Annotated in this window: 117 protein-coding genes, 1 pseudogene and 1 riboswitch (1 of these 119 running past the window's edge); of the genes and pseudogenes, 9 read left to right on the top strand and 109 right to left on the bottom strand. The window is 53.1% G+C overall.

Going from position 1 to position 115,343, the window contains the following annotated elements; translation table 11 throughout:
* The 79 genes from HGBM_RS00635 to HGBM_RS00240 form a co-directional block, all read right to left on the bottom strand.
* On the bottom strand, positions 1 to 904 hold the 5' portion of the coding sequence (locus HGBM_RS00635) for a M16 family metallopeptidase (RefSeq protein WP_019119172.1). It extends 353 nt beyond the left edge of the window; only the first 904 of its 1,257 coding nucleotides appear in the window; it begins with the start codon at positions 902 to 904; its stop codon lies beyond the left edge, outside the window.
* Positions 905 to 1,031: 127 nt separating this feature from the next.
* On the bottom strand, positions 1,032 to 2,018 hold the full coding sequence (locus HGBM_RS00630) for a polysaccharide deacetylase family protein (protein ID WP_019119171.1): 987 nt from the start codon (positions 2,016 to 2,018) through the stop codon (positions 1,032 to 1,034).
* Positions 2,019 to 2,201: 183 nt separating this feature from the next.
* The gene (locus HGBM_RS00625) at positions 2,202 to 4,325 is read right to left on the bottom strand and encodes a polyribonucleotide nucleotidyltransferase (protein WP_019119170.1); all 2,124 of its coding nucleotides are present in this window, start codon (positions 4,323 to 4,325) and stop codon (positions 2,202 to 2,204) included.
* Between the two features lie 127 nt (positions 4,326 to 4,452).
* Positions 4,453 to 4,722, bottom strand: coding sequence for a 30S ribosomal protein S15 (gene rpsO, locus HGBM_RS00620; RefSeq protein ID WP_019119169.1), 270 nt, complete (start codon positions 4,720 to 4,722; stop codon positions 4,453 to 4,455).
* A gap of 136 nt (positions 4,723 to 4,858) precedes the next feature.
* Positions 4,859 to 5,800: a bifunctional riboflavin kinase/FAD synthetase gene (locus tag HGBM_RS00615; protein ID WP_019119168.1), complete on the bottom strand. Its 942-nt coding sequence runs from the start codon at positions 5,798 to 5,800 to the stop codon at positions 4,859 to 4,861.
* Between the two features lie 9 nt (positions 5,801 to 5,809).
* A complete protein-coding gene (gene truB, locus HGBM_RS00610) occupies positions 5,810 to 6,727 on the bottom strand; it encodes a tRNA pseudouridine(55) synthase TruB (RefSeq protein ID WP_019119167.1) in 918 nt (305 codons plus the stop codon).
* Complete coding sequence (locus HGBM_RS00605) at positions 6,720 to 7,718, bottom strand: DHH family phosphoesterase (RefSeq protein ID WP_019119166.1); 999 nt, start codon at positions 7,716 to 7,718, stop codon at positions 6,720 to 6,722. Before HGBM_RS00605 ends, truB begins: the two co-directional genes overlap by 8 nt.
* Positions 7,715 to 8,074 (bottom strand): 30S ribosome-binding factor RbfA, encoded by a 360-nt coding sequence (rbfA, locus tag HGBM_RS00600; RefSeq protein ID WP_026074104.1) that lies wholly within the window; start codon positions 8,072 to 8,074, stop codon positions 7,715 to 7,717. Before rbfA ends, HGBM_RS00605 begins: the two co-directional genes overlap by 4 nt.
* Positions 8,075 to 8,102: 28 nt before the next feature.
* Positions 8,103 to 8,384, bottom strand: a complete 282-nt coding sequence (locus tag HGBM_RS00595; RefSeq protein ID WP_019119164.1) for a DUF503 domain-containing protein — start codon at positions 8,382 to 8,384, stop codon at positions 8,103 to 8,105.
* Entirely contained in the window at positions 8,384 to 10,837 is a 2,454-nt protein-coding gene (gene infB / locus HGBM_RS00590) for a translation initiation factor IF-2 (RefSeq protein WP_019119163.1), read from the bottom strand. The genes HGBM_RS00595 and infB overlap by 1 nt, the downstream gene beginning before the upstream one ends.
* A gap of 11 nt (positions 10,838 to 10,848) precedes the next feature.
* Complete coding sequence (locus HGBM_RS31410) at positions 10,849 to 11,160, bottom strand: YlxQ family RNA-binding protein (RefSeq protein ID WP_019119162.1); 312 nt, start codon at positions 11,158 to 11,160, stop codon at positions 10,849 to 10,851.
* Positions 11,157 to 11,447, bottom strand: coding sequence for an RNase P modulator RnpM (gene rnpM, locus HGBM_RS31405; protein ID WP_019119161.1), 291 nt, complete (start codon positions 11,445 to 11,447; stop codon positions 11,157 to 11,159). The genes HGBM_RS31410 and rnpM overlap by 4 nt, the downstream gene beginning before the upstream one ends.
* On the bottom strand, positions 11,444 to 12,541 hold the full coding sequence (nusA, locus tag HGBM_RS00575; RefSeq protein WP_019119160.1) for a transcription termination factor NusA: 1,098 nt from the start codon (positions 12,539 to 12,541) through the stop codon (positions 11,444 to 11,446). Before nusA ends, rnpM begins: the two co-directional genes overlap by 4 nt.
* A 27-nt stretch (positions 12,542 to 12,568) precedes the next feature.
* Positions 12,569 to 13,027, bottom strand: a complete 459-nt coding sequence (rimP, locus tag HGBM_RS00570; RefSeq protein ID WP_019119159.1) for a ribosome maturation factor RimP — start codon at positions 13,025 to 13,027, stop codon at positions 12,569 to 12,571.
* A 177-nt stretch (positions 13,028 to 13,204) separates the two neighbouring features.
* Positions 13,205 to 17,500: a PolC-type DNA polymerase III gene (locus HGBM_RS00565; protein ID WP_390620947.1), complete on the bottom strand. Its 4,296-nt coding sequence runs from the start codon at positions 17,498 to 17,500 to the stop codon at positions 13,205 to 13,207.
* Positions 17,501 to 17,611: 111 nt separating this feature from the next.
* Positions 17,612 to 19,345 carry a proline--tRNA ligase gene (locus tag HGBM_RS00560; RefSeq protein ID WP_026074103.1) on the bottom strand — a complete coding sequence of 578 codons (1,734 nt, stop codon included), beginning with the start codon at positions 19,343 to 19,345 and terminating at the stop codon, positions 17,612 to 17,614.
* A 106-nt stretch (positions 19,346 to 19,451) separates the two neighbouring features.
* The gene (gene ispG / locus HGBM_RS00555) at positions 19,452 to 20,507 is read right to left on the bottom strand and encodes a flavodoxin-dependent (E)-4-hydroxy-3-methylbut-2-enyl-diphosphate synthase (RefSeq protein ID WP_019119156.1); all 1,056 of its coding nucleotides are present in this window, start codon (positions 20,505 to 20,507) and stop codon (positions 19,452 to 19,454) included.
* A 55-nt stretch (positions 20,508 to 20,562) separates the two neighbouring features.
* Positions 20,563 to 21,828 (bottom strand): RIP metalloprotease RseP, encoded by a 1,266-nt coding sequence (gene rseP, locus HGBM_RS00550; protein ID WP_035286180.1) that lies wholly within the window; start codon positions 21,826 to 21,828, stop codon positions 20,563 to 20,565.
* A gap of 53 nt (positions 21,829 to 21,881) precedes the next feature.
* Positions 21,882 to 23,024, bottom strand: coding sequence for a 1-deoxy-D-xylulose-5-phosphate reductoisomerase (locus HGBM_RS00545; RefSeq protein WP_019119154.1), 1,143 nt, complete (start codon positions 23,022 to 23,024; stop codon positions 21,882 to 21,884).
* 52 nt (positions 23,025 to 23,076) lie between these two features.
* On the bottom strand, positions 23,077 to 23,871 hold the full coding sequence (locus HGBM_RS00540; protein ID WP_019119153.1) for a phosphatidate cytidylyltransferase: 795 nt from the start codon (positions 23,869 to 23,871) through the stop codon (positions 23,077 to 23,079).
* A gap of 20 nt (positions 23,872 to 23,891) precedes the next feature.
* Positions 23,892 to 24,665 (bottom strand): undecaprenyl pyrophosphate synthase, encoded by a 774-nt coding sequence (locus HGBM_RS00535; RefSeq protein WP_019119152.1) that lies wholly within the window; start codon positions 24,663 to 24,665, stop codon positions 23,892 to 23,894.
* An 88-nt stretch (positions 24,666 to 24,753) separates the two neighbouring features.
* The gene (gene frr / locus HGBM_RS00530) at positions 24,754 to 25,311 is read right to left on the bottom strand and encodes a ribosome recycling factor (RefSeq protein ID WP_019119151.1); all 558 of its coding nucleotides are present in this window, start codon (positions 25,309 to 25,311) and stop codon (positions 24,754 to 24,756) included.
* On the bottom strand, positions 25,311 to 26,036 hold the full coding sequence (gene pyrH, locus HGBM_RS00525) for a UMP kinase (protein WP_019119150.1): 726 nt from the start codon (positions 26,034 to 26,036) through the stop codon (positions 25,311 to 25,313). The genes frr and pyrH overlap by 1 nt, the downstream gene beginning before the upstream one ends.
* 99 nt (positions 26,037 to 26,135) lie before the next feature.
* Positions 26,136 to 27,023: a translation elongation factor Ts gene (tsf, locus tag HGBM_RS00520; RefSeq protein WP_019119149.1), complete on the bottom strand. Its 888-nt coding sequence runs from the start codon at positions 27,021 to 27,023 to the stop codon at positions 26,136 to 26,138.
* 107 nt (positions 27,024 to 27,130) lie between these two features.
* On the bottom strand, positions 27,131 to 27,835 hold the full coding sequence (rpsB, locus tag HGBM_RS00515; protein ID WP_019119148.1) for a 30S ribosomal protein S2: 705 nt from the start codon (positions 27,833 to 27,835) through the stop codon (positions 27,131 to 27,133).
* 183 nt (positions 27,836 to 28,018) lie between these two features.
* Entirely contained in the window at positions 28,019 to 28,543 is a 525-nt protein-coding gene (locus HGBM_RS28690) for a hypothetical protein (RefSeq protein WP_019119147.1), read from the bottom strand.
* Positions 28,536 to 29,051: a DUF6115 domain-containing protein gene (locus HGBM_RS00505; protein ID WP_019119146.1), complete on the bottom strand. Its 516-nt coding sequence runs from the start codon at positions 29,049 to 29,051 to the stop codon at positions 28,536 to 28,538. Before HGBM_RS00505 ends, HGBM_RS28690 begins: the two co-directional genes overlap by 8 nt.
* 24 nt (positions 29,052 to 29,075) lie before the next feature.
* Positions 29,076 to 29,405, bottom strand: coding sequence for a hypothetical protein (locus HGBM_RS00500; RefSeq protein ID WP_019119145.1), 330 nt, complete (start codon positions 29,403 to 29,405; stop codon positions 29,076 to 29,078).
* Positions 29,406 to 29,433: 28 nt separating this feature from the next.
* Positions 29,434 to 30,834, bottom strand: a complete 1,401-nt coding sequence (locus HGBM_RS00495) for a flagellar assembly protein A (protein ID WP_019119144.1) — start codon at positions 30,832 to 30,834, stop codon at positions 29,434 to 29,436.
* 27 nt (positions 30,835 to 30,861) lie between these two features.
* Positions 30,862 to 31,650 (bottom strand): FliA/WhiG family RNA polymerase sigma factor, encoded by a 789-nt coding sequence (locus HGBM_RS00490; protein ID WP_019119143.1) that lies wholly within the window; start codon positions 31,648 to 31,650, stop codon positions 30,862 to 30,864.
* Between the two features lie 14 nt (positions 31,651 to 31,664).
* Positions 31,665 to 32,093 (bottom strand): hypothetical protein, encoded by a 429-nt coding sequence (locus HGBM_RS26135; RefSeq protein WP_019119142.1) that lies wholly within the window; start codon positions 32,091 to 32,093, stop codon positions 31,665 to 31,667.
* 3 nt (positions 32,094 to 32,096) lie between these two features.
* On the bottom strand, positions 32,097 to 32,582 hold the full coding sequence (locus tag HGBM_RS00480; RefSeq protein ID WP_019119141.1) for a chemotaxis protein CheD: 486 nt from the start codon (positions 32,580 to 32,582) through the stop codon (positions 32,097 to 32,099).
* Entirely contained in the window at positions 32,569 to 33,201 is a 633-nt protein-coding gene (locus tag HGBM_RS00475) for a chemotaxis protein CheC (protein ID WP_019119140.1), read from the bottom strand. The genes HGBM_RS00480 and HGBM_RS00475 overlap by 14 nt, the downstream gene beginning before the upstream one ends.
* Positions 33,202 to 33,203: 2 nt before the next feature.
* Positions 33,204 to 33,680, bottom strand: coding sequence for a chemotaxis protein CheW (locus tag HGBM_RS00470; RefSeq protein WP_019119139.1), 477 nt, complete (start codon positions 33,678 to 33,680; stop codon positions 33,204 to 33,206).
* A 16-nt stretch (positions 33,681 to 33,696) separates the two neighbouring features.
* Positions 33,697 to 35,736: a chemotaxis protein CheA gene (locus tag HGBM_RS00465; protein ID WP_019119138.1), complete on the bottom strand. Its 2,040-nt coding sequence runs from the start codon at positions 35,734 to 35,736 to the stop codon at positions 33,697 to 33,699.
* 18 nt (positions 35,737 to 35,754) lie between these two features.
* Positions 35,755 to 36,801, bottom strand: a complete 1,047-nt coding sequence (locus HGBM_RS00460; RefSeq protein ID WP_019119137.1) for a protein-glutamate methylesterase/protein-glutamine glutaminase — start codon at positions 36,799 to 36,801, stop codon at positions 35,755 to 35,757.
* 31 nt (positions 36,802 to 36,832) lie between these two features.
* On the bottom strand, positions 36,833 to 37,702 hold the full coding sequence (locus HGBM_RS00455; RefSeq protein WP_019119136.1) for a MinD/ParA family protein: 870 nt from the start codon (positions 37,700 to 37,702) through the stop codon (positions 36,833 to 36,835).
* A complete protein-coding gene (gene flhF, locus HGBM_RS00450) occupies positions 37,695 to 38,927 on the bottom strand; it encodes a flagellar biosynthesis GTPase FlhF (protein WP_019119135.1) in 1,233 nt (410 codons plus the stop codon). Before flhF ends, HGBM_RS00455 begins: the two co-directional genes overlap by 8 nt.
* Complete coding sequence (gene flhA, locus HGBM_RS00445; protein ID WP_019119134.1) at positions 38,924 to 40,966, bottom strand: flagellar biosynthesis protein FlhA; 2,043 nt, start codon at positions 40,964 to 40,966, stop codon at positions 38,924 to 38,926. The genes flhF and flhA overlap by 4 nt, the downstream gene beginning before the upstream one ends.
* A 21-nt stretch (positions 40,967 to 40,987) precedes the next feature.
* Entirely contained in the window at positions 40,988 to 42,094 is a 1,107-nt protein-coding gene (gene flhB, locus HGBM_RS00440) for a flagellar biosynthesis protein FlhB (RefSeq protein WP_019119133.1), read from the bottom strand.
* On the bottom strand, positions 42,094 to 42,873 hold the full coding sequence (fliR, locus tag HGBM_RS00435) for a flagellar biosynthetic protein FliR (RefSeq protein WP_019119132.1): 780 nt from the start codon (positions 42,871 to 42,873) through the stop codon (positions 42,094 to 42,096). Before fliR ends, flhB begins: the two co-directional genes overlap by 1 nt.
* Before the next feature lie 3 nt (positions 42,874 to 42,876).
* Positions 42,877 to 43,146, bottom strand: coding sequence for a flagellar biosynthesis protein FliQ (fliQ, locus tag HGBM_RS00430; RefSeq protein WP_019119131.1), 270 nt, complete (start codon positions 43,144 to 43,146; stop codon positions 42,877 to 42,879).
* A gap of 28 nt (positions 43,147 to 43,174) precedes the next feature.
* The gene (fliP, locus tag HGBM_RS00425; protein ID WP_019119130.1) at positions 43,175 to 43,936 is read right to left on the bottom strand and encodes a flagellar type III secretion system pore protein FliP; all 762 of its coding nucleotides are present in this window, start codon (positions 43,934 to 43,936) and stop codon (positions 43,175 to 43,177) included.
* A complete protein-coding gene (locus tag HGBM_RS00420) occupies positions 43,929 to 44,621 on the bottom strand; it encodes a flagellar biosynthetic protein FliO (RefSeq protein ID WP_026074102.1) in 693 nt (230 codons plus the stop codon). The genes fliP and HGBM_RS00420 overlap by 8 nt, the downstream gene beginning before the upstream one ends.
* A 7-nt stretch (positions 44,622 to 44,628) precedes the next feature.
* Positions 44,629 to 44,991 carry a response regulator gene (locus tag HGBM_RS00415; protein WP_019119128.1) on the bottom strand — a complete coding sequence of 121 codons (363 nt, stop codon included), beginning with the start codon at positions 44,989 to 44,991 and terminating at the stop codon, positions 44,629 to 44,631.
* Between the two features lie 28 nt (positions 44,992 to 45,019).
* Positions 45,020 to 46,270, bottom strand: coding sequence for a flagellar motor switch phosphatase FliY (gene fliY, locus HGBM_RS00410; protein ID WP_019119127.1), 1,251 nt, complete (start codon positions 46,268 to 46,270; stop codon positions 45,020 to 45,022).
* Positions 46,263 to 47,255, bottom strand: a complete 993-nt coding sequence (gene fliM, locus HGBM_RS00405) for a flagellar motor switch protein FliM (RefSeq protein ID WP_019119126.1) — start codon at positions 47,253 to 47,255, stop codon at positions 46,263 to 46,265. The genes fliY and fliM overlap by 8 nt, the downstream gene beginning before the upstream one ends.
* Positions 47,256 to 47,292: 37 nt before the next feature.
* The gene (locus tag HGBM_RS00400) at positions 47,293 to 47,733 is read right to left on the bottom strand and encodes a flagellar basal body-associated FliL family protein (RefSeq protein WP_019119125.1); all 441 of its coding nucleotides are present in this window, start codon (positions 47,731 to 47,733) and stop codon (positions 47,293 to 47,295) included.
* A 13-nt stretch (positions 47,734 to 47,746) separates the two neighbouring features.
* Positions 47,747 to 47,968, bottom strand: coding sequence for a flagellar FlbD family protein (locus tag HGBM_RS00395; protein ID WP_019119124.1), 222 nt, complete (start codon positions 47,966 to 47,968; stop codon positions 47,747 to 47,749).
* Positions 47,969 to 48,045: 77 nt separating this feature from the next.
* Positions 48,046 to 48,861 carry a flagellar basal body rod protein FlgG gene (gene flgG / locus HGBM_RS00390; RefSeq protein WP_026074101.1) on the bottom strand — a complete coding sequence of 272 codons (816 nt, stop codon included), beginning with the start codon at positions 48,859 to 48,861 and terminating at the stop codon, positions 48,046 to 48,048.
* Positions 48,862 to 48,943: 82 nt separating this feature from the next.
* The gene (locus HGBM_RS00385) at positions 48,944 to 49,351 is read right to left on the bottom strand and encodes a TIGR02530 family flagellar biosynthesis protein (RefSeq protein WP_019119122.1); all 408 of its coding nucleotides are present in this window, start codon (positions 49,349 to 49,351) and stop codon (positions 48,944 to 48,946) included.
* 102 nt (positions 49,352 to 49,453) lie between these two features.
* Complete coding sequence (locus tag HGBM_RS28685) at positions 49,454 to 50,779, bottom strand: flagellar hook-length control protein FliK (protein WP_019119121.1); 1,326 nt, start codon at positions 50,777 to 50,779, stop codon at positions 49,454 to 49,456.
* A gap of 65 nt (positions 50,780 to 50,844) precedes the next feature.
* Positions 50,845 to 51,729 (bottom strand): magnesium transporter MgtE N-terminal domain-containing protein, encoded by an 885-nt coding sequence (locus HGBM_RS00375; protein WP_019119120.1) that lies wholly within the window; start codon positions 51,727 to 51,729, stop codon positions 50,845 to 50,847.
* A 13-nt stretch (positions 51,730 to 51,742) separates the two neighbouring features.
* The gene (fliJ, locus tag HGBM_RS00370; RefSeq protein WP_019119119.1) at positions 51,743 to 52,195 is read right to left on the bottom strand and encodes a flagellar export protein FliJ; all 453 of its coding nucleotides are present in this window, start codon (positions 52,193 to 52,195) and stop codon (positions 51,743 to 51,745) included.
* A gap of 6 nt (positions 52,196 to 52,201) precedes the next feature.
* Positions 52,202 to 53,518 (bottom strand): flagellar protein export ATPase FliI, encoded by a 1,317-nt coding sequence (gene fliI / locus HGBM_RS00365; RefSeq protein WP_019119118.1) that lies wholly within the window; start codon positions 53,516 to 53,518, stop codon positions 52,202 to 52,204.
* Complete coding sequence (fliH, locus tag HGBM_RS00360; protein ID WP_026074100.1) at positions 53,505 to 54,332, bottom strand: flagellar assembly protein FliH; 828 nt, start codon at positions 54,330 to 54,332, stop codon at positions 53,505 to 53,507. The genes fliI and fliH overlap by 14 nt, the downstream gene beginning before the upstream one ends.
* Positions 54,316 to 55,329, bottom strand: a complete 1,014-nt coding sequence (gene fliG / locus HGBM_RS00355; RefSeq protein ID WP_019119116.1) for a flagellar motor switch protein FliG — start codon at positions 55,327 to 55,329, stop codon at positions 54,316 to 54,318. Before fliG ends, fliH begins: the two co-directional genes overlap by 17 nt.
* Positions 55,330 to 55,342: 13 nt before the next feature.
* Positions 55,343 to 56,929, bottom strand: coding sequence for a flagellar basal-body MS-ring/collar protein FliF (fliF, locus tag HGBM_RS00350; RefSeq protein ID WP_019119115.1), 1,587 nt, complete (start codon positions 56,927 to 56,929; stop codon positions 55,343 to 55,345).
* Positions 56,930 to 56,960: 31 nt separating this feature from the next.
* Positions 56,961 to 57,260, bottom strand: a complete 300-nt coding sequence (fliE, locus tag HGBM_RS00345) for a flagellar hook-basal body complex protein FliE (protein ID WP_019119114.1) — start codon at positions 57,258 to 57,260, stop codon at positions 56,961 to 56,963.
* Positions 57,261 to 57,275: 15 nt separating this feature from the next.
* Complete coding sequence (gene flgC / locus HGBM_RS00340; RefSeq protein ID WP_019119113.1) at positions 57,276 to 57,737, bottom strand: flagellar basal body rod protein FlgC; 462 nt, start codon at positions 57,735 to 57,737, stop codon at positions 57,276 to 57,278.
* Between the two features lie 6 nt (positions 57,738 to 57,743).
* Entirely contained in the window at positions 57,744 to 58,151 is a 408-nt protein-coding gene (gene flgB, locus HGBM_RS00335) for a flagellar basal body rod protein FlgB (protein ID WP_019119112.1), read from the bottom strand.
* A gap of 501 nt (positions 58,152 to 58,652) precedes the next feature.
* Complete coding sequence (gene codY, locus HGBM_RS00325; RefSeq protein ID WP_019119110.1) at positions 58,653 to 59,432, bottom strand: GTP-sensing pleiotropic transcriptional regulator CodY; 780 nt, start codon at positions 59,430 to 59,432, stop codon at positions 58,653 to 58,655.
* 37 nt (positions 59,433 to 59,469) lie between these two features.
* On the bottom strand, positions 59,470 to 60,864 hold the full coding sequence (gene hslU / locus HGBM_RS00320) for an ATP-dependent protease ATPase subunit HslU (protein ID WP_019119109.1): 1,395 nt from the start codon (positions 60,862 to 60,864) through the stop codon (positions 59,470 to 59,472).
* Positions 60,865 to 60,871: 7 nt separating this feature from the next.
* Entirely contained in the window at positions 60,872 to 61,426 is a 555-nt protein-coding gene (hslV, locus tag HGBM_RS00315) for an ATP-dependent protease subunit HslV (protein WP_019119108.1), read from the bottom strand.
* Positions 61,377 to 62,357 carry a tyrosine recombinase XerC gene (gene xerC, locus HGBM_RS26125; protein ID WP_019119107.1) on the bottom strand — a complete coding sequence of 327 codons (981 nt, stop codon included), beginning with the start codon at positions 62,355 to 62,357 and terminating at the stop codon, positions 61,377 to 61,379. Before xerC ends, hslV begins: the two co-directional genes overlap by 50 nt.
* A gap of 60 nt (positions 62,358 to 62,417) precedes the next feature.
* On the bottom strand, positions 62,418 to 63,731 hold the full coding sequence (gene trmFO / locus HGBM_RS00305) for an FADH(2)-oxidizing methylenetetrahydrofolate--tRNA-(uracil(54)-C(5))-methyltransferase TrmFO (RefSeq protein ID WP_019119106.1): 1,314 nt from the start codon (positions 63,729 to 63,731) through the stop codon (positions 62,418 to 62,420).
* Positions 63,732 to 63,750: 19 nt separating this feature from the next.
* Positions 63,751 to 65,829: a type I DNA topoisomerase gene (gene topA, locus HGBM_RS00300; RefSeq protein ID WP_019119105.1), complete on the bottom strand. Its 2,079-nt coding sequence runs from the start codon at positions 65,827 to 65,829 to the stop codon at positions 63,751 to 63,753.
* Positions 65,830 to 65,882: 53 nt separating this feature from the next.
* Entirely contained in the window at positions 65,883 to 67,022 is a 1,140-nt protein-coding gene (gene dprA, locus HGBM_RS00295; RefSeq protein ID WP_019119104.1) for a DNA-processing protein DprA, read from the bottom strand.
* 98 nt (positions 67,023 to 67,120) lie between these two features.
* Positions 67,121 to 68,026 (bottom strand): succinate--CoA ligase subunit alpha, encoded by a 906-nt coding sequence (gene sucD, locus HGBM_RS00290; protein WP_019119103.1) that lies wholly within the window; start codon positions 68,024 to 68,026, stop codon positions 67,121 to 67,123.
* 76 nt (positions 68,027 to 68,102) lie between these two features.
* Positions 68,103 to 69,263 (bottom strand): ADP-forming succinate--CoA ligase subunit beta, encoded by a 1,161-nt coding sequence (sucC, locus tag HGBM_RS00285; RefSeq protein ID WP_019119102.1) that lies wholly within the window; start codon positions 69,261 to 69,263, stop codon positions 68,103 to 68,105.
* A gap of 165 nt (positions 69,264 to 69,428) precedes the next feature.
* Positions 69,429 to 70,505, bottom strand: coding sequence for a hypothetical protein (locus HGBM_RS00280; RefSeq protein ID WP_019119101.1), 1,077 nt, complete (start codon positions 70,503 to 70,505; stop codon positions 69,429 to 69,431).
* A gap of 16 nt (positions 70,506 to 70,521) precedes the next feature.
* Positions 70,522 to 71,421, bottom strand: coding sequence for an AlbA family DNA-binding domain-containing protein (locus tag HGBM_RS00275; RefSeq protein WP_019119100.1), 900 nt, complete (start codon positions 71,419 to 71,421; stop codon positions 70,522 to 70,524).
* 176 nt (positions 71,422 to 71,597) lie between these two features.
* On the bottom strand, positions 71,598 to 71,870 hold the full coding sequence (locus HGBM_RS00270) for a hypothetical protein (RefSeq protein WP_019119099.1): 273 nt from the start codon (positions 71,868 to 71,870) through the stop codon (positions 71,598 to 71,600).
* 65 nt (positions 71,871 to 71,935) lie between these two features.
* Positions 71,936 to 72,460 (bottom strand): molybdopterin-guanine dinucleotide biosynthesis protein B, encoded by a 525-nt coding sequence (gene mobB / locus HGBM_RS00265; protein ID WP_019119098.1) that lies wholly within the window; start codon positions 72,458 to 72,460, stop codon positions 71,936 to 71,938.
* A gap of 30 nt (positions 72,461 to 72,490) precedes the next feature.
* On the bottom strand, positions 72,491 to 73,735 hold the full coding sequence (locus HGBM_RS00260; RefSeq protein WP_019119097.1) for a molybdopterin molybdotransferase MoeA: 1,245 nt from the start codon (positions 73,733 to 73,735) through the stop codon (positions 72,491 to 72,493).
* The gene (locus HGBM_RS00255; RefSeq protein WP_019119096.1) at positions 73,704 to 74,342 is read right to left on the bottom strand and encodes a molybdenum cofactor guanylyltransferase; all 639 of its coding nucleotides are present in this window, start codon (positions 74,340 to 74,342) and stop codon (positions 73,704 to 73,706) included. Before HGBM_RS00255 ends, HGBM_RS00260 begins: the two co-directional genes overlap by 32 nt.
* Before the next feature lie 34 nt (positions 74,343 to 74,376).
* On the bottom strand, positions 74,377 to 76,728 hold the full coding sequence (locus HGBM_RS00250) for an FdhF/YdeP family oxidoreductase (RefSeq protein WP_019119095.1): 2,352 nt from the start codon (positions 76,726 to 76,728) through the stop codon (positions 74,377 to 74,379).
* Between the two features lie 168 nt (positions 76,729 to 76,896).
* Entirely contained in the window at positions 76,897 to 77,259 is a 363-nt protein-coding gene (locus tag HGBM_RS00245) for a Na-translocating system protein MpsC family protein (protein ID WP_019119094.1), read from the bottom strand.
* Between the two features lie 94 nt (positions 77,260 to 77,353).
* Positions 77,354 to 78,613, bottom strand: a complete 1,260-nt coding sequence (locus HGBM_RS00240) for an L-lactate MFS transporter (protein ID WP_019119093.1) — start codon at positions 78,611 to 78,613, stop codon at positions 77,354 to 77,356.
* A gap of 453 nt (positions 78,614 to 79,066) precedes the next feature.
* Here HGBM_RS00240 and fdhD point away from each other — a divergent pair, with 453 nt between their 5' ends.
* Positions 79,067 to 79,885 (top strand): formate dehydrogenase accessory sulfurtransferase FdhD, encoded by an 819-nt coding sequence (fdhD, locus tag HGBM_RS00230; RefSeq protein WP_019119091.1) that lies wholly within the window; start codon positions 79,067 to 79,069, stop codon positions 79,883 to 79,885.
* A 12-nt stretch (positions 79,886 to 79,897) separates the two neighbouring features.
* On the opposite strand, the gene HGBM_RS00225 is transcribed toward fdhD, so the two are convergent.
* The 4 genes from HGBM_RS00225 to HGBM_RS31000 all read right to left on the bottom strand — a co-directional run bounded on the left by HGBM_RS00225 (position 79,898) and on the right by HGBM_RS31000 (position 81,778).
* Complete coding sequence (locus tag HGBM_RS00225) at positions 79,898 to 80,557, bottom strand: YczE/YyaS/YitT family protein (RefSeq protein WP_245552843.1); 660 nt, start codon at positions 80,555 to 80,557, stop codon at positions 79,898 to 79,900.
* Between the two features lie 4 nt (positions 80,558 to 80,561).
* A complete protein-coding gene (locus HGBM_RS00220) occupies positions 80,562 to 80,990 on the bottom strand; it encodes a MarR family winged helix-turn-helix transcriptional regulator (RefSeq protein WP_019119089.1) in 429 nt (142 codons plus the stop codon).
* A 163-nt stretch (positions 80,991 to 81,153) separates the two neighbouring features.
* A complete protein-coding gene (locus HGBM_RS00215; protein ID WP_019119088.1) occupies positions 81,154 to 81,516 on the bottom strand; it encodes a hypothetical protein in 363 nt (120 codons plus the stop codon).
* A gap of 124 nt (positions 81,517 to 81,640) precedes the next feature.
* Entirely contained in the window at positions 81,641 to 81,778 is a 138-nt protein-coding gene (locus HGBM_RS31000) for a hypothetical protein (RefSeq protein ID WP_019119087.1), read from the bottom strand.
* Between the two features lie 144 nt (positions 81,779 to 81,922).
* Here HGBM_RS31000 and HGBM_RS00205 point away from each other — a divergent pair, with 144 nt between their 5' ends.
* Positions 81,923 to 82,540 (top strand): LysE family translocator, encoded by a 618-nt coding sequence (locus HGBM_RS00205; RefSeq protein WP_019119086.1) that lies wholly within the window; start codon positions 81,923 to 81,925, stop codon positions 82,538 to 82,540.
* A 36-nt stretch (positions 82,541 to 82,576) separates the two neighbouring features.
* Here HGBM_RS00205 and HGBM_RS00200 read toward each other — a convergent pair whose 3' ends face one another.
* Positions 82,577 to 82,813, bottom strand: a complete 237-nt coding sequence (locus HGBM_RS00200) for an aminotransferase class IV (RefSeq protein WP_147512756.1) — start codon at positions 82,811 to 82,813, stop codon at positions 82,577 to 82,579.
* A 351-nt stretch (positions 82,814 to 83,164) separates the two neighbouring features.
* Between HGBM_RS00200 and HGBM_RS00195 the strand changes: the two genes are divergently transcribed.
* Positions 83,165 to 84,049 (top strand): fumarylacetoacetate hydrolase family protein, encoded by an 885-nt coding sequence (locus HGBM_RS00195; protein WP_019119084.1) that lies wholly within the window; start codon positions 83,165 to 83,167, stop codon positions 84,047 to 84,049.
* A gap of 198 nt (positions 84,050 to 84,247) precedes the next feature.
* On the opposite strand, the gene HGBM_RS00190 is transcribed toward HGBM_RS00195, so the two are convergent.
* The 10 genes from HGBM_RS00190 to ehuB form a co-directional block, all read right to left on the bottom strand.
* Complete coding sequence (locus HGBM_RS00190; RefSeq protein WP_019119083.1) at positions 84,248 to 85,129, bottom strand: NAD(P)-dependent oxidoreductase; 882 nt, start codon at positions 85,127 to 85,129, stop codon at positions 84,248 to 84,250.
* Positions 85,130 to 85,319: 190 nt separating this feature from the next.
* Positions 85,320 to 85,457, bottom strand: coding sequence for a hypothetical protein (locus HGBM_RS31245; RefSeq protein ID WP_154653317.1), 138 nt, complete (start codon positions 85,455 to 85,457; stop codon positions 85,320 to 85,322).
* 141 nt (positions 85,458 to 85,598) lie between these two features.
* A complete protein-coding gene (locus HGBM_RS32015) occupies positions 85,599 to 85,721 on the bottom strand; it encodes a hypothetical protein (RefSeq protein ID WP_019119082.1) in 123 nt (40 codons plus the stop codon).
* Positions 85,722 to 85,818: 97 nt separating this feature from the next.
* Positions 85,819 to 86,244, bottom strand: a complete 426-nt coding sequence (locus HGBM_RS00180; RefSeq protein WP_019119081.1) for a MarR family winged helix-turn-helix transcriptional regulator — start codon at positions 86,242 to 86,244, stop codon at positions 85,819 to 85,821.
* Between the two features lie 202 nt (positions 86,245 to 86,446).
* The gene (locus HGBM_RS00175) at positions 86,447 to 87,424 is read right to left on the bottom strand and encodes an aromatic acid exporter family protein (protein ID WP_081590068.1); all 978 of its coding nucleotides are present in this window, start codon (positions 87,422 to 87,424) and stop codon (positions 86,447 to 86,449) included.
* Positions 87,425 to 87,725: 301 nt separating this feature from the next.
* Positions 87,726 to 88,757, bottom strand: coding sequence for a TolC family protein (locus HGBM_RS00170; protein WP_019119079.1), 1,032 nt, complete (start codon positions 88,755 to 88,757; stop codon positions 87,726 to 87,728).
* Positions 88,758 to 88,889: 132 nt separating this feature from the next.
* Positions 88,890 to 89,714 (bottom strand): ectoine/hydroxyectoine ABC transporter ATP-binding protein EhuA, encoded by an 825-nt coding sequence (ehuA, locus tag HGBM_RS00165; protein ID WP_019119078.1) that lies wholly within the window; start codon positions 89,712 to 89,714, stop codon positions 88,890 to 88,892.
* 17 nt (positions 89,715 to 89,731) lie between these two features.
* Entirely contained in the window at positions 89,732 to 90,382 is a 651-nt protein-coding gene (gene ehuD, locus HGBM_RS00160) for an ectoine/hydroxyectoine ABC transporter permease subunit EhuD (protein WP_019119077.1), read from the bottom strand.
* A gap of 2 nt (positions 90,383 to 90,384) precedes the next feature.
* Complete coding sequence (gene ehuC, locus HGBM_RS00155) at positions 90,385 to 91,041, bottom strand: ectoine/hydroxyectoine ABC transporter permease subunit EhuC (RefSeq protein WP_019119076.1); 657 nt, start codon at positions 91,039 to 91,041, stop codon at positions 90,385 to 90,387.
* A 26-nt stretch (positions 91,042 to 91,067) separates the two neighbouring features.
* Positions 91,068 to 91,898: an ectoine/hydroxyectoine ABC transporter substrate-binding protein EhuB gene (ehuB, locus tag HGBM_RS00150; protein ID WP_081590067.1), complete on the bottom strand. Its 831-nt coding sequence runs from the start codon at positions 91,896 to 91,898 to the stop codon at positions 91,068 to 91,070.
* Positions 91,899 to 92,148: 250 nt separating this feature from the next.
* Positions 92,149 to 92,304, bottom strand: a riboswitch (cyclic di-AMP (ydaO/yuaA leader).
* Between the two features lie 443 nt (positions 92,305 to 92,747).
* Between ehuB and HGBM_RS26120 the strand changes: the two genes are divergently transcribed.
* Positions 92,748 to 94,241 carry an Ig-like domain-containing protein gene (locus tag HGBM_RS26120; RefSeq protein ID WP_019119074.1) on the top strand — a complete coding sequence of 498 codons (1,494 nt, stop codon included), beginning with the start codon at positions 92,748 to 92,750 and terminating at the stop codon, positions 94,239 to 94,241.
* Between the two features lie 661 nt (positions 94,242 to 94,902).
* Here the strand turns inward: HGBM_RS26120 and HGBM_RS00140 are convergent.
* From HGBM_RS00140 to HGBM_RS00125, 4 genes are all read right to left on the bottom strand, one after another.
* Positions 94,903 to 95,964, bottom strand: coding sequence for a dipeptidase (locus HGBM_RS00140; RefSeq protein ID WP_019119073.1), 1,062 nt, complete (start codon positions 95,962 to 95,964; stop codon positions 94,903 to 94,905).
* A gap of 3 nt (positions 95,965 to 95,967) precedes the next feature.
* Complete coding sequence (locus tag HGBM_RS00135) at positions 95,968 to 97,743, bottom strand: hydantoinase B/oxoprolinase family protein (RefSeq protein ID WP_019119072.1); 1,776 nt, start codon at positions 97,741 to 97,743, stop codon at positions 95,968 to 95,970.
* Positions 97,740 to 99,791 carry a hydantoinase/oxoprolinase family protein gene (locus HGBM_RS00130; protein ID WP_019119071.1) on the bottom strand — a complete coding sequence of 684 codons (2,052 nt, stop codon included), beginning with the start codon at positions 99,789 to 99,791 and terminating at the stop codon, positions 97,740 to 97,742. Before HGBM_RS00130 ends, HGBM_RS00135 begins: the two co-directional genes overlap by 4 nt.
* A 182-nt stretch (positions 99,792 to 99,973) precedes the next feature.
* Positions 99,974 to 101,158, bottom strand: coding sequence for an NAD(P)/FAD-dependent oxidoreductase (locus HGBM_RS00125; protein WP_019119070.1), 1,185 nt, complete (start codon positions 101,156 to 101,158; stop codon positions 99,974 to 99,976).
* A gap of 344 nt (positions 101,159 to 101,502) precedes the next feature.
* Between HGBM_RS00125 and HGBM_RS31395 the strand changes: the two genes are divergently transcribed.
* The 5 genes from HGBM_RS31395 (at position 101,503) to HGBM_RS00105 (ending at position 104,895) form a co-directional block, all read left to right on the top strand.
* Entirely contained in the window at positions 101,503 to 102,273 is a 771-nt protein-coding gene (locus HGBM_RS31395) for a sigma 54-interacting transcriptional regulator (protein ID WP_245552842.1), read from the top strand.
* Positions 102,270 to 102,992 carry a sigma 54-interacting transcriptional regulator gene (locus HGBM_RS31390; RefSeq protein WP_051029553.1) on the top strand — a complete coding sequence of 241 codons (723 nt, stop codon included), beginning with the start codon at positions 102,270 to 102,272 and terminating at the stop codon, positions 102,990 to 102,992. Before HGBM_RS31395 ends, HGBM_RS31390 begins: the two co-directional genes overlap by 4 nt.
* Positions 102,993 to 103,085: 93 nt before the next feature.
* Positions 103,086 to 103,355: a (2Fe-2S)-binding protein gene (locus tag HGBM_RS00115; protein ID WP_019119069.1), complete on the top strand. Its 270-nt coding sequence runs from the start codon at positions 103,086 to 103,088 to the stop codon at positions 103,353 to 103,355.
* The gene (locus HGBM_RS00110) at positions 103,352 to 103,690 is read left to right on the top strand and encodes a (2Fe-2S)-binding protein (protein WP_019119068.1); all 339 of its coding nucleotides are present in this window, start codon (positions 103,352 to 103,354) and stop codon (positions 103,688 to 103,690) included. The genes HGBM_RS00115 and HGBM_RS00110 overlap by 4 nt, the downstream gene beginning before the upstream one ends.
* Complete coding sequence (locus HGBM_RS00105) at positions 103,687 to 104,895, top strand: NAD(P)/FAD-dependent oxidoreductase (protein ID WP_019119067.1); 1,209 nt, start codon at positions 103,687 to 103,689, stop codon at positions 104,893 to 104,895. Before HGBM_RS00110 ends, HGBM_RS00105 begins: the two co-directional genes overlap by 4 nt.
* Before the next feature lie 71 nt (positions 104,896 to 104,966).
* On the opposite strand, the pseudogene HGBM_RS26110 reads toward HGBM_RS00105, so the two are convergent.
* The 11 genes and pseudogenes from HGBM_RS26110 to HGBM_RS00045 all read right to left on the bottom strand — a co-directional run.
* Positions 104,967 to 105,448: pseudogene (locus HGBM_RS26110) on the bottom strand (ornithine cyclodeaminase family protein); the annotation flags it as partial.
* Entirely contained in the window at positions 105,345 to 105,635 is a 291-nt protein-coding gene (locus HGBM_RS32345) for a hypothetical protein (protein ID WP_425358554.1), read from the bottom strand. The gene HGBM_RS32345 and the pseudogene HGBM_RS26110, both read right to left, overlap by 104 nt.
* Before the next feature lie 855 nt (positions 105,636 to 106,490).
* Positions 106,491 to 107,540 carry a 2,5-dihydroxypyridine 5,6-dioxygenase NicX family protein gene (locus HGBM_RS00085; RefSeq protein ID WP_390620946.1) on the bottom strand — a complete coding sequence of 350 codons (1,050 nt, stop codon included), beginning with the start codon at positions 107,538 to 107,540 and terminating at the stop codon, positions 106,491 to 106,493.
* Complete coding sequence (locus HGBM_RS26105; protein WP_019119064.1) at positions 107,515 to 108,360, bottom strand: FAD synthetase family protein; 846 nt, start codon at positions 108,358 to 108,360, stop codon at positions 107,515 to 107,517. Before HGBM_RS26105 ends, HGBM_RS00085 begins: the two co-directional genes overlap by 26 nt.
* 104 nt (positions 108,361 to 108,464) lie before the next feature.
* Complete coding sequence (locus HGBM_RS00075) at positions 108,465 to 109,112, bottom strand: isochorismatase family protein (RefSeq protein ID WP_019119063.1); 648 nt, start codon at positions 109,110 to 109,112, stop codon at positions 108,465 to 108,467.
* Positions 109,113 to 109,175: 63 nt separating this feature from the next.
* Entirely contained in the window at positions 109,176 to 109,664 is a 489-nt protein-coding gene (locus tag HGBM_RS00070; RefSeq protein WP_019119062.1) for a flavin reductase family protein, read from the bottom strand.
* A gap of 34 nt (positions 109,665 to 109,698) precedes the next feature.
* Complete coding sequence (locus HGBM_RS31240) at positions 109,699 to 109,878, bottom strand: hypothetical protein (protein ID WP_147512755.1); 180 nt, start codon at positions 109,876 to 109,878, stop codon at positions 109,699 to 109,701.
* A gap of 139 nt (positions 109,879 to 110,017) precedes the next feature.
* Positions 110,018 to 110,782: a maleate cis-trans isomerase family protein gene (locus HGBM_RS00060; RefSeq protein WP_019119060.1), complete on the bottom strand. Its 765-nt coding sequence runs from the start codon at positions 110,780 to 110,782 to the stop codon at positions 110,018 to 110,020.
* A 34-nt stretch (positions 110,783 to 110,816) separates the two neighbouring features.
* A complete protein-coding gene (locus HGBM_RS00055) occupies positions 110,817 to 111,647 on the bottom strand; it encodes an alpha/beta fold hydrolase (protein ID WP_019119059.1) in 831 nt (276 codons plus the stop codon).
* A 23-nt stretch (positions 111,648 to 111,670) separates the two neighbouring features.
* Positions 111,671 to 113,176 (bottom strand): 4-hydroxyphenylacetate 3-hydroxylase N-terminal domain-containing protein, encoded by a 1,506-nt coding sequence (locus HGBM_RS00050; RefSeq protein WP_019119058.1) that lies wholly within the window; start codon positions 113,174 to 113,176, stop codon positions 111,671 to 111,673.
* Positions 113,177 to 113,394: 218 nt separating this feature from the next.
* Positions 113,395 to 115,343: XylR N-terminal domain-containing protein (locus HGBM_RS00045; protein WP_019119057.1), on the bottom strand; the 1,949-nt coding region annotated here is incomplete at its 5' end.

The raw sequence follows: 115,343 nt of genomic DNA, 5'->3' as shown, positions 1-115,343 counted from the left end.
TTCCCGCATAGACGGTAAACATCCCCGTTTCCTTGTACGCCGTGTGGTAAGAGTAGACGGAGTAGGCAAGGCCCCGCTCTTCGCGGATCTCCTGAAAAAGCCGTGAGCTCATGCTGCCTCCGAGCACATTGTTCAGCAAAATCAGCGAGTAGATATCGTCATGCCCGGCCTGAAAGCCTGGTAGCGACAAGCAGAGATGCGCTTGTTCCGTCGCCTTGTGACGGGCGATGGTTCTGGCGACAAACGCCGGCTGTTCCACCCGGGCCGGCTCGCCTGGACGCCTGTATCGTCCAAAGCGCCGCTTGATCTCCTCGATCAGGCGATCGTCGAAATTGCCGGCTACCGCTACCACCGTATTGTCCGGCGTGTAGCGCTGATCGATGTAGCGGACCAGGTCATCCCGTGTCAAGCTGCGCAGCACACCTTCCGTGCCGAGGATGGAATACCCGAGCGGATGGTCAGCGAAGCTGGCGCGCGCAATCAAATCGTGGACCAGATCGTCGGGAGTATCCTCATACATGCTGATCTCCTCAATGACGACATTCTTCTCCTTCTCCAGCTCGCCGTTGTCAAACACGGAGTGAAAGTACATATCGGCCAACACGTCTAGGGCGAGCATCGCGTGCTGATCGAGCACCCGGGCGTAGTAGCAGGTGTACTCTTTGGAGGTAAAGGCATTCACATTGCCGCCGATCTCATCAAAAGCCTCCGCAATCTCCTTTGCGGAACGGGTTTCGGTTCCTTTAAAAAACATATGTTCAAGAAAATGGGAAATCCCGTTATTGCTCTCCTGCTCGAATTTTGATCCGGTTCCCACCCATATGCCAAGCGCAACCGAACGCACGGAAGGAATTTGCTCCGTCACGATGCGCAGGCCGTTTCCACAGTCATGTCTTTGAATCACGCAGATCCTCCTCTATGTACCAAGCTGGGGCCGCACAGCACCGATGCCCCAAAAGATGCCAACGATCGAGATAAACACGTTTAACTATAACAAACTTCGCGGGTCACTACAACCTTCCCCGGAGTATCTACGGCACATCAAGCCGATTGCTGGATATGACTTCGGATACCGTCATCGGCGCGATCCCCTCGGCTTTTGCCATTTTAATCAGCTGCTCGAGAGCGGACGAGGAGGAGGCTGTCGGATGCATCAGGACGAGGACGCCGTTGTCCATTTTTTTGCGGACCCGCTCGATTACCGTGCTGACAGGCGGATTTTGCCAATCAATCGTATCGGCCGTCCACATGATCGTCTTCATCTGGAATTCGTTTGCCGCAATGTCCACCACTTGCTGATTGAAGGCGCCGGACGGAGGAGCAAACAGCGTCGGCCGTATGCCGATCGCATCTTCTATCACCTTCTGTGTTCTACCGATCTCTTCGCGGATCCGCTGGCTGCCAATCGCGCTCATGTCCGGATGGGAGTAGGCGTGATTGCCGATTTCATGTCCGTGTTTGGCAATTTCCTTTGCCAACTCCGGATTCCGTTTGACCCAGGAACCGTCGAGAAAAAACGTCGTTTTGATCTTGTAGCGATCCAGCGTCTTGAGCATCGGTTCCAGGTACTCGTTGCCCCAAGCCACATTAATCATAAAACAGATCGCCGGTTTTTTCGGATTGCCGCGGTAGACGGGATTGGGTCCAAGCTGCTCGAGCGTGACGCTGGGCGGCACTTCCTTGTACACCAACTGGTCCGGGGTGGTCATGCCCGTCGATCGCATCTGCCGGATCGACGCCTCAACGTCGACCAACCGTCCATTGTAGCCGGGGACAGCCGCCTTCCACGCCGGATCGAGCTTGGCGTCAATCGGCTGCTCGTCCTTCTGCTGCTTCCACTCCAGCACCTGCCTGCGCAGCGGATCGTCCTGGCCGGCCGGCTGTGCAGATTGGTCGACGCTTGTCTCCCGTTTGATCACACTGACGTATCCATCAATCGGATCTGAATTGACCGCCGCATAGAGAAAAAAAGCCCAGATGACACCTGCAGCTACCAATTTTCCCGTCTGTCTGTTCATCGTACCACCCTTCCGCTCTCCCAAACATTCGTACAAAGCTGCATACACCCTTTGTCCAAATGTATGAACCGGGAGGCGGAGGTAGAAGCAAAAAACGCCAAAAGCTGCGCAAAGAAAAAAGCTTTGCCTACTCGAAGCGTTAAACTCGTGTAGCGAAGCTTTTCGTTTTGTCCCTATTCTGTTTTACTCAGCCTTTGCCGGAGTGCCTGCAGCCGCCTGCTCCTCCTTCAGTACCGCTTTGCGCGACAGATTCACCCGGCCCTGATCGTCAATCTCCGTCACCTTGACGAGAATTTGATCGCCGACTTGAACGACGTCTTCCGTTTTGCCTACCCGCTCGATGGCCAGCTGGGAAATGTGGCACAGCCCTTCTTTCCCGGCGAACAGTTCGACAAACGCACCGTATTTTTCCACGCGCTTCACTGTTCCCAGGTAGGTTTGGCCAACCTGCACTTCGCGTACGAGATCTTCGATGATACTCTTCGCCCGCTGGTTAGCTTCCGCATTGACGGAGGCAATAAAGACGCGGCCATCCTGTTCGATATCGATCTTCACGCCGGTCTCTTCGATGATTTTGTTGATCACGCGCCCCTGCGGCCCAATTACGTCGCGAATCTTGTCCGGATTGATCGTCATCGTGAGAATCTTCGGCGCGTACGGCGACAGCTCCTTGCGCGGTTCCGGGATCGTCTCGAGCATCTTTTGAAGGATGAACATGCGGCCTTCTCTCGCCTGCGTCAGCGCCTGCTCCAGAATCTCGCGGTTGATCCCCTCGATCTTGATATCCATCTGCAGGGCGGTTACGCCTTTTGCCGTACCGGCTACCTTGAAGTCCATGTCACCGAGGTGGTCCTCCATCCCCTGGATGTCAGTCAAAATGGAGAACTGCTTGCCCTCCGCATCCATGATCAGCCCCATCGCGATCCCCGCTACCGGCGCCTTAATCGGCACACCGGCATGCATCAAGGCGAGCACGCTGGCGCAAATGGACGCCTGTGAAGTGGAACCGTTCGATTCGATCACTTCTGACACGAGGCGAATCGTGTACGGAAACTCGTTCTCGGAAGGGATGATCGGCTCGATCGCCCGCTCGCCAAGTGCACCGTGACCGATTTCGCGGCGGCCAGGAGGACGCAGCGGACGCGCTTCCCCTACGCTGTACGGCGGAAAGTTGTAGTGATGCATAAAGCGCTTTGACTCTTCCAAGCCGAGGCCGTCGAGAATCTGCACATCACCGAGGGCGCCCAAGGTACAGACGCTCAGCGCTTGTGTTTGCCCGCGGGTAAACAGGCCGGAACCGTGCGTTCTGGGCAGGATGCCCACTTCACAGGAAATCGGGCGAATCTCATTGAGAGCTCGGCCGTCCGGGCGAATTTTTTCATGGGTGATCAAGCGGCGAACTTCTTCTTTGACGATGTCGTGCAGGACTTCGGCAATGTCGGCGGCTTGATCGGGAAATTCCTCGGCGAAATGGGCCTGGGTCTCGGCATTGACGGCCTCGATGGCGTCGGCCCGGGCCTGCTTTTCTTCAATGCGGATGGCTTCGCGCAGTTTGGCGTCAGCATATGCGCGGACAGCTTCATTGATCGCGGGATCGATCTGGTGCAGGACAACCTGCATTTTCGGTTTGCCGATTTCCTCGACGATTTTCTGCTGGAAGTCGATCACTTGCTGGATGACGCTGTGGCCGAACATGATCGCCTCGAGCATCACCTCTTCCGGCACCTCGTTTGCACCCGCTTCTACCATGTTGATCGCGTCGCGGGTTCCTGCCACCGTCAGGTGAATGTCGCTTTTTTCCGCTTCGGCAATCGTCGGGTTAATAACGAATTTCCCGTCGATTCGGCCGACGATGACACCGGCGATCGGTCCTTTGAAGGGAATCTCAGACACGCAGAGAGCGGCCGAGGTGCCGATCATGGCAGCGATTTCCGGTGAACAGTCCTGGTCGACGGAGAGGACGGTATTGACCACCTGTACGTCGTTGCGGAAGCCTTCCGGGAACAGCGGACGAATGGGCCGGTCGATCAACCGGCTGGCCAGGATCGCCTTCTCGCTTGGCCGCCCCTCCCGCTTGATGAAGCCGCCAGGAATTTTTCCGACTGCGTACAACCGCTCCTCGTAATTGACGGTGAGCGGAAAGAAATCGAGATCTTTTGGTTCTTTTGAAACGGTGACAGCCGAGAGAATCGCAGTCTCACCGTAGCGAACCAGGACCGAACCTTGCGCCTGCTTGGCCATTTTGCCAAACTCAAGCGTTAGTTTTCGGCCTGCCAGTTCAAAATCGTATGTACGGTATTGCTCCATTTTGCTAGCAGTCCTCCTTTGAGACAGTTCTGATATTTGTTTTTCTGCTTTGACGTATTATTTCCTGCTGCCATAGAAATAAAAAGCCGAAAAGAAAAAGCGGGTCTCCCCGCTTTTTCCGTTGCTATTAGCGACGCAGACCCAGTTTGTCTACCAGCGTACGGTAACGGGCAACGTCTTGGTTTTTCAAGTAATTTAACAAGTTACGGCGTTGACCAACCATTTTCAACAAACCACGACGGCTGTGGTGGTCTTTCTTGTGCGTGCGCAAATGCTCGTTCAAGTTGTTGATGTTCTCGGTCAGAATCGCAATCTGCACTTCCGGCGAACCGGTGTCGCTTTCGTGCGTGCGGAATTCATTGATCAACTGTGTCTTGCGTTCTTGTGAAATCGCCATCTCAACTCACCTCCCTACAAAAATCCCCAACAGCCGAGTCTCCGCCGGTGAGAGTCGGTAAACCAAGCTGTGGTTGGCACAACAACAAAGAGATTATAGCACAAGGGTTTGGCAGAAGTAAAGAATTTCTGCTGGCTTAAAACGCTTCCGTCGCCAGGCGCCGCCGGGCCTGCGCCACATCCTGTTCAATCTGGGCAATCAGCGACTCCACCCCGGCAAATTTCTGCTCGTCCCGCATGAAAAAGAGAAATTCCACTTCGACTTCTTTTCCGTAGATGTCCTCGTCAAAGTCGAACAAGTGAACTTCCAGCGACTTTTGCTTCTTTTCCAGCTCGAATGTGGGCTTGATGCCGACGTTCATCACACCGTGATAAGTCCTTCCTTCGAGTGTAAAGCGGACGCCGTAGACGCCGTTTTTCCCGATCAGATACGGCCTGTCTACCCGGATGTTGGCTGTCGGAAAACCGATCTGACGACCGCGCTTGTCCCCGTGAACGACCGTGCCTTTCACCTTGTACGGCCTGCCCAGCAGGAGGCGTGCCTGTTCGACGTCCCCGTCGTGCAGGTATTCGCGAATGACCGTGCTGCTCACCTTTTCACCAAGGCGGTTGACCGGTCCGATGATGTCCAGCCCGTACCGTCCAGCGCTCTTTTCCTGCAGCGTAAGGGCCGTTCCCATCCCCCGGTAGCCAAAGGTATAGTCAAACCCGACGACGACGTGCTTGACCTGGAGCGGAAGCAGGAACTCGTTAATGAAATCTTCCGGATAAATCGACGAAAAGGGAATGTCAAACGTGACGATATAGACGATATCTACGCCCATTTTTTCGATCTGTTCCAACTTTTCTTCAAGCGGTGTCAAATAGCGAGTATACCCCGTTTGACCCAGCACTTCCCGCGGATGCGGATCGAATGTCATCACGGCGCTCCGCCAGCCGCTCAATGCCGCCACGTCAATCGCCTTCTGAATCACGCGGCGATGCCCGATGTGCACACCGTCGAAATAGCCCAGCGCCAGGGAACAAGGGCCAGCGTCAAGCACGGCTGGCAAAGGGTATGAGAGTCGAATCGTTTTCACTTTCCCACCTCAAGACTGAAAGACTTTTTCTGCTTTGGCAAAAGGCCCACGTGGCCCCATGCAAACCCGGTGGATCCCGAGCAGCGCATCGCCCGCGTACAGCCGAATCAGGGTTCCTTCCGGATACTCCGCGTTGAGCAAAGCCGTTTCCAATCCATTCAAGACTGCTTTTCGGCGATGCTCCGGGACCTCCCAGCGGGGCAGAAACGAAAGCGCCTCATCGATGCTGACCAGTACCCCGGACAGGTCTTCTCCGCCTTGCCGCAGGGTTTCGAGGGACTCCAGCGTGACTGCTTGCTCCAACCGAAACGAGCCGCTCTCGACCCGGACCAGCCGGGCCATATGGGCAGGATAGCCCAGGGCGGCGCCCAGGTCAACACAGAGGGTGCGGATGTACGTGCCCTTGGAGCAGCGGCAGTAAAATGAAATGTCGATTGAATCGGCATAGTCAATATGGTGCAGCAGCAGTTGGTAAATCGTCACCTTGCGGGGCGCTCTTTCCACCACCTGTCCCTGCCTTGCGAACTGGTGCAGCCGTTTGCCGTTTACTTTTACCGCCGAGTACATCGGCGGAACCTGCTCGATCTCTCCGGTAAACTGCTCGAACAGGGAACGAACGCGTTCGGGGGTAATCGCCGATGGATCCACGGGACTGACATCGATCGCTTCTCCCGCCGCGTCTTCAGTCGTCGTCGACATGCCGAGCCGCAGGACCGCCTCATACGCTTTCGGCAAATCCTGCAGGTATTCGACGATCCGCGTCGCCTTGCCGATGCAGATCGGCAGGACGCCCGTCACGTCCGGGTCAAGCGTCCCGATGTGGCCCACCTTCTTGGTTTGAAACAAGCGGCGTACGCGGGACACGCAGTCGTGTGAGGTCATCCCCGCCGGTTTATGTAAGATGAGAACACCGCTTGGATCAGTCACAAAGCCCCACTCCTGCCAGCGCCTCGCCGAGCTTGGCGAGCACGAGCCCTTCCGCCTGCTCCAGGCCGCCCTTGAGCGTACAGCCCGCGGCGCGAGCGTGACCGCCGCCTCCAAGGCTTTTGGCGATCTCGGCGACGTCGACAAGACTGCGGGAGCGAAGGCTTACCTTGACGACCCCAGGCGCGTTTTCCGTCAGCAGGACGCCGACCTCTACTCCCTCGATATTGCGCCCGTAGTTGACCAGGCCGCTCAGGTCGTCTGGCGCAGCGTTCGTTTCTGCCAGATCGGCATGACTCACTTTCAGTGCGGCAACCCGGTTGTTGTAGTGAAGAGACAGCGCCCCGAGAGCCCTCTTAAGCAGGTGCACGTGCTCCAGCGTGATTGATTCAAGACAGCGTTCTGCGATCTCGCCCGGCTTGATGCCGTAGGCAAGCAGGCGGGCAGCAATCTCCATCACGCGGGATGTGGTGTTGGAATAGCGAAATCCTCCCGTATCGGTAAGCAAACCCGTGTAGAGGCAGGTGGCGATCGATTCGTCTATGGGAAACTGGCCGGCGGCCGCCAGTTCGTATATAATCTCCGCAGTAGCAGCGGCATCCGTGCGGATGACGTTCACCTGACCGAAGCGGTCGTTGGTGGGATGATGATCGATGTTGACGATCCGGGCGTCCGGCGAAAGCAAGGAAGCCGCCTCGCCAATCCGTTTGGAATCTGCGGCGTCAACGGCAATGACGTGGGAAAACATCCTGCCCAGCGGCTGCTCCCGGAGGTTGACAATCCGTTCACACCCCGGCAAAAAACCGAATTTCGCTGGTGTCTCCCCTTCGTTAACCAACGTACAGCGCTTGCCCAACTGCTCCAGCATCAATCCGACTGCCAGAGCCGATCCTGTCGTATCGCCGTCCGGACTGACGTGGGAGATAATCAGGAAGTCGTCGTGTTCCCGCATAAACCGGGCAGCATCCTGAAGCTCAGCGGTGTACTCGCTCATCCCTTGTCCTCCTCTTGAACGGATATCTTGCGCAGGATGGACTCGATCTTATTGCCGTAGTCGATGGATTCATCCAATTTAAAAATGAGATCGGGCACGTGGCGCAGCTGGATCCGCCGGCCGATCTCCGTGCGCAGGTAACCCTTGGCCTTCTGCAGTCCGGCAAGGCTCGCTTCCCGCTGCTCAGGGCTGCCAAATACGCTGACGAAGACTTTTGCCTGCTGCAGATCGTTCGTCACTTCCACTCCGGTTACCGTGACAAAGCCGATGCGAGGATCCTTCATCCCTCGCTGCAGGATAAGGCTAAGCTCTTTTTTGATTTCCTCCCCCACGCGGTTCATTCTCGTTTTATTCATGCTCATGTTCGTTCACCTCCAGCAGGGCCTAGTCGTAGTATTCCGTTTCGCTGCGGATCAACTCGACATCCGGCGTGTTCTCGACAAAGCGGACGCAGGCGGCCAGCTCTCTTTGTAAAAAAGCCATGTCATTGGCAACGGCAGCGATTACCAATTCGGTACGCTGCCATTGCTCCAGATAGGTCATTTCCGCTACGGAAACATTAAATTTGCCGCGCAGGCGATGAATGGCGCTCTTCACGATCGCGCGTTTATCCTTCAGGTTCTGGCAAGCGGGCAGATGCAATTCCACTCGTGCCACCCCAACCATCAGGCCTTCACTTCCTCCATCACAAACGCCTCAATAATGTCGCCCTCTTTAATATCGCCGAAGCGCTCCAGGGTAAGACCGCACTCATACCCGGCCGCAACTTCTTTCGCATCGTCTTTAAAGCGTTTCAACGTATCCAGTTTCCCTTCGTAAATGACGACGCCGTCGCGGATCAGGCGGGCTCCTGCGTCGCGGGTAAGCTTGCCTTCCGTTACGTAGCAGCCGGCGATGTTGCCCACTTTGGACACTCTGAACACTTGACGAATTTCGGCCTGACCGATAACCGCTTCCTTGTACACCGGATCAAGCATGCCTTTCAACGCTGCTTCAATCTCTTCAATTACACTATAGATAACCCGGTGCAGCCGTATGTCGATTTTTTCCTGTTCCGCCATATTGCGCGCATTTGGCTCTGGTCTTACGTTAAACCCGATGATGATCGCATTGGACGCATTTGCCAATGTAACATCGGATTCGGTAATGGCTCCGACGCCGGTGTGAATGATTTTGACCCGCGTTCCGTTTACATCGATTTTTTCCAACGAACTTCGCATCGCTTCCACAGACCCTTGTACGTCTGCTTTGACGATCAGGTTGAGCTCTTTGATATCGCCCTCCTGAATGTGTTGGAACAGATCGTCAAGCGATACCCGCGTATTGGCTCTGCGTTCGGACTCCCGCTGCTTGGCCGCCCGTGCTTCCCCAATCGAGCGGGCCTTTTTCTCGTCCTCAAACACCATAAATTGGTCACCCGCCTGCGGCACGTCGTTTAAGCCGGTAATTTCCACCGGTGTGGACGGGGCCGCTTCCTTGATCCGCCGGCCTTTGTCGTTCACCATAGCGCGTACGCGTCCAAAGGTGGAACCGACGACAATCGGGTCGCCGACTTTCAGCGTTCCGTGCTGCACCAGGACAGTCGCGACCGGTCCACGCCCTTTGTCCAGTTCGGCTTCGACCACCGTACCGCGAGCCCGCTTGTTGGGGTTGGCTTTCAGTTCCTGTACCTCTGCCACCAGCAGAATGTACTCCAAAAGCTCCTCAATGCCGGTGCGCTGTTTGGCGGAAAGCGGACAGAAGATCGTATCGCCGCCCCATTCTTCCGCAACCAGACCGTACTCGGTCAGCTCCTGTTTGATCCGATCCGGGTTGGCTTCGGGTTTGTCAATCTTGTTGACAGCCACGATGATCGGCACGTTGGCTGCTTTCGCGTGGCTGATCGCCTCGACGGTTTGCGGCATGACGCCGTCATCTGCTGCCACGACGAGAACGGTGATATCCGTAATCTGCGCTCCTCGGGCACGCATCGTCGTGAAGGCGGCGTGGCCAGGTGTATCCAGGAAGGTGATCTTTTTGCCTTTGATCTCTACCTGATACGCACCGATGTGCTGGGTAATCCCGCCTGCTTCTCCGGCGACGACGTTGGTCGAGCGGATCGCGTCAAGCAGCGTCGTCTTCCCGTGGTCAACGTGTCCCATAATCGTCACGACCGGCGGACGCTCCAGCAAATCTTCGGGATTGTCCGTCTCCTCAATCGTCTCGAAGTTGGTTTCGTCGATGATGATCTTCTCTTCCACTTCTACATTGTACTCGGCGCAGATCAACTCGATGGCCTCTTTTTCAAGATCCTGGTTAATCGTCGCCATAATGCCGAGGAGGAACAGCTTTTTGATGATCTCAGCCGGTTCCTTGCGAAGTTTTTTCGCCAGCTCGCCGACCGTAAGCGACTCGGTAAAGACGATTTTGCTTGGCGGTTCGGCGGCAGGCCGCTGTTGTTCGCGAGATTGATTCTGATTGCGGCGGTCCTGACGGCGAGGATTTTGCTTGTTAAACGGCTGGTTTTTCTTCGTCTCCTCAAAGGTTTTCTTGCCGCTGGGGCTCTTCTTGATTTTTTCCCGCTTTTCGGTGGAGACTTTTGCGGGAATGTTCACCTTGTCCTCATAATCGTCGATCTCTTTCTTTGCCGACGTATCTTGGCTGCCCTGAATCCCTTGGGTTTCTTCTCTGTTTCGATCGGTTGGTTTTGTCTGTTTATGATTTTTCATATGGTTTGGTTTGCGCTCCTGATTTTTCCCCTGATTTTGCTGCTGGCCGCGCTTTTCCCCATGCTGAGGCTTTCCCTTGCCGTTATGGCGATTAGCGTCAGCCTTGCCTTGTGTTTGACCTCGTTTATCCGTTCTCTCCGGGCTTGATTTCGCCTTATCTGCTGCATTGCCGGAAGGGTTTTTCGCCCTGTCCGAAGCAGCGACTGCCACTTGCGGAGCGGACGTTGCTGTTTTATCCGCGCGGGCGGAGTTGCGCAGCTTCTCCAAATGCTGCTCTACCTTTGCAATCGTCGCCTCATCCATGATGCTCATGTGATTGGCGACATCTATATTTAACCGCTTGAGCAGGGTGAGAATCTCCTTACTACTCATGTTGTGCTTTTTTGCGTATTCGTACACGCGTGTCTTCATACAATCACCTCTCAAGAATTAGGTGTGTGAAGAAAGTGTTGGATGCGATCAGCGATCTGGGCATCCACGACTGCGACGGCAACTCGTGCGTCTTTGCCGATGGCGCGCCCGATCTCGTATCGATCAAACAACATACAGAACGGTACACCGTAGTACGAGCATTTATCTGACACTTTCTTGGCTGTATTGCTGGATGCATCGGAAGCCAACAGTACCAGATGCGCCCGCTTCGTCCGGATTGCGCGGATCACCAGCTCCTCACCAGTGACGATTTTGCGAGCGCGCATGGCAATTCCGAGCAGTTGTCCCAGCTTTTTATTCACTTGTCGATCAACTCCATCCAATCGCTGCGGAATTGATCGTACTGTTCTTGTGAAATGGTCATATTTAACGCACGTTCCAACACTTTCTTCCACTTTCCGGATGCAAATGTATCCGGAGTCATGCATGTTTCCCGACGGCACACATACGTCCCTCTGCCGGCTGCTCTTCCCGTCAAATCGATGACAATCCGTTCATCGGGAGTTCTGACGACGCGGAGCAGTTCCTTTTTGGGGTGCATCTCCTGGCAAACGATGCACTTGCGCAATGGAATCTTCTTCTTTTTCATTGCAGATCAACATCCACCGTTTCTTCGTTTAAGGCGGTTTTGGGATAGGCGATCCCCTCTTGTTCCGCCTGGCTTTCACTCTTTATGTCTATTTTCCAACCGGTCAATTTGGCCGCCAATCTGGCGTTTTGCCCCCGTTTGCCAATCGCCAGCGACAACTGGTAGTCGGGAACGATCACCCTGGTCACTTTCTCCGCTGCGTTGACGTCCACATAGACGACTTTTGACGGGCTGAGAGCATTTGCAACGTATTCTGCAGGGTCTTCAGACCAGCGGACGATATCGATTTTTTCGCCTTTCAACTCATTGACGATCGCCTGTACCCGCATCCCTTTGGGTCCGACGCAGGCACCCACCGGATCGACTTCCGGATTGATCGAGTGAACGGCAATTTTAGAGCGGTCGCCGGCTTCACGGGCCACCGATTTAATCTCGACCACACCGTCGAAAATCTCTGGAACCTCCAGTTCGAACAGCCGTTTCAACAGCCCCGGATGAGTCCGCGAGACGACGATTTGCGGTCCTTTCGTCGTCTTTTCCACCTTGATAATGTATGCTTTAATCCGATCCTGCGGTTTAAAATTGTCGGTCGGCATTTTTTCCGTCAGCGGCATGACTGCCTCCACTTTGCCCAGGTCAATGTAGTAGGCCCTGGCGTCCTGACGTTGCACCACTCCGGTAACAATGTCGTCTTCGCGTTCAATGAACTCACTGTAAATAAGTCCTCGTTCGGCCTCGCGAATGCGCTGCGTGACCACCTGTTTTGCCGTTTGGGCAGCGATCCGGCCAAAATCCCGCGGAGTCACCTCGATTTCCACGATGTCTTCCAGCCGGTAGTTGGGATCGATCTCTTGAGCGGCTTCGAGCGAAATTTCCAACCGCGGATCGAGCACTTCCTCCACTACTTCCTTGCGGGCAAAGACGCGAACCTGACCGGTAAAGCGGTTGACGTCAACCCGCACGTTTTGCGCTGAGTTGAAGTTGCGCTTGTAGCCGGAGATCAGTGCGGCTTCAATCGCTTCGATCAGTACTTCTTTGGCGATTCCCTTTTCTCTTTCAATTTCATTAAGTGCATCAATAAACTCGGCATTCATTTTGATGCAGCCTCCTCCTTTCGACAACTAAAAGACGACAGCCATACGGGCCGTGTCGATTAACTCCAGCGGAATGGAGTGCGTTTGTTTGGCTTCTTTCACCGTCAACTGCACACCGTCAAACTCGGTGAGTTCCCCTTCGAAAATCGTATGCCCATTAATCTCTGCTTTGGTGACGACATGCACGTGTTTGCCGACGGCTTTGTAAAAGTCTTTTTCTTTTCGCAGCGGACGCTCCGCACCTGGAGACGATACTTCGAGAAAATAGGCGTTGGGAATCGGATCCACTTCGTCCAAGCGTTGGCTCAGCCGCTCGCTTACCGTCCCGCAGTCGTCGATGTCAATCGTACCTGTTTCATTGTCAATATAGACCCGGAGGAACCAGTTGCTTCCCTCTTTTTTGTATTCAACCTCCACCAATTCCAGGTTCATTTCTTCCAGAATTGGCGTCAGCAGATCAGCTACGATTTCCGTTACTTTACTCACAAGTACCTCCCTCACATTTCCATACGCGAATTCACCCAGAAAGAAAGAGTGGGTTTCCCCACTCTCCATCGTCGTGTATCACCAGTATTTCCAAAAAAATTATAGCATAACATCTACCTCAAGGCAACCGGACAACCGCGATACATCTGGAAACGCAAAGCTCCCCCCGTTTTCCAATCAAAACAGACTGAGCTGGTTGGAGTCGGGCAGCCCTTTCAGCGCTCCCTGTTCTTCCAGGTATTCCAGAATCGTTTTGGAGATGCGCGAGCGGTTCAAGAGATCCTCCTTGGAGAGGAACTCCCCTTCCTCCCGCGCTTTCACGATGCTGAGCGCGGCATTGGTGCCGAGTCCCGGGAGGGCGTTGAAGGGGGCCAGCAGGCTGTCCCCGTCGATGAGAAAGCGGGTCGCATCCGAGCGGTACAGGTCGACATTTTGAAAGCGAAATCCCCGTTCGACCATCTCCAGCGCCATTTCCAATACGGTCAACAGCGCTTTTTCCTTCGGCGGCGCTTCATGCCCCTTCCCTTCGATCTCCTCGATCTTCTGCCTGATCGCCGGCCCGCCTTTGACCATCAGCGGGATGTCGAAGTCGTCCGCCCGAACCGAGAAATACGTCGCGTAGAACGGCAGCGGATGGTGGACCTTGAAGTAGGCGATCCGAACGGCCATCATGACGTAAGCGGTGGCGTGGGCTTTCGGGAACATGTACTTGATCTTCTGGCAGGAGTCGATGTACCAATCGGGTACGTTGTTCTTGCGCATCTCTTCCTGATCCTCTTCGCTTACCCCTTTCCCCTTGCGCACCGACTCCATGATCTTAAACGCCCGGGACGGCTCCAGACCCTTATAGATCAAGTAGACCATGATGTCGTCGCGGCAGCCGATCACATCGGACAGTTTGCAGGTCCCGTTTCTGATCAGTTCCTGAGCGTTGTTCAGCCAGACGTCCGTACCGTGTGACAAACCGGAAATCTGCACCAATTCAGCAAAGGTGGTCGGTTTGGTATCTTCGAGCATCTGGCGAACGAATTTGGTCCCGAATTCCGGTATGCCGAGCGTGCCCATATTCGTGCGGATCTGCTCCGGTGTCACGCCTAGCGCTTCCGTCGTGCTGAAGATGGACATCGTCTTTGGATCGTCGAGCGGGATGGTCTTCGGATCGATGCCTGTCAAGTCCTGCAGCATCCGAATGACCGTCGGATCGTCGTGCCCGAGAATGTCCAGTTTCAACAGGTTGTCGTGAATCGAATGGAAGTCGAAGTGGGTCGTCCGCCATTCTGACTGGTTGTCGTCGGCAGGGTATTGGATGGGACAAAAATCTTCAATTTCCATGTAGTCGGGCAGGACGATTATGCCGCCGGGATGCTGACCTGTCGTCCGTTTTACCCCTGTACAGCCTTGGACGAGCCGGGTAATTTCGGCTCCGCGCAGCACTTTGCCCCGCTCCTCGGCAAACTTGCGGACGTATCCGTAGGCCGTTTTCTCCGCTACGGTGCCGATCGTTCCAGCGCGGAAGACGTTGTCCACCCCGAACAGCTCCTGGGTGTACTTGTGGGCCCGCGGCTGGTAATCCCCGGAAAAATTCAAGTCGATATCGGGTACTTTGTCCCCTTTAAAGCCGAGGAAGGTCTCGAACGGGATGTCCTGGCCGTCCTTGGCATAGCGCTGGCCGCACCGCGGACAGTCTTTGTCCGGAAGGTCAAAGCCGGAGCCGATCGAACCGTCGGTGATAAATTCGCTGTGCTGGCAGTTTGGACACAGGTAGTGCGGCGGGAGGGGGTTTACCTCGGTGATGTCCGACATCGTCGCGACAAACGAGGAGCCGACTGACCCCCGCGAGCCGACCAGATAGCCATCAGACAGCGATTTGGTCACCAGACGCTGGGAAATCAGGTAGATGACGCCAAAACCGTGCGTGATGATGCTGTTCAGTTCTTTTTCCAGCCGCTGCTCGACGATTTCCGGAAGCGGATCTCCGTACAGGCGCTTGGCCTTGTTGTAGCAAATGGTCCGCAGTTCCTCGTCCGCCCCCTCAATGATCGGGGTATACAGCTTGTCCGGGATCGGGCTGATCTCTTCAATCATTTCCGCAATCCGATTCGGGGCCTCCACGACTACCTCTCTGGCCAGCTCTTCGCCCAGGTGGCTGAAGGCTTCCAGCATCTCATCGGTCGTCATCAAATACAGCGGCGGTTGGTCGTCCGCATCCGGATCGCCCTTCGACAGCAAAAAGACTTCGCGAAAGACGTGGTCCTGCGGATTGAGAAAGTGGACATCTCCGGTCGCCACTACCGGTTTCTGCAAGGATTTGCCGATCTCCACCAGCAGCGTATGGTAATTTTTTATCACGTCCAGTGACGGGATATTTTCATTGCGCAAAAGCGGCGCGTAGTGCTCGATCGGCTGCAGTTCGATGTAGTCGTAGAAACGGGCCACCTGCTCCAGCTCATCCCGCGATTTTCCCCGCAAAATAGCCTGAAACAACTCGCCTTCCTTACAAGCGGTTCCGACGAGCAGGCCTTCCCTGTACTTGTTGATCTGGCTGCGCATGATCCGCGGCACGCGGTAGAAGGTCTCAACGTGCGAGCGGCTTACCAGCCGGTACAGGTTTTTCAGGCCAGCCTTATTCCGGGCCAGCAGGGTGACGTGAAACGGCCGGGTGCTCTTGAAGTCGGCCTCGGCGTTGCTGCGCTCGTTGCACTCGCTGAGGCTGGTGATGCCCGCCTCCTTCATCTCCTTTAGCATGTATCCGAAGACATGGGCCAAGGCTACCGTATCGTCGAGCGCCCGGTGAGCGTTGATCAATTCCACATTGAGCCGCTTGGCCAGCGTTCCCAGCCGGTAGTTGCGCATCCCCGGATAGATCATGCGCGCCAGCGGCAAGGTGTCAAGCACCGGGTTGGTCCAAGGCTCCATGCCGATTCGCTTGCCGCAGGCATTTAGGAAGCCCAGGTCAAATTCGGCGTTGTGGGCGACGAGTATGCCGTCCCCGGCAAATTCCCGAAACCTCGGCAGTACCACGTCAATCGTCTCTTTTCCGCGCAGCATTTCGTTGGTGATGCCTGTAATCTCCGTCGTCTTCGGACCGATCTCCAGCCCGGGATCGATCAATTCGGTCCATTTGTCGACGATTTCCGTGCCGCGCATTTTAACCGCAGCAATCTCGATGATCGTATGCTCGGCCGCATTTAACCCGGTGGTCTCCGTATCAAAGACGATATACGTCGTGTTCTCGTCCAGTTTGACATCGTTTGAACCCGCCGGGTCCAGGTTGTACACGATATCGATCCCGTCTTCCACCACATAGGCTTCCATGCCGAGGATGCACTTGATGTTGTTCTTTTTGGCAATATCGTAAGCCTCAGGGAACGACTGAACGACACCGTGGTCGGTTATGGCAATCGCCTTGTGTCCCCACTTGGCTGCAGTCGTAATCAACGACTTGACGGAAGCGACCCCGTCGAGTGCACTCATCGGCGTATGGCAGTGCAGTTCTACCCGTTTTTCTTCCGCCGTGTCCTTCCGCCCGCCTTGCTCGATCTGGTTGATGTCGCTTGCCATCATCGCCAATTCCCGCATGAAGGTGTCGTACTGTACGCTGCCGCGCACTTTCAGCCACATTCCGGGCGTAATGGCTTCGAGCAGCGTCACATCCTCTTTGTCGCGGGAGAAGATCTTCACCGACAGCGAATCCGTGTAATCGGTCATTTGGAAGGTAAGCAAGTAACGCCCGCTGCGCAGCTCCTTCAATTCTGTCTGAAAGACTGTTCCCTGGATCACGATTCGCCGTTCTTCTTCCTGGATCTGCTGGATCGGCACCGGATCTTCCTTAATCTCATAGCCGATGACGAGCTTGGTAATCGCCTCCGGCGCCGCCTGGGCCTGCTCTTTTTCCTCTTGAGCGCTCATCACCTCTTGAAGCAGCGCCCGCTCTTCTTCTTGACGCTGTTCAAAAAACGCTTGATACGTCTCGGCTTTTTCCTCGATGACAAAGGTAAAATGGGGCATGGTATCTGTCGCTTTGGCGAAAGCGGCTGCCAATTCCTTATCCGCTTGTTTTTTCTTTGCCAGTTCGGCGCTCATCTCGGTGGGCAGGCATATCCTTACCTCTTCCCCCAGCACCTGCCAATCAGCCTGTCGAATGGTGGCCGCAAGCCCGTTCAGCTTTTGCTCCAGCTGCTTGATCACTACCTGGCGATACGAGTTCACCACTTGTTCGACCAAGGGCTTCTCTTCGTATTGGATCTTGCTGTCCACTTTGGCCAGATGGGCGAACGCCCGCTCGAGCCGGGACGTAAACGCCAGGTAAATCTCAGCGGGAAGCAGCTGTTTGAGCACAAATGTAAAAATCCATTCACGATTATTTCTATGTACTTCCAGTTTGGCGATCCGTCCTTCGGAAAAATGGGACGGAATCCATTCCGGCGAAATCTCCAACTGCTGCAGAAGGAGAGAAAACCGCTGTCTCTGCATGTCCACGATGTTCACGAAAAAACCACCTCATTTCCGAAACAAAAGAGGTACCCCGTTTTCAGGGAGTACCTCTTCGTTTTTCGACAAAATTATCCACGATTCCTGCTTGACTCAGGCGATTGGCTGTGCATCCAGTTTTGCCAACAAATCCCGGGCAAAGCTGGTCAGCTCATTCACCGGAACCTCGTGGGTTTCGCCTGTGCGGCGGACACGGACCTCGACATGGCCCTCCTGTGCTTTGTCGGAAACCGTGATGCGCAGCGGCAGTCCGATCAAGTCAGCATCCTTGAACTTCACACCGGCGCGTTCCGGACGGTCGTCATACAGGACCTCCAGCCCCGCTGCCGTCAAGGTTTCGGTAATCTGCTCGCTTACTTTGCGCTGTTCTTCCACCTTGGCGTTGATGGGAATCACGTGCACGTGGAACGGCGCGATTGAAACAGGCCAGATAATGCCGTTCTCGTCATGATTCTGTTCGATGACAGCGGCCAGTGTACGGGATACCCCGATGCCGTAACAACCCATGATCATCAGCTGTTCGCGGCCGTTTTCGTCGAGGAAAGTCGCCCCCAGCGCCTTGGAGTACTTGGTGCCGAGTTTAAAGACATGTCCAACTTCGACGCCGCGGGCAAAAGCGATCTTGCCGCCGCCGCGCGGACAGTCATCGCCTTCGACGATATTGCGCAAATCGGCATAGCGGGCAACCTGAAAATCACGGCCCGGCACGACGTGTTTCAGATGGTAGTCGGCTTCATTGGCGCCGGCTACGCCGTCATACACGTCCTGAACGTAGTTGTCCGCGATGATCTCTACTTCTTTCGACACAATGCCGACCGGTCCGACAAAACCTGCGGGAGCTCCCACCAGGCGGCGAACTTCTTCCTCAGTCGCCAAGCGCACATCGACAGCATCGTATAGATTTTTTAGTTTTACTTCGTTTACTTCGTGGTCGCCGCGAACGAGCACCAGGACAAATCGGTCGTCCACCCGGTACAGCAAGCTCTTGATGATCGCAGAGGCGGCTGCCCCGAGGCTTGCGGTGAGCTGCTCGATTGTCCGAACGCCTGGAGTATGAATCTTCTCCGCAGGCGGTACTGTCCCCTCCGGCTGTTTGCCGGACGGTTTGTAAACGACCTCCGCTTTTTCCAGGTTGGCGGCATAAGTGCCGTCTGTTGAGTAGGCGATCGTGTCTTCACCGATCTCGCAGAGGGCCATGAATTCATAGGTTCCCGTCCCGCCAATCGACCCGGCGTCCGCTTCGACCGCCCGGAAGTTCAGCCCGACCCTGGTGAAAATCCGCGTGTAGGCATCAAACATCGCGTTGAAGCTCTTGTCCAGCCCTTCCTGCGAAGTGTCAAAGGAGTACGCGTCCTTCATGATGAACTCCCGGCAGCGGATCAGCCCGAAACGAGGCCGCACTTCATCGCGAAACTTCGTTTGAATCTGATATAAATTGAGCGGAAGCTTTTTGTACGAGTTCACCTCGTCGCGAATCAGGCTGGTAATCACCTCTTCATGGGTCGGTCCCAGAGCAAACGGGCGGTCGTGGCGGTCCCGAAGCCGCATCAATTCCGGTCCGTATGCTTCCCAGCGGCCGCTTTGCTCCCACAGTTCTGCCGGTTGAACCGTCGGCATCAACAGCTCCTGGGCGCCCGAGCGGTTCATCTCCTCGCGAACGATCGCCTGAATCTTGTGGATGACACGCAGGGCGAGCGGCAGATAGGTGTACACGCCGGAAGCCAGCTGGCGGGCTAGTCCGCTCCGCAGCAGCCATTTGTGGCTGGCGATTTCAGCGTCTGCAGGCACTTCGCGAAGCGTGGGGATGAGTAATTGACTTTGCTTCAACACACAGGGTTCCTCCTTAACTGGTGACACTACGTCGATCATACATCTATGCGAGCCAGTAACGTGGTCCCCGACGAGGGGGCTCCTTAACTGGCGGCACTTCTCGTTAGACCATGGAATGAATCTCTTTCATCAATTCTTCGAACAGTTCATTCTCTTTTACCTTACGGACAATTTCTCCGTTGCGGAAGATAAGTCCTTCTCCGTTGCCGCCGGCTACCCCGACGTCCGCTTCCCGAGCTTCGCCCGGGCCGTTGACTGCACAGCCCATGACGGCAATTTTCAGAGGCTTTTTAATCGTCGCGACGGCCTCTTCCACTTTGGTTGCCAGACCGATCAGGTCGATCGCGCAGCGACCGCAGGAAGGGCAGGCGATGACGATCGGATCGTTGTTGACGATGTCAAGACTGCGCAGGATCTGCTTGGCCGTTTTGATCTCTTCCACCGGATCAGCGGTCAGCGACACGCGGATCGTGTCGCCGATCCCCGCCGCCAGAACGGTGCCAATCCCCACAGCCGATTTGATGCTGCCGGCAAACTGCGTCCCCGCTTCCGTCACGCCGACGTGAAGCGGGTAGTTCCGCTTTTCGGCCATCAGCGTGTACGTTTGAATCATCGTCGGGACATCAGACGATTTTAACGAGATCACAATGTTGTCGTAGTTCAGTTCCTCGAGGATGTGAACATGATCCATCGCGCTCTCGACGATCGCTTCCGGGCTTGGATATCCATATTTTTCCAGAAGGCGTTTTTCTACCGAACCGGAGTTGACGCCGATCCGGATCGGCACGTTGCGTTCGCGGCATGCTTCCACCACGGCCTTGGTTTTTTCCTTTGAGCCGATATTGCCGGGATTGATCCGAATCTTGTCAATTCCGCTTTCCAGGGCAATTAGGGCCAATTTATAGTCAAAGTGAATGTCAGCGACGAGCGGCAGCGGGGAACGCTCTTTGATTTTCTTAATCGCTCGCGCTGCATCCTCATTGATCACAGCCAAACGAACAATTTGACAACCCACGTCGTTCAATCGGTTGATTTGCTCCAACGTGGCTTCGACGTCGCGCGTATCTGTAGTCGTCATCGATTGAATGACGACGCTCTTCTGCCCGCCGATCTGAACGTCCCCTACGAATACCGGTTTTGTCTCCTCACGTGTAAACATGTCAGGCACCCCTTTGGGCTTTCTAGAATTTTTCCTTCTCAGTACCTATCTACCGCTAAAAGAAAAAGCGATGCAAATCATTCCACGTCACAACCAGGATCAACAGCATCAAAAAGGCGAATCCCAGGAAGTGGACCATCCCTTCCTTGTTCGGATCCACCGGCCGCCCGCGCAGCGCTTCGATGAGCAAAAAGACGATCCGGCCGCCGTCCAGCGCCGGCAGCGGCAGCAGGTTGAACAGTCCGAGGTTGACACTAAGCAGGGCCGCCCAGCGCATCAGCATTTCGATCCCTTCCTGGGCAAATTTGCCCGTCATGACAAAAATCCCCGCAGGACCGCTCAAGTCTTTCATCCCGACCGCGCCGGTAAACAACTGCCCGAGCCCCTTCAAAATGAGCATCGTGTAGCCGTATGTCTCCTTGGCTCCGCCGATCACCGCATCAACCGGCGAGTAGGTAACCGGCTGGTACACCATCATCTTGCCCATCTGGTCTTCTTCCCCGATGTGGACAGGTACGGACTTCTCCACCCCATCCCTGCTGATCACAAAGACAAGCGTCTTGCCGGGAGAACTGCTGACCGTCTGGACGATCTCACTCCAGGTAGAGACCGGCTTGCCCTGGATGGAAATGACGCGGTCTCCCTCCTGCAGCCCCGCCATCGCGGCCGGGCCGCCCGCCTTGACCTCGCCGATGATCGGCTTGTCGGAAGGCACTCCATATAATAAACCGGCCGCTGCGAACAAGACAAAGGCCAGCAGGAAGTTCGCCGCCGGACCGGCAAAAATCGTCCAAAAACGCTGCAGTATCGTCTTCCCCTTAAACTGCCGGTTTAGCGGGGCAATCTGCACTTCATGACCGTCAACGATCAGATTGGCCGCCGGGTCGACAGCAAATGTCTGCTGCTCTCCCGCGATGTCCAACGTTATGGTTAAACGGCGTTCCAAATCGCTGCGGACGACTGTCCCGCGGAGGAGATTTGACTGATCGGCTTTTTGCGGCTCCGGGTACAGGCGGCACACGCGACCTGCCTTGTCAAGCTGCACACCGATCTCCATGTTCGGCTTGACCAACTCCATCTCCGGATCTTCGCCAGCCATCCGCACCATCCCGCCAATCGGGAGCAGGCGAATCGTATACTCTGTCTCCCCCCGTTTGAAACGAAACAACTTCGGCCCCATCCCCAGCGCAAACTCCCGGCAAAGAATACCGGCCCTTTTCGCGAGCAGGAAGTGTCCCAGCTCATGAATCAGCACCAGTAAGCTAAACACCACGACAATTGCGAGTATGGTCCCCAATGAGTTTAAGCTAGGTATAGGCAAAGGGATTATCCACCTTTCACTCCAAATGGTATCGCCGGATCAGTCTGCCGCAGTTACCGTGCAGCCGCCTGCCTCGCCCATGCGTCTGCCGCAAGAATCGCTTCCAGCGTCGGATGATGGACGACTTCGTGGTTCTCGCAGACTGATTCGACGATCTGTTCGATTTGCAAAAACGTGACCTCACCCTGCAAAAAACGCGCGACCGCCACCTCGTTGGCCGCGTTTAATACAGTGGGCATCGTACCGCCCAACCGGCCGCATTCATACGCCAGTTTCAACATCGGAAAACGGCCGAAATCCAGCTGGGCGAAGTGCAGGGTCCCCGCCTTGATCAGATCCAGCGGCTCTGTCTGCAGGCTGAGCCGCCGCGGGTAGCCAAGAGCGTATTGAATCGGCACCTTCATGTCCGGAGTCCCCAGCTGCGCGATAACGGCTCTATCTTTGTATTCTACCATAGAGTGTATGATACTTTCACGATGGAGCACACACTCTATTTGGTCAAAGGAAAGGTCGAACAGCCAATGGGCCTCCAGCACCTCAAACCCTTTATTCATCATTGTTGCCGAATCGATCGTAATTTTTGCACCCATACTCCAATTTGGGTGATTGAGGGCGTCGGCAACCGTAACGTCAGCCAACTGTTCGCGGGTGAGGTCGCGAAAGGAACCTCCCGATGCGGTAAGAATGATCTTCGCCACGTCTTCACGCCGTCCCCCGTGCAGGCACTGGTAAATGGCCGAATGCTCGCTGTCGACCGGTATGATGTCTACACCACGCTTTTTGGCTGCTTCCATGACAATGTGGCCGGCGCTGACGAGGGTCTCCTTGTTGGCAAGTCCAATGGTCTTGCCCGCTTCAATCGCCGCCAGTGTCGGCGACACCCCTACGCTGCCTACCACTGCTGTCATGACAAAGTTGGCTGATGGATGGCTGGCCACCTGCAGCAGCCCTTCTTCACCGTAGACGATCTCCGGGTTGTACGACGCTCCGAGGCTGTGGCGAAGCTCGTCGGCCAGCTCTTTGGAACCCACCGATACCACTTCCGGCCGATACTGTCTGATTTGTTCCTGCAGCAGGCGGATGTTGCTCCCGGCGGCCAGCGCCACGATTTGAAATTCATCAGGCTGCTGTGCCACTACCTCAAGTGTATTCTGACCGACTGAACCTGTCGAGCCGAGCAAGGCGATCTTTTTCACCCGGTTCACTCCTTCCCGTTATTCGTGTTTCTCCTCTGATCACTTTTGGCTGTTATAACAGATGGAGCAAATGCAAGATGGGAAATACAAACAAAAAGCTGTCGAATCTGTCCAAAACGCCTCCATGTCCGGGAAAAATTCGTCCCGAGTCCTTGACGCCGAAGTGCCGCTTCATCGCAGATTCAACCAAATCTCCCATCTGGGCGGCAATCGCCGTAATGAAAGCGATCGCCGCAGCGTGCCCGAAGGAAAGCAGCCCAATGATGGCATTGACGCCTACCACCACGATCAAGGCGATCACCAATCCCCCGATCGAACCTTCCACTGTCTTGTTCGGGCTGATGGCTGGCCACAGCTTCCGCTTCCCCATGGCCCGGCCGACGAAGTAAGCCCCCGAATCGGTCGACCAAATTCCGAGCAAGACAAGAATGGTCAGCCACAATCCGACATCGCCGGAAGCGATATCACGTGTAGCTGCCATATATCTGAAACCGTATCCTATGTATAACGCCCCTAGAACCAGCAGGGCGATGTGTTCGATGTGAAGTTGATTTTTGCTCAGCACGGAGTAAAACAGCAGCAACAGCAGTATCGACATCAACACGCTGGAAAAATCAACGCCGGCAAACGTACCTGAGAAAAGAAAAGGCCAGATCGTGCCAAGCAATAACAGGTAACTGAGGAGACCAGGCAGTCCCATCGGCCGGAACCCTGCCATCCGCAAGAACTCATAGAGGCCAATCAGGGCTAATAAAAGAATAAAGATGGAGTACCATAGCCCTCCCATAAACACCATGGCCAGGAAAATGATCCCCCCCAGGACTCCTGTGATCATACGTTGCTTCAAGTTTGTTCCACCTCTTCGACTCAAACCCCGCCATAGCGACGAGCTCGACCTTGATATTCAGCGATAGCTTGATGGAAATGCTGTATGGTAAAATCCGGCCAGAGCACATCAGTAAACCACAGTTCCGTATACGCTATTTGCCACAGCATGAAGTTGCTTAACCGAATCTCGCCGCTCGTGCGAATCAAAAGATCCGGGTCTGGGATATCAGATGTGTACAGATGCTGGGAGATCACTGCTTCATCAACCTGTTCCGGCTTCAACTTCCCCGCCTGAACCAGTTGGACGAGCTCTGTCACAGCCTTCACGATGTCTGTACGACCGCCGTAATTCAGGGCAAAGTTAAGCTTAAGACCGGTGTTCTGTTTGGTCCTCGACTCTGCCAATTCCATTGCAGACAGCGTGTAGTCAGGCAACCTGTCACGACTGCCCACCATGCGAATGCGAACGTTTCGTTCAACTAATTCTTCCAATTCTGTAGAGAGAAACTCTTGCGGAAGCTTCATTAAAAAGTCGACTTCATCCCGCGGACGCTTCCAGTTTTCCGTTGAAAAAGCGTACATGGTCAAGACTTTGACGCCAATTCCATCCGCCGCCTTGACAATTTCCTTCACCGTTTTCATACCGGCGCGATGTCCAGCGATGCGCGGCAGGTTGCGCTGCTTCGCCCATCTTCCGTTGCCGTCCATGATGATGGCAACATGCTGCGGAATCTCTCCGTTCTGATCCGGAATGGATGGCCTTTCTGCTGCGTTGGGCTTGTTCGTCAAGAATTGACCGAGTCGTTCTAGCATAAAGTGTTCCCCCAGAAAGAGAGATGTAGACGTGATTACTCCCCCTCCTGCAGAGGGGAAGGAAATCCGTCATCTGGTAAAAGACCGATTAGACTTCCATAATATCTTTTTCTTTTTCTTTTACCAGTTTATCTACATCTGCAATGTACTTGTCTGTCGTCTTTTGAACGGTTTCTTGGTGACGGCGCGATTCGTCCTCGGAGATGGTTCCCGCTTTTTCCAGCTTCTTCAGCTCCTCATTGGCGTCGCGGCGGATGTTGCGGATCGCCACTTTGGCCTCTTCGCCGTCTTTGCTCGCGATTTTTACCAATTCCTTGCGGCGCTCTTCCGTGAGCGGCGGGATTGCAATTCGAATGACATTGCCGTCATTGGACGGGGTCAACCCCAGGTCCGATTGCATGATCGCCTTTTCGATGTCCTTCATCGCCGATTTGTCCCACGGTTGAATTTGCAGCAGGCGCGGCTCAGGTGCGTTGACGTTCGCAAGCTGGCTGATCGGAGTTGGCGTTCCATAATAGTCGACGACAACCTTGTCGAGCAGGGCTGGAGTGGCACGACCCGCACGCAGCGAAGCCAATTCTTTCTTTAATGTAGCGATCGCCTTCGACATGCGTTCTTCTGCATTTTTCAAAATGGATTGTGGCATTAGGCATCCCCCTTAATGATCGTTCCAATTTTTTCGCCCATCACAGCGCGGCGAATATTGCCGGGTTGTTCGATGGAAAAGACAATCAGCGGAATGTGGTTATCCATGCACAGGCTGGATGCTGTCGAGTCCATGACACCCAACCCCTGATTGAGAACCTCCAGGAAGGTAAGCTCATCGTATTTTTTCGCGGAAGAGTCGACAGTCGGATCGGCGGTATAGACCCCGTCCACTTTGTTTTTCGCCATCAAGATCACTTCTGCCTCGATCTCGGCAGCTCGCAGCGCCGCAGTCGTATCCGTTGAGAAGTAAGGATTGCCGGTACCGGCTGCGAAAATCACCACTCTGTTTTTCTCCAGGTGGCGAATGGCGCGACGGCGTATGTATGGCTCGGCGACCTGACGCATTTCGATTGACGTCTGCACTCTCGTCGGGACGTTAACGCTCTCCAGCCCGTCCTGCAGGGCCAGCGAATTCATGACAGTTGCCAGCATGCCCATGTAATCGGCAGTTGCCCTGTCCATTCCTTTGGAGCTTCCGGACAATCCCCGCCAGATATTCCCGCCGCCGACGACAACTGCTACTTGCACGCCGGATTCCACAATTTCCTTGATTTGGTTTGCAATGGAAAAGATTACATTTGGGTCAATTCCGTACCCAACTTCCCCGGCCAGCGCTTCTCCACTTAACTTTAACACAACACGTTTATATACAGGAAGTGGCATCAGTAAAAGCCTCCCATCATCTATCAGTTCTCGAACGCTTTTTTAAAAAGAGGGAACACACAGGTGTTCCCTACTTCTTCTCGGACAAGATGTATGACGTTACTGCTTGTTGACTTGCGCCATTACCTCTGCAGCAAAATCTTCTTGCTTCTTCTCGATGCCCTCGCCCACTTGGAAACGGGTGAACGCTTTCAGGCTGGCTCCGGCTTCCTTCAACAGAGCAGATACTTTTTTGTCAGGATCTTTCACGAATGGCTGCTCAACCAGCACGTATTCTTCGAAGAACTTGGACAGGCGGCCTTCTACCATTTTCTCCACGATGTTGGCCGGTTTCCCTTCGGACAATGCCTGGTTTTTCAACACTTCGCGCTCGCGGTCGATCTCGTCTTGGGAAACTTCTTCACGGTTGGCATAGCGCGGGTTGGCTGCTGCCGCGTGCATGGCGATATCCCTTGCCAACTCCTTGTTGTCAGTACCCTCGAGTGCGACCAGAACGCCGATTTTTCCGCCCATGTGCAGGTATTCGCCAAACACGCCGTTATCCGACTTCTCCAATACGGCAAAGCGGCGCAGCGTAAGGTTTTCCCCGATGGTGGCGATTTTCTCGCTGATCACTTGGGCCAGTTTTTCGCCTTGTCCTTTAAACGGTTGCTCGAGGGCAGCTTCTACCGTTGCGGGGCGCTGGGAGACGACATGCTCAGCGATGTCCTTCACCAGTGTTTGGAATTCCGGGTTTTTCGCCACGAAGTCAGTTTCGCAGTTGACTTCGACAATCGCCCCTACATTTCCCGAAACAGCGGTTGCCGTCAGTCCTTCAGCGGCAATCCGTCCCGCTTTTTTCGCCGCTTTGGCAATGCCGCGTTCACGGAGCAAGTCAATCGCTTTTTCCATATCTCCGTTGGTTTCTTCCAACGCTTTTTTGCAGTCCATCATCCCTGCGCCCGTTCTTTCGCGCAGTTCTTTTACGGATTGAGCACTAATTGCCATGGATAAAATCCTCCTCATCTGATTATTCCAAGCTAATGCGCAAGAAATGCGATACGGTGCAAAAAAAGGTGGACGGGGTTCTGAAACCCTCAGTCCACCCTCGTTACTTATGCCGTCGTGGTTTGTTCCCCGCCCTGGCTTCCTTCCAGGAGGGCGTCAGCCATTTTGCCGGCCAACAGCTTAACGGCACGGATCGCATCGTCGTTCCCTGGAATCACGTAATCAATCTCATCCGGGTCACAGTTTGTATCGACAATCGCTACAATCGGAATGCCAAGCTTGCGAGCTTCGGCAACCGCGATGCGCTCTTTGCGCGGGTCGATGATGAAAAGCGCGTCCGGCAGTTCGCGCATCTCGGCAATACCGCCCAGGAATTTTTCCAGGCGCTCTTTTTCTTTGCGCAAAATGATGACTTCTTTTTTCGGCAGGACTTCAAAAGTCCCGTCCTCTTCCATCCGCTTCAACTCAGCCAGGCGAGCTGTCCGCTTTTGGATCGTAGCGAAGTTAGTCAAGGTTCCCCCCAACCAACGTTGGTTGATGTAGTAGTGGCCTGTGCGCTCAGCTTCTTCCTTCACGGACTCCTGAGCTTGCTTCTTGGTTCCGACAAACAGCATTTTGCCGCCGTTTGCAGCCAAATCGCGCACGAAGTTGTACGCTTCTTCCACTTTTTTGACCGTTTTTTGCAGGTCGATGATGTAGATACCGTTACGTTCGGTGAAAATATAGCGATCCATTTTCGGGTTCCAACGGCGAGTTTGGTGACCGAAGTGCACACCAGCCTCGAGCAGTTGTTTCATGGAAATTACCGCCATATTGTCACACCTCCTCTGATTTGGTTTTGTTGTGTCTCCCCTCCGCCTCCCGCATCTTCCAAAGCGAGACTACCGGAAAAGTAGCACCGTCGCTGGAATTGGCAGACGTGTGAATTTAACACCTAGAAAACTATAACACATGGTTTTTGCAAATGCAAGAAAGCATCCAGTAAAAAATCCCCCTCACTTTGGCGGGGGAGTCGTCATTACGCGGATGATTTCCTCGACACTGGTACCTTTGGCGAACTGGTAGGTCCCGGTTCGAACGCGGTTGAGTTTCTGTTCGGCCCGCAGCTTGTCGACAAAGCGGTTCTCCGCGTCAAGCAGCCCCGCACTGACGAGCATTCGGGCGACTGCGGTACTGGACATCTTGGGTGTAACCTTCACCGTGACCAGCTCGGGCTTGGGCTCGTCCGGCTTGGCGGCCGTCTCCTTCGGCAAAGCGTCCCCCTGTGGCTGCGATTGAGGTGGGCCCGCTTGATCCGCCGGGGGAACTGGCGGTTTTTCCAAAGTCTGCTGCGGTTTTTTGCTCATCTCGAGCAGCTTGTCATACTCCTGCTGAGACAGCAGGACGAGCTGCTGCTGCATCGCCGCTTGGCGCAGCTCTTCTTCCGTTGCCCCTGCCGGTTCTTCGTCCAGCCAACCCGTGTACAAAACGCCTGCCGCCGCAATCAAGCCGGTCCCAAAGCCAAACAGCCATCTACCCATGGGACCCTCCTCTACCATTCGGTGCGGCAAGCGAGAATATCAACTCAATTTCACCCTGTCCTGCTCTCAGCTGTTTGGCTATTTCCTCAATTGGCAGACCCTTTGCTTTCAAATCGAAGGCCTGGCGATAACGCTCCCGCAAAAGCAGCGCATCTGCCGCTGTCGGTTCATCTGTCTGCTCCTCTGGCGCAGGCGCAGCCCCGGCGGAGCCGCTGCGGGTGAGCTCAGCTATCTCTGCTTCGAGGACTTGAAGCCGTTCACGCAGTTCCCGCACCTCCGAGAACAGTTCCGATTTGGTTTGCCGCATGTTTTCAATCGCCCGCTGATTGTCTGCCTTTACTTGCTCAACAAAGTGCTGCAGGGTCATTTCCAGTTCTTTGCGCTCCGGCTGCTTCTGCAGTTCTAACAGTTTTTGTCGGGAATCCCGGCGTGTCCGACGTGGTAAAAAGAGCGATACGATAACGATAAGAACTCCTGCCGCAAGCAGCAGATAAAATGGCTGCTCCATCTATTACTCTTCACCTTTCGTGCGCTACAGCGTGATGTCAATATGGCGGCCGCGAACGGGATCGACCGGCTGTCCTGTTTCCGAGCCTGCGGCTGCCTTGTTTGCCGCCTGGTCGCGGCTGCCAGCCTCACCCTGCCGACGCTTCTTCGGTTTCTCCTGTTTGTCCCGGACCTCTAAAGGGTGGGATTCGGTCACCTCTGTCGGCCGCTGACGCATCGCCTCATCGAACGACTTGCGATCGGCAATCATAGCCTGCTGTTCATGCATCGAACGCTGCAGGTGCTGATCCTGAATCCGGCTGACCTCCTGCGTCCTGGGTATGGCAATTTGCAGCTCTACGGCCTTGAGACTCACAAACGGTCATCTCCTTTGGAAAAAAACTTCAAACAAGCGGCGTAAACGTGATTTCTCCATCTTGCACGCGGAATCGGCAGCGGGAAAACTCTTGTTTGATAAACCGCACCAGCCTGCCGAACACCAGCTTAACTCCAGGATACATCACGACCTGTGCTTCGACAACGGCAGGTATCTCGTCACGAAGCTCCTCTTCCAGCTCCCTGTAGCGGTTTTCCAGCTCTTTGATCTGTTTTTCCAGCGTCATCCGCGTGTTGGTTAACTTGATCTGCAGCAATTTTTTGTCGGGAGGAAGCTGACCAGCCGTTTTCATCACTTTGTCGATCACACCCAGGCCCTGATCGGTCTTTTTCAGCGTTTCGTACATGCTGTGAAGTTCGTTTGAAATCGATTGCATTTCATTGCGTACTTCCGGTTTGGCTCCCACTTCCACGCTGGTCGGGGTTGAACTCGAATTGCCGATCACGCGTGCCACAACCATTTTCCCCGCCTGCGTCAGCCCGCCGATAATGCTTCCCTTTGTCGACGTGCAGACGACATTTCTGCCTGCTCGCACCTGGGAAAACATGATACTCTGCGCAACGGTAATGTCATTGCCGGCAGTGACGTTGCCATTTTGTATATAGGACGTGACGATGTCATGTCCGGCGATGACATGCCCTTTGTCCTGCGCAGCAATTCCGTTCTTGATGTGCACGGAGCCGCCTGCCTCCAGTTCTGCCCCTTCGACGCTGCCATAAATGCGAATATCCCCTGAGGCTTTGATGCGAAATCCGCTGGGGACATTGCCGCGTACGACAACGGTTCCGACAAAGTCGATATTGCCCACGCTAAAATCGACGTCGCCGTTTACTTCATACACGGGAAAAATATTTAATTTGCCGCCTTCCGTAAAGGAGGCTTGTCCATCGATTGCCGCATACATTAAGGTCTTGGTTTGGTCAAGCACCACGTTTTTTCCGGCTTTCAGCGGGAGATCCCGTCCCGCCTTCGCCGCAATCGGCGCCCCGTCAACACCAACCCCGTCGATCCCCGGGGTGGGCGGATGCTTACGTGCCAGCAACTGCCCGCGGACAATGTTGGCGATTTGGGTGACGTTGTAGAAATCGACGCGCCCGCCATCCAGCTCCTTGGGTTTCGTGACATCCGTTTTTTGTTCAAAGGTGTACTCTACTTGTGCATCCACTCCATTCTCCGGCGGCTTGCCGACCGCTATGGTGACGGGGACATCAATGTACGACTGAGGAGAGAGGCAAATTCGTTCGACGACATCCTGCATGATTCCGTACGTGACCTCATGTTTTTGCAGCTCTGTCATCAATTGATTGGCAGTCAGAGAAAGTTGGCTCCCATCTCCTCGCAAAATGAGGTCTGCAGCAAGCTTGTCGGCCGATACATGCACTTCAATTTGAAAGGGTTGCTGCGGCATACATTACCTCCCGGGTTAAGTAATGTCTTACATCAATTGACTTTTCCACCGTGTCAGCGCTGAACGCAGACGAGAGACTGCTTTTGAATGCAGTTGGGAGATTCGTGATGGGGATAAATTCATTACCTCAGCAATTTCAGTAAGTGTCAACTCCTCAAAATAAAACAGGGATACGACCAGACGCTCTTTTTCCGGCAGCTTGTCTATCGAGCGGGACAACACCTCCTTTAAATTTCCCAGTTCGGCCACCCGCTCGGGCCCCGGCGTCATTTCGTCGACAATGTAAGTATGGCGGGCGGTTTTTTGCTCGTCTTCATCCCCTACAGCTTCGTCGATGGAGATCATCGTCGAAATCGACGTGTCGTAGTACACCTGCCTGAGCTCTTTTTCGGTGATGCCAAGATACTCGCTCACTTCCTGATCGGTCGGTGTCCTCAGGCAGCTTTGTTCCAATACCGTATGAGCTTCCTCGATTTTCTTCGCCTTGTCGCGAATCGTCCGGGGGATCCAATCTGCCTCCCGCAAGCCGTCAATCATCGCGCCGCGGATCCGCCACATCGCATACGTTTCAAACTGAAGGCCGCGGGTGTGGTCAAATTTCGCCAGGGCATCCAGCAATCCGAAGCGGCCGTAACTGATGAGATCTTCTTTTTCCACGCTTGCCGGCAACCCGACGGACAATCGGTTTGCCACCTTGTTGACCAGCGGCAAAAACTGCTCGACAAGTTCTTCTTCAGCCGACCTGCTGCCTTCCTCTTTCCACAGAACCCACTTGTCAAATTCTTTGGCTTTGTCACGAACACTTGCGCGGGCCATGCGAAACACCACCTTTACTCATCAGAAAATCGTCGAATGGCATGTACAAGATCAGACGTCCGGTAGGCGTCATCCTGCTTTTCCAGCCGCGGAATCAGCAGCGGCGAAAACTGATCATCCCCTTCTTTTGGTTCCGGTGCAGGTGCAGGTTCACCTCTCTCAGCATTCGCCGGCATTGGCTGATCCACTCCATCCTTGTCAGAGGTGACCTCGTCTGGTGTGACCAGATCAATGCGATTGCCGGTGTTCTCCACTTCTTGCGGTTTCCCGAGTATCAGCTGAAATGCCCAGCGCACCGCAAAGGCAGCCAGAAAGAAGATGACGAACGCATAACAGCCCCGCACCAGTGAAACCGAGAACAAATTGCCGGGGAGCGCAAATATGAACGTCAAGAAAAAGGCAGTGAGGCCAAGTGACAGATTGATAGAAAGAGATCTGATCATCGCTCAAACTTCCTTCGTTCCCTGATTTACTGTGCGAATCATCAGCATTCCGGTTTCCGCATCCAATTCGATGGTTCGGCCGAAGCTGCCGCCTGTATCCTCTGCCACAATCGGAATGTTTTTCTGTGCGAGAATCTCTTTGCAGGCGTCGACATTCCGCGGCCCAATCCGCATCGTATCACTGCCGGAGAGGAAGGAGAACATCTGGGCCCCTCCGGCCAGTTTTGCGACGGTATGGTGAAGATGGGCTCCGGCTGTTTCCATCTGCTCAAGCAGCGCCGGAATCGCGGTGTCGGCATATTTCCCGACGCTGGTCGCAGTCGTTTTGCCAAGTGTTGAGTGGGGAAGCATGACGTGGGCCATGCCGGCGACCTTATGCCTGTCGTCGTAGAGCACGACACCGACGCATGAACCAAGGCCCGTCGTCCTTAGTCGGCTCGGCGGTTTTGCCACCCCCAAGTCAGCCATGCCAATTTTAATAATTTCCATCGAACGGGACTCCTAATGAAGTAAATAGTTTTTCAAAAGATCCTGGGTCGGGAATCAGCGAGAAATGGCCTTGAACCGCCTTGCTGCCCTCAAAAAACAAGGTATCGATCGTCAACGCGTAATCCCCTACCTGTCCCAGCTGGGTAAGCCCGTGGCTGAGCAGCGCACCGGCCATGTCGATGGCCAGCGCGGGTACAGAGGGCTGCATGGCCAGTTTGGTAAAATCGGCAAGGGAGGAAAGGTAGGAACCGGCCAGAATGTTCCCGATCTCCCGCAGCGCGGAAACCTCTATTTCCGACAGCGGCTCCCCCTCGTCCTTTGGCTCCAGACCGAGCAGTTCAGACAGCATATTGCGGGCAGATTGGAGATCGATGATAAAAAACATGTTTCCCGGACAGTCCCCTTCCACCCGCAAAAACACCGAGACGACGACTTCTTCGGGACCGCCGACGAACTCGGCAATCTCATCAAAAGGAATAATGTTTACCTGGGGCACTCTCATGTCAATGTTTTTTTGAATTAACTGCGATAATGCCGTAGCCGCGTGCCCGGCACCGATGTTGCCTACCTCGCGGAGTACGTCAAGCTGAAAAGCGTCAAGCTTCGTAAGATTCGCCATACTTAAACCTCGAGGACATCAAGCTGTTTCATTTCTTCCGTGTTCAGCACCTTGTCCAGATTCAGCAGGATCAACAGGCGCTTGTCCAGTTTGGCTACCCCGCGCAGATAGGTTGCTTTCACTCCGCCTACGACTTCGGGCGGCGGCTCGATCGCGCTCTGCGGAATGTCAATGACGTCGTTCGCGGCGTCGACAATCAAACCTACTTCCAGTTCGCCGAGCGCCACGATAATAATCCGCGTCGACTCCGTATAGTCCCCCTCCTCAAGGCCAAAGCGGCTGCGCAAATCGATGATCGGCGTGACGACGCCGCGCAGGTTGATCACGCCCTTGACGAATTTTGGCGTCCGCGGAACACGGGTAATGTGTTCCAGCTTCTCAATCGAATTCACCTGGCTGACTTCTACCCCGTACTCTTCGTCCCGCAGTCGGAACACGATGACCTTCACTTCTGCCTCAAGCTCTTTATGCTCTATCATGAAAAATCCCTCCTCTTTATCTAATCAACATATTGCAATCGAGTATCAGCGCCACCTGTCCGTCACCCAGAATGGTCGCGCCTGAGATGGCAAATACGTTTGTCAGGTATTTGCCCAGCGTCTTCAAGACGATTTCCTGCTGCCCGATGAAGGAGTCCACGACAATCCCGGCCATCTTATCCCCTTTGCGGACGATGACGACGGACACGTCATCCGTTTCGGCAGGGTTCGGAATGGAGAAGATCTCCTTCAACATGACGAGCGGTACGACCCGTCCGCGGAAATCGATCACCTTTTGGCCATGAACCATCATGATCTCCTCTTTGCGGTACACGGCGGTCTCAATGATCGAACTGAGCGGAACCGCGTACTTTTCACTGCCGATTTGGACCAACATGGCCGATATGATCGAAAGGGTCAGCGGCAGTTGAATGAGGAACGTGGTTCCCAGCCCCAGCTTCGAGTCTACGCTGACCGACCCGCCGAGGGATTCGATCTTCGTCTTGACGACATCAAGGCCGACGCCGCGTCCGGAGATGTCGGAGACGACTGCCGCCGTACTGAACCCGGAGTGGAAGAGGAAGTCGTACACCTGTTTGTCGTTCAGGCCCTCCGCCTGTGCCGATGTGATGATGCCCCGTTCGATTGCCTTGTTCAGGATCTTGTCCCTGGAGATCCCGGCCCCGTCGTCGCTTACCTCAATCAGCACGTAATTGCCGCTGTGATAAGCCTTCAAAGAGACCGTCCCTTCCTCCGGCTTGCCGGAAGCGAGGCGCACCTGCGGCGATTCGATGCCGTGGTCAATCGAGTTGCGCAGCAGGTGGACAAGCGGGTCGGCAATTTCATCGATAAAGGTCCGGTCCAACTCGGTTTCCGCGCCCTCGATTTCCAAATTCACTTTTTTGTTCAATTCCTTCGCCAAGTCGCGAACCATCCGCGGGAAGCGGTTAAACACTTGTTCTACCGGCACCATCCGCATCGTCAAGATGATGTTTTGCAGATCTCCGCTGATGCGGCTCATGTGTTCCACCGTTTCCTGCAGCTCGCTCTTGCCTAGATCGCGCGCCAACTGCTCCAATCTTCCGCGGTCGATGACCAGCTCGCTAAACAAATTCATCAAGATATCCAGCCGTTCGATATCCACCCGGATCGTCTTGCCGCCCTGCCGTTTCACCACCGGAGCAGCACCGGTTTCGGCAGGTTTTTTGCCGGGCGCTGCCGGTGCGGAGGCTGCGGCCTCCTTGGCGGCGCTTACGACTTCAATGGTTTGGCTTGGCAGCTTGATTGATTCAATCGCTACATCGCTGATTTCGGAGATGCTCTCGATCAGGGAGCGCACCTCTGCTTCCGTCTTCATCGATACGTACACGACCTCAAAAGAGGTGTCAAAGCGTTCGTTTTCAATCTCCTCGACGGATGGGATCGATTTGATCACTTCCCCGTTCGCCTCCAATTGGTCAAAGACCATATAGGCGCGGGCCGCCTTTAACACGCAATCTTCGCGCAAACTGACCCGGATGCCAAGCAGGTTGTATCCGTTTGTCTGCGATTCCTTCATCACGGAGACCGCGTAGTCGTCCAGCTGGTAATGGCGCAGGCCATCTGCCGAATCCGCTGCGTCTCCTTTGCCCGATTGTTTTGGCTTCTCAGCTGGGCTGCTTGCGATCGCCTGCAGATCGCCTGCTACGATCGCCCGCAGTTTTGCCACCGGTTCAGATACATCCGCCGAACCGTCACCGCCGTCAATGATGTTGTACACCATCGTCTCTATCAAATCGACACTTTGAAAGATGACATCCATGATGCTGCTGTTGATCGTCAACTTGTGGTTGCGAACCAGATCGAGGACGTTTTCCACTTCGTGCGTCAGGCTTGCCATGTCCTCAAACCCCATCGTGGCGGCCATCCCTTTCAGCGTGTGGGCAGACCGGAAAATCTCATTGACAATCGCTACGTCATCAGGTTGGTTTTCCAGCTGCAGCAGGTTTGCGTTAATCGCCTGCAGGTGTTCTTTTGATTCCTCGATAAACATATCCAGGTATTGATTTAAATCCATACCTTCCACCTCCCGCGGTCAGATCACAATTCGTACAAGTGTTTCAGCGATTTGTTCCAGCGGGACGATCTGGTCCGCCAGACCGGCCTGAATCGCTGATCGCGGCATTCCAAACACGACGCAGCTGGATTCCGCTTCAATTACGCTCGTCACCGTTCCTTGTTCCTTCATTATTTTTAAACCCTTCGTACCGTCGCTGCCCATACCGGTCAAGATGACCGCCCATTTTTTTATGTTTCGCAGCTTTCCAACTGATTCAAACAACACGTCGACAGAAGGGCGGAGCCCACCCCGCGGTTCGCTTTGATTCAAGCTGGCATACAATCTGCCATCGTCATTTTCTCTCACCTGCAAGTGATACCCTCCGGGGGCGATATACGCAGTCCCCGGAAGGATCTCGTCTCCTTCTGCGGCCTCCACGACGCGAATCGCCGACAGTGCATCCAAACGCTGCGCAAGTGATTTGGTAAAGCCTTGCGGCATGTGCTGGACGATCAGGATTGGCGCGGGAAAAGAAGCGGGCAATGACGTGAGCACACTTTGCAGTGCCTTGGGACCGCCTGTACTCGTGCCAAGGGCAACGATTTTGCGGCCTGGCTTCACGTTGGGCAAAGGGGAGTACAGCTTGGGCGCCTTGGGCGGCGGAACCTGCCACGGCTTTCGCTTGGCGACAGCCGCCAGCTTTACCCGTTCGATCAGTTCATCCGCAACTTTATGTATATCAAGTGAGATCGGGCCTGACGGCTTGGCGACAAAATCAAATGCCCCAAGTTCCAGTGCTTGAACGGTCGCTGCCGCCCCCTCCGTAGTTAAGCTGCTCAGCATGATCACTGCAAGCGGGGAGAGGCTCATCAGCTTTTCCAATGTCTCCAGGCCATTCATCACGGGCATTTCGATATCCAATGTAACGACATCGGGCGAGAGCTCTTTCACTTTTTGCAGGCACTCCTGGCCATTTCTGGCCTGGCCTGCCACTTCGATGGAAGGATCGCTGCCCAGGATGTCGGAAATGACTTTACGCATGAAGGCTGAGTCGTCCACGACGAGGACACGGATGTTTTTCATGACGGACAAATCCCTTCCTTATCGGTTCACATCACTTACGAATCCATCTTTTTATCCGGGTTAAAAAACCGCCCATTCCTTCCCCTTGAGCCTGAGCCCCCTCTGTCCCTTTCTGCAAATAGGCGTCAACCAGCGAACAGATGCTTTTCGACGCTTGTGTTTGGGGGTAGAGAAGAAAAAACGGAGTCTGCTGCTTTACCGCTTTTGCTACCCGGATATCGTCAGCTATGTATCCCAAGGTCTCCACTTCCATCCCGAGAAATTGACGGGCGACCAATGTCAGCTTGTCGGCTGTCTGTTTGCCTTCCCGTTCGGAAGCAACCCGGTTGATGACCATTCGGATCCGCATTTGCGGGTTGTATGAATGAATCATTTTGATCACTGCATAAGCGTCCATGATGGCGGTCGGCTCCGGTGTCGTAACCAGCAGGACTTCATCGGCAGAGAGCATAAACTGCAGCGACTCATTGGTGATTCCTCCGCCTGTATCGAGCAGGACGGTATCGACATGTCCCTGCAGACTGCTGATCTTGCCCAAAAACCGGGACAGATCCGCATCGTCAAATTGCGTTAATTGGGTAAACCCGGAGCCGCCGGCGATAAACTCCAACCCGTCCGGACCGCGTTCGACGACATCCCAGACTGTTTTATCCGGCTTTAACAGATCGAGCAAATGGTGCTTGGGGGATATCCCCATCAAGACATCCAAATTGGCGAATCCGATATCGACGTCGAGAATCATCACCTTTTGCCCTTTGGCTTTCAGTCCCAAAGCGAAATTCAATGTGAAGTTTGACTTGCCGACCCCGCCTTTGCCGCTTGTGATCGTAACGATCCGGGTCCTTCGCATTCCCTCTCGCAGGAATAGGCGTTCGCGAAGCTGCTTGGCCTGATCATGCATCGGCATCGTCTCCCAGAATGAAGTTGGCTACGACCTCCGAAGTTGCTTCGACGATATCATCCGGCACATTTTGCCCTGTTGTGATGTACGAGAGAGAAAGGTGAAATCGACAGGCGACGTTGACGATAGAACCGTACGTACTGGTTTCATCCGATTTCGTAAAAATCACCTTGCTGACGGGAACGTCGGAAAAATTCTCGATGATCGCTTTTGTATCCTCGTATTTTGCGGCAAGACTGAGCGTCAGGTAATGTTCGCACTGTTCCCCCCGGCGCAAGAGCGCTTTGATCTCGCGGACAAACTCTTCGTTGCGGTAGTTGCGTCCGGCTGTGTCTACCAGAATCAGATCGCAGGCGCCGAGCCTGTCCTTTGCCGCATCTATCTCTTCTGGAGTGAAGACAACCTCGAGCGGCGCGTTGAGAATGTTGGCATAGGTTTTCAACTGTTCCACTGCCGCAATCCGATAGGTGTCAGAGGTGATAAATCCGACCCTGCGCCTTTCCTTGAGCATGGCCTCCGCAGCCAGCTTGGCGATGGTCGTCGTCTTGCCCACCCCTGTCGGCCCAAAAAAGAAAGCGTATTTGACAGAACGGGGGATCGTCCGCGACCTGGCCATACTGTTGTCGAGCATTTGCTTCAGCAGTTCCGTGGCACGGGCAAACACTTCAGCCCGGCTTGCCGAAACCGGATCGGAAAACTGCCCCAAAAGCCGGGTCAACAGTTCTGAAACGATCTCGCGCTCTACCTCCTGATTCAGCAATCGATTCCTGACGGCGAGAAAGGCCGGCGGCAGCGTGCTGCTTGCTTCCTCTTGGAACAACATTTTTTGGAAGAAAGAGCGCATCTGGCGAAGTTCGCTGACCAACTCCTCGCTCTGCGGTTTCGCAGCGCCCGGTTCCTGCTTGCGTCCGGTCTGAACCGGGGTCTGCACCCTGGGAGGATCAGCCACCGAGGTGCCGCCCCGCCCGTAAGCTTGCCTGGCCGCAGCCGCCGGCATCGCGGCGGCTGAAGGCGCACTCCTGACTGCCCCGTTTTGCTGTCGCTGATCGTTCTGCTTGGGATCGACGGCAGCGATTACCTCAATTTTTTCCTTGCCAAAAAATCCGAGGAACCCCCTGGTCTTCACCGGTTTGGTGCCCAGGATAATCGCGTCCTTCCCAAAGTCGACCTTGATCTGTTCCAAAGCGTCCGGCATTGAATCGACAACATACCGCTTTACCCTCATGACAAGTTCACCATCCCTACGCTTTGTACTTCAATATGGGGCTCAAGCTCGTTGTAGGAGATCACAGGGACATCGGGCATCATGCGCTCCATCAGCTGCCGCAGATACATGCGGATGGCTGGCGAAGTCAGGACGATCGGCTGCTGCCCGGAATTGACCATTTTGCTGATCTCCTCCGACATGCTGTGATAGATCCGCTGCGAGGTCTCGGGATCGATCGCCAGATAGCTTCCCTGTTCCGTTCGCTCGATTCGTTCCGATATCGCCTTCTCCAGCGCCGGTCCGGCCGTAATGACGCGAAGCGGCTGGCCTGGCTCGGTATACTGTTGGGTGATCTGCCTGGATATGCCCTGCCTGACGTACTCCGTCAGGACTTCCGGGTCTTTGGTGTAAATGGCGTGGTCAGCCAACACCTCCAAGATAGCCGGCAGATTTCGAATCGACACTTTTTCCTTCAAGAGCTTTTGCAGGACCTTTTGCACCTCGCCGATCGACAAGAGTCCCGGGATTAATTCGTCGACCAAGACGGGACTGGTTTCCCTGATGTTGTCGATCAAGGTGCGAGTCTCCTGGCGTCCAAGCAGTTCGTGCGCATGGCGTTTGATCACTTCGGTCAGGTGTGTCGCGACCACGGACGGCGGGTCAACCACCGTATAGCCGGAAAGTTCGGCAATCTCCTTATTCTCTTCTGTTACCCATAATGCCGGGAGTCCAAACGCCGGTTCCGTGGTTTCTATACCGACAACCGCATCATCCTCGAAACCCGGGCTCATCGCGAGATAGTGATCGAGCAAAATTTCGCCCGCAGCAACCTGATTCCCTTTGATTTTGATCACGTACTCATTCGGGCGGAGCTGAATGTTGTCGCGGATGCGAATGACCGGAACCACGATTCCCAGTTCGAGGGCGCACTGGCGTCGGATCATAATCACCCGGTCGAGCAGATCGCCGCCCTGCTTCGCGTCAGCCAGCGGAATCAATCCGTAGCCAAATTCAAACTCGATCGGATCAACTTGAAGCAGACTGACGACGCTTTCCGGACTGCGAACTTCCTCAATTTGCTGTTCTTCCTCCTGCAGTGCCGTCTCCACCATCTGCGTCTTTCTGCTCCGGTCAAGCTGCCAGCCGAGAAAGGCCAGCAGCAGTCCAACAGGGATGGTCGACAGCGGACCAATCGGCGTGACGATGCCGAGCAGCGCGATCACGCCCGCAACGATGTAGAGCAGCCTGGGGTAAGCAAACAATTGCGCCGAAATATCGTCGCCGAGTCCGCCTTCCGAAGCGGCCCGGGTCACGATGATGCCGGTGGCAGTGGAGATCAGCAAAGCCGGAATTTGTGCGACGAGCGCGTCGCCGATCGAGAGTTTGGTAAAGGTCTTGAGCGAAGTGGCAAAGTCCATGCCGTGAATTGCCATTCCTATAATGAAGCCGCCCAATACGTTGATAATAAAAATGATGATTCCTGCAATGGCGTCCCCTTTTACAAACTTGCTCGCCCCATCCATGGCTCCGTAAAAATCTGCTTCCCGCTCGATTTTTTGCCGGCGGCTGCGGGCTTCCGCTTCCGAGATCATCCCGGCATTCAGGTCGGCGTCGATGCTCATCTGCTTCCCTGGCATCGCGTCCAGCGTAAAGCGGGCTGCCACCTCTGCGACCCTCTCCGACCCCTTGGTGATGACGATGAATTGGATCACGATCAAGATCAGAAACACGACAAAGCCCACTACTTCGTTGCCGCCTACGACAAAACTGCCGAACGCTTCGATTACCTTACCGCTTTTCCCTTCGCTCAGGATATTCCGGGTTGTCGATACGTTCAGAGCCAGACGAAACAGCGTCGTGATCAGCAGCATCGTCGGAAAGATGGAGAATTGCAGCGCTTCCTTGGTGTTCATCGAGACGAGCAGGATGACCAGGGCAAGAGAGATATTCATCACCAGAAGAACGTCCAGCAGCCTTGCCGGCAACGGGATGACCATTGCGACTACGATGCTGATGACGAAGAATATGACTCCAAATTCTTTCAGCTTGCTTCCCACGTGGTCTCTTCCTTTCGCTCTCTATCTTCTTCTTGCTGTCTTTCCTTGCAGCTTGTACACGTATGCCAGTACTTCCGCCACTGCTTTAAACAGTTCTTCGGGAATTTGCTGGCCGAGTTCCACTTGACTGTACAGCGCTCTGGCTAGCGGCTTGTTTTCCATGACTACGATCCTGTGCTCCTTGGCGATTTGCTTGATTTTTAATGCCAGGTAGTCCTGCCCCTTGGCAATCACAGTCGGGGCGCTCATCTCTGCCGCCTCGTACTTGATCGCCACGGCGAAGTGCGTCGGGTTGGTAATGACGACATCCGCCTTGGGCAATTCCTGCATCATCCGGCGCATCGCCATCTGACGTTGGCGCTCCCTGATCTTGCTTTTGATCAGCGGGTCCCCTTCGGTCTTCTTATACTCGTCTTTTATGTCCTGCTTGGACATTCGCAGGTTTTTTTCGTATTCGTACCGCTGATACAGGTAGTCAAAACACGCCCAGACCAACAGCAGAACACCGATCATCAGCCCCAGCTTCACAGCCTGTCCAGCGGTAAAGGAGAGCACGATATCTACTGTCTTCATCGGCAGCTTGACCAACTCGTCCTTGGCTGCCAGGAGGATGACGTAGGCGATGTACAAACCGGTACTGATCTTAAGCAGGGACTTGGCCAGTTCTACCAGGCTGCGCAGGGAAAAGATGCGTTTGAATCCTTTGATCGGGTTGATCTTGTCCAGCTTTGGCTTGATCGGTTCGACGGTGAACAGATTGCCTACCTGCAAGTAATTGGTCACCGCCGCCGAAATCAAGATGACCCCCAATACCGGTGCCGCGATCTTCCCTCCGGCAAACGCAACCTGCTGGATCATGACCTTCAGATTCTCCTCGTTTACGTCCCACAGCGTGTAGGTCGAAAGCGACTGGCGGAGAATGCTCTGGAACACTTCCAGCATCCACGAGCCTGTCATCAGAAGCAGAAAAAACGTCATGACCAACGTGATCGCCGGCGACAGCTCCGAACTCTTTGCCACCTGGCCTTTTTTTCGCGCGTCCTGCTTTTTTCGGGGTGTCGCCTTTTCCGTCTTTTCGCCGTTAAAGTACTGCAGGTCGATTGGAAACAGCATCTTTGTCTGTCTCATCACAAGCCTCCCAGGAGCTTCATCATGTCGGACATCGCGGCAAACATCTTTCCGAACAATCCGCTCAGGACGTAGTAAAAACCGGGCAGGACGATGAACAGGATGAGCAGGCCAGAGACAATTTTTATGGGCAAACCAACCACAAAGATATTAAATTGCGGCACGGTTTTGGCGATAATACCAAGAGAGAGATCTACGAGAAAAATCGCCACGACGACCGGTGCGGCAATCATGAAGCCGCTCATGAACATGTAGGAAAATACCTTCATGACCAGCTGAACGAGTGGCTCGCTGCCAAACGAAAGCCAAGCCCGGTCGATTGGAACTGCCTGATAACTGGCGAGTATGCCGCGAATGATCATGTGATGGCCGTTCGTCGACAGTAAAAACAAGGTGGCCAAGACGTTTTTAAAGCTGCCGGTAAGCGGCACGTAAGCGCCCGTTCGCGGGTCGATCACGTTGGCCAGCGCAAGGCCAAGCTGCATATCGATCATTCCGCCGGCGACTTGTACGGTGTAAAACAGCAGCTGCAGGATCGTTCCCAGCAGCAGGCCGACCAGCGCTTCCTTGACTGCGTAAAGGATAAAGCCCAAGTCCAGCGGGATCGGACCGGTATCGGGTACGAGCGAATAGCTGATAAAAGCTAATGCAAGCGCCAGGCCGATTTTAAACTGATTGGGCACGCCCCGGAAAGAAAACACCGGCGCCGAGACGAAAAAAGCGGTCAATCGGACAAACACGAGTAAAAATGCGGATAATTGCTGCTCAATCAACTCCATACGCTATCCCACAAATCGGTGCAAATTTCCGTAGATGCTCATCGTAAACTCAACCAGTGTTTTCAACATCCACGGAGCAAATACGAGCAGGGCCAGCATGACCGCGACAATCTTAGGGATGAAGGCAAGCGTCTGTTCCTGAATTTGCGTGGTCGCCTGAAAAATACTGACCAGCAAGCCGACGACCAAGCCAATCCCCAGCGCCGGAGCGGTGACCAACAGGATCGTGGAAACGGCTCCCTGGGCTATCTGCAAAATCAATTCTGTACTCATTTCGCCCTCCTTCGCCTGATCATCCGGCCTAGTAGCTGGCCAGAAGCGATTTCACAACCAGATGCCAACCGTCGACCATGATAAATAGAAGAATTTTAAACGGAAGCGAAATCATGACTGGCGGAAGCATCATCATCCCCATCCCCATCAGGATGCTTGACACCACCATGTCGATCACAAGAAACGGGATAAACAGCATAAACCCGATCTGAAAGGCTGTCTTCAGCTCAGAGATGGCGTAGGCTGGAACGAGTGCGGTCAGCGGGATGTCTTTTACACTCGTCGGCCGTTCCGCTTTCATGTAATCGAGAAACAGCGCCAAATCCTTTGCCCTCGTCTGCTTGGCCATGAATTCCTTAAAGGGAATGACTGCCTGACTCAGCGCCTGCTGCTGTGAAATCTGCCCTTGCAAAAACGGTTGGACCGCCGTTTCGTTCACCGCAGCAAATGTCGGTGCCATGATAAAAAAGGTCAGAAACAAAGCGAGCCCGATCAGCACCTGATTCGGCGGCATCTGTTGGGTGGCGAGCGCATTGCGGACAAATGACAGCACGATGACAATACGCGTAAAGCTGGTCGCGAGCAGCAAAATCGCGGGAGCAACGGATAGGACTGTCAGGATCAAGAGCAGCTGCACAGTCGTGGCCGTTTCCGTCGGACTGCCGGAATCCCCTCCGCCGATTTTGATGTCGATTCCCGGTACAGCGGGAAGCTCCGGTGCCGCGTGCACCTGCGTTGGGAGCATGAATAACAGACAAAGGATAAGTAGAATGGACAAACGCTTATTCATCTCTGTTCCCCTTTTGCCGCTGATCGCCTTCCCACAATGCCGATTTGCTGTTTAATTCCTGCAAGGCATTCAACTGTTTTTCCAGTGCTTGATCAAAAGAACCAGCTTCGTTTTCGAACAGCTCTCCCTGTATCTCGGCCTTTTTTCCGGACCTCAGGGCAGACAGCCATCCAGACAATCCCTTCGCTGCCAGCGGTTGCAATTCCGCTTCCTGGAAAATCAAATCGAGTTCGTCCCCTGCCGGTATGTGCCGCAGCAACTGAATGTTCTCGCCTACTCCCAATACGTAAAGGGAGTCGCCGATCATGACACACTGTACTGATTTTCCATTTCCCAGCGGAATGACCCCGATGACTTTAAACGGCCCTCTTCCCATACTCCCTAGCTGTTGATGCTTCAGAAATCGCAGCAGCAGGTAGATGAGTACGATGATGACCCCTAAGGAAAACAAGATCTGCATGAGAATCTTCCAACCGCTGGGGGCAAAGCTGTCTGTCGATCCTGCCGCCGTCGGCACATTGCTGTCTGTTTGCGGCGTCAGACTGCCCGATTTGTCGAACTCTTCCATCACAGTCGTGTCATTGCCTGTGCTCTCAGCGTAGACGGCTGCTGCGGGCAGACAGCCGAACAGCAAGAGCAGGATGCCGCATACAGCCGCAAGCATTGCCTTTCTGTTGTGAAACATCATCGTGTCAACCCAGCGTCTTCCTGATCGCTTCGATTACACGGTCGGCTTGGAACGGTTTGACGATAAAGTCTTTTGCCCCCGCCTGGATGGCGTCGATTACCATCGCCTGTTGGCCCATTGCGGAGCACATGATGATCCGGGCGTTTGGATCCAGCTTCTTGATTTCCTTGAGCGCGGCAATTCCATCCATCTCCGGCATGGTGATATCCATCGTCACCAGATCAGGGCCAAGCTCCTTGTACTTCTCCACGGCCTGTGCGCCGTCGCTCGCTTCTCCGACGACCGTGAAGCCGTTTTTCGTCAAGATTTCCTTGATCATCATCCTCATGAAAGCAGCGTCATCCACAACCAACACTTTGTTGGACATTTTTGGTTTCCTCCTTGATTATAAAAGATTATTGCAGTTTTTGGACGCGATCCCATTGACTGACAATGTCCGTGACCCGTACGCCAAAATTCTCGTCGATGACTACGACCTCACCTTTGGCGATCAGCTTGTTGTTAACCAGGATATCAACCGGTTCACCGGCAAGCTTGTCCAACTCGATAATGGAACCGGAAGACAGTTCCAGAATCTCCTTGATCAATTTCTTGGTCCTGCCTAGTTCAACCGTCACCTTTAACGGAATGTCCAGCAAGAGGCCCAGATTGTCGTCCGTCATGGCGGCCGGGCCCGGCGTCAGCGGCATAAATTCCGCCGGACGAACATTTGCCGAAGTATTCCCATACGAGCTAAATCCGCCGATGTGCTGCGGCGTATGCCCGTATGGAGGGATTCCTGCGGGTGCCGACGGAGCAGTTGGCGGCATCTGCGGTGCCGAACGGTTGTACATACCTGCAGCAGCCGGTTGTTGTTGGGCAGCCGGGATTGCCGGCTCCGCATACGCAGCAGCCGCGGCAACGGGTGCCGGATCGTACGTTACGCCAGGGCTAGCCAGCTGTGCGGTCTCTGTCGTATCAACCCCGGTTCCCATCAGCCGATCGATCATTTGCTTGGCAAATTGGATCGGGATGAGCTGCATGATTTGGGAATCGATCAAATCTCCCACTTTCAGGCGGAAGGAGACTTTAATAAAGGTATCTTCGTCGGGAAGATTCCCGTCGCCGTTTCCCTGAGCCAAGTCCATAATGTCGACGCTCGGCGGCGAAATGTTGACCAACTGATTGAACATCGTCGACATCGAAGTAGCCGCTGACCCCATCATCTGGTTCATCGCTTCCTGAACCGCGCTGATCTGGATGTCGGTGAATTCAATTGCATTCGGATCCCCGACACCGCCCATCATCAGGTCGGCAATGATGGCCGCGTCTTCCATCCGAAAGACCAGCACATTGACTCCTTCGAAACCATCTGTGTATTTCACGTGAACAGAAACGTGCGGTTGCGGAAACTCGGCGCTCAGTTCGCTTTTGCGAATGGCGGAGACCGTAGGAGTCGTAATGTCCACTTTTTGGCTCAGCAATGTGGAAAGTGCGGTTGCCGCACTGCCAAGCGAAATGTTCCCGATTTCCCCCAATGCATCCTGCTCCAGAGGCGTGAGCAGTTCTGCCACATCCAGGCTTTTTCCAGGCTCTTCATCTTCTGATGAGTTGCTGGCGCGAAGCAGCGCGTCAATTTCGTCCTGCGACAACATATCTTTACTCATCATGTTCCTCCCTTTGCTCCACGACTTCGTCGATCTGAACAGCTATCCTGCCTTTCAATGTGCCGGCCTGTCCGCGAAACTTGACGGTGCTGCCGACGAGGACATTCAGCTTTTGATCAATAGACTGGTCTAATTGGATCACGTCCCCCTTGTTCAAGTGAAGCAGTTCCCCGACGGTAATGGTCGCGGTGCCGATTTCTACAATGAGCGGAAGCTTGGCTTTTTTGACCCGCTCTTCCAAAATCCGCTGTGCCCCTTCATTAGGCACCTTGCGTGAGGAAAACCAGTATTGCCCGGACAGCTTTGGCATGATTTGCTCAAGAACCACGTGCGGCAGACACAGGTTGATCATGCCGGTGGTGTCGCCAATTTTGGTGCTGAAAGAGATCACGGCGACGATTTCATTCGGTGAAACGATCTGCATGAACTGCGGATTCATCTCCATCATATCCAAGTAGGGCTCCAGATCCGTTACCTGTTTCCACGCTTCCGAAAAACTTTCCAAGGCATTCCTGAAGATTCGTTCCATGACAGTCGATTCAATTTCCGTCAGCGCCCCTGTTTTGACCGGAACATTTCCCTGCCCTCCGAGCAGACGATCAAGCATGGCATAAGCGACGTTGGGGTTTACCTCCATCACCATTCGCCCTTCGAGCGGAGGGGCTTCAAAAATGTTGAGAATGGTCATTTTGGGAATGGACCGAATAAACTCGTCGTATGGCAATTGATCAACAGAGGCGACATGAATCTGCACAAAGGTTCTAAGCTGCGCTGAGAAGTAGGTAGTAAGCAATCTGGCGTAATTCTCATGTATGCGCGTCAGTGCGCGAATCTGGTCTTTGGAAAAACGCAGCGCCCGTTTGAAGTCGTACACTCTGACTTTCCGTTCGCTCTCTTCCTTTTTCAATTCATTCGCATCCATCTCCCCCGAAGACAGAGCAGCCAACAGCGCATCAATCTCATTCTGTGAGAGAACCTCGGCCATAGCGGTCACCTCCTTTATCGTAAACCCTGCGATAACGCTAGGTCATTTTTTTCACGGTTGTGATGACTTGCAAAATCTTGCCGTCTTGCATGATCGCGCTAATCTCATTCATGATCTTGGCTTCCAGTTTGTTCAGACCCTCTGTTCCCTTGAGGTCTTCCGGAGTCAGTCCTGCCAATGTTTTATTGATGATATTCAATACCTGGGGTTTCCGTTTCTCCAGTTCTTCCTTGGCGGATTTGCTGTCTGCTGTAATGCTAAAGCGCACGACTATAAAGTTGTTTGTCAGCAAATTGGTGGTGATTTCATCCGTATCGACGGTGTATTTCAGCATTTCATCGGCAGTTAAAGCCGTCGCCTCTTTCGCATCTGCCGGAGAAGCGTAATACGTTTGCCATAAGACAAAACTGACCACGCCGAGCAAAGTAATTGCAATGATAATGATAAGCGCCATATTAAATAACCGGTTTTGAAACATGGGTAGCCTCCCGCTATTCATCTGATTCGCTCGTCGACCGCGAAACCGTAGCGGCCATCGGAACCGCCTGGTAAAACGAAGTGATGCGCGCGACTATCTCCTCGGCAGCCTCTTTGACGATGTATTTTTTCCCGTTGGTCAGCGTAATGACCGTATCGGGAGTTGACTCAACTGTCTCGATGTGAGTGATATTGAGGTAAAACGTTGTTCCGTTAAAACGGGTCAGAAAAACCATCAAATATCCCCCTAAAAGGTGGCAGTCAGGAGGGGCGCAGCTTCTCGCCCGCTCCCTTCTCCACCCTGGTTAGCTATCTACCGCTTCAGGTTGACGACTTCTTCCAGGATACTGTCGGACGTGGTGATGATGCGCGAGTTGGCTTGGAAGCCGCGCTGTGCGACAATCATCTCGGTAAACTCTTCCGTCAGATCGACGTTGGACATTTCAAGCTGGCCGGATACGATCGAGGAATTGGCCTCTGCCGGGGTGGTTACTTGAAATTCCCCGTCCGGATGTGCATTCGGCGTCAATTCGAACAAGGAATTGCCCACCTTCTTCAAGCCGCCTGGATTGCTGACGACTCCGACACCAATCGTGGCGATCTCTTCGTTGGTGCCTTCCGGCGTCGTCCCGGTGACAACCCCGTCTTTGCCGATGGAGTATGATACATACCCGTCGCGCGGGATCTGAATCGGCCCGGATCCGCTGTCATCCATCACGTAGTACCCCTGTGAGGTGACCAAAAATCCGTTGGCATCCCGCGTAAAGTTGCCGGCCCGGGTCAGATAGAAAGGGGCTCCATCCTGGGTCGGGCTGACGATGAAAAAGCCATCGCCTTCAATCGCCAAGTCGGAAATCAGGTTGGTCGTCATTGGACTGCCCGGCGTATGGACGACGTCGATGGATGCTACTGTCGAACCCAAGCCGATCTGGCGCGGGTTGACACCGCCAATGCCGCTGTCAGTCGGCGCGGTTGCGCCGGCGATATTCTGGTTTAGGATATCCTGAAACATCACCCGGCTCTTCTTGAACCCTACCGTGTTGACGTTGGCAATATTGTTGCCAATCACATCCAGCTTGGTTTGAAAGCCGCGCATCCCGGAAACTCCTGAATACAAAGAACGAAGCATGTTTCACTACCCCCTTATGCTGTCATGACGGTTGCTTCAGTCAGTCCGCAACCGCGGGCTTCCTCGATGAGGGCCGGCCCGTCTAAGCAAATACTGCGCTGTCGATATTGGTAAAGACGTTTTCCTTCATATGTGCCTGATCGAGTGCCGTCACCACTTTGCGACTTCTGATGTTGACGACATATGCGACATTGTCCATCAAGACGAGGGAGTCTCTTGCCCCCTTCGCTGCAGCCCGCTGAACTGCTCCTTCCAGCCTGGCCACTTCTGCATCGGCCAGCTGAATGCCGCGTTCCTGCAATCGGTTTAAGGCGTGATGGCTAAACGACAACTTTGGTCCTTCGACTGCAGCCGCCGAGTTTTGCTGCAGCGTCTCCTCCAGCCAATGCTGAAAGGGCCTTGAGACCGCCGCTGCCGGATTCGGCTGACTGCCGATTCCACCTGGTTTTGATGGATAGTACGCCTGCCCGACGCGAAACGATTGACTCATGTCGGCACAACCCCTTTTTCTGTGAAAAACGTCATGACGTTTTTCATAAAACATGGATGTGACCGCTTGCGGCTGGCAAACGGGTCATGACCGTTTTGTGCACTAGACCCTGCGCAGCGTCCCGGACTGAGCCTCATCTGCTTCCTCTAGCAGATTGTCGAGCGAAAAAACTTCCGTCTCTTCCTCCGGCTGCTGCTGCCGCTCCGGTGTCTGCTGGCGACGGCCCTCTTGTTGTTGGAAGTCGTAAGAAGGCTGTTGCTGTTGCTGCAATACCTCCAGGCGATCTACCTGCAGCCCCTGCTGTACTAAAGCCGCCCTGAGCTGCGGCAGCTGGTTGTCCAGCAGCTCTTTCCCCGCTTTCGAATCAGCCAGGAACTGAGCCGATATCAATCCGTTGTGAACGATGATTCTCACGTCCACCTGCCCCAATGAGCGTGGGTACAACAGAAGTTTCGCATGAGAAATGCCGTCTTGGTTCTCCAGCTTCATCTGTTTGACAAACAGATTGCTGACGTCCTGGGCAAGGTGGTCTCCCCGGGTCTGATAGACGGCTGCCCCGCTGCTTGCTGCGCCCGACACGAACTGCTGTCCCGTACTTGCCGGGGTTGGAGCAGCGGGCGCCGGGTTTGCGCTGCTGTCAGGCTGTTCCGCCAGCTTTGGATCAATCTTTGCCAGTTCCCCGTTCGCCTGAGTCAGATTGACTGCTGGTTGGCGGACTTGGGTCGCAGCCTGAGCCTGGTAACTGAGCAGGGCTTGATTGACCCGCATCGGTTGAAGATTGGCGTTGGCGGTAGAACCCGTCAAGACCGCCGGCATGAACAGCTGATAGCCCGTTCCTTTGGAAGCGTTCTGCTTTGCGGTCGGAACCTGGTTGCCTTCTGGTTCGCTTTTGTTCACTTCAAACCCTAATTGACCCAGCAAAAGCTTCAGCTGGTCTGTCCCCGTCAGGCTTTGGCTCACATGAACGGGCTGTCCCTCTTTGGCCGAGGCTTGCAGCAGCTGGAGGATTTGTGTGTACGAACTTTGCTGTTCCGGCTGCTCAGCGGCCCGGAGCAATTGCAGCAACTGCTCCGGGAGGACGGGGTTTGGCGCCGCCTGCTGTCCCCCGGCATGATCCAACTGCTGAAGCGGCAGCAGATTCGCCGTCTCCTTCGCCGGTTGCAAATCGTCGGTCAGGTCGAACTCTCCGCCGGCAAGCGACTGTTGCAACAGGGCCAGCAGCATCTCCATCTGCTCTTCGCCAGGCTCATCCTGCAGCGGCAAAAGCTCACCGGTCTGATCTGTTTCATCCGCATTCTGGAGCGCGCTGCCGAGCTGCAGGGCGAAAAGCATCCCGAGCAGATCTGTCGGCGTCGAAGCCTGTCCCTTTTCTCCGGGGAGTCCGGGCATTGAGCCTGGCACCGCCGGCGTCGTCATCATGACATTCATCTCGTCACCTCCTCGTATTTGACAAAGAAATAGTTGCTATGTAAACGATAAACGGATGGTACCGATTATCGGAGCAACTCGCCCGTTAAGCGAGCAGCCAACCCCTCGTCTTTCTTGGACAACGATGCCAAGATCTGGGCGCGCCTGTCGCTTTCCATGCCGGCAAGGATGGAGATCACTTTTTTTCGCTCGGATACGGCCATGCTTTGCAAAATGTTGGCAGCGTCGTCCGCGTTCATCTGGGAGAAGCTGCTGATCAGCGACTCGAGGCTGGCCGAATCCTTGCGGGCTGCAGCCAGTTCGCTGGTCAGGGATTGTACGCGCTGCTGCAGCGCGGCTATGTCTTCATCCTTGTTGACTGTCGTATCCTTTAACAGAATCGAAATGTCGGCTGCCTTTTTCGGATCCATTTTGGCCAGGATGTCCGCCTGCTGATCGGGTTTCATTTTGCCCAACACGGCGACGGCTTCCTGTTCGGACAAATTCCCGATGATAGAGGCAGCATTGCGCGACGACATCGAGGTGTAGACCTTGGCCAGATCCTGAAACTGTTTCTGCCTCGCCTCTTCGTCTGCCCGTTTGTCGTCCAGTTCCCGTTTCAGCTCGTCCACCTGTTTTTGCATGGCTTGGATTGTCGTGTCTTTTTCAGCCGCTTCTGATTTCAATTGTTGGATCGTCTGGTTCGATTCGGCCAGCTTTGTCTGAAGCGGCGCCTCCTGTGTTTTTGCCGGCGGCGCAGCTGTATCGCTGCCGCTTTTTTCCACGCCGCCTGCAAGCTGTCCGACGTACGGGATCGCTTTCGCCGCAGACGTCAGTTTTCCGATGACGTCAACGCCGAGCAGGCTCAGGAGAACTCCGCCCAGAAGGCTGGCAAAGAGCGCCGGTATGACCAGCATGTAGAAAAACCATTCCCATTTGCTGTACGCTCTCTCTTCCTGTATCTCTTCCATGGGGAACCTCCCTTCAGGCTTGCTTCACTCGCTGGATGTAGCGCGCTACGCCCATTTCGTCCAGCTCTTTCTGCTCCCGCTTGCGCTCGCTGTCTTCAAATTGCTCCTTGGCCTTCTCGCGCATTCGCTCCCACAATTTGGACTCCTGCATGTGGAAGGTCAACCGGCGTTTGCAGCGCTCCAATTCCTGCTCACAACCGAACAAGGTTTTCTTTTGCGTGGCAATCGCCCTCTCCACCGCATGCCGGTAGCGGGCAATCTCCATCAACTGGGCAGCACTGCAAGACTGGTGCTGCAATTCGAACAGCGATTGGGTCACTTCTTCGCGATGCCGGTCAAGCTGCATCAGCTTCTGCTCCTCTTCCGCCTTCCGCTGCTGGGAGAGGCCAAACGCCCACTCAGCTTGTTCCTTCTCTTTTTCCTTTAAATCGACGATTTTTTGCAGTTGGAAGCGAAACGTACTCATCTGTACTCACCCCGAAAATTTTGCTGTCAGCTCGCTTACGCTTTCCGCAAGCTCCGCCGGCTCGTGCGTCCCCTGGGCCGTAAACTGGTGAATCAGCTCCCGGCTGCGAATCGCCTCGTCGATCTCCCGATTCGTCCCCAGTTTGTACGCGCCAATATTGATCAAGTCCTCCGACTCCCGGTATGTCGCCAGCAGTTGCTTCAGCCGGCGGGCCGCTGCCAGGTGCTCATCGGTACAAATCTCATTCATCACCCGGCTTACGCTCGCCAGCACATCAATTGCCGGAAAGTGCCCTTTTTGGGCGATTTTACGGTCGAGCACGATGTGGCCGTCGAGAATACCGCGAACTGCGTCGGCAATCGGATCGTTCATGTCGTCCGAATCGACCAGCACCGTGTAAAAAGCGGTGATGCTGCCTCTCTTCGCCGTACCGGCCCGCTCCAGCAGCTTCGGCAGCAGAGCGAATACCGACGGCGTGTATCCGCGGGTCGCAGGCGGCTCTCCAATCGCCAGGCCAACCTCGCGCTGGGCCATTGCAAAGCGCGTGACGGAATCCATCATCAGCATCACGTTAAGGCCCCGATCGCGAAAATACTCGGCGATGGAGGTGGCGATCAACGCCCCCTTGATTCTGATCATGGCCGGCTGGTCTGATGTGGCGACCACGACGATCGACCGCTTCAAACCTTCCTCGCCAAGGTCGCGGTGAATAAATTCCATCACCTCGCGTCCGCGCTCACCAATCAGGCCGATGACGTTAATATCGGCACTGGTATTGCGGGCGATCATCCCGAGGAGTGTGCTCTTTCCGACACCCGAACCGGCGAATATTCCTACCCGCTGGCCTTTTCCCACCGTCAGGAGGCCGTCGATGGCCCGAATGCCAACACCCAGCGGCTCCGAGATCCTTGGACGCTGCAGCGGATTTGGCGGCAGGTTGTTCGTCGGATAAACCGCCAAACCGGACGGCAGGCTTGTCCCGTCCAAAGGCCGTCCCAAACCGTCAAGCACCGTCCCGAGAATTTCCGGGCCCACCTTTACGGAAAGCGGCTTGCCGGTCGCGACCACGTCACAGCCGGGGCCAATCGCTGATAACTCTCCGAGCGGCATCAGCAAAACCTTGTGATCCCGAAACCCGACGACCTCCGCTAACAGCGGTTCCTGGTTGTGCTGCGGATAGATGAGGCAGACCTCACCCAGCTTCGCCTCAGGGCCATGCGCTTCCACGGTCAACCCGACGACCTGGGTCACTTTTCCGTTGACGCGGATCGGGTCGAGCATCTGCAGCGCATGCGTGTATTTCGAGAGATCAAGTAGCCTCATATGCTTCACTTCCCCGCGCGATCTCCAGCAAAACCTGCTTAATCTCCTTCAATTGTGTGTCGATTTTTGCATCCACGCTGCCGAGCGGGGTACGGATTACACATCCTTCGTCCTGGACGGAGTAATCGGGGATGATCGACAATTCAGCTTGTCCATCCAACAGCGCCAACAGCTCGGCGCGATTTTCCGCTACAAAATCGTAGAAGCGGTGGTTGACGCAAACCGTAATCTCGCCATGCACGCGAGAGCGGCGCAGAACCTCTCCAACCATGGCCAGCACCTGTTCGGGTGCGGCCGCCAACTCCCTGCCGATGATCTTCCTTGCGATCTCCGTGCTGAGGCCGACGAGAAACGGCTCTGCTTCGTTAATGATGCGCTCTTTTTCGCTATGCGCCTGCTCCAGCAGCCGGCCGGCCCGCTCAACCCGCTCCCGCTCTTCCTCCATGGCAGCTTGCTTGCCGGCCTCGTACCCGGCTGCATACCCTTCTTGCCTCGCCTGCTCATAGCGCTGCTGCGCCATCTCTTCTATTTCCTGCAGACGTTCTTCCCGCCACTTGGCCATTTCCTTTTCTGCCTGATCACGCCGCAGCTCTGCCTGTCTGGCAGCTTCCGCCAGCAGTGTTTCAGCCGTTTCTTCCGCATCGCGGATAATGGCTGCCGCCTCTTTTTTTGCTTCCAAAAACATTTTTTGATTTTCTTGCAACCTTTCCTGAACTTGTTCCGTCTTTAATGCAGGAGCGGTTACGGAAAGGGCGATTTTTTCAGAAGAAGCCAAATATCCCGAAGCTTTGATAATCCTAGACAATGATATCATCCCCTCCGCCGCGGGCGATGATGATTTCACCCGCCTCTTCCAGGCGGCGGATCGTCGCGACGATCCGCGACTGAGCTTCTTCAACATCCCGCAAACGGACAGGCCCCATAAATTCCATCTCTTCTTTGAAGGTCTCGGCCATCCGTTTGGACATATTCCGGAAAATCGTCTCTTTTACTTCTTCGCTGGACACTTTCAGCGCCAATTGCAAATCGGCGCCATCGACATCCCGGATGACCCGCTGGATGGAGCGATTGTCAAGGGTAGCGATATCTTCAAACACAAACATGCGCTTCTTGATCTCTTCCGCAAGCTCTGGATCCTGAATTTCCAAAGAGTCGAGGATCGTGCGCTCCGTGCTTCGGTCTACTCCGTTGAGGACCTTGACGATCGCCTCTATGCCGCCTGCCTGTGTGTAATCGTGGCTGACTGTGGCCGACAGCTTCTGTTCCAGCACCTGCTCCACTTGGGCGATCACCTCGGGAGATGTGCTGTCCATCATGGCGATGCGCTTTGCCACGTCAGCCTGCCGATCCTGCGGGAGCGCCGACAAGATCATCGCCGCCTGTTCCGGATCGAGGTAGGACAAGACCAGTGCGATCGTCTGTGAGTGTTCATTTTGAATAAAGTTGTAAATTTGGCTGGCGTCGGCTTTGCGGGCAAAATCGAACGGACGCACTTGCAAATTTGCGGTCAGGCGGTTAATAATATCGATCGCTTTAGATGCACCCAGCGCTTTTTCCAGAATTTCTTTGGCGTAGGTGATCCCGCCTTGGGCGATCACTTCATTCGCAACGGCTATCTGATGAAATTCTGCCAATACCTTTTCCTTTTCCAGGTTGTCTACCTTTCTCACATTGGCAATTTCCAAGGTTAGCTGTTCGATCTCGTCTTCGCGCAAGTTTTTGAACACTTGTGCGGATACCTCTGGACCAAGCGTGATCAGCAGAATTGCCGCTTTTTGTCTGCCCGTCAGTTCTTTCGTTCCGCGAACCATCTGTTGTTCACTCCTAATCCTCGGCCAGCCATGTTCGCAGCAGCGTGACAAATTCGTCAGGCTTGCTGCGGGCCAGCTTCTCTAATTGTTTGCGGACAATGACTTCTTCGCTATCTTCACGCTGAATATCCGGGATTTCGCTCAACTGCGGAGCGGGCATGTCATTGATTGGCTCGTCGAGCGCCTGATCCGTACGGTTTCTGCGTCGGATAACGAGAAAGGCAACGGCGCCGAGAGCGAGCAGCGCCAGTGCGCCCGCACCGTAAAGAAGGTAAGGACTGACCGAAGATTGCTGCTGATCTGTCACTTTTCCGGCAAAGGTGCGCGGAATCACAGAAATTCGCTGGTCGAGGTCTTGTTCAGACAACTGTACGTTCTTTCTGCTTAGCGTCACCCTGACGACATTGCGCAGTACCTGCTTGATATTGTCTAATGTCGCCTGATCAAGCTGCCCTCCGTCAGGCGGTTCGACGCCCACGTTGATCGTCAGGTCTTCAATTTGGTATGGGCTCGCCGTGATATTCCGGGTGATCCGATTGACTTCCCGATTCACCTTGTCATGCAGTTCCTCGTAGTCGCTGTCAGCACCTTGTCCGGCAGCAGAAGGAAAACTGGGCACGTCATTGGGACCGGTTCCGGCTATGCCGCCTGCCGGGGCACCTTTTCCGCTAAAGGTCTTGGAGATCTTCTCGGCACTGATGATAATCCCTTCGTTATTCTCCTTGTCCACCGGTTCCACCAGATTTTCGACGCGGTTTTCCTTATCAAAGTTCATCTGAACGGCAGCGTGAACGATCACCTTGTCTCTGCCCATGATCGTGCCGAGCAGATTGTACAGGTTTTGTTGGATTTCTCTTTCGATGTTTGCCTTGATTTTTTCTTGCTGTTGGAATCCGGTCAAGCTGCCTGCGCTGTCCTCTTCATCCGTCATTTCCAACGGATTGAAGTACTGGTCGGTGACCGTGATATTTTCAACCGGAAGCTTTTCCACGCTGTGGGAAATAAGATGATATAAGGCCTTGATTTGCTGCTGGTTTAGCTGTGTACCCGGCTCTACATCGACAACGACGGAAGCAGTGGCAGAATCCGGCTTGTCTGTTACCCAGACTCCCTCTTCGGGCAGGGTCAGCATGACTTTCGCAGAGCGGACACCGCGGACCCGCTCCAGCATTTTTTGCAAATCCAGCTGCAGAGCGTCCTTTTTCAGCATGTGAAACTGATTGTCGGTGATGCCAAACGGCCCGGCACCGGAAAAAATATCAGAGCTGATGCTGGCTTCACGCGGTATTCCCTGTGCCGCCAGTTCCACGATGGTGTCCTGGGCTACAGCCTGCGGCACTTCAATGCCCGTTCCATTTCCGACGATTCGGTACGGAATCTGTCTGCTGTCCAATTCCTGCTTGATCATGCCTACTTCCTGTTCGCTCAATCTTTGGTTGTACAAGGAGACGTACACCGGTTTGGAAGCTATGTATGCATAGAGTCCGAGTGAGATCAGCAGGAAGAGTACAGTCCCTGTGATCAACAACTTTTGCTTGCCTGTCAGCCGATTCCACGTCTGCGTGATTCGTTCTTTATATAGCGTAAGTCGTTCGTTCATAATTCACCTCACCAAGAAATTACCAACCGTATCAGAGCGGCATGCGCATGATCTCTTGGTAGGATTCTATCACTTTATTTCGCACTTGCACGGCAAGCTGCAGTTCGGTCGACGACTTCACTCCTGCGAGCATCACCTGGTGAACATCCTGGATTTCTCCTGCGACAAACTTTTCGGTCAGTCTCGATGCTTCCAGCTGTGAGTTATTCAACTGCTCGAGCGAATCAGACAAAAATGACGCAAAAGATTTCGCGGTTTCCGCAGCCGATGCCTTTCCCGCTGGCGCCGCTTGCGGCGGTAACGCGACTTTCGCTATCTGGCTTATTTCCATTAATGATTACTCCCCTTATCTCCCGTTGATTTCCAACGCTTTGATCATCATGCTTTTAGCGGCATTTAACACTGTCACGTTGGCCTCATATGATCGAGAGGCGGAAATCATGTCGACCATCTCTTTCATGATGTCGACATTTGGCATGAGAACATAACCGTCCGCATCAGCATCAGGCGATTCCGGATTGTACACGCGCTGAAACGGGGTTTCATCTTCCCGGATCGCCGTAACCCTCACACCTTGTTCGGGTCGGCTGCTGACGTTTCCGACGGCCGCCTGCAGCAAATTCTCAAATGATTGATTCGTCTTGGGCTGCACCTCGACGATCTTGCGCCGGTACGGCTCCCAGACGCCGTTTACCAACCGGGCGCGGGTTGATTTCGCATTCGCCACGTTGGCTGCAATCGTATCGAGTCGAAGCCGGTTGGCGGTCAAAGCCGATGCCGACGTATCCATTCCTTGAAACAAATTCACTTCAGATTACCTCCCTCCGCCGTCGATTACGGTCTTCAATTTGGTAAAATACCCGTTGGTCATCTGGACTAAACCGTTGTACCAGATCGTATTTTTCGCAAGCTGATTCATTTCGTATTCAACATCTACGTCGTTGCCGTTGTTCTGCACCAAAGCGTCCGGATTCGACACGATTTGCGGATATGGCACGGCGCCAGCTTGTCCCGAGCCAAAGGCAATATGGCGAGGGTCCGTTCTGTAGGCGGCCAGTCCGCTTTCCCCTTCTCCACTCAACTCTTGATGCAGCAGATCTTCAAAGACGACCTGTTTGCTTTTAAATTGCGGAGTATCCATGTTGGCAATGTTGTTGGCGATCGTGCGCTGCCTGAGCATCCCCACGTCCAACGCTCGAGCCAACAGCTGCAATTGATCCATATCAACCGTACCCCCTCAGTTTGCCTTATAGATACAAATACCCACTTCATCCATCACAAAAACATCTTACTGTGAAATTTTGTGAAAACATGTCGAGTTTTCGGGATCGCCTGTCCAACCCTACAAAAGATAAGAAGATTCCTGTTTTTTCGACATTACAACTCCGAATAAATCATATCAAAATCAATTTCGTTAAAAAAGCTTTTTTTTACAATATGATACAATTCCATACCAAAGACTCAATTCATCAGCCATCTTGGACCATCCGACAAACTGATATACCTATTTGTCAGTTTCAACCATATTAAAAAAAGGGACTTTTGTCATGAAAAAATTCCCTCTCGCTTTCTTCGCTAGGCAAGACCGTGTTTGCCAAAGCTTTTTTAGTATAAAAAACAGGATCACCTTTGACTGTGACAATGATCACAGCCCGTTCTCCCCAAAAAAAGCAGCCGCGATCACTGCGGCTGCCCTGTTTTATGACATTCTCATGACGGAGATCTACGTCGTTTTCAATTTTTCCAGTTCCGGAAGCAATTTTTCGTTCAGCACCTTGATAAAGGTCCCTTTCATACCCAAAGAACGCGATTCGATAACCCCGGCGCTCTCCAATTTTCGCAGAGCGTTCACAATCACCGAACGAGTGATGCCGACGCGGTCAGCAATTTTTGAAGCGACCAAGAGACCTTCTTTTCCGTCCAATTCTTCAAAAATGTGTTCGACTGCTTCCAATTCGCTGTAGGAGAGCGAGCTGATTGCCATTTGGACGACAGCTTTGCTGCGGGCTTCCTCTTCGATCGCCTCGGCGCGTTCGCGCAGAATTTCCATTCCCACGACAGTGGCCCCTACTTCAGCGAGGATCAATTCGTCTTCGCCAAATTGCTTGTTGACGCGGGCGAGAAGCAGGGTGCCCAAGCGATCGCCGCCGCCGATGATCGGAACGACCGTTGTCAAGCCGGAGCTGAATACTTCTTTCATCTCCACCGGGAATGCGGTATACGGACTGTCTATGCCAAGGTTTGCTGATGTCTCTTCCACTTTCAACAGATTTGCGCTGTAGTCTTCCGGAAAACGGCGTTCGCTTAACATGGCGCGAATCCGCTCGTTGTCAATTTCCTGCGCGATGCCGTAGCCGAGCATTTTGCCTTTGCGGCTGACAACGAAGATGTTGGCGTCGATGACATCACTCAAGACCTGCGCCATTTCGTTGAAGTTGACTGCATGACCTGCTGACTTTTGCAGCATCCGGTTGATTCTTCTGATTTTCGATAACAAATCCATGACTCTCTTCCTCCTAAACTTCTCTACAATTGATGTCCTACAAGATGTACTGGCTTAAATCTCGATTTTGCACGATACTACCTAACTTTTCCCGAACATACTCGGGCGTAATCTTCACAACTTCAAGATGGATATCGGGAGCCTCAAAGGAGAGGTCTTCCAGCAACTTCTCCAGCAGCGTATGCAGGCGCCTCGCCCCGATGTTGTCAGTGGACTGATTCACCTCGGTTGCCAGTCGGGCGATCTCGAAAATCGCCTCCTGGGTAAATTCGATGCGGATGCCCTCTGTTTCCAGAAGCGCGACGTACTGCTTGATCAAGGCGTTTTTCGGCTCGGTGAGGATACTTACAAAGTCCTCCACTTTCAAACTGGCGAGCTCGACCCGGATCGGGAAACGTCCCTGCAGCTCGGGAATCAGGTCGGACGGTTTAGCCGTATGAAAGGCTCCCGCTGCAATGAACAAGATGTAGTCCGTTTTGATTGGACCGTACTTGGTCATCACCGTAGACCCTTCCACAATCGGCAGAATATCGCGTTGCACGCCTTCGCGCGAAACGTCGGGTCCCCGGCCGTCTTTACCGGCGATTTTGTCAATCTCGTCGATAAAGATGATTCCGTGCTGCTCCGCCCGGTGAATGGACTCTTGAATCACTTCATCCATATCTACCAGTTTTTGCGCTTCTTGTTGAATTAATACCTTTCGCGCTTCTTTAATTCGCAATTTTCTCTTCTTGGTCCGTTTTGGCAAGAGATTTCCGAGCATGTCTTGCATTTGCATGCCCATCTGTTCCGCCCCGGGAATCTGGAAGAGATCAAACACCGGCGAGGACTGATCTTCCACATCAATCTCGATCACCTGGTCTTCCAGCTGCCCGGAGGCGAGCTGAAAGGCCGCCTGTCTCCGCTGCTGCCGAAGAGAAGCCTCTTCACTGTCGTTTTGCTGCGACTGGTTTTGCTGGTTTTGAAACAGCATCTCAAACGGATTTTTAAAACCGCTTTGTTGCTTTTTTGACGGCACAAGAATGTTCACGATCGCTTCGTCTGCCAGCTTTTCTGCCTTTTCCTTGACTGTTTCCATCTTTTCGCTTTTCACCATGCGAATCGCTGTCTCAATCAGATCGCGTACCATGGATTCAACATCCCGTCCAACGTACCCAACCTCAGTAAACTTCGTCGCTTCGACTTTTATGAACGGCGCTCCCGTCAGGCGGGCAATCCGACGGGCAATCTCCGTCTTTCCCACCCCGGTCGGCCCAATCATCAGGATATTTTTCGGAACGACTTCCTCCATCAATCCTTCCGGCAGGCGGCTGCGGCGGTAGCGGTTGCGCAGTGCCACGGCGATCGCCCGCTTCGCTTGCGACTGTCCTACAATGTATTTATCAAGGTGTTCCACGATCATTTTCGGAGTAAGCTGTTCAAGTTTGAGCATTCCGTTTTCACCCCTTCGCGGTGGTCATCTCTTCGACAACAAGGTTGCTGTTGGTAAACACACAGATTTCCGCAGCGGTCAAGAGCGCGGCTTCGGCAATCTCTTTCGCGCGCAGGTGGGGCGCAAATTTTTTCAAGGCGCGGCCTGCAGCCAGAGCGAAGCCGCTTCCTGAGCCGATCGACAAAATCCCGTCGTCCGGTTCAATGATCTCTCCGTTCCCGGAGATGAGCAGCAAGTTTTCCCGATTCATCACGATCATCATCGCCTCGAGGCGGCGCAGGACTCTGTCGGAGCGCCACTCCTTTGCCAGCTCAACAGCGGCCCGCTGCAGGTTTCCGTGAAATTCTTCCAGCTTTGCTTCAAACTTTTCAAACAAGGTGATTGCGTCAGCGACAGAACCGGCAAAGCCGGCAATGACTTCTCCGCGAAAAAGCCTGCGAACTTTCTTCGCACCATGCTTCATGACCATGCTGTTGCCGATCGTCACCTGGCCGTCTCCGGCCATCGCTGCTTCACCGTTGTGATGAACCGCGAAAATGGTCGTGGCGTGAAATGGTTCCATCTTCGGAACGACCTCCTCGTTTTTCTGCCCGCGGATGTGCGGAATCATACACTTCCCGCAAACGCTCCTTTGTCACATGTGTGTAGATCTGGGTTGTCGAGATGTTTACGTGGCCTAACAGCTCTTGTACTGTACGCAAATCTGCACCGGCATTCAGCATGTGTGTGGCAAAAGTGTGCCTCAGTGTATGGGGCGAGATTGAAAGCCGCAAAGCCGCAGCCTGCACGTATTTGTCCACCACGCGGCGCACACTACGGTCAGAAAGCGGTTCTCCACGGTAATTGAGTAACAATACTCCGTTCTCCTGTTTATCCGCAAGCAAAGAAATTCTACCCACTTCTATGTATTGCCGAATGGCGCTCACAGCATAACTGCCAATCGGGACATACCGCTCTTTGGCCCCTTTTCCGTACACCAGGGCGACACCGTTCGACAAATCAAGCCTGTCGCAAGTGAGCGTCACCAATTCAGAGACGCGAACTCCTGATGCGTACAACAGCTCAAAGATGACCAAGTCACGCTGTCCGAGCGAAGTAGTTGGATCCGGCAACGAAAGGAGAGTCTGAATCTCCTGTGGGTAGAGAAAAGACGGGAGTTTCTTTTCCAGTTTGGGTGTAGACACAAGTTGAAACGGATTTTCCGAGATGCGGCCTTCACGCATGTGAAAGCGAAAAAAACTGCGTAAACTGGAGAGTTTACGTGCCATACTCCGCCGCGATAAACCACGTTTGGTTAGATGGGCGAGAAAAGAGCGTCCGTGAAAGTAAGAAACGGCAGCCAAAGTGTCGATCTGGTGCTGTTCCATAAACTCGGCAAATTCGGAGACGTCCCCCATGTACTGCTTGAGAGTATGGGGAGATGCGTTTTTTTCCACCTTCAGATAGTGTACAAAGTCATCGATCCAAACAGCCAGATCGGCTTTTTTGTCCATCTCACACGCACTCCTTGAAGGCAATACTATATTACCACAGTAAAAAAAGAGTTATCAACTTCAGTTGTGTCTATTTTGTGTAAAATTCAGAATAGTGGACAACGCCCGCTTAGCCAACTGCTCATTTTTCTCTTTTTTGTTGCGGATTCTGACCGGCAGCTCGGCGACCAGCCCGAAGTTGGCGTTCATCGGCTGAAAGTGTTTTGGCTCTGCCGTCGTGATGTAATGAGCCATGCTGCCAATCACTGTCTCTCGTGGAAGGACAATCAGTTCTTCATTCTTCGCCAGACGGGCAGCATTCATTCCTGCCATCAATCCGGATGCCGCCGATTCCACGTATCCCTCCACCCCGGTCATCTGCCCGGCAAAAAACAGCGTATCCCGTTCCTTGTACTGATACGTCGGATACAGCAGCTTCGGAGAGTTGATAAACGTATTGCGGTGCATGACGCCGTAGCGCACGATCTCACACCGCTCCAATCCCGGAATCAGGGAAAAGACCCGCTTCTGCTCCGGCCATTTCAAATGGGTCTGGAATCCGACGATGTTATACAGGGTAGCGGCACTGTTGTCCTGGCGGAGCTGAACGACAGCAAACGGCTGTTTTCCCGTACGAGGGTCGATTAATCCGACCGGTTTGAGCGGGCCGAACAGCATCGTCTGGCGCCCCCGCTTGGCCATGACTTCAATCGGCATGCAGCCCTCGAAGTACACCTCTTTCTCGAACTCTTTCAGCGGCGCCGCTTCTGCCGTGATCAGCGCTTCGTAGAACCGGTCAAACTCTTCCTCGTTCATCGGGCAGTTGAGGTAGGCCGCTTCCCCTTTATCGTAGCGGGAAGCGACAAACACCTTGTCCATGTCGATGGAGTCCTTTTCGAGGATCGGCGCGGCCGCATCGTAAAAGTACAAATACTCCTCCCCGGTCAGCTTTTTCAGCTCTTCGGAGAGAGCAGGCGAGGTCAGCGGGCCGGTCGCAATCACGGCGATCCCCTCCGGGATCTGAGTAACCTCTTCCGTTTTTACTTCGATCAACGGGTGATTGCGGACAGCCTCGGTCACATAGGCGGCAAATTCATGCCGGTCGACAGCCAGCGCACCTCCTGCAGGTACGGCGCATTTATCGGCTGCCGCGATGATCACCGAGCCGAGCCGTCGCATTTCCTCTTTCAACACGCCAACTGCATTGGCAAGGGAATTGGCCCGCAGCGAATTGCTGCAGACCAACTCGGCGAATTTATCGGTATGGTGGGCGGGCGTTTGCTTTCGCGGACGCATTTCATACAGTGTCACAGCGACTCCCGCTTCAGCGATCTGCCAGGCAGCCTCACTGCCTGCCAGGCCGGCCCCAACGACCGTTACATGTGGTTGAGTCATGGTGAACCCTCTCTATCTGTTAAGAATCGGCTTCCTCTTGATAATCGCACTGCGTGCAGACGACACTGACCCCTTGCTTTTTGCGCTTTTTCTCCACCATCATGCTGGAGCATTTCGGGCAGGGGCGGGCGATCGGCTTATCCCATGAGACGTAATCGCACTCGGGATAATTGGAGCACCCGTAGAACAACCGGCTCTTCTTGCTCTTGCGCTCGATGATCGAGCCCGTTTTGCACGAAGGGCAGCTCACTCCGATTTCTTTGACGATCGGCTTGGTAAAGCGGCACTCCGGAAAACCCGAGCAGGCCAGAAACTTGCCATAGCGGCCCAACTTGTACACGAGGTGGCGGCCGCACACTTCACACAATTCGTCGGAAACCTCGTCTTTGATCTCCACCTCTTTCATCTGTTCCTCGGCGACTTCGACTCGCTTGGCGAATTCGTCGTAAAACAGATCGAGCACCTTCACCCAGTCGGCCATGCCCTCCTCGATCTTATCCAGATCGCTCTCCATCTGCGAGGTAAACTCGACGTCGAGAATCTCGGGGAAGAACTCTTCGATCAGCGAGATGACGATTTCTCCCAATTCAGTGGGAATAAAACGCTTGTCTTCCAGTGCGACGTAGCCGCGCTTTTGGATCGTCTCCAGCGTCGGCGCATACGTGGAGGGACGGCCGATGCCGTTTTCCTCCAGCGTTCTGACCAGTCTCGCCTCTGTATATCGGGGCGGAGGCTGGGTAAAATGCTGATTGGGCTCCGTCGCCTGGTGCTCCAGCACTTGTCCTTCTTCCAGCGGCGGCAGCAGGGTATTTTCCTCCTTGCTCCCGTCGTCGCTGCCCTCCACGTACACTTTCATAAAGCCGGGAAACTTCACTTTGGAGCCGCTGGCGCGGAAGTAGATCCCGTTCACTTCAATATCGACGGACATGGTATCCAGGACGGCCGAAGCCATTTGGCTGGCCAAAAAGCGCTCCCAGATCAGGCGGTACAGCCGCAGTTGATCGCGGGACAGGTACTCCTTCAAGTCATCGGGGCGGCGCAGCACGGACGTGGGGCGAATGCCCTCGTGGGCATCCTGCGCTGTCTCCCGCTTGCTGTGAGTCCGCGCTTCGGCGAGGGCGTACTCCCCTCCAAACTGTTCGGTGATAAAACTCTTTGCCTCTTCCTGGGCGGTCGTCGAAATCCTTGTCGAGTCGGTACGCATATAGGTGATCAAACCGACTGTGCCTTCCTTGCCCAGGTCGATCCCTTCGTACAATTGCTGGGCGATCATCATCGTCTTGGCCGTCCGGAAGTTCAGCTTGCGGGCCGCTTCCTGCTGCAGCGAACTGGTGATAAACGGAGGAGCCGGATTGCGGCGCCGCTCCCGCTTGTTCACCTTTTGCACGACGAACGGACGGTCTTTGATCTGCTCAAGGATTTTTTCCACCTCCGCCTGGGAGCGGATGTCCGCTTTCTCCTCACCAAAGCCGTGAAAGCGGGCTTCAAATGCCTTCCCCTCGGAGACAAGCGTACTGGTGATTGTCCAATACTCTTCCGGCACGAACTGCTGGATTTCTTTTTCCCGGTCGATAATCATCTTGACCGTTACCGATTGCACCCGCCCTGCACTCAGTCCTTTGCGAACCTTTTTCCACAGCAGTGGACTGATGTTGTAACCAACCAACCGATCCAGGATTCTTCGTGCTTGCTGCGCATTGACGAGGTCCATGTTAATCCGCCGCGGATGCTTGAAGGCATCCTTCACCGCATCCTTCGTGATCTCGTTGAACACGACGCGAATCGGATCGGATGTGTCCAAACCGAGATACTGAGCCAAGTGCCAGGCAATCGCTTCCCCTTCGCGGTCCGGGTCGGCAGCGAGATATACCTTTTTGGCTTTTTTGGCCGCGTCTTTGAGCGACTTCAAGACGTCGCCCTTGCCGCGAATGGTTATATATTTAGGATCAAATTGATTGTTTACATCTACGCCCATCTGACTCTTCGGGAGGTCACGCACATGGCCCATTGACGCTTTTACCATGTATTTGCTGCCGAGATATTTTCCGATTGTTTTTGCTTTCGCCGGTGATTCGACGATTACAAGCGTATCAGCCACTATTTTCCTCCCCCTTCGGGAAATGAATCTCCCTAATTATTCAATATGCGTTTTCATTTGTCAAACGCCTGAGACACATATCCATTTTCCCTCCGCTTCACGTAAAATCCTCCAGGCAGGCAAGAAATAAACCCTTTTGCCTCCAGAAGCACCAAATGGCGGTCCAGCTCGCGCCGCCACTCCTCGTCCATTTGCCCGTGCAGTTCATCCCAATGCAGCGGCTCATAGGACAAAAGACCGAGTACAACCTGCTCTCCGGCACTGACCGACGGCTGCGGAGAGTGATCCATATCGGGCTCTGCAAAAGCCCATCCAGGGTATTCTTCCAGAATATCCGCCCAGTTTGATACGAGTTTTGCCCCTTGTTTGATCAAGTTATTCGGCCCTTTGCTCACATTTGAAAAAATCGGTCCCGGCACGGCGAACACATCTTTCCCCTGCTCCAGCGCACAGTCAACCGTGATCAGCGAACCGCTCCGCTCCGCCGCCTCCACGATCAGAACCCCGCAGGACAGCCCGCTGATCAGCCGGTTGCGTTCGGGAAACAATCCCGGGACAGGCTGCACGCCCGGCGGGTACTCGGACAGGATCAGCCCCTCCTCGGCAATTTGCCGATACAGCGGGAGGTTTTGCCGGGGATAGATCTGGTCGATGCCGCAGCCCAGCACGGCAATCGTCTTGGCCGGCGTTTTTAAGGCGGCGCGATGAGCCTCGGCATCGATTCCGTGCGCCAGTCCGGAGACGATCACAAAACCGGCGTTCGACAAGCCGGTCGTCAAATACTGACAGACGGATCTGCCGTAGGGTGTCGGTCTGCGCGTTCCGACAACAGCGAACATCGGCTGACGAAGCAAATCGACATTTCCCTTGTAAAACAAAAGCAGCGGCGGGTCGGGCATCTCGCGAAGAACGGCGGGATAAGCGGAATCCAGGAAACAGGTAAACGACAATCCGGCAGCAGTGCGCTGCTGCTTGTCCAGGCTTACCTGATGGGGCTGAAGCTTTTGCTCCAGCGTATCGCGAACGGCTGCAGACAGGCGCAGCCCATCCAGCTGATTACCTATTTTCATAGACAATCCGCGAAAAGAACCGACTGTCTCGTACATGCGGCGAAGCGTCTTGCGTCCAATCCCTTTGATGCAGACCAGGGAATACAGCCAGTCCCGTTCTTCAAGCTCTACCGAGTATACCATAGGGCAGCTCTCCTCACCGTTTTTCTTCATTATAAGAAGAGACAGACATGGCGACAAAAAAAGAAGAGGAGACTGTTTCGTCCCCTCTTCCCGTTTGCTTAACGAGAAACCATCACTTTATCCAGCATGCCTTTTTCTTTCAGCAGTTCAACCAGCGTTTCTCCGATGACAGCAGGCGTCTTCGCGACGCGAACACCGCAAGATTCCAGTTTGGCAATTTTTTCGGCAGCGGTTCCTTTTCCGCCGGAAATGATTGCGCCGGCATGGCCCATGCGCTTTCCTGGAGGCGCTGTTTGCCCGCCGATAAAACCGACGACCGGTTTCTTCATGTTGGCCGCGATCCATTCGGCTGCTTCTTCTTCCGCCGTACCGCCGATTTCCCCGATCATGATCACCGCTTCCGTATCAGGGTCTTCATTGAACAGCTTCAGCACGTCGATAAAGTTGGTGCCGTTGACAGGGTCGCCGCCGATGCCGACCGCCGTGGATTGACCGATGCCGCGGGTCGAGGTTTGATGAACCGCTTCATACGTCAAGGTACCGGAACGGGAGACGATCCCCACTTTGCCCGGTTGGTGAATGTAACCAGGCATGATCCCGATTTTGCATTCGCCGGGAGTGATGACGCCCGGGCAGTTCGGACCGATCAAACGGGTCTTTTTGCCTTCCATGTAGCGCTTCACTTTCACCATGTCCAGCACCGGAATGCCTTCTGTGATACAGATGACCAAGTCCAGATCGGCGTCGACCGCTTCCATGATCGAGTCTGCGGCAAAAGCCGGCGGAACATAGATGACGGATACGTTTGCTCCGGTAGCTTCGACAGCTTCCCGAACAGTGTTAAAGATCGGGATTCCGTCTACCTCGGTACCGCCTTTGCCCGGAGTGACGCCGCCTACCATTTTGGTGCCGTATTCCACAGCTTGACGAGTGTGGAACAAGCCTGTGGCGCCGGTAATGCCCTGTGTAATGACTTTCGTATCTTTATTGATCAAAATGCTCATCGCGTTATTTCCCACCTTTTTTAACATGTAGAAGAAGCCAAGCTCCAAGTCGGGAGCTGCAGCACGCAGGCAGTCCTTACTTCACCAAAGAGACGATCTTTTCCGCGCCGTCCGCCATCGATTCGGCAGCGACGATGTTCAAGCCGGACTCGTTCAAAATTTTCTTCCCGAGCTCGACATTCGTGCCTTCCAGGCGAACGACCAGCGGACGATCCAGCTTCACTTGTTTTGCCGCGGCAACGACGCCGTTTGCGATGATGTCACACTTCATGATGCCGCCGAAGATGTTGACGAAGATCCCCTTCACCTTCTCGTCGGACAAGATGATCTTAAAGGCTTCGGTCACTTTCTCCTCGGTGGCGCCGCCCCCTACGTCCAGGAAGTTCGCCGGATCTCCGCCATAGTACTTGATGATGTCCATCGTCGCCATCGCCAGACCGGCACCGTTGACCATGCAGCCGATATTGCCGTCGAGAGCGATGTAGGACAGGTCGTACTTGGAAGCTTCGATCTCTTTTTCGTCTTCTTCCGACAAGTCGCGCAGCTCCATGATTTCCGGATGGCGGAACAGAGCGTTGCTGTCAAAGTTCAATTTGGCGTCGAGCGCCATTACTTCGCCGTCACCGGTGACGACCAGCGGGTTGATTTCTGCGATGGAGCAATCTTTTTCGACGAACGCCTGATACAGGCCCATCATGAATTTCGCCGCTTTGTTGACCAACTCTTTGGGAATATTGATGGCAAACGCCAGTCTGCGAGCCTGGAACGGCGTCAGCCCGGTGACCGGATCGATGGTTTCCTTGAAGATTTTCTCCGGGGTGCGGGCGGCCACTTCTTCGATTTCCGTACCGCCTTCTTCGGATGCCATCATCGTGACGCGGCCGGTAGCACGGTCAACGACCAGACCAACGTAGTATTCTTTCTTGATATCGCAGCCCTGTTCGATCAGAAGGCGCTTCACTTCTTTTCCTTCCGGGCCGGTTTGGTGGGTGACAAGCACTTTCCCCAAAATCTCGTTCGCGTATGTACGCACCTCGTCCAAATTCTTCGCTACCTTGACGCCGCCTGCTTTACCGCGACCGCCGGCGTGAATCTGCGCCTTGACTACCACGACCTGCGTTCCCAGTTCCTTGGCTGCCTCGACAGCTTCGTCGACGGTAAAAGCAACGCGGCCTTCCGGAACTTTTACACCGTATTGCTTCAGTATCTCTTTACCTTGATACTCATGAATGTTCATTCTCCATCCTCCTATTACAGTCTAAACCCAACATGATAGTATTCTCTTTCAAGCCAAAAAATCCTGCAATACATCGAGGTGCTAAAGACATTTTACGACAAAAAACGAGCGGCTGTCATGACTTCCATACAAGTTCTTTCTTAGCGTCACCAAATGTACAGCTTCTCATGAAGATTTTTTCGGCTGTTCAAACGTCCCGAACAGCGCCAAAATATCGCGTCCTGCATCCTGGCGCTCATACCAGCTGCCGCCGAGCGAGAAAGCGTGCTCATAGACTGCGACGTCCGTTACTTTCTCTCCTACGGTAAACCTGAGCACGTACTCAGCCCGGTTTGCCGCTTGCGCCGGTTTGCCTGGCAGGGCCGTACCGTGCTGCAGCACCCGCACCACTTGATGCACGATTCCCTGCTGGACGATCGAATCGGCCACTTTCCAATCAACTGCCTCTGCCGTTCGGCCGACAGGCAGCAGTTTTACTCCGGATGCTTTAAACAGCATATGTATCGTCTCTTCATCCGGCGGTTGAAGCGGAAGCTTGCCTGTCAACCACGCAAACATTTGGCCCGAGACATGATAATAGATGATTTCTTTCCCCATTTTCACGGAGACGAGGGCCGGAGTCAGCACCGTGACTTCCATGATGCTTTTGCCTGTGTCGAACTTTAGCCGATAGTAGGGGTAAAGCGGAAACTGCCGGTTGCCCGGCTTTTCGCGGTATTCTCCGCTGCGCAGAAATTCCCAAAGCTCATTGGCTTCCTGTTTTTGCGAGAATTGGGAGATATTGAGATCGGACGCGACGATGTCCACCGATTCCACCTGGTCTTGCTGGAAGAGGGCAGCGCCGATCAGTTCCCTGACCCAGCTGTAAAAGTTGCGGGCCCCCGGTCCGCTGTACGAAGCCTCGCCGATCCGGCAGACGTTTTCACCGACGTCAATGATAAGCGGGGCTTCTACGGCGCGGTAGACGATCAGGGAGAATTTAACATCTTTTACGGGCAGCGGTTGATCCGTCGTCACAACCTCCCCCTCCAGCTCCAGCAGCCCGCGGGAGAAGTCCTTTACATCCAAGGGTATATCCTGGCCTTCCGTCGTCAGTACAGAAACCTTTTCAACAGAATCGACATTTTGGACAATCAGATTGCGCTCAGCGGCGTTAGGTTTTTGCGGATTCGCAGAACAACCGTAGAGAATCAGACATACCAGACACATTAGGCCAAGTCTGATCCGCCAAAGCTTTTCCATCAGCGACCTCCTTGTATTAAAGTAATCCCAACCTTCGGCTTACCTCGCTGCCCAGTCTTCTCTTCACGTAAATTTCGCCAATTTGATGAGGGTCCTTGACAATGACCGACCGGTTGTTGGTTCGGATGCTGACGAATTTCTCCCCGTTTTTGTCCAGTCCGCAAATCAAGTCGGAAGCCACTTCGACAAAGATGACGACAACGTATTTATCCTCCACCTGCTTCAGCGATATCTTGGGAAACGGCGCCAAGAGGGGAGTTGTCTTGTCCTGAATATACTGTGTAATCGCCAGAATGTACTTGTCGGGGTCCTCGTACTGGCTCAATTCCTCATTCACCCCGACAATTTCCCCGTTGTCGTCGATGCCGAGAAACAGGTTTCCGTTGTTGCTGTTGGCAAAGGCTACGACTGTTTTAATGATATTTCCTTTCGACTGCAAAAAGTCGCGCTTGAATTCGATCATGTCGTTTTCGCCCAGTCTCACGGCCGTAAGCGGATCGTCTACCTTCCCCAGATAGCGAAACCTGCTGAGGGCGCCCAATCGGTAGACGTACTCTTCAAACAAGTCGGCCGGCAGCGAAATTTCTTCGATCATGGCATCGGTATTCTGCCAGAGCTTGTAGGTTTGCGGCGAAAAACACATATCGAACAGGACAGTCGTGCCAAGCGACTTGATATTCATCCCGATCGCTACCGGAGCCACACTGGAAGGCTGGTACGAGTCAAGTCCCTGCGCCTCCATCACTCCGCTCTGCACGAGAAAGTCAAAATAGCGCCGGGGCAGGCGAACGGATCCCCTGATCAGCTCACGATGCTGCGGTTCGTTGATCCGTTTGGTCACATGGTAAAGATCAAATAAAACCTCGGTGGGGTCGGCATGAAGAATGGCAGCCAGAAAGAAACAGAATACTCGCATCGCTCACCCTACTCTTTGTCGTAGTCCATTAGTCTTATTGTAATGACTTTTCCTTTTCTTTGCCACTTTTTTGGGTTTATTTAACAATACTAGATTTTACAGGATCCTCTCTGGCAGCTTTTGAGCAAAAAAAAGAAAGGCAGCCATTTACCGCTGCCCCTCTTGATGCGCTGCCGCTACTTCGATGGAATGCCCGATTTGCTTGCTTCCAGCAAAATCTCCTGTTTCTCGTTTTCATGTACCAGGATCGCCTTTTTATCCGTTTGGAAGTCGTAGTGTCCTTTCTTTAAAAAGTCCTCGACTTCTTGCATTTGCTCTTTGTTCAAATCATAAGAAAACAACGGCACGTACGGCGTGTTGTTCCGCGTAAAGAAATACGCGGCCAGGGCAACGACAATCAAGAGTACCAGTACTCCAATCAGAATCGTACGTTTTCGTTTATCCGCCATCTTGATGTCCTCCCACTGTTAGGCTGAAAAGCTAGTACCATCCTAACACGTTTTTCGGAGAACGGTCAAATATCCTCTCCGCTGTCGGCCGACCGTTCCTGTTCGTGCAGATCCAGCAGAAAATCCCCGATTTGCTGCCCGTGGTCAATAGAAAAGACCGGAAGCTTTTGCGGGGGAAGCGGCAGCCAGCTGACGATACCGCAGCAGTTCGTCACATCGGCAATCAGCGGCAAATCAGCCTCGCGGCGAATAAGCGCCAATTTGCGGTAATGGGCCCGCTTGAAGCCCTCAATCAGCACGATCTCGGCCCCGGCCGCTTCCATTCTCGCGACGAGCTGTTCAAGCGGCACAGCGGCCTGCTCAAACCAACCCGTTTTGCTCTGTGACTGGATCGCCACGAGCGGCGCGCCAGCCTGGCGAAAACGATGCGTATCTTTTCCTTCGTCCCAATCGTGGTCATGTCCATCGTGTTTGATCACACCAACCCGGAAATGCTTGCTTTGAAAATACCTGACCAACTGCGTCACGATCGTGGTCTTGCCGGAATTGGCATAACCGACGAACTGCATGATCAAGGGCGATGCCGCCATGGTGTCTCACCTCGCTTCTCATCTGAAAGACTATCGCAAGCGAAACGGAATTACCTCCACGATCTCTCCGGCTGCCCGCCCCCTGCCTCCAGGGGGAATGACGATCAGACACTCGGCGTCTTTTAACGTCCTCAGCATCCCTGACTTGTCAAACCCGTCAGGTATGGCGTACAGCGTCGTCTCCTGCAGCTGCAGCCGGCCCCGCACATAGCGGGGGTACGGACAAGGCTTGGAATAGTCGCAGATGAGCAGCGCCTTTTGGCTCGGCAGCTGGGTAGCATCACCTCTGCCCGCCAACCTGGCCAAGAGCGGCCTGACCAAGAGGTGAAAACCCGTAAAACACGCGCCGGGATTCCCCGACAAGGCACAGATCAGCCGGCCGCACCGGCGTATGGCGGTTGTCGGGCTACCCGGTCGCATCGCCACGCGGTTGAACAGAAGTTCCACGTCTGGTTCGTCTACAAGCGCCGCGATGATGTCTTTGTCTCCTACTGAAACTCCTCCGGTCGTCACCAACAGATCAACCTGCCCAAGCACCCGGTCGATTTCGTCCTTTGCCAGCTGCAGGTCGTCCGGCAGGCGCCGGCACACGACCGGGATTCCCCCTGACTCGTGAATCAGGCCGCAGAGCATCACCGCGTTGCTGTCGCGGATTTTCCCGGGCGGAGGGGTCAGCGCGGGATCGACCAATTCGTCGCCGATCGAGAGGATGCCGATACGCGGCTTTTGGTAGACAGGGACCGGCGTCATCCCGAAGGTAGCGAGGACGGCCAAGGCTCCGCCTCCGATCTGCTCGCCGGCCGCCAGCACCCGTTCACCGGCAGAAACTTCCTGTCCCTTGCGGGCGACATTCTCTCCCGAACGCAGCTCTCGCTTGATCAAGACGGCATCCAGCCACTCTCCCGGACTCTCCGTCTGCTCAAACATCACGACGGCATCAGTCCCCGGCGGCATCATCGCTCCCGTCATGATTCGCACCGCCTCACCGCGGTTGATCGGCCTTGCGGGAACGTCACCCGCCTTCAGACAGCCGACTACTTGCAGGCGCACCGGTGACTGCACGGCGGCCCCGGCAGTGTCTGCCGCCCGAACGGCATACCCGTCGAGAGAGGCCCGGTCAAACGAGGGCAGATCGCAATCCGCCCGGCAATCCCGGGCCAGCGTCCGTCCGTGCGCCTCGGCAAGCGGCACCTCTTCCACGCCGATCGGGGCAGCACCTGCCAGCAGTCTGCGGACTGCTTCCTCAACGGTTACCGTCTCCCGGTGAAAGCGCATCTCTTCTCCTCCTCTCTGCCAAAGCCAGGCGATACTCGTCAGGGGTGTTCATGTTGAACGTCGCCCACTCGTCAAAGTAACCTTCCGCGATCCGCTTCACCCGCAGCTTGGCCAATACCGACGTGATCCGGTACTGCCTAGCTGCGAGCGCTTCTTCCCAGGCTGGCAGCGTGCGGGAGTGGTACAGCGCAAACAGCGGGTGGATCCGCCCCCCGGCCTCCGGAATCAGCGCATCCCAGCCCAACAGCTCCTGTTTCAACGCTGCCAGGCGCCTGATTTGTCCGGAATCCGCAAACGGCAGGTCACATGACATGACAAGCAGCGCATCCTCCCTCGTGCTCTTCAAGGCGGCGCAAATCCCGCTGGCCGGACCATATGATCCACCCTCGTCGCGGATCACCGCGATCCCCTGTTGCTTGAGCTCTCGCCAGCGTTCGCCGGTGGCCTCGCCTGCAACCACCAGGTGAGGCAATCCGGACGCCCGCAAACCTTCAAGAAGCTGGAAAAGGAGCGGACGCCCGCCCCAATCCAGCCACTCTTTAGCCGTTCCCATCCGCCGACTCTGCCCCCCGGCCATAATCGCTGCGCCCAACGTTATCTCTGTCATCACCAAATTCCTCCCGTACGAGCAAAGCGCAGGATTAGCCGACAGACATCTCCAGCTCTTCAATCCTTTTTTCCACGTACCTGGTGTCCTTGTGGGCGTGGTACGTTTCCGCTTTCTCCACAATGACCGCCGTATTGTACTCCGGAATACCGGCGAATTCTTCATATACCCCTTTGGGGATCAGGATGTTCCCCTCGGGCCAGTAGACCTGAATATTCCCAGGTTTCGTCTCGGCGAACTTGGCCCGGCCCTGGAATACCCCGTGTTCATTGTACACGACAATCGCCGTCCCTTCCAGGATGTCGAGCTTTGCCGCGTCTTCAGGATGGATCAATACATCGTACCGGTCCGCCGCGTTGAACGGATCTGTCTCGCTGTAGATCATCGAGTTAAATTGCTTGCCGCGCCGGGTGGTGACGTAAAAGTGGCCTTCCGGCTTGCGCAGCTCCGGCTGATCGATCGGGATCAGGTTGGCCCGGCCGTCCGGCGTCGGGCAAATGCCCCCTTCACACAGCCAGGCGCCGCCCCACTGGAAGACGTCCCCGCGCTTTTCCAAGTGCTGTATGCCGTCGTAATTCGGATTGGCCCGGGCGATCTCTTCACGGATCTGTCTGGCGTCGCTAAAGTGGATCAAGTGCTTTTTCTCCGGGTAGACGCGCGAGGCCAGATCGACGTAGATCTCCCATTCCGAGCGGGCTTCAGCGATGCGGGGCCCTTTGATTTCCGGCGTGAAGTAGACCATCCGCTCGGTGCTGGTAGACGTCCCCCCGCCGGGCTGTTCGTATCTCGTCATCGCAGGCAGGACGATCACTTCTTCCTTGGCGTCAACCAGTGTCGAGGTGTTCAAGATAATATCCTGGTGAACCCGCAGCTCAACCGCTTCCAGACACTGCTTGATAAACGCCGGGTCGGGCATCGTCTCCAAAAAGTTGCCGCCGCTGGTGTAAAACAGCCGGGTCTTACGTTCGTGCCCGTCGGGAAGCAGGGTATTTTCCAGGCTGACACCGACGATGTCTCCTTGCCAGCGAGGGATTTCAAATCCCCATAAGGCTTCCATCCGCTTGATGTTTTCCTCGTCGAGCGGCACCCCGCCGGGCAGTGACATCGGCTCCGCCCCCATCTCGCCGGAACCTTGCACCCCGCTGTGGCCGCGAATCGGCATCACGCCGCAGTGCTCCCGCCCGATGAATCCGCGCAGAATCGCCAGATTGGCTACCTGGGAGACGTTGTCGGTGCCAAACCGGTGCTGGGTCAGTCCCATGCTCCAGACGAATACCCCCGACTTGGCCGCTGCCAAAAGCTTGGCAAATTCTCCAATGCGCTCCCGCGACAGTCCGGAGGATTTTTCGATCAACTCCCAGTCCTGGCTGATCACATGGGCCTTCAGCTGTTCAAAGCCGTTGGCGTGAGCGTCGACAAACTCCCGGTCAATCGCCGATCCCGGCGCCGCCTCCTCCATCTCAAACCAGTGCTTCATCACCCCGTTCATGAAGGCGATGTCGCCGCCGATGTTCACCTGATAGACGTCATCGACGATTTTCGTGCCGAACAGCGCGCTCTCCGGAATGGAAGGGATCCAGTAGTTTTCCATCGCCGGTTCGCGGTAGGGATTGATCATGATGATCTTCGTCCCGGCTTTTTTGGCCGCGTACATGTACTTGGTCGACACCGGTTGGTTGTTGGCCGCCACCGAGCCCCAGAAAATCAGCACGTCTGTCCCGATCCAATCCTTGTAATTGCAGCTGGAAGCGCCGATGCCGAGCGAGCGCTTCAGAGCGGTTTTGCTGGGCGAGTGGCAAATCCGGGAAGCGTTGTCAATATTGTTCGTTCCTAAAAAACGGGCTACCTTCGTCGCGGTGTAGTAGACCTCATTGGTGATTCCGCGCGAGGTCAGGTAAAACGCAAGCTGTTTTGGATCGATGCTCCTGATCTTCCGGGCGATCCGGTCCAGCGCTTCATCCCAGCTGATCCGGGTAAATGCCTTTTCCCCCGGTTTGCGGGAGAGCGGGTACGGAATCCGCCCCAGCTTGCGCAGCTCGGTGCTGTCCAGCTTGCGGAGCGCTTCGACATCCTCCAGCCACTTTGGCTCGATGGCCGGCATGGTGTTCAGGCGCAGCACATTGAGCCTGGTCGTGCAGACATGCGGTCCGGTCAGGGTTTGATCGTACAGCCCCGACACCCCAAGCGCACAGCCGTCGCACACCCCTTGAGACAAAATCCGCCAGGCGTAGGCAAGGTTGTCCTTGTTCTCGTAGATGACCTTCATGGTATCGCGGATGTGGTGCGGCTTGACCTTGCCAAGCCCCATCGGCATGTAGCTCGCCCACAACGACGGTTTCCATGAAGTATCCAATTTAATCGGACCGGTGTGTTTTGTTTTCCCCATCTGTCGCTACTCCTTTCTTGAAGCCAAACGCTCGCCATGAGCAAAAAACCACCGGGAAATCATCTTTTCGCAATGCTGAAAAGAGGAAATCTCGGCGGTTAATCTTGAGCAGGGTCGCTACCAAGTACCAACATCGCACCTGTGTTTTTCGCGGCGTGCGGCGGGCTGTTACGCCTTGTTAAATTTTTCTTCGATGTTTTGATCAAAGACGAAGATCGACATGCCGTAGTCCCTGTCGATATCAATATCGACGAACAAGTCGACAAACCGGGCACCAAGAAACGCCTCCATCTCCACCGGCCGGTTTTTGCGGTACATCTCCTTCACCATTTCCGTCCTGGCTGCCCGCAGCATCTGTTTCCCTTCATCTGCGCTGGCAATAAACTTTTCGACCGGTGAAAGATTGCCTTCCATCACACAGATCGCCCACTGCTTGCAAAAGGTCGTGTGGATCTTACTCGGACCTTTGCCCATGTGCCGTTTCCGAAATGCCCGGACAAGATTGCTGAATTCCGCTTCATATTTGTTCATGGCAAGCCATTTCCTTTGTACATTCTTAGCGATGAGAATATTGTAACACTTGACAGTTTTTTTCGCAATTCTGACGCTGTCAACCTCTGCGGATTTACCCCTGCGCCCGAGCCGTCTCCAGTTTGGCTCGCAGCCGGGCAATGTCCAGCCGGATCAAGAGGGAGATCGCCAGCGCCACGACAAACATCCCGGCAAAAATGTACATGATGAGCGAGTAGCTGTTGACTGTTTCACGCACCCAGGAAGCGAAGATCGGCCCGGCCAGGCCGGCTGCGGCCCAGGCAGTCAAAATGTAGCCGTGGATCGCCCCCAGCTGTTTCTTGCCAAACAAGTCGCCGATATAGGCCGGAATCGAAGCGAAACCGCCGCCGTAGCAGGTCATGATCAGGAAGATCAGCAGTTGAAAAAATAGGGCATTGGAGATGGACGGCAGGAGAAAGAACGCGATCAATTGGATGGAAAAGAACGCCGTATACGTGTTGGGCCGCCCGATGTAATCGGAAAAAGACGCCCAGCCGATCCGTCCCAGTCCGTTAAAGAGTCCCATCAAACCTACCATCGCTGCGGCAGTGGCCGGAGTCATCCTGGCGATTTCCTGAGCCATAGGCGATGCGACGGCAAGAATCGCGATGCCGCAGGTGACATTGATGAACAGCATGAGCCACAACAAGTAAAACCGGCGGGTTTTTACCGCTTCATTCGCCGTCAGTTCAGACAAGTCGACGGCCAGCTTTTTCTCGCCCGACTCCACTTTTTGCTTAAATCCTTCCGGCAGCCACCCCTGCGGCGGCGGAGCCAGGTAGCGCGCTGAAGCAAACATCAGAATAAAAAAGATTATGCCCAGGATAAAAAAGGTGTTGGCAATCCCGACCGTGGAGATCAGCTTGGCCTCGATCGGACTGAATATTAATGAAGCGAATCCAAAGCCCATGATCGCCAGGCCCGTTGCCAATCCGCGTCTGTCCGGAAACCATTTGACCAGTGTTGAGACGGGCGTGATGTACCCGACGCCAAGTCCGATTCCCCCGAGAACGCCGTAACACAGGTAGAGCAAGGGGAGCGACCCGAGGGTGACGGCCAGGCCAGCCCCGACAGTCCCGACCCCGAAAAAGCAGGCCGCGAGTGTGCCGGATTTTCTCGGGCCGTGTTTTTCCACGAAGTGGCCCAAAAAGGCAGCCGACAGTCCCAGGAATAAAATCGCAATGCTGAATGTGAATGATACCTCTTTCAATCCCCATTGAAACTGGTTCATCAGCGGCTTCGTATAGACGCTCCAGGCGTACACGGAACCGATGGAAATGTGGATTCCTACTGCCGAGGCCGCTATCAGCCAACGATTTTTTACGTTTTCCATTGCTTTTCCTCCTTTTGATTTGATTGCTGGTGAAAGTAGCAAATGCCGCTTTTATCCACCAGCTTATGGGCAAAAGAAAAACTGCCGTCTTTCAATGTGGGTACGGGCAAAACACCCTCGCACAGTGAAATGCGACAGTTAATCTTCAGCAGGAACACTGCCTAGTATCAACAGCACACGCGTTACGCCGAAAAAATGTTGATCGGCAACAGGATCGCTATTCCGATACAACAATTCCGTCCGGACTTTTGGACAGGAGAAAAGAGGATCATTTCCTCAATCGCAGCCAAAGCGTTTGTTACAAATTTATGACAACTTCTAGGTCTTATACTAGCATGTATGCGGTTTCATCGCAACCATTTTTAGACAATTTTTTTCGTTTGCCTTCTCAGAATTGTTTGACGCAAAAATATGTTATGATAGACGCATCCTGTACAGAGGAGAGGGAGCAAGATGCATGAGATGCCCATCACCATCAGCAGATCTGTAGCCAAATACCGCGACAGTGTATTCACTCTGGAAGATGACGAGATCGTGGCAGAGTACCCGTTGACGATCTTTGTCAACGACCAGGAATTTGCGACTGTCGTCTGTACGCCTGCCGACCTGGAGGAATTGACCATCGGCTTTCTGGCCTCCGAAGGAGTGATTCGCTCCGCTGCGGAAGTGAAACAGATTGCCATCGATACAGCCAAAGGCTTTGCCTATGTCGATCTTCATCAAGCCTTCAAGCTCCAGCAGAGCTTCTTCACCAAGCGGCGGATTACCTCCTGCTGCGGCAAAAGCCGCCAATCGTTTTACTTCTACAGCGATGCCAGAGCGGCCAAACCCGTCGATTCACAGGTAAGCGTCTCCGTGGAGCAGTGTTTTCACCTGATGGACACACTGCAGCAGTCCTCCCTGATCCATCGCCAGACGGGGGGCGTCCACAATGCCGCGCTGTGCAGCGGCCAGGAGATGCTCGTCAGCTACTCGGATATCGGACGCCACAACGCACTGGACAAAATCTACGGCTACTGCCTGCGGGAAGGAGTCGAAACCAGCGATAAGCTGCTCGTGTTCAGCGGCCGAATTTCTTCCGAGGTCCTGTTGAAGGCGGCCAAGATCGGAGCGGCCATTCTCCTCTCCAAATCAGCGCCAACCGATCTGGCCCTACAGATGGCCGAAGAGCTGGGGATCACCGCCGTAGGCTTTATCCGAGGCGGCAAGCTGAACGTGTACACCAGGCCTGAGCGGATCACGGCCGGTACGCTGCCAGGCAAGGCGCAATAAAAAAAGCAGCCGTCACGATACCGCGGCGGCTGCCAGCTTTTCCATTCGTTTTCGCCAAAATCGCAAGGACGCCTGCATGACCGGGCCGATCAACAGAACGGATGCGAACGTGCCAACTGAGACGGGTCCAGTCGCCAGCCAGCCGAGCAGCAGAGCGGTTCCTTCCAAAATCGTCCGCACCATGCGGATCGACCAGCCCGAGCGTTCCGCCAGCACCAGGGTCAGACCGTCACGCGGTCCGGCGCCAATGTTGGATGCCACGTACATGCCGGCGCCAAATCCCATCAGGACGATGCCGACCAACAGCATGACGACTCTCGCCCACAAAAACGGGTAGACCGGCACCAGGTTCAACGAAAGCAGCCAATTGATAAAAAAGCCAATCATGACAATATTGACTATACTGCCAATACGCGGCCATTTGCGCTCGATCAGACAGGTGATCGCGATCATCAAAATTCCGATTATCTGTACCCATGTCCCCACCGACAGGGAGGTTAAATGGGTCAAGCCGATATGCAGCACATCCCAAGAGGCCACCCCCAGCTGTGCCTGCATCATGCATACGGCCCCCAAGGCCAAAACAAACAGTCCAGCAAAAAACAAGACACACCTGATCGCCAGCTTTGTCCCTTGCGACAAGCCGGTTCCTCCATGCAACGGTTCCCTCACTCCACTACTCATCCTTCACTTCTTTTCTTGATAAATTGTTCATCATCTGTTCGATGACGCGATTGAATACAGCAAGCTCCTGCTCGTCGATGTTCTGCAGCGCCTTTGCTTCCAGTTCGTCCGATGCCTGCTGCCAGCTGCGAAACTTTTCGCTGGCCGCTTTTGTCAAGCAGACCTTCCGCTCCCGCCGGTCCGCCCCCGTTTCCCGTACAATCCAGCCTGACTCAGCCATGCGCGCCAGCGTGCGGGTCATCGTCGGGGGCTCGACGCACAAGTAATCGCTCAACTCCGTTTGCGTACATGCTCCGTGCTCCGACAATCGCAGGATCACGCCCCATTGTGCGCTGTACAAACCGAGGGGGGATAAACGCTCGTTCAGCTGTTTGGAGAATACCCTTGCCGCTTGATTGATTTTATGGCCGTATACAACCACGTACGGTTCCCCCTTCAAATACTTACCTAGCTAAGTATAGTCCGTAGGCGGCATTCCGTCAATCAAGAAACTTGACTGTCGGCAAGCCTTGTTGGCAGGATTTCCGTACAAAAAAACCTCCTGCAGATTGCTCCGCCAGAGGGTCGAAAGGCAAAAGCCGCTCTTACCGAACGTTCCGCCAGACATTTACGGCAAACAGGATAATCCCGATGATTGTGACAATCGATCCAATGATAATCGCCGCTTCCATCGCTTTATGACCTTGCATGAAAAAGAACAGGCCAATCATCATCACCGGCAAACCAATGTTGTGCAGCCAAAAGTGCCAAACACCAAGACGGCTCTCGGCGGCTTGGGGAAACAAATGATAGATAAGACCTGCCAGCGCCAACGATACCCAGCCGAGCAAATTGATGTGGGCGTGCACTCCGATCTGCGTAAACATCTGCGACATGGACATGTACATGCCAAGCAGCACGCCGATGACGAAGTAGACGACCGATATTTTTAACAGACGAGCTCCCATTTTTATCCTCCTCCCCTAATAATTTACTACAGTATATTGAGGCAAAAGTCGCGTATGCCAGTAATGCGTGTTTTCTCCCGTTGTGACAGCCCATAAAAAATAGCGGCTTGTTTGGCCGCCGCATTTACCCTTTTATTGATTCCAGCCACTCCGAGTAGCATTCGTCACACAGCAGCTCACTGTGTTCTCTCTCAGGCTCGTAAAAGGTGACGTAATGGACACTCTCCGTCTGGTGATCGCAGTAATAGCACTGGTAGGCCATGCTGTTTCCTCCTTGGTGCACAATGTTTTGACGGTAGTTTTTCCTGCTTTTGCGATCTGTTCTCTTTGTAAATGCTTCCAGTTTGTTGAGTCGTAAATCGCGCGATTGTGGTAAAATGACACTACATGTTGGGAGGAGATTTTTATGGAATTATCTACTGTATTGTCGTTTATCGGGGTCTCCATGCTGCTGACGCTGTCCCCCGGCCCGGACAATCTGTTCGTGGTGGCGCAGAGCGTATCGTACGGCCGCAGGGCCGGATTGGCGACAGCACTCGGTTTGTGCACAGGCATAACGGTTCATACGATGGCTGCCGGACTGGGCTTATCCGCTATTTTGTATCAGTCCAACCTCGCTTTTCAAATCGTCAAATACGCCGGCGCCGTCTATTTGCTCTACCTCGCCTGGCAGGCTTTGCGGGAGGGGCCGCTGACTGCCAAGAAGGTTGACAAGCTGAGTCTTCCCGCTCTTTACCGCAGGGGGATCCTCATGAATGTGCTGAACCCGAAGGTATCACTGTTCTTTTTGGCACTGCTGCCCCAATTTGTATCGCCGCATCAGGGCAGCGCAGCCTTGCAGATGATCGAGCTGGGACTCATCTTCATGGCACAGGCCATCCTGCTTTTTTCGCTGCTCGCCCTGTTTGCCGGCAGCGTCGGACAAAAGCTGGTCGGCAAGCCGCGCGTCGCGCTTTGGATCAACCGGGCAAAAGCCGGCATCTTTTCCTTTATCGCCATCCGGCTGGCTTTGCTGGAAAAATAAAATGATTCACAATGGATCCATGAAATGCTGCCCAGTTCAACGGGAGACCAACTGGGCCAACTTCTTTTGCAACGATTTGGTGACGTCCTTCGGCTTGTGCGGCCCGATCTGTGTCCCGTTCACTGTGTTTACGGGGACGATCTCGAGATAGGTTCCTGTCAAGAAAACTTCATCCGCTGCCAGCAAAAATTCCCGGTTGAATGGTTCTTCAACTACCTCGATTCCCAATCCGCGGGAAAGCTCCATGACCGTGCTTCTGGTAATTCCATTCAAAATGAGACCCCGGCATCCATCTGCATCCTGGCCATGATCGGTATTTTATGCGTCTTGATGCAAACGGAAACAATACGATTTTTCGAAAAATTTTCATCATTGCTGTTGCAGTTTGCCCGAATTGAGACTACAATAAGACTCAATCTGAATGATCAGAATAATCGTCTGCGGTTTTATCATTTCAAACAAAGGGGAGTCTTTCTGCCCTGGTTTGCCGCGATGCTGCTGGAAGCTTCGCGAAGTATGTCTGCGGAATTGGGTTATGGGATGCTCGTACGAGTCCCGGTGTTCCCGTTAGGTCGTTATTTTAAAACTTAGTTTTATAATATAAAAAAGTCGGAGGTCTTTCTCATGCGCATCATTCGTTATGTAAATGAACAATCTGTTCCTGCCCTTGCCGCTGTCACCGACGAGGAGCACGTCTACACGCTGCCGTACAGCGATTTTCTGGAACTGGTACGCCTGGCCCGTCAGCGTGGGATAACACCGCTCGCCCTGATTGACGAGACCATCTCCGCTTCCGCACCCCTTGCCGTTTCCATGGAACAACTTTCGCTGCTGACGCCAATCGTCGCCCCGGAAGTATGGGCCGCCGGGGTCACGTATGAACGAAGCAGGGAAGCGCGGAATTACGAAGCAACCGGCGGAAAGCTGGATACAACCACCTTTTACGACAAGGTTTACGATGCCGAGCGGCCCGAGATTTTCTTAAAGTCCACTCCGTCGCGCACTGTCGGTCCCGATCAGGCGGTATGCCTTCGCAGTGATTCCCATTGGCAAATCCCCGAGCCGGAGCTGGGGCTGGTGCTTGACAAAACGGGACAGATCCTGGGGTATACGATCGGCAATGACATGAGCTGCCGCGACATCGAGGGAGAAAATCCACTCTATTTGCCGCAGGCGAAAATCTGGAAAAACTCGTGCTCCATCGGTCCGGCGATCCGTTTGGCCGAAACGGTTGGCGATCCGTATCAATTCCAGATGGCTTGCCGGATTTTTCGGAATGGAGAAAAAATGGTCGAAGGCTTCGCCAATACCGGTCAATTGCATCGCTCGCTGGATGAACTGGTCTCCTTTCTGCTGCGCGACAATGAACTGGCCGATGGAACTGTGCTGCTGACCGGAACGACCATCGTCCCTCCCAACGACTTCACATTGGAAGACGGTGACAGGGTTGAGATCGAGATTTCCCAGATCGGCACCTTGATTAACCGCGTTTGCCAGCTTGGGGCATAGCGATGAAAGCAGAACGGCTTTCTTTTAGCTGAAAAAAACTCGTGATGAGCGGAAAGCAAAGAGAAAAAGGGATGCTCCTGGGGAATTCATACCAGTGGCATCCCTGCTTTTGCTTTTCTCGGCGATCCTGCCATGTCTGTAACAGCAAGAAAATAAAGAGGCCATCGCGAAGGATGACCGGTGTATCCCGCTGCTTGTTCACTTGTCGTACAGTTTAATGAGCGCCTGTGTGCCGCTGTTTTCTTCCCCCTGGGCGGCAAGTTCCTCGTACAGCGATTTTGCCAGCTCCAGTCCGGGCGTCATCAGTCCCATCTCTTTCGCCGAATCAAAGGCAATGCCGATATCCTTAATGATGTGCTTGACGTAAAAGCCCGGGTCAAAATTGCCCGCGATCATTCTCGGAGCCAAATTGTTTAAGGACCAGCTGCCTGCCGCTCCTGTCCCGATGCTTTCCAGTACGCGGGCAGGGTCAAGTCCGGCTTTCTTCGCGTAAGCGATCGCCTCGCAGACTCCGATCATGTTGGAAGCGATGGTGATTTGATTGCACATTTTGGTATGCTGACCTGCCCCCGCTTTTCCTTGCCGTACGATATTGGTTCCCATCAGGCCAAGGATCGGCCTCACGGCTTCGAAGTCTTCCTCGTCTCCGCCGACCATAATCGTCAAACGGGCTTCCCGCGCCCCGACATCTCCGCCGGAGACGGGTGCGTCCAATGCGTGCATGCCCTTCTCCTTCGCTGCGGTATAGATCTTTTCAGCGAGCGACGGCGTGGAGGTCGTCATATCGATCAGATAGCTGCCGGCTTGTCCGTTGGGAATAATCCCTCCCTCGCCCAGGTAAACCTCTTCAACATCATGCGGATAGCCGACCATGGTTATCACGACATTGGCCTTTGCGGCAACTCCTGCAACGGTATCCTGCCACTGCGCCCCGGATGCCAGCAGCTCCTCGGCTTTGGCCTTGGTTCGGTTGTAGACGACCAGCTCGTAGCCAGCTTTCAGAATGTGGGACGCCATGCTTTTGCCCATCACGCCAAGTCCGATGAAACCAACAACGGTATTTTCTTTAGAGAGTGCCAATATCCTCACGCCTTTTCATATTTTTGTAATATTTTATCATATGCCATGAGGAAAGGCATCCCCTACGTCATCAGCCTCTCCGGCCGAAACAGCTCGATGGGATGGGACGTTGTTCCGACAGTGGCCAAGTCAGCCAAAATCTCTCCCACCACACTCGCGAATTTGAAGCCGTGCCCGGAAAATCCGGCGGCTATCGCGACCTGCGGGTGTTTCGGATGCGAGGAGATGACAAAGTGCTGATCGGCGGTGAACGTAAAGAAACTTGATAGATCGCCGTACTGCCCATACTGCCCAATCCGTTTACGATGACATCGAAAGGTTTTGACATGTCCACTTCCCCTGACGCGAAAGGTTTTTATTATTCAGAATTATATTACCACCAATCAGGGCGGGGAAAAATGATTCTGAATCGAAATAGCCGCTTTGACAGCGGCTGGGAAGCAGCGGCAAAAGCTGCCTGCAACCATATTTAACGATCTTTGTCGGCGAACATGCCGTAGAAAAAAAGCCGCACGTTATCGTTTGCGAGACATTCCGGCGCTTTGCGCCCCTCCAGCAGTTGGGTGACGGCAAGTCGCTCATTGATGCCCACCAGACTTCCGCCACGACGCCCATATCCAAATCTTGGTGAAAATAACCGGCTTTTTGTTCAATGAGCCTTGTCAAACATGAACCCCACGTTTTACGGCTCATTCCGTTCTTTGTAACGAATCGAGATTTTTCATCATCTGCTGCAAAACACGCTGAAATACAGCCAGGTCGTGTTCTTCGATGTCTTGTACCACAACTGCTTCCAACCGGTCTACCTCCTTCTGCCACAAGGGAATCATCTCGGCTGCTTTGGGAGTTAAAAATACCTTCCGCTCCCGTTTGTCCTCCCCTGCCTCTCTCACCACATACCCCAATTCTTCCAGCCTCGCCACGGTTCTGGTGATCGTGGGAGCTTCCACGTTGAGATAACAGCCGATCTCGATTTGCGTGAGTGGGCCGCGATTATGCAAGCAAAAAATAATCGCCCATTGAGAGCTGTACAAGCCCAGACAAGAGAGCTGTTCGTTTGTTTTCTTGGCAAATTTCCTCGCTGCCTGGTTGATTTTATGTCCATACCGATCCATTTCTTTCCTCCAAACAGACTTGTTTTAAGGAGATGCAGGGGCAAGTCAGACCTGCTGTTCTTGATTCAAATCGCTGCTCAACGTTTTGGATATTATCAAAAAAGTTCCATTATCACAAATCGACTACAGCCATTGATTGGGAAGAAGCTCGTTCCCGTAGCCGCAGGACGTCGTGCCGCCGCGCACGCCAGATGGAGCCGGGTTACGTGTACTGTTTCTCCTGTGCGGGGCCCCTCTTGCCAAGCTTGTGCTTGATATACAGGTATTCTTCAATCTCGTGCAGCAGGTAGAAAAGCGCGGCACGGGTCTCAAATTCTTCGATCGTCTGCGGAAGCGGGGTTTCCCGGATCTCCTCGCGCATCAGGCGCAATTTGTCCAAAAACCGATAGGCTGTGTTCCCAGGGTGGATCGAATGGCTCAACTGGTCCAAAAAGTCCGCAATCTGCCGGCCTTGAGGCACCTGCACACTCAGCGTTGACACGAGGGGGAGCATCCGCTCCAAATATTCAAACTGCTTTTCCCGCATGACGAAATAGTCGTAAAACGTGTATTCCTTTCCGCCAATCCTGTTTTCGACATCACGGACAGCAAGCAGTTTGGCCTCCTTCAGCAGCTTCTCCGTCTCCAGCATCTCCTGGCCGTTCCAATCGCTTTGACCGTGGCGCAAGTAGTAGCAAAACTCCTGCAAAATGATGGCGAAGTTGCGTTCCACCGCTGCCACCATGCCCTTCAGTTCCTTTTCCAGGCTGGGCATATAGAGATTGGCCAAGAGGGCGACGCCGACTCCGATGACGAGCAGGGCCAGTTCATTCAGAATCGCCGCCGCATCCAGCCGTTCCAGGGAATAGAGGTGCAGCAGGACAACCATGCTGGTGACGAACCCCTCTTGAATCCTAAAGCGGACGGCCAGCGGGAGATAGACAAGTATCAGCAGCGACAGCGTTACCGGCTGAAATCCGAGCAAGGGAAACAGGGCGACGCCAATCACCAGCCCAAGCAGACAGGCCAGGATCCGTTTGACTGCCGTCTGGAGCGACTGTTTGCGGGTCACCTGAATGCAGAGAATCGTAATCGTCCCGGCAGCCGCGTAAAAGGCGAGCCCCATCTGCTGGGCGATCAAGATGGACACTCCGGTTCCGATTGCTGTTTTTACGGTACGGTATCCTATTTTTAAAGCCATAAAGCTCAATCCTTCCATCCTCGTGCTTGTTCCGCCAATCTGCAGTACCCCACAAGTATACCGCAACCAAACAGGACTGCAAAATCCCTAGAACATTCCCGTTGCCAAAGCCCTCCCGCCTCGTTCAGCCTCCGGAAAAAGCGCCCTGTTTCCGCCGCAACCGGGCATAAACCGACGGAATTACCAGATAATTTGACAGTTATCATCATCAGGAACATTATTATCTAGGTAATGATTACGTAAAAAAACACGCCCAAGCCGATCATCCGGCATGCAGCGTGTCTTCCTGTCTATGTCATGCTTACTCTCCAATCGAGTATTCATAAGCGGCCATAGCGAGATTGCAGGCGTAAACGGCCGCCAGATAATCTGCCTTGGCTTTGTACCACGATTCTTCCGCCTGCCTCCGTTCAGTCAGGGTGATCTGGCCTTTTTGGTACTGGTCTTTCGCCGTCTGATCGCTTTCCTCTGCTGCCTTAAGCGCTTGACTCATCTCGGCCTGCTTGGCGATGGCGGATTCAAGCTTGCCGTAATTCGCCGTCACATCCTTCTTCGCCGCCTCCTGTAACTTTATGAGCTCCAATCCCGCTTTCTTCACATCGTTCTTGGCGATTTGCCCCCGGTATGTCTCCAGGGAGGAATACAGGTAGATCAGGTTGGCTCTCACTTCCAATGCTTTCAGTTCCGCCTGTTTTTTGAGAATTTCCGTCCGCTGCTGCAAGGCCTTTTCAATTGCATGCTCAAGTGCGGGCAGTTCGTAGGATTGATGAATATGACTCTCGTTCAACTTCCACTGCGTCCCGTCACTCTCGCCCATCCATTCATTTAACCGGGACAAGGCTTTCCGAAAATTTCCTTCGGCATCCGCGATCGCCTGTTTCCCCTCATCCGTCTCGTTTTGGGCAAATTGCCGCCTTTTTAGATCCAGATTTTCCTGCATGTAGAGCGCTTCATAAAAAGCCCTGGCGGTGTCCAGCTTCAGCTTTTTTTCCTGCGCTTCTACGGAATAGCGCTTCAATTCCTTTTCTTTTTCCGCCTTGGCTAGGGATTCGTATTTGCTCAGCGCCCGGTCCAGAGACGTGACTGTATCCCATTTGATGTTCTTGGACGCGAAGCGGGCCAGCTGCAATTTCGCTTCTTCCGAATCCAGATCAAGCCGCAGGATCGCCAGGTCGATATTGCTCCCCAGGGTTTTTTCTACTGCTTCCTGTAGTGTTAAATCTGCAAGCTGGATTGATTGATAAGATGTGTCAGCGGCAGCCTTCATGGCAGGTGATCCGGTCAGCATCACCACAGCCGCTGCCGCTGCGATCAGGGGACTACGCAATCTCACAAAACTCGCACCTCGTATCTGACTGATGATTACGGCAGGAAAATCTTCCCTTTGCCATGCCTCTAATATAGGACGGTGCTAAGTGAGAATAGTTACAAGGCAAAGCGATAAAATTCTTTTTGGGGGAACCATCTACCGTTTGGTGCGAAACCTCGTCAGGAATGATTGCAGTCGCGGACTCTGGGGATCCCCAAAGATCTGATCGGGCGGGCCTTGTTCAACAATTTTTCCTCCATCCGTAAAGACCACTCGATCCGCCACTTCGCTGGCAAATTCCATTTCATGCGTGATGAGAAGCATCGCCATATCTCCTTCGCGGGCGATCTCCTTGATCACAGCGAGAACTTCGCCGACAAGTTCCGGATCCAGCGCGGATGTCGGTTCGTCAAACAACATGACCTTTGGCCGCATGACAAGCGCCCTGGCAATGGCGACCCGCTGTTTTTGTCCGCCTGACAGCTGGGAAGGATAAGCCTCCTTTTTATCTTCAAGTCCTACCTTTCTCAGCATTTCTACTGCCCTTTCCCTGGCCTCCTCTTTGGGCATGCCCAACACGTGAATGGGCGCTTCCGTGCAATTTCGCAGAATCGTCAGATGCGGAAAAAGGTTAAAATGCTGGAAGACCATACCGATATTTCCGCGAATTCTGTGCAGATGCTTTTCGTTGGCCCGAACCAGCTTTCCCTTCACCCGCTTGTGCCAGAGCAGTTCTCCGTCCACCTCAATCGTTCCGGAGGTGGGCTCCTCCAAGGTCATGAGCAGGCGGGCGAGCGTCGTTTTTCCGGAACCGCTGGGTCCGATTACCGCCACTTTTTCGCCGGGTGCGATATCGAGATTGATCCCATCGAGTATCTGCAGGTCCCCAAACGACTTGCTGATATTCTGGTAGCGGACAACCGGGGTCAACCGGCCGGCAGCCGGCGTGGCCTCCTCTTTCGTTGCGAGCGGCATGTTCATACGATCTATCCCCTTTCTTATTTTAAGCTGATGCGCGCTTCCAAGCGCCGGACGAGCAGTGCAGACGGGTAGCTGAGCAGCAGGAACAAGAGACCGACAATGGTAAATGCCTCCACGTAGCGGAAAGAAGCGGCGCCGATCATCTTGGCCGTCGCCATCATCTCAACCACAGTAATCGTCGAAAGCAGCGGCGTCTCCTTGAACATGACGATGAGGTAGTTGCCCAGCACCGGGGTAATCGGCCGAATCGCCTGCGGCAGAATGATTTTGGTCCAGGTTTTCCATCTGGAAAAATTGAGCGCGGTTGCCGCCTCCCACTGACCTTTGGACACCGCTTCGATGCCTGAGCGGTACACCTCTGACAGATAGGTGCTGTAGTGGATTCCCAAGCCGAGTACCCCGATGGTCAAGGCGGAGAAGTGAATGCCGTAGACGGGAAGCGCGAAGTAGAGAAAGTACAGCTGGATCAGCAGCGGCGTGCTGCGGATAAATTCGGTCGCGAGCGCGACGGCCCAGGCCAGCGGCTTCAGCCTTGTGCGCCGCCCCAAAGCGAGCAGCAATCCGAGGATCAAAGCCAGAAAAAACGCAAGTATCGTCGTGATGATCGTGATGTGAATGACACTGAGCAATTTGGGCAGCACAGACATGGCGAATTCCCAATTCCACATACCTAAGCCCTCCCGGCTGTGACAAGTTTTTCAAGCAGTCTAACGCCAAGCGTGAGGACCGCTGCCATGACGAAGTACATGATCAACACCAGCCCCAGGATTTGCGGAGTGCTGGAAATGTCAAAAGTGCGAAGCAGCATGCCCTTAAACGTCAAGTCTGCCAGCGTAATCAGCGAAACAAGCGATGTCCCTTTTAACAGTTCGATCAGCAGGTTGCCAAATGCCGGCAGCATCATGGCGACCGCTTGGGGCAGGACGATTTTTTTCATTCGCTGAAAGGGCGTCATGTTGAGCGCAATGGCCGCCTCGACCTGCCCCTTGGGGACCGCCTGAATCGAGCTGCGGACAATCTCCGAGCCGTATGCGCCGTAGTTGAATGCCAGCGCGACAAGTCCGGCTGCCAGCGGCGTGAGCTCGAGGCCGAGCAGCGGCAGGGCAAAAAACAACCAAAACAACTGAATCATCAGGGAAGTGCCGCGGAAAAATTCGACGTAGACCGCAGTTGCGATGCGTATCGGGGCATACTTTGACATCCGGCCGAAACCTGCGAGAAAAGCAATGACAATGGTGAGAACAGCCGAATATGCGAATATCTGTGCCGTCATTCCGGCACCGCTCATCAGCGGCGCCAAGAATCCGGCCCCTGCATCTGTATTCATAAGGTGCCTGCTCCTTTCTGTCTGCCTCATTCCTTGACGAGCTGTTCTGCTGTCATGTCACCCGGCAGCTCTTGCTCCGTAAAGCCGAACGGCTCCAGAATTTCCAGCAGCCTGCCGGACTCTTTCAGCTTTTGCAGCTCGTTGTTGTACGCTTCCAGAAAATCCTGGTCTTCTTTGCGGAAAGCAGCAGCCCCGTAGCCTCGGATACTCTTTCCGTCAATGACCGGCTGCTCGAACTCCATGACCCTCTCGATGCCGCTATCCTTTGCCGAATCCAGCACCGCTTGCAGAGACGGTCCCGTCATCGTGATTGCGTCCACCCGGTCTGATTGCAGTGCCGCCACAGCCGAGGGCTGGTCGGTTACGATCACCAACTGGTCATCGCCAACGCCCGACTTTTTCAAATAGTCAATCTCGATCGCACCACCCATCACGCCGACTTTTGCCTTCTTTTCGGCGATATCCCTATAGCTGTGCAAATCCTTGGGGTTCCCTTTCCTCACTGCCAAAGCTTCGCCAATGCTGTACTCCGGGTTGGCAAAGGCTACCTCTTTGGCCCTCTCGGGAGTGATGTACATCCCCGCCGTAATGATGTCAAAGCGTTTGGCGTTCAGTCCCGGGATCAAGGAGCCGAATTCCGTCAGTACCCCATTCATCTCGCCTATGCCCATGTTCTTGAGCACCTCTCTCGCTACCTCGACCGCCTCACCGCTCAGCTTGCCATCCGGTGTCGCATACGCGTACGGCTTCTCATTGGCGAATCCGACCGTCACGAATCCTTGCTTCTTGGCCTTTTCAAGTGTAGAGACTCCGCTCCCCTCGGTCGCTGTACCCCCGGAACTGCTGCATCCTGTCATCAGTAACCCTATCGACAATACTCCTGTCAGCAAAAATGAAAGCCCCTTTTTGTTCAATGTTTTTACCCCTTTCTATTGCTTAAAAATAAAGAACCGGTGCCTGCTTCTCCCCTAGAACCGAAGTTCCAGGAAAAAGTCTGCACCGGTATTCATAGCCTGTATATCAGGCCGACAACGACCCAATCCTCAGACAGTGCCCTGTCCGCTGAATAAACGGAATATTCCGATTATTCATGCAGCTGGTTTTCCAGGATCTTCTCTGCGTTAGCCGACGAGGTTAGCTGACGGGTAGGATGGCAGAGAAGCTGAACGCCAAAACATCCCTCCTGATGACACTTTCAGGATTAACCCCAAAAACCTGGTTCCCCCGCTCCCATCCGGAGATGGAATTAGGCCTTTTGTATTCAGTTGAAAAGAAAGCCGAAAATCAGTTTGTCGCTTTCTGTTTTATATGGTACCACAGCAAAAATTTCAACTCATCCCCGATATATTCTGATAATTGGCGAGATTCTCGGCTCACTTTCCAATACTGCCGCTGACCGGACCGAGCCTCCCTTTTCCTCCCAAATGGAGCCAGATGCTGGCAAGTCCACCTTTTCGAAGATGCGATGAGGGTTTGGCAGCAGTGCCGGACGCGAACATTGCTTGATAATTCGCATGGAAAATACTGGGCTACAGATCCATGTTTCTGGTTACGAAGTAGGAGAGACAGGTGATTACGTTAAAAAAGGGAGCTATCTTCCTATTTGTTACTAGGAGTTCGGTTCCTGTACAAACCATCCCGCTTTTCTTATATATAGGGGGAAGCAAACAAATATTGCCATTTTGGTGAAAAGGAGTGTGAAAGGCATGTGGGCAAAAGAGACCGTTAGACGCTGCTTCCCGCGCTTGACCATGCGGACAGCTCTCGTTTTGCTGGCGGCTTTTCTCATGGTCGGTCAAGCTTCCGCGGCGGGAGAAGAACTGCAACTGAAGTGGGAGAAACGCTTTGTCATGGATGAGACGCGGGAGTTAGTAAAGAGGGTCGTGGCCGCTCAAGACGGCGGAGCGCTCGTCTGGGCAGACACAACAGACACCGAATATCATATCCTTCCCCCGCTATTGTTGAAAGCAGACGCGGCCGGTGAAGAAGAATGGACCAGGCGAATGCCGGAGGACTTCTGGATCGCGAGCGTCAAACAGGCAAAGACAGGCGGTTTTCTCGTGATGGGAGCGCTTCGCTCCGAACCGGAAAAGCTGCAGTTGATCCGCCTCAGCGAAACCGGAAAGACGGTGTGGACGAAAAAGATTGCAGTGGAAGGCGGAGCGATGATCCCGCAGTACTATTCCCTGTTGTACAGCGATTTCTCGGAAACGTCCGACGGCGGCTGGATCGCTGCAGGACGATACTACCCCGGCGGCTATGAGGGAGGCAAAAGTTCTCTCGTCCATGTCGTAAAGATCGGAGCCTCAGGCGAAATCGAATGGGACAAGACATTGGCCACGAGGAGCTTCAGCTCGGCGGACCGGGTACTTGTAACGGACAGCGGCGACATCTATGTACAAGGGACAGCGTCATCCGGCGACTCGCAGCTGTACATCGCAAAGCTGACCGGAGAGGCCGAGGTCATCTGGGAGCAGACCTATGATGAGGTTGGTTCTGTCACGATCCGCTCGGTCCTGCCCGCAAGCGACGGCGGACTGCTCATTGCCGGATATGTGAACCGCTACAGGTACGATCCGGCGTACAATGACATCGTTGCCTGGCACATTGATGCGAAGGGAGATGTCGTCTGGCGGCAGCAGTACGGAGAAGAAGAAAGCGGTGAAATCGGCTTATCCCTCTCTGAGAGGGTTGATGGCGGCTATATGCTGATCGCGCTGCTCGAGTCGGAAAGGAATGAGCCATCAGACTGGAGTTTCATGACGCTGGATGAGTCCGGCAACGTGTTGGCTGAGAAAACCGTCTCCTTCCCGCAAGTGCGGGTGATCGGGGCGGTTCCCCAGGGGGCCGGCGATTACCTGCTGTTGGGTGAATATTGGGAAAAAAGCACAACGCTTGCCGACAAGCGGGATATCTACCTGATCAAATACGGGAAGGCAAAGAAGCTCCTCTCGCTTCATGCCTACGATCACAAATTGAAACTGGCTCTCGGGGAGACCAAACAGCTTCAGGTCGAGGCCGTTTATGATGACGGCACGGAGGAAGCGTTGACCGACGCGGTCGAGTGGAAATCATCCGACGAAAAAGTGGCCGCGGTAGGCAAAGACGGGCAAATAACGGCAAAACAAAAGGGCAAGGCGGAAATCACCGCTGCCTTCGAGGGGAAACGTGCAACATTCACGGTCCAGGTGAAAAAGTAGCAGCGTCCATGTACAAATCGCCCTTGCCGACACTCGCCATGCCGGCAAAGGGCGATTCGTTTTGCGCTTGCAATCCTATTGTCTTATTTTATCGAAACAGGGTTCCCACTCGGTTCTGAACCATTTGTTCCTATCATGCTTGTTTCCAACATTTATAGGGGCGTCGGTTTTATTCGTTTCAACTCCTGCGTTTCCGTAAACAACTTCTCGTCACATATAGACTGGGGAGCCAATCCTTTTTCAACATGATCAACCTACCTCCAGCTTATAATTTTTTTCAGTTCCTTCCACTAGCGTTGCATAAAAAATAAGCCCAATACTTATCAGAGTATTCAGAACCAAAATTCCAACTCCGAAACCAAAAGCGACAGCATCCAAACAAAAGGTAGCCACTGTCCATTTGGTAGTTTTATGCATTTATGACAAAGGAGACACCGACAACCAAGTCCTAATTCCTTCTCTGTCGGCCTCTGGATGTTCGTTTGGACTGGTAATCCATTCTATTCATCCATTCTTCAAACGTTTGCCAGAGAAACACTTTGTCCATCTACTGATCTGCAACAGGCTATTTAGGTTTTTTCTTAATAGAGTTGCGGACACCAGGTAACGGAGACCCCATCCCCGCCTCGACCAGGCGTCCGCTTCTGATCTATCGCCTGCGCTATCCGGCCGCGCAAGTAACAGCCGAGTGCCAGACACGGGCGAAGTTGCTCCAGGCCATGGCTTCCAGGTCTGCACGGGAGAACCCCCGCTTTTCCATCCGGGCCATCAGGCGGGGCACGTCTGCCGGTCCGTCCAACTCCGGATTGCCTGGCAGACGACCGCCGATGCTCTCAAGCGCCTCGTCATCCATGTAGCTGATAAAATCAAACCCGAAACCAAGGTGCCGAATCCCCACCAGGTCGGCGATATAGACGGCGTGGTCGATGTACCGGTCCAGCCCCGGATGGTCGGAGTCAACAAACGCCGGAAAGGCATTCAAGCCGATAACCCCGTCCCGCTCCGCGATTGCCTTGATTTGTTCGTCCGTCAGGTTGCGCGGAATATCGCAAACGGTACGGGCATTGGAGTGGGAAGCCAGCACCCCAGGGCCAGGGTAGGCCTCCAGCGCGTCCCAGAAGGAGCGTTCGTTCAAATGGGACAAGTCCAGCATCACACCGCCGGCAGCCATCTGGCGCAGCAGAGTGCGGCCCTTGGTGGTGATCCCCCGCACCTCGCCTTCCCCAGGGCCGCGCATCCCTAACAGCCATGAGCCTTTACCGGAGGTGGACAGCGCACGTGCCTCCTCGTATCCATAACCTGGGAAGCCGCTGGCAAAGGCGTTTGCCTCATTCCACGTCAAGAGGCCGGAGGTAAGGCCCTGGGTACAAAGATCTGGCCAGAGGGCCGGGTCCTCGTCCAAAGCTGCCATCCCCTCGATCGTCAGCAGCAGCGCCAGGCGTCCTGCCGCCATTGCCGTTTCAGCCTCAGACGGGGTCCTGACCAGGGCAAGCTCCCCGGCAGACTCACTAAGTTCTGCCGCCAGGGCAGCCAGCGTCTCACGGGTGCGAGCAGCCGCCCGGTGAGTTTGATCCAATTCTATCCAAATCGTCAGGCCTAGGGCGGTGATGCCGGCGGCTCGCAAAACAGGCAGATGGCGTTCGGCTATTACCCTGTGCTCTCCACGCGATCTTCGCCAGATTACATCTACCAGGATGTCGCTGTGTAAGTCGATGAGTCGCATGGTTCAGGCCCCCGATCGTTCCCGGCGAAGTTTGGCTGTCGCCTCGGCGTCGACGATCCAGTTGGCGGTATCGATGACCACGCCATAGTCACGCTGCGCGCTTTCCAGCGAAACGTACCCGTTGCGCACGTCCTCCAGCACCTTATCGGGGCTGCGCCGCAAGGGGTTCCCCCAGCCTCCTCCGCCGCCGGCACTGCTGATCAGCACATCCCCCGCCTGTAAAGACTCATTGATGGCGCCCGTCCGCCACTCTCGTTCAGTCCCAGGCCACACAATAATGCGATTGGGATCCCCCTCCAGTCCGCCATTCAACGCCCAGGGGCGAGTCTTCGTCTTTTTCAGAATCGTCACAGCGTTGCCGGGAGCGGTAAACCGGTAGATGCGGGTCGCACCCAACCCACCGCGGTGCTCGCCAGCCCCGCATGAGTCCTGGCGCAAATAATATGCTTCGATCAATAAGGGAGCCTTGTTCTCCAATACCTCGACCGGGTTGTTGCGGCAGCCCGGCTCGGACAGGTGCATGATCCCATTTTCTCCGTCGCCCCCGGCGTGGCCACCAAATCCGACAGCCTCATTGGTGGCCTCCAGCCAGACCTTGCCGGTGACGGGATGCCTGCCTACCCCCATCACAGAGACTACCTCTCCTCCGGAGCAGGCGGGCACCACCTCAGACATGGCGGGGGCGAGAGCCTTGCAGATAATTTCCGGGATGTGAATGGATGGCCAGATCGTGAAGGTAGCGACCGGAGGCTGGGCGTTCACCAGTGACCCCACCGGAGCGATTACCTTCAGCGGACGGAAGTTGCCATCATTGGCCGGAGAGTCTGGGGTAGTGAGTCCCTTAAAGGCGAGAGCCGAAACCCCTTCCGTCAAACCAAGGGGCAGATTGACAGGGCCCTTTACAGCTTCATGGGTACCGGTGAAATCCACGATAAACTCGGTGTCCGTGACGGTGACGGTCACCATGATCTTGAGCATGGTATCCTTATCTACCCCGTCATCATCCACCCAATCCTCAGCGGTCCACGTTCCCTTGGGCAGGGCCGCAAGCCGTGCCCGGGCAATCCGTTCGCCGTGGTTCAGAATCTCCTGGGCGGCGGCGTTAAATGTTTCCAGTCCGAACTTCTCGACCAGTTCCCGGACCCGCCGCTCTCCGGTCCGACAGCAGGAAATCTGGGCGTTCATGTTGCCGATGACCCGGTCCGGAATGCGGGAGTTGAACCGAATAATGTTCTCCACCTCTTGGTCGCGAACCCCTCGCTTGTAAATCTTGAGCCCGGGCAAGACCAGCCCTTCATTGTGAATGCTGGTGGTGTCCAGGCAATAACCCGGGTCCTGTTGGTTCAGATCCAGCCAGTGGGCTTTGCATGCGGCGTACCCGACCAACTGATTATTAAAGAAGATCGGGGAAGTGACGAGTACGTCAAGGGTGTGATTGGAACTCCAGTATGGGTAGTTAAACAGGATCACATCACCGGGGTGTATGTTCTCTTCTCCCAGGAACGCCACCATCTTCCGGAGAGCAAAGTCATTGCCCCGTGTGAAAATGGCGAGGCCGGGCGCCTCCGCGAGCAACCGACAGTCGCGGTCGTAGATCCCCAAGCCGAAGTCCTGAATCTCATAGATGATGGTGTCATAGGCCGTTCGCTTCAAGTTCCGCATCATTTCCCGGGCTGCCGACAGCAAATAGTTATGGATAACCTGCACCTCAATGTGTCCTCCGTGTTTATCGGCGCCGCTTTTTTGTGTAAAATTGGTAAAGTCTGCACTCTTGGTCATGCTATGCCTCCTTTGGTTGAGAAAATAGCGATCGCAAGCTCCCCGTAATCTCCGACCGTTACCAAGTCTCCTTCGTGGACGATGGTTGTGTGGCTTGGCTCCTCGATAATGGCCGGCCCGGCTACCTGATCCCCGGCCAGCAGCTTGAACCGGTCATAGACTCTGTACTGCACAAAACTGTCCAGGGTCGACTGGTACACGGCACGGCTGCCCTTGAAAGCTGGACCAACATCGCCGGTTCCTTGCTTTCGCTTGGCAATCTTTGGCTTGGGCAGCACACCTACCGCCCGCACACGCAGGGTAACAATCTGAACCGGGTCTGTCGTTTGGTGACCATACTGCATCTCGTGGGCATCACCGAAGCTCGCGGCAATCCGGGGGATGTGGTCGGAAGTCAGCTCCCCGTCCGGAATTTCGATCTTCACCGTGTGCTCCTGACCTTCATAGCGCATCTCTGCCCAGCGAATAAACCGGCAGTCCTGCGGGGCAAACCCGTCTCGACCCAGTGCCTCCCGACCGCTCGCCTCCAGGTTGCCGTACAGTTCGTTGACCGCTGCCAAGTCGGCGTCGACGAGTCCTGTCACGTGGGTCTGGGCAAAATCATAGACCACATCGACCATCATCATCCCCCAAGCCGAGAAGTTGCTCGGCCCCGGTGGAATGATGACGGTGGGAATCCCGATCTCCCGCGCCACGTTGCATGCCACCAGCCCGCCCCCGCCGCCAAAGCCAAGGAGAGCGAAGTCCTTCGGGTGATATCCTTGCTCCACCGAGATTTCGCGGATGGCCCCGGTGATCTTGGCCTCACTGATTCGTATGATGCCAGCGGCCGTCTGGTACAACGAAAGGCTTAGCTGCCCGGACAAGCGCTCGATCGCCATGCGGGAAAGATCCGTGTCGATGCTCATGGCACCCCCGAGGAAGTTCTTCTCATCCAGGTAGCCGATGGTGAGGGCGGCATCCGTAAACGTTGCGTTCTCCCCGCCCTTACCGTAACAGGCGGGACCTGGGTCTGCACCAGCGCTCTGCGGGCCTACCTGGAGTGCTCCACCATCATCGATCCATGCAATACTGCCGCCGCCGGCACCGATCGTGCGGATGTCGATCATCGGAGTGGAGATTGGCAGATGCTCCACCGTCGCCTCGTTCTCCACTGAGATCTGCCCATCCACCACCATGGTAGTGTCCAGGCTTGTTCCTCCCATGTCCAACGTGATCAGATTGCGGTAGCCTGTCAGTTCCGCCAGGTAGGCGGCACCGATCGCCCCTCCTGCCGGGCCGGACATCACCGAGTGTACTGGCTCCTCCTTGGCCGCCGCCGCAGTCATGGCTCCGCCGCCCGAACGGGTGAGCAGAAACTGGCCCCGGTATCCCTGGTTCCGCAGTTCGCTGCCCAGCCGATCGAGATAAGTACGCATGATTGGCTTGATATACGCATCGATGACTGCTGTGCTGGTGCGCTCATACTCCCGATACTCCCGGGTCAGCCGATGCGAGAGTGTGACGGAGACTTCCGGGTACTCCTGGTGCAGGACCTCTTCCATCGCAAGCTCGTGGGCCGGGTTGGTATAGCTGTGCAGGAAGCAGACCACCACGGCGCGAACCCCCTCATTCCGAATTTGCCGGGCCACCGACACAGCCCCTTCCCGATCGAAAGGAGTCAGGACGTTTCCTTGATAGTCCAGCCGCTCTGCCACCTCAAACCGCAGGTGACGGGGCACTAGCGTCTTCGGCTTGCGGTACTTGAAGTCGTACATGGTATCACGGTCGGTACGGCCCAGCTCGTACACGTCCCGAAACCCCCTGGTAGTGACAATCGCCACCTTTGCCCCGGTGCGGGTGAGCAGGGCGTTCAGCCCCAGGGTAGTGCCATGGACAAAGTAGTCGATCTCGCCGAATCGAGCGTCTGCCTTGCGAAACCCCTCCAGAACGCCGCTGGCCGGGTTGCGCGGGACGGTCTCGACCTTCTCCAGGCGCAGGGTTCCAGTGGCAGGATCCAGAACTACCACATCGGTAAACGTTCCGCCAACGTCAACAGAGATGCGCATATGTTTTCAACTCCTTTTTAGAATCTGCAGCTTAAATCGGAATATTCGGATAAGTCATAAAGGATTCGTTCATTGGAATCACCACCTTAAATAATCTTCAACTGCCCCTCGTTGGACAGGTGGCTTCCATTATGATGGCTTCTTTGTGTTGTGGCAGATCACGCGTCTCGTGTACTCCCATTTCACGTTTCACCTCCTTTCTTGGAAAAACGATGGAGACGAAGCGGTTCTGTTGGAATAATCGTTTCTGATTTCTCCGCGATCAGTTCCGCTATGAGCTTGCCTGTAACCGCAGCCAAGCTGATTCCGTCTCCTTCATGTCCGGCCGCGATATAAAAACCTGGAATCTCGGCTACTTGCGATACGATCGGCAAATGGTCTTCCGTCCACGGTCGAAGTCCCGTATACGTACGGATGACGTTCATGTCAGCCATTTTGGGATAAAATCGAATCGCTCTGCGCGCGATGACACGCACAACGTTCATGTCCGCTTTCGTGTGAAAGCCGACAAATTGACGGCTGCTCCCGATGAGGAAGTTTTGGCTCTCCGTAGGCTCAAATACGAGCGCTACGCCGTATTTTTCCGTATCCGGATCCACCTTTCTTTGCCCGCCAAATTTGGACAAAAGATAACCGAATTCCATCACGTTTCTCTGTCCGACAGGCACCTGTCTTGATGCTACGATCAGATGTCCTTTTCGCGGCCGGATAGGAATATCAATTCCCACCATTGCACCGATGCGAGGCGCCCAGACCCCCGCGGCGTTGACAACCTTTTTGGCAGTTATCTCCCCGCGCGTAGAGTCAATCCGGAAGAAACCCTCGGCATCCTTTTTGATGCCCGTAACCTCTGTTTTCGTCAAGATTTGTGCCCCGTACTGTTGTGCGCCATCACATAAAGCGAAGGTAAACATGTACGGATTTACCAACGAGTCCGTTGCGCATTCCACTCCCCCCAATAGGTCATCTGCGAAAAACGGCGATTCCTGCTTGAGATCCTGGCGGTCGATGATACGGAAAGCCAGACCGGCTTCATTCTGGCGCCTAACCCATTTTTCCGCAGCCACCATTTCCTCTTCGCTCTCACACACCAGGATGCTGCCAGGAGCCCGATACTCAAAAGGCAACCGCAGTTCCTTGCTCAATTGATGTACCAGTTGCTGACTTTTTAAAGACATTTGGCTGTCAAAACCTGGGTCTTTATCAATTGCCAGGATATTGCCGTCACATCGTGAGGATGTCCCGCTGACTAAATCTCCCCTTTCCAAAATTGTGACACTCAGTCCATCTTTCGCCACAAAATAGGCGATCGCACTGCCGATAATACCGCCACCTATGACCGCTACTTCGAAATGGGATCTGTTCATGATGTTGGATCTCCCTAAGTAATAATTGTTATTTTCTATTTAAGTACAGAGCAAGGCGCGTGCCAACGCAGAAAACGAAGTAGACCAAAAAAGAATGTGTAAAAATTTTCACACAAATGCTAAAATATGTGTAAGTCACTGTGAAACTACGAATCTTTTTACACACTAATGAGAAGTGGTGAGTGCTCTTGAAACATAAACTTCCGCCTTGGGAACAGTTGATCCAAAAAGTACCCGATGAAAACAGAAACAGTTGGCAATCGAATACCCAGAGGTTGTCCGTCCCCATAGACGCCCCCTTGTCCTACGCAATTCCCCTTTTTCAACAGAGCGATCCCCTTTGGGTGACGGATGCAAGTGGCCAATTGGTTGGATGTCTACATCAAACCGACGTCATGCAGGCAGTCTTTCAGTCGTTTCAGTACCTGGAGGCGTACTTCACGACACTGATTGAAACCCTCGATTTGTCGATTTCCGTGATTGATGAAAACTCCAATGTGGTCGTTTGGTCGCAAGTGGCAGAGCAAATCTTTTCCCTCAAGGCAAAGGAACTCCTGGGTAAGCCGATTACAAATTTCTTTTCAGCCGAGATGCTGGCAATGCTCAAAACGCTGCAGACGGGCGAAGCGGTTTATCGAAAGCATCATCAGCCGCGCGAAGACCTGTTTGTGGTGATCAACACCAATCCGATTCGCCTCAACGGGAAAATCATTGGTGCGGTCGCGACTGAAACCGATATTACTAGTCAAGTACGCTTAAATCAGGAACTATACGATGCCACCAAAAAGGTGCATCACCTGCAGCAAGAAATGGCAAAGCTCAAGCCTTCCTCTGACCCGTTCTATGAAATCAAAGGAAAAAGCAAGGCCATTACCCATATTAAAAACATGATCAGCAAGCTGGTTTCCACGAAAACCACCTTGCTGATTTTGGGGGAAAGCGGTGTAGGAAAAGAGCTGTTTGCGAGGGCTCTCCACCATATCAGGGAAGAGAAAGGTGCCCCCTTCGTGGAAATTAACTGCGGAGCGATTCCTCCTACATTATTTGAAAGCGAATTATTCGGGTATGAAAAAGGGGCTTTCTCTGGAGCCGATCAAAAGGGAAAAAAGGGATGATTGAACTGGCCCGAGGCGGGACCCTGTTCCTCGATGAGATAGGCGAAATGCCTCTCGATATGCAGGTTAAGCTGCTACGAGTGTTGCAAGAAAAAGCCTATTATCCCGTAGGTGGAACAAAAAAAATCGAAGCGGATTTCCGGGTGGTCGCCGCTACCAATCGGGATTTAACGTCACTCATCGCCGAAGGAAAGTTTCGCGAGGATTTGTATTATCGACTAAATGTGTTTAGTCTGACGATCCCACCACTCCGTGAACGAAAAGAAGACATCATTGAACTGTTTCAGTTCTTTTTATACGAATTTTCCATGCAGTACAATCGCCCGATTCAAGGTATCTCTCCCAACCTGATGCATCATCTGTTGGATTACCACTGGCCGGGTAATATCCGGGAACTGCGCAATACGGCGGAACGGCTGGTGGTTTTTGCTACAGACGGGATGATCAGCGAAGAGTATCTCCCCTTCTCACTGGCGCCAAAGCCCAAAACAAATCCGGCTCTATTTGGCTCGGACCTACTGCATCTGCGAGAGGAGCGAGATCAACATGATCGAAACAAGATTCTGCACGCGCTGGAGCTGGAGAACGGTAACAAACAAGCGGCTGCGAAAAGACTGGGGATCTCCCGCAAAACTCTGTACAATCGAATGCATAAATTGAACATTCCGATCTCGCCAAAAAAAACAAGCTCCAACTTTGATACAGACGTCCCGTCATGACATGTCGAGAAAATTCTCGGCATGTTTTTTGCATTTGGAGATAGTGTGATCATACCTCTTCACAATCACCTACAAATCAGGAGGAATATCGTCATGGAGCCAAATCAAATCGTAGTCTGCCGTTGTGAAGAAGTTACCTTGCAGGAGTTGCAAGAGACAGCAAATTCCTATCAGTGTTCGTCTCGGGAACTAAAACTCAGAACCAGAGCCGGGATGGGATACTGCGGAGGCCGGACATGCCGCAATCTAATTGACATGGTAGTCAAAGAGGTAACCGGAATCGCGCCTGGGGATGCCGTACCGCTCAGTTATCAGCCTCCCGTTCGCCCCGTTACCTTTGATCTTCTTGGAGGGAAAAAATGACATTTGGGAGAATTGAACAACACCCTATTCTAGGAGCCATGCAGAATCGCAAATCACTCTCCTTTCGCTTTGACGGCAACACTTATATGGCATACGAATCTGAAACGATTGCCGCCGCGTTGCTTGCCAATGGGGTACGTACGTTGCGCGTGCACGAAGAAAAAGGAACTCCTCGCGGCATTTACTGCAACATCGGACACTGCTTTGAATGCCGTGTGACAGTAAACGGTGTTCAAGGAAAACGCGCATGCCTCACACTTGTTGAAGAAGGCATGAATGTTGAATCAAGCGTCCAACTTCCTTCCCCTCTGAAGAAAGGAGGAGAGCATCGATGACGGATGTCCTGATCGTAGGCGCAGGTCCGGCCGGCCTTTCAGCAGGTATAGCCTGTGCACAGCATGGTCTACAGGTAAACATTCTCGACGAATTTACTCTCCCCGGCGGCCGACTGCTCGGACAGTTGCATGAAGAGCCGGACGGCAGTTGGTGGAACGGCATGGCTGAAGCCAAACGTCTGGTTGAACAGGCGAAAAACCTTGGCGTCCATATCGACTGCGGAGTCTCTGTGTACGACGTGGCAAAAACGGAAACGGGCTGGCGTGTTTCGACTACCCGTGGAATCATTGAGGTGCCCAAGCTGCTCCTGGCTACCGGAGCAGCTGAGACTACCATCCCTCTGCCTGATTGGACTCTTCCAGGCGTCATGTCGATTGGAGCAGCTCAAGTCATGACCAACGTTCAGCGGGTAAAAGTGGGGAACCGCGGCATTGTCATAGGTGTTAATGTGTTATCGTTGGCAATCGCGCGCGAACTGCAATTGGCAGGAATTCATGTCGACAGAATAGTGCTTCCTGCCCGAAATCTTTTAACCAAGGATTCGGGAAACCCGGAGAAAGTGATGCAGTCCATGTTGCGTTTGGCCCACCTCGCCCCATCCACCTTCATCAGACTTGGCAGCAAACTGATCAAATCGGAAGCCATGCTAAAGCTGGCGCTTTCGTTCCTGCCCAGCAGCGGCATTCGGATGTGGGGAATCCCCATACAGGTAAAAGTAGCCGCTCTGGAGATTTTTGGTGACAAGCAGGTGGAAGGCGTCAAAATCGTGAAGGTCAACACCAAAGGAGAACCGGTCTTGGGAACGGAAAAAGTAATTCCAGCCGACTTCGTTTGCATTGCTGGCGGACTTTCTCCGCTTGTTGAGCTTGCAGCGGTGGCAGGCTGCCCGTTTGCTTACCTCCCGGAGCTTGGTGGCCATATACCGTTGCACAATGAACGCATGCAGACACCTGTCGCAGGACTTTACGTGGCCGGAAACATTACAGGCATTGAAAGTGCCAAAGTGGCTGCAGCTCAAGGGACGGTTGCCGGGCTCTCGATTGCCGACGAGTTCGGAAAGCTTCCCGAGAAAAAACTGCTGCAAACAGCGATGAAAAAGGTAGAAGTTGTCCGTGAACACGCTGTTATCCAATTCGACCCCTACATTGAGAAAGGACGGAGAACGATCAGCAGCATGTATGCACAACAAAACACTGGTGCTTAGATTTCATCTCCATATGAAGGAAACCCCTTGGACTACAATTGTCTCAAGGGGTTTTGTCTGAAACTTCCCCGTTAAAGTGGTACTTGCTGCCCAAGCTTGAGTGCCACAGCACGGTCGTAAAGAGCTTTACCAACTACAACATCCATTGCAGCCAACCCGACCGACTTAAAAATCGTAACTTCTTCCCGATTTTCGCGGCCCTTTTTTTGCCTGCCACAATATCGCCCAGCTCTGCGTACAGCAATGATTCACTAAAAAGTCCCTGTTCCATAGGGATGAGCAAATCGCCCGTTTCCTCTAGCGCTGCCTCAACCGATTCGACCACCACTTTCGGACGTCTGACAAATAATTCTCCCGGCAGTTCCTGCATGTCGGGACGAAATGAACCAACGGCGTTCACATGTACCCCTGAGCCGATGTGCTCGGCGCAAAATTCGATTGACCTCACCTCACGGATAGCGGAAATGATCCCTCTGGATTGCACTCCAGTGCCGATCACCCCGAGCACTTTTGCGTCGGAGCGCGCCAGGTGTTTGGTTGCGAGACCGGTAGCAGCACCCGTTCGAAGTGCAGTTAAATAGGACGCCTCCAACAGGGCAAGCGGTTCCGATGTTCTCCACATCTGACAGGACCATGACCCCGTATATGGTCTTTTTTCCAAGTTTCTTGTTATTCGGAAACACCGAAACAAATTTGACACCGAGACCGGCGGCCGCTTCTACCAAGGATGGCATGAACAGGGCCGTCCCTGAAACAGCAGGAACCGGTATGGTGGTTCGAATCGGGTTTATTGCCCGGCCTGCAACTGCTGCCGTTTCTGCACTGTGGCTGTCTTGTCAACAGAGAGCATAACCGGATCGTTCATATGATTACCGCCAGCGGAAATCCAGTCGGCCCACAAAGGAATTGCTGGGTCCATCGGCTTGCTCGATCCATTAGGTGCTGGTACAGGAGTAGAAAGAAAGACAAATCACGTTTTTTTCAAAGAACATTCCTCCATGACATGATTCTTACTTCGCTATGTCTCTTTATGAAAGCAACAACCATGCCAATGAAAACGGTAATAAGTCACAGCATCTGAGGAAGCTCATAGAACTTGACATGTGGAACCTCAGGAATGGAGTAACAACGCCTGTCTAGGCTATGCGATAATCGGGGCTGAGGAATTGGGGTATTCTCAGAAACAGATTCAAGAGTTGGTAAGGTCGATCTACAGGACGTTCGATTACAAAACTATTGAAGAAGCAAGGCAAAAATACGAAAACTCACCCTATTAGGATTGGAAATTTTGCCTCCCAACATGGGGAGGCTTTTGTCTTTCTTGTCGAATCTCTTTGTTATACAAGTCAGAAAATAAGGTTTTCAGGAGGACTTCTTATTTGCGTACTGTAAAAAATCCAAAACAGGTGAAAATTGTAATTGTTTTTCTCGCCATTTTTCATGATTTAATCATTGACTAACGAAGTGCTGACTCCTCCCGGCCTATCCGTGCTTCTGATCTTTGCGAGAAATTCGCATTTTCCTCGCATTTCAATTCGACCTAAGAGCCTATAAAACCTCGTAAAACCTAAGAAAAAATGATCATTCAACAAATCCTAAACTTGCTCTGGTGTAACAGGTTTCATCTCATCGATCACAATATCTCCGTCTTTCACAATTAATTTACCGTCAAGGTATAAGGTACAATTTTTCATCGGCAAATCAAGATGGCAAGGAGTATCGTTCGTTCCGCCCAATTCAGAATTGGGACCCAAGGAGAATAGGACATTTCCATAGAACGCGCGTCCATCCATGCCGAATACCTGATTGTCCAATGCCAAACTATGCCATTGGGCACGGTCGTTAAGTCCCCAGCCGATGTGAGATATTGCGTATGCTCGAGGGTCATGAAAGCTTTCGATATACTCTCTCATCAGCATGGCGTCAAATCCTCCTTCGATCTTTGTGACAAAGCCATCTTTGATGGTTAAACTTACGGGATCCTGTATATACCGGTTAAAAGGGAAGAAAATGTCTCCTTTGTCCATCACGACAATCCCCTCCACTCCACCATCATTGCCCGAAGTGGCAGCAAAACAGCTTGGCAAGTGATCCCATTTTCCCGGCTGGTCGGCAAAACCATATTCGACAAGGACTGGATATTGCCCCAACTGGTATTGAACATCGGTACCCGCCTGATTGGTGAATCTTAGTTCCTTCGCGTTTTTTAAGAGCTCTGTGGCATAAAGCACCCTTTGCTTATCACTTTCTTTGGGAAACATTCTTTTGATCACATCAAAAGGTTCGACGACCATTAATATTCTTACGCCTTCGTTTTGAAGTTCCAACTGTTCTTTTGAAAATAGAAGGAGAACTAAATCAATGACCAGATCCGCCTTCTTCAAACATTCTACCGCAACCCGATTGTCTGTTATGGGAGTGATGCCGAATGAGCCTGCCATTCCTCTGTTCGCTGGCGGGAGTTTCAGTTCGTAAGCGTTTGCGCCAATTTGCGAAGCAGCCTTTAAAAATGCTTTGGCATAATCGGCCCGGGTCTCTCCAGAGGTTAACACAGCCATTGTTTCTGTAGGTTTTAAGTTGCATAATTGAAGTTCGGCCCTAAATAAATCTACCATTTCGTCAAATAAATGATTCAATATAAACACCTCTTTCTACCATAGACATAGAATTCAAAAAGCAAAGCGCAACATTTGAATGAAGATCATCATGGAGAAAAGATTTTGACCATTTAACTTCTAAAGGTTGGTTGCCTTCCATAATCCTCGCTGTTGTAAAATGTTCCTTATCCCGATAATAAAGAGAAACCATATACTCTCCGTTCGGTGGGATTATGACGTTGTTGTAAGGTAAAAATAACAGCTTTGATTCATGAATAGCTCTTACCATGGAACCATGAATCTCGTGGCGCTTTCCCATCAGCTGATTAGCCAGCTCGATATCACCAGCACGAATTGCTTCGCGTATTCTTGTACTGGATATACGTTGATTGCGGGAAAACACAAAATCCAACAACTCTACCTCAAATCCATACCTTTTCCCAGCCTGAAGCAAATCTGAAAGTTCACCTGATCCTTTATAGCCAAATTTAAAATCCCTACCTATAAATATTTTCTTTGGGTTCAATGGAACTAGAATATTTGTTAAAAATTCATTTGCTCGAATTCTTGAAAACTGATCATTAAAGGTATACTCAAGTAAAATATCCACGCCCAATGACGCGATCCGTTCCGCCCTTATAGAAGAAGTAGTCAAACGAATAGAAGGTTCGCTACTAAAAAATTCTTTTGGCAGGGGATCAAATGTAATGACTAAGCTCTTGCCATAATTGTTTTTACTTTCCTTTACAACTCTTCTTATGAGCTCTTGATGTCCCTTGTGTACACCATCAAATGTCCCAATGGCGATATACGTTCCTGATTCCAATCCATTCAACTTTCCATCATACAAGTCCTTGTAACATTCCATGGCACACCCCCACCGTGATAGATCACGGCCATGTTTAGGAAACGATGAGCTTGTAATACCCCCGCTTACAAGCTCTATTTAAGTTTCACGTGATTCCGAACTAATCATTTGCTATATATTGAGGATATCGTATCTACCACTTCCGTGGTTTTAAGAATTTCTGCATATTTTTGGCGCATATCAAAAAGACTCTGTTCATGTGATGCCAATGAACGGTCACCTACTGCATCTTCTACAACAATCGGCCTATACCCATATTGCAAAGCATCAACAACGGTGGAACGAATGCATCCGCTGGTTGTACATCCTACGATAACCACGGTATCCACATGGTTTGTGTTTAGTCGAGCGATCAGATCCGTCCCAAAGAATGCCGAGGCATATTTTTTAATAATTAATCCATCCCCTGGCCGTTTATTCAATCTTGGATCCACCTTTACCGCCTCGGTACCGGATTTCAGGGTCTTTAAACCCTCCATCTTCTTATACCATATCCCTGAGTCAGCAAATGTATCATCATCATAAGAAATCGCTGTAAAGTATACGGGGAACCCCATTTGGTGCACACGGTCTAATAAAATATTGGTATTTTCAATTTGCTCGGTAAGGTCAGATCCCATAGGCATCGTTGGATCGGTAAACCCAATAATCAAATCGACTACGATCAAGCCTGGCTTATTGCCGAAGCCTAATTGTTTTCCAAATCCTCTTTCTTTAAAAAAAACTTCATCATCCTTAAGTATTGCTGCCATGATACCCCTCCCGTAACCATCACAAGATCAGGTACACCAATCCTGGATCGTATTTATTTTTGTTTAACCCGTTAAACCCGTGTTAAACACTCCAAATTGTCTACCAAAATAAAGTAATGGAGATTTTTCTTCACCTAATAATACGTTTTCAACATATCCTATAAAAATGGTATGATCACCTGCAGGGATTATCTGTTCCACCCTACAGTGAATATTTGCCAGTGCATCTTTAACGTCGTAATGAAAACCATCATCAGTTTCCACAAAATCCTCAAAAAACTTTGGAGCGCCTGGTTTCGCCCCTAATTTTGCTACTTCCACTTGATCCTCCGCGAGGATACTGACGCTAAATCGGTTAAAATTGATGATGGCTTGAGTACTTGCTGCCTTCGTTGCTAGACTTACTAAAATAAGAGGCGGTTCCATCGATAACGAGCAACACGCACTTACGGTTAGCCCCCAAGGTCGGCCGTCCACTTCAGTCATTACAACGGTTACTCCACTAGCCAATCGACTCATGGATTCGCGAAATTTATCTTTTACTTCTTGCATTCATTCTCCTCCTTTCACAGCTGCAAGGTTGTCGCTATTCGACATCTAATTTTTTCAAAAAATCAGATAAAAACTGCTTATTCTTTACCTCTAATTTGTTAATCTTTTTTACTAAAAAATGTTTCTCAGCTTTAAATCTATTGAGCTCCTCCGCAATATTTCTAAGCTCTTGTTCATGGAAATCATTCATTCCATTTTCCACTTGATCTTTCATAATTTTTTCTTTTTTGGATAATAAGATCCATTTTGAGTGTTCGCATTCTTGTATTCTATTGTAGAAATAGTCCAATTCGTCAGATATCATAGCTTTGATTCGAAGGATATCCTCAATATTCAGGGATCTCACCTCCACATTAGAAAGAATGAACATCACCTGATAATAACTTTCCCGCATTGGGAACGTAAGGTTTTATGTTTAATTTGCTTAATAATTTAAACACCGTTGACGTAGCAGCTGAAAGGACAGGCAGTCCTAAACGATCTTCAACAACTTGAATTGCAGGAAGTGACGGCATTTGTACGCATGCGGACAAAACGATCGCTTCTGTGTTGCTAAGATCCAATTGATCGGCAATTTCAATTAAATTCATAGGATCTAGCTTCCCTACCTCCAGGTTATCCGCTACCTCTAAACTGATTGAGTCTGTCACTTCGATTCCTGCTGATTCGATATAGTTAATCACCATTTGGGTTAAAGGCTTCATATAGGGGGCAATCAATGCTGCTTTTCTTGCGCCAATTGCCTGTATTCCGGTTATTAGTGCTCCCGCACTGCTAATAACCGGTGCTGCTCCCCCATTTTCCTGTGCAATTTTCGATAAACGTTCCTCAGATGATACATGATATCCTGGACCTTGGGCCATGATCGCAACTAAACAGGCGTAAGCAAGTGCATCACAGCGGGAATCTGATAGCTCTGCTGCACAGCGGTCACTTTCTTGGTCCATTTTCGTCAGTTCTTCTTTTGTCACGTGCTTCATCCGCATCCTACTGGAATGAAACGTAAACGAGACTTCCTCATCCACCTGCTCTCTCCAGCGCAGCATCGTGGGAATTTCCGTTTCCATGGTTGTATTTGAGCTTGGAACAATAAGGCCGATTCGGTAATTTTTCTTCAAATTTGATCCCTCCTGATACCTAAAATCCAACGAACTAGAGGTTGAGCGTATCATTAACAAAATCTAATGTGTAATGAATAAATTCATCAGGTTTTTCCTTGTAAATCATATGGCCTGAACCCTTTACTTTGCAGGTTCCCATATTGGGATTAATCCTTTTAATCAGTTCCGCTTCCTCATCCCTGATGGTGTCTCCCAGTTCTGCCTGCAATAATAAGGACGGAATCGAAAGCGATTTGATATAAACGTGCAATGGTTCTTTTTTAAATGAATGATACGATTCGATAATGGCTTGTTTGGCAACATTTCTATACTCTTCTGCCCGTTGTATTAATTGTGCTTCATTGAAATGCGGAAAATAGGAATTAAATCGTTTAATCACTCCTTCATCCACCGCCTTTTTTTGTTCAAGGAATGCTGCTAACGGCGTAGGATATTCTTCTCTTTGACCCGGTCCATGAATCGGCGGGTCAACTAGCACGATGCCCGATAGTAATTTCGGGAATTGACTTCCAAAAGCTGCAGCAATTCGAGCCCCCATGGAATGTCCAATTAAAAATGGTGAGATCGGATTCGAAATCACATAATTTACAACATAAAGTAAGTCATCCATGTAATTTTTTAATAAATATCCTTGGGAGGGCCAAGTAGATTTTCCTCTTCCTCGAAGATCCACTGACAAACAGTAATATTCCTCAGGGATTCGCTTCAACACATCCAGAAAGGAGTTGCAATAGCTTGTAATGCCCGGCAGAAAAATCAACGGTATCCCATTTTGATTCCCTTTAGTCAGGAGATGGATATCAACATCCATCCCCTTGATATAAACATCTTTAAACATACTTTGGTTCGTATCCACTTTCATATCAACTCCGTATACAATGATGTTTATAGAGGAAGCCCAATGGATTTACGAATTTTGTGCATGAAAAAAGACCTATCGTATTCATGGTATAAACGTTCACGCAATAATGGAGCTGGAAGCGCATTTACGTTTTCAAACAGCGCAACACGTCCGGCGTGCGAATCCGTTGTAATATCCCAAATGAAGTTCATTAACAGGTTCTTCTGCTTGGAAGTCAGATCACGTCCGAACAATAGCTCTTCTAATTTCCTTCCGATAAATGGATGTTCATAATCCTTTTCAGAAAACCTCATCACCAACCCTTGGCCACACAGTTCCTGCAGATTATGAATAATTTCAGGGTATTTCTCAATTCCATGGAGGCGCCCGGCCGTAAGCATGTTCACATCGGGCCACATCACATCATCCTCGGTCAATTGGGCCAGTTCTTCGGCGGCCAGAACGTAAGCGCGAAGGGTTTGCGCATAATGGATGACGTTCGATACGATGGAACGTACGCCTGGAATTTTCCCTGTTCCCAATGCATCGACAATCAACTGAGCCGCTCCCGCATACATCTCCGCTTTGGAAGCCAAGCGAGAGAGAACGTTCCAATGTACGCCGAGCACTACATCACCGTACAACTCATTCAGTTCCGGAACCCCGTAATTGAAGATTCTCCATTTTTCCACGAAAACGTTATCAAAAATCAGGAAGGAATCCATTTCTTCCCCACGGGATTTTACAGGATGGTCATAGGAACTGGAAGAATCTGCAGATACTGTTTCACGACATACAATATGGATGCCTGGCGCATTTATCGGAACAGCTAGCCATAACGATTCTTCCGGTAACAACCCTGGTCGTATCAGGTTGGAAAGAATCATTTCATTTCCTTGGGAAGCAATGGAGCCGACAGCCTTTGCCCCACTAATATAGATCCCTTCTTCTGTCTCCTTCACCACCCGGAGCAAAGCGGGTGTGGAGTCTCCTCCTTTGATTTTCGTTCCCAATTCATCATCGAACATCCGGGCTCCACCCGCAGCTGCTTTCGAACGATCATTTTGAGGATCAACCAAGACTTCCGGTCCCATCAAATTATTTTTCTGAGCATATTCAATATAGTGTAGAACATTTTCTGCGTACTCGGGTCTTTTGCTGCGGAATTTGGAGAGATGCGCTGCCATTCCCACAGGAACGAGAGGTGCAAGGTCAAAAGGACGACCAAATACGCCAAAGGTTTCCCATGCGATATAATCGGTCAGTTCTCGCCGGCTTTTTAAATCTTCTTTTGTTCTCGGGAGCATCCAAGCTCTGCTAACGCGTTCTCCCAGCTTGGGATCAAAATAAGTAAGCATATCTTGAGTTTCAGGATTATGCTGGGCATCATAGATTTTAGCCATAATATCGATGCCGCCTTTGGTAGCCGGATGGGCCGTCACATCGGGAATTAACTCCCCTTTGTAATAAACGGTTCGGCCATCTCGAAGGCTCTCCTTAAACATTTCCCCTGTTTTTAAAAACTTTGCTGTTACCTTGGTATTTGCCACGTTATCTCCTCCACGAAATGTTTTTTGGTTCCTACGGTGATAATAGTAATATTTAATTTCTGAAATTTCTATTTATTTAATATATTGAAAACTATTTCTGTTTTGTTGTTTTTTGTTTGAATGTTATGTATAAAAACACAATAGTTTTTTATACGAATCATACAAATTCGATAAAAAAAGACTCCTTATCCTTTTACAGATTGGAGTCTTATTTTTATCTATATTTTGAATAATCCATAAAATAAAAGTATTTTCAATGCTAAATGCTTATCGAATAAGTCCCTTTCCCTTGTCAGGTCAATCTTGCTGATCTCCTGAATACGTTTGAGACGATATCTAAGCCCACCGATTGAAATCATCATTTCTTGGGACGTATTATGGATATTTCCCTGGTTTTCTAAAAAAATATATAGCGTTTTTAATAATTCGGTTCCTTTTTCCTGATCGTACTTCACTAAATCCTTAAGAAGTCTCATGGCAAAAATCTCCAAATGTTGTGCGTCTTTTGCATGAAGAAGAATGCCCAAAAACCCCAGTTCATCAAAGGAAATCACATTTGATTTCAATCTCCCTGTTTGTGCCATTTCAATAGCCTTGATAGCCTCTTCGTACCCCATTCGAAATGTACTTATCCCATTGCAAAGCGAACTAATACCAAGAATAATCCTGAAATCTTTATTGATGGTGCTAATGAGATTCACCATTAATTCTCCGAAGGCCTTAGATTCAAGCTTCGTTTTGTTCAATATATCTTCGGGAATAAGGACACTAATTTTATCCAGTCTTCTGGAAACAAGATAGTTTCTACCATACAATTTCAACTGATCGTGGATGGCATCCGCTATCCTTTTACTTAATTCCATCAAATAGGACTCCCATTGTTGAATATGGCTATCATGGTTCTGTTGCAGGCTGAAGACAAAGACATAATGAGGTTTGTCCGGATCGTAACCCATTAATTTCATCCTGTAGAAAAGATTTTCTATATTGGGATTTTCCATCATGAGCTCATCAAGCAATTCTCCTTTAATGCGCTGTTCCGCTTCAATGGTGGTCCACTCATTAAGGAACTGGGCCGCACAAATGCTAGAAGCTCGTTCCAACGAAATGACTTCCATTTCATTAAACGTGTCCTGTTGTTTGATCAAGGAGAGAAATCCGCATATTTCATTCTTCAATAAGATAGGAGAGATGAGACGTTCATGCTTCCAACCGATATGGTCGGGAACAGAAAGGTGAACGGTTCTCTTTTCTTGGATTAATCGCTGGATCCTTTGTGCTTGTTTCCTGACGGGTAATTGAATAAACTTCATGAAAGGGTGAGGGATATAGTGGCCAAATGATTCAAGCAAGTTAAAATTTTTATCTTCTAATACAACCGTTGTGCGGAGGTTCTCGCCCAACACTTTAACAATCGTGGCTAACCCCTCGCCTTGGATTAAGACGTTCGATAATCTTTCATTGATTCTCAGGACGTTCTTTAATTCATCCTTCTGTTTTTCAATCCGGCGATAAGCTCTGTCCAATTCAATGGCCAAATTCTCCTCTTCATAGAAAAGCAATTCACTTTGGATTTCGGTTTCCCAATCTTCAATGGGTTTGCCTATATATCGACAATGGGGGTCACCTTTACCGACGCACTCCACCTCTTTAAAGATCACCTTCCGGCCTAAATATTGGCTGCAATACCCACCCGCATAACCAATTAAAGTCGAGCATACTGGCTCATGATGATAGCCGAAATGCTTAATATGCTGTTCTGCTTCATATGAATTGTACCAGATTCCTTCCTCGTAAAACTCGCCTGTTTCCCTATTGCCCCAAAGCTCGATCGGTTTAGCAAGAACATGTCCGATAATCGAGTGAGTGACAGGACCTGCAAAAAGCCACTCGGAGTCATTCTCCGAGGAAAACATTCCTTTAATATGGATGGCATCATTGGTTCCGCAATGCCAACCATATCGCAGCAAAAACCTTTTTGCCCGATCCATTCCCAATGCGGAAATGAGATCTTTCCGTAAAGTACCCATGGCATCAGTCCCAATTAGAATTGTCCGAAAATCCTTAAAGAAAATTTTGCCTTCATCCGGATAAAAGGATAGCAGTTTTTCGATAGATAAGTCCTTTGCAAACATTTTTTCCCCCCTCTTACCTGACCGGTTTTTTT

It is taken from the genome of Brevibacillus massiliensis (assembly GCF_000311785.1).
GTDB classification, from domain to species: domain Bacteria; phylum Bacillota; class Bacilli; order Brevibacillales; family Brevibacillaceae; genus Brevibacillus_C; species Brevibacillus_C massiliensis.
This window is presented reverse-complemented; position numbering and strand designations above follow the sequence as displayed.

Coding starts and splice junctions, on each gene's coding strand:
- HGBM_RS00595 (WP_019119164.1), bottom strand. CDS start 8,384: ATGGTTGGGGTGGCACGAGTGGAATTGCATCTGCCCGCTTGCCAGAAC.
- flgG (WP_026074101.1), bottom strand. CDS start 48,861: ATGCTTCGTTCTTTGTATTCAGGAGTTTCCGGGATGCGCGGCTTTCAA.
- fdhD (WP_019119091.1), top strand. CDS start 79,067: ATGCATGAGATGCCCATCACCATCAGCAGATCTGTAGCCAAATACCGC.
- HGBM_RS26135 (WP_019119142.1), bottom strand. CDS start 32,093: ATGATCAGATCTCTTTCTATCAATCTGTCACTTGGCCTCACTGCCTTT.
- HGBM_RS00460 (WP_019119137.1), bottom strand. CDS start 36,801: ATGAAAAACATCCGTGTCCTCGTCGTGGACGACTCAGCCTTCATGCGT.
- dprA (WP_019119104.1), bottom strand. CDS start 67,022: ATGGTATACTCGGTAGAGCTTGAAGAACGGGACTGGCTGTATTCCCTG.
- xerC (WP_019119107.1), bottom strand. CDS start 62,357: ATGGACAAAAAAGCCGATCTGGCTGTTTGGATCGATGACTTTGTACAC.
- HGBM_RS00630 (WP_019119171.1), bottom strand. CDS start 2,018: ATGAACAGACAGACGGGAAAATTGGTAGCTGCAGGTGTCATCTGGGCT.
- HGBM_RS00175 (WP_081590068.1), bottom strand. CDS start 87,424: ATGGCTTTAAAAATAGGATACCGTACCGTAAAAACAGCAATCGGAACC.
- rbfA (WP_026074104.1), bottom strand. CDS start 8,074: ATGAATAAAACGAGAATGAACCGCGTGGGGGAGGAAATCAAAAAAGAG.
- HGBM_RS00275 (WP_019119100.1), bottom strand. CDS start 71,421: ATGCGAGTATTCTGTTTCTTTCTGGCTGCCATTCTTCATGCCGACCCC.
- flgB (WP_019119112.1), bottom strand. CDS start 58,151: ATGGATCAATTGCAGCTGTTGGCTCGAGCGTTGGACGTGGGGATGCTC.
- fliY (WP_019119127.1), bottom strand. CDS start 46,270: ATGAGTAAAGATATGTTGTCGCAGGACGAAATTGACGCGCTGCTTCGC.
- hslV (WP_019119108.1), bottom strand. CDS start 61,426: ATGGAACCATTTCACGCCACGACCATTTTCGCGGTTCATCACAACGGT.
- fliF (WP_019119115.1), bottom strand. CDS start 56,929: ATGAACGAACGACTTACGCTATATAAAGAACGAATCACGCAGACGTGG.
- HGBM_RS00115 (WP_019119069.1), top strand. CDS start 103,086: ATGGAGCCAAATCAAATCGTAGTCTGCCGTTGTGAAGAAGTTACCTTG.
- pyrH (WP_019119150.1), bottom strand. CDS start 26,036: ATGCCACTTCCTGTATATAAACGTGTTGTGTTAAAGTTAAGTGGAGAA.
- ehuB (WP_081590067.1), bottom strand. CDS start 91,898: ATGACAGGATGCAGCAGTTCCGGGGGTACAGCGACCGAGGGGAGCGGA.
- fliG (WP_019119116.1), bottom strand. CDS start 55,329: ATGGTTCGCGGAACGAAAGAACTGACGGGCAGACAAAAAGCGGCAATT.
- HGBM_RS00135 (WP_019119072.1), bottom strand. CDS start 97,743: ATGACCAAGAGTGCAGACTTTACCAATTTTACACAAAAAAGCGGCGCC.
- fliM (WP_019119126.1), bottom strand. CDS start 47,255: ATGGCCGAGGTTCTCTCACAGAATGAGATTGATGCGCTGTTGGCTGCT.
- frr (WP_019119151.1), bottom strand. CDS start 25,311: ATGCCACAATCCATTTTGAAAAATGCAGAAGAACGCATGTCGAAGGCG.
- codY (WP_019119110.1), bottom strand. CDS start 59,432: ATGGATTTGTTATCGAAAATCAGAAGAATCAACCGGATGCTGCAAAAG.
- HGBM_RS00505 (WP_019119146.1), bottom strand. CDS start 29,051: ATGGAGCAGCCATTTTATCTGCTGCTTGCGGCAGGAGTTCTTATCGTT.
- hslU (WP_019119109.1), bottom strand. CDS start 60,864: ATGCTCAAACTTGAACAGCTTACTCCGAAAATGATCGTGGAACACCTT.
- HGBM_RS26105 (WP_019119064.1), bottom strand. CDS start 108,360: ATGGAATGTTACAAGGACTTGTATGATGGAAAGTTGAATGGATTGGAA.
- HGBM_RS00270 (WP_019119099.1), bottom strand. CDS start 71,870: ATGGCGGATAAACGAAAACGTACGATTCTGATTGGAGTACTGGTACTC.
- sucD (WP_019119103.1), bottom strand. CDS start 68,026: ATGAGCATTTTGATCAATAAAGATACGAAAGTCATTACACAGGGCATT.
- fliQ (WP_019119131.1), bottom strand. CDS start 43,146: ATGAGTACAGAATTGATTTTGCAGATAGCCCAGGGAGCCGTTTCCACG.
- HGBM_RS31390 (WP_051029553.1), top strand. CDS start 102,270: ATGATTGAACTGGCCCGAGGCGGGACCCTGTTCCTCGATGAGATAGGC.
- HGBM_RS31240 (WP_147512755.1), bottom strand. CDS start 109,878: ATGAAAGATCAAGTGGAAAATGGAATGAATGATTTCCATGAACAAGAG.
- HGBM_RS00280 (WP_019119101.1), bottom strand. CDS start 70,505: ATGGAAAAGCTTTGGCGGATCAGACTTGGCCTAATGTGTCTGGTATGT.
- HGBM_RS00195 (WP_019119084.1), top strand. CDS start 83,165: ATGCGCATCATTCGTTATGTAAATGAACAATCTGTTCCTGCCCTTGCC.
- rnpM (WP_019119161.1), bottom strand. CDS start 11,447: ATGAAAAAGAAGAAGATTCCATTGCGCAAGTGCATCGTTTGCCAGGAG.
- HGBM_RS00110 (WP_019119068.1), top strand. CDS start 103,352: ATGACATTTGGGAGAATTGAACAACACCCTATTCTAGGAGCCATGCAG.
- HGBM_RS00125 (WP_019119070.1), bottom strand. CDS start 101,158: ATGAACAGATCCCATTTCGAAGTAGCGGTCATAGGTGGCGGTATTATC.
- fliJ (WP_019119119.1), bottom strand. CDS start 52,195: ATGAGTACGTTTCGCTTCCAACTGCAAAAAATCGTCGATTTAAAGGAA.
- HGBM_RS00055 (WP_019119059.1), bottom strand. CDS start 111,647: ATGAAAGTGGATACGAACCAAAGTATGTTTAAAGATGTTTATATCAAG.
- HGBM_RS00255 (WP_019119096.1), bottom strand. CDS start 74,342: ATGACAGAGATAACGTTGGGCGCAGCGATTATGGCCGGGGGGCAGAGT.
- ispG (WP_019119156.1), bottom strand. CDS start 20,507: ATGTTTACACGTGAGGAGACAAAACCGGTATTCGTAGGGGACGTTCAG.
- flhB (WP_019119133.1), bottom strand. CDS start 42,094: ATGAGACAGACAAAGATGCTGTTTCCAATCGACCTGCAGTACTTTAAC.
- HGBM_RS00260 (WP_019119097.1), bottom strand. CDS start 73,735: ATGCGCTTTCACCGGGAGACGGTAACCGTTGAGGAAGCAGTCCGCAGA.
- HGBM_RS00070 (WP_019119062.1), bottom strand. CDS start 109,664: ATGCAAGAAGTAAAAGATAAATTTCGCGAATCCATGAGTCGATTGGCT.
- nusA (WP_019119160.1), bottom strand. CDS start 12,541: ATGAATGCCGAGTTTATTGATGCACTTAATGAAATTGAAAGAGAAAAG.
- HGBM_RS00375 (WP_019119120.1), bottom strand. CDS start 51,729: ATGGAAGAGATACAGGAAGAGAGAGCGTACAGCAAATGGGAATGGTTT.
- HGBM_RS28690 (WP_019119147.1), bottom strand. CDS start 28,543: ATGGGTAGATGGCTGTTTGGCTTTGGGACCGGCTTGATTGCGGCGGCA.
- HGBM_RS00565 (WP_390620947.1), bottom strand. CDS start 17,500: ATGCAGAGACAGCGGTTTTCTCTCCTTCTGCAGCAGTTGGAGATTTCG.
- HGBM_RS00495 (WP_019119144.1), bottom strand. CDS start 30,834: ATGCCGCAGCAACCCTTTCAAATTGAAGTGCATGTATCGGCCGACAAG.
- HGBM_RS00535 (WP_019119152.1), bottom strand. CDS start 24,665: ATGCTAGAACGACTCGGTCAATTCTTGACGAACAAGCCCAACGCAGCA.
- infB (WP_019119163.1), bottom strand. CDS start 10,837: ATGAAGACACGCGTGTACGAATACGCAAAAAAGCACAACATGAGTAGT.
- HGBM_RS00140 (WP_019119073.1), bottom strand. CDS start 95,964: ATGCGACTCATCGACTTACACAGCGACATCCTGGTAGATGTAATCTGG.
- mobB (WP_019119098.1), bottom strand. CDS start 72,460: ATGGCGGCATCGCCCTTGATCATGCAGTTCGTCGGTTATGCCAATTCC.
- HGBM_RS28685 (WP_019119121.1), bottom strand. CDS start 50,779: ATGAATGTCATGATGACGACGCCGGCGGTGCCAGGCTCAATGCCCGGA.
- HGBM_RS00625 (WP_019119170.1), bottom strand. CDS start 4,325: ATGGAGCAATACCGTACATACGATTTTGAACTGGCAGGCCGAAAACTA.
- tsf (WP_019119149.1), bottom strand. CDS start 27,023: ATGGCAATTAGTGCTCAATCCGTAAAAGAACTGCGCGAAAGAACGGGC.
- HGBM_RS31245 (WP_154653317.1), bottom strand. CDS start 85,457: ATGTCAAAACCTTTCGATGTCATCGTAAACGGATTGGGCAGTATGGGC.
- HGBM_RS00420 (WP_026074102.1), bottom strand. CDS start 44,621: ATGTTTCACAACAGAAAGGCAATGCTTGCGGCTGTATGCGGCATCCTG.
- HGBM_RS00130 (WP_019119071.1), bottom strand. CDS start 99,791: ATGCGCATCTCTGTTGACGTTGGCGGAACGTTTACCGATGTGGTAGTT.
- HGBM_RS00465 (WP_019119138.1), bottom strand. CDS start 35,736: ATGGATTTAAATCAATACCTGGATATGTTTATCGAGGAATCAAAAGAA.
- HGBM_RS00075 (WP_019119063.1), bottom strand. CDS start 109,112: ATGGCAGCAATACTTAAGGATGATGAAGTTTTTTTTAAAGAAAGAGGA.
- HGBM_RS26120 (WP_019119074.1), top strand. CDS start 92,748: ATGTGGGCAAAAGAGACCGTTAGACGCTGCTTCCCGCGCTTGACCATG.
- HGBM_RS00385 (WP_019119122.1), bottom strand. CDS start 49,351: ATGAGTCAATCGTTTCGCGTCGGGCAGGCGTACTATCCATCAAAACCA.
- HGBM_RS00250 (WP_019119095.1), bottom strand. CDS start 76,728: ATGGGGAAAACAAAACACACCGGTCCGATTAAATTGGATACTTCATGG.
- ehuA (WP_019119078.1), bottom strand. CDS start 89,714: ATGAACATGCCGCTCGCAACGAAAGAGGAGGCCACGCCGGCTGCCGGC.
- HGBM_RS00105 (WP_019119067.1), top strand. CDS start 103,687: ATGACGGATGTCCTGATCGTAGGCGCAGGTCCGGCCGGCCTTTCAGCA.
- fliP (WP_019119130.1), bottom strand. CDS start 43,936: ATGAATAAGCGTTTGTCCATTCTACTTATCCTTTGTCTGTTATTCATG.
- rpsB (WP_019119148.1), bottom strand. CDS start 27,835: ATGGCGGTAATTTCCATGAAACAACTGCTCGAGGCTGGTGTGCACTTC.
- HGBM_RS00475 (WP_019119140.1), bottom strand. CDS start 33,201: ATGGCGAATCTTACGAAGCTTGACGCTTTTCAGCTTGACGTACTCCGC.
- HGBM_RS00400 (WP_019119125.1), bottom strand. CDS start 47,733: ATGTTTCAAAACCGGTTATTTAATATGGCGCTTATCATTATCATTGCA.
- HGBM_RS00490 (WP_019119143.1), bottom strand. CDS start 31,650: ATGGCCCGCGCAAGTGTTCGTGACAAAGCCAAAGAATTTGACAAGTGG.
- sucC (WP_019119102.1), bottom strand. CDS start 69,263: ATGAACATTCATGAGTATCAAGGTAAAGAGATACTGAAGCAATACGGT.
- fliR (WP_019119132.1), bottom strand. CDS start 42,873: ATGGAGTTGATTGAGCAGCAATTATCCGCATTTTTACTCGTGTTTGTC.
- ehuD (WP_019119077.1), bottom strand. CDS start 90,382: ATGTGGAATTGGGAATTCGCCATGTCTGTGCTGCCCAAATTGCTCAGT.
- fliI (WP_019119118.1), bottom strand. CDS start 53,518: ATGAGGCTACTTGATCTCTCGAAATACACGCATGCGCTGCAGATGCTC.
- HGBM_RS31000 (WP_019119087.1), bottom strand. CDS start 81,778: ATGGCCTACCAGTGCTATTACTGCGATCACCAGACGGAGAGTGTCCAT.
- HGBM_RS00480 (WP_019119141.1), bottom strand. CDS start 32,582: ATGGAAATTATTAAAATTGGCATGGCTGACTTGGGGGTGGCAAAACCG.
- HGBM_RS00180 (WP_019119081.1), bottom strand. CDS start 86,244: ATGGATCGGTATGGACATAAAATCAACCAGGCAGCGAGGAAATTTGCC.
- HGBM_RS00245 (WP_019119094.1), bottom strand. CDS start 77,259: ATGAACAAATATGAAGCGGAATTCAGCAATCTTGTCCGGGCATTTCGG.
- HGBM_RS00395 (WP_019119124.1), bottom strand. CDS start 47,968: ATGGTTTTTCTGACCCGTTTTAACGGAACAACGTTTTACCTCAATATC.
- fliE (WP_019119114.1), bottom strand. CDS start 57,260: ATGGAAATAAGCCAGATAGCGAAAGTCGCGTTACCGCCGCAAGCGGCG.
- flhF (WP_019119135.1), bottom strand. CDS start 38,927: ATGAGGGTAAAGCGGTATGTTGTCGATTCAATGCCGGACGCTTTGGAA.
- HGBM_RS00470 (WP_019119139.1), bottom strand. CDS start 33,680: ATGATAGAGCATAAAGAGCTTGAGGCAGAAGTGAAGGTCATCGTGTTC.
- HGBM_RS00605 (WP_019119166.1), bottom strand. CDS start 7,718: ATGAGCGAGTACACCGCTGAGCTTCAGGATGCTGCCCGGTTTATGCGG.
- fliH (WP_026074100.1), bottom strand. CDS start 54,332: ATGATATCATTGTCTAGGATTATCAAAGCTTCGGGATATTTGGCTTCT.
- HGBM_RS00215 (WP_019119088.1), bottom strand. CDS start 81,516: ATGGGAGCTCGTCTGTTAAAAATATCGGTCGTCTACTTCGTCATCGGC.
- trmFO (WP_019119106.1), bottom strand. CDS start 63,731: ATGACTCAACCACATGTAACGGTCGTTGGGGCCGGCCTGGCAGGCAGT.
- HGBM_RS00455 (WP_019119136.1), bottom strand. CDS start 37,702: ATGCATGATCAGGCCAAGCAGCTTCGCGAACGCCTATTCCTGCGAGAG.
- HGBM_RS00240 (WP_019119093.1), bottom strand. CDS start 78,613: ATGGAAAACGTAAAAAATCGTTGGCTGATAGCGGCCTCGGCAGTAGGA.
- rpsO (WP_019119169.1), bottom strand. CDS start 4,722: ATGGCGATTTCACAAGAACGCAAGACACAGTTGATCAATGAATTCCGC.
- ehuC (WP_019119076.1), bottom strand. CDS start 91,041: ATGAATACAGATGCAGGGGCCGGATTCTTGGCGCCGCTGATGAGCGGT.
- HGBM_RS00415 (WP_019119128.1), bottom strand. CDS start 44,991: ATGTCCAACAAAGTGTTGGTTGTGGATGACGCTGCTTTCATGAGGATG.
- HGBM_RS00205 (WP_019119086.1), top strand. CDS start 81,923: ATGGAATTATCTACTGTATTGTCGTTTATCGGGGTCTCCATGCTGCTG.